At 38.0% G+C, this 115343-nt stretch carries 71 protein-coding genes and 1 pseudogene (1 of these 72 running past the window's edge); 28 read left to right on the top strand and 44 right to left on the bottom strand.

Features of this window, described 5'->3' with window-relative positions; all coding sequences use genetic code 11:
• Nucleotides 1-582 precede the first annotated feature (582 nt).
• The gene (locus QM524_RS20410; RefSeq protein ID WP_283345969.1) at nt 583-1353 is read left to right on the top strand and encodes a hypothetical protein; all 771 of its coding nucleotides are present in this window, start codon (nt 583-585) and stop codon (nt 1351-1353) included.
• Nucleotides 1354-1366: 13 nt separating this feature from the next.
• Here QM524_RS20410 and QM524_RS20415 read toward each other — a convergent pair whose 3' ends face one another.
• The 16 genes from QM524_RS20415 to QM524_RS20490 form a co-directional block, all read right to left on the bottom strand.
• Nucleotides 1367-2290 (bottom strand): LysR family transcriptional regulator, encoded by a 924-nt coding sequence (locus QM524_RS20415; RefSeq protein ID WP_283345970.1) that lies wholly within the window; start codon nt 2288-2290, stop codon nt 1367-1369.
• A gap of 78 nt (nt 2291-2368) precedes the next feature.
• Nucleotides 2369-2875: a hypothetical protein gene (locus tag QM524_RS20420; protein ID WP_283345971.1), complete on the bottom strand. Its 507-nt coding sequence runs from the start codon at nt 2873-2875 to the stop codon at nt 2369-2371.
• A gap of 276 nt (nt 2876-3151) precedes the next feature.
• Nucleotides 3152-3916, bottom strand: coding sequence for a c-type cytochrome domain-containing protein (locus QM524_RS20425; protein WP_283345972.1), 765 nt, complete (start codon nt 3914-3916; stop codon nt 3152-3154).
• 2 nt (nt 3917-3918) lie between these two features.
• Entirely contained in the window at nt 3919-4467 is a 549-nt protein-coding gene (locus QM524_RS20430; RefSeq protein ID WP_283345973.1) for a YceI family protein, read from the bottom strand.
• Nucleotides 4464-5378, bottom strand: a complete 915-nt coding sequence (locus QM524_RS20435; RefSeq protein ID WP_283345974.1) for a DUF5777 family beta-barrel protein — start codon at nt 5376-5378, stop codon at nt 4464-4466. The genes QM524_RS20430 and QM524_RS20435 overlap by 4 nt, the downstream gene beginning before the upstream one ends.
• Nucleotides 5379-5612: 234 nt before the next feature.
• Complete coding sequence (locus QM524_RS20440) at nt 5613-6065, bottom strand: Rieske 2Fe-2S domain-containing protein (RefSeq protein ID WP_283345975.1); 453 nt, start codon at nt 6063-6065, stop codon at nt 5613-5615.
• 120 nt (nt 6066-6185) lie between these two features.
• Nucleotides 6186-7595 carry a hypothetical protein gene (locus QM524_RS20445; protein ID WP_283345976.1) on the bottom strand — a complete coding sequence of 470 codons (1410 nt, stop codon included), beginning with the start codon at nt 7593-7595 and terminating at the stop codon, nt 6186-6188.
• Nucleotides 7596-7598: 3 nt separating this feature from the next.
• Nucleotides 7599-8156, bottom strand: coding sequence for an RNA polymerase sigma factor (locus QM524_RS20450; RefSeq protein WP_283345977.1), 558 nt, complete (start codon nt 8154-8156; stop codon nt 7599-7601).
• A 317-nt stretch (nt 8157-8473) separates the two neighbouring features.
• On the bottom strand, nt 8474-9196 hold the full coding sequence (locus QM524_RS20455) for a LytR/AlgR family response regulator transcription factor (protein WP_283345978.1): 723 nt from the start codon (nt 9194-9196) through the stop codon (nt 8474-8476).
• A gap of 218 nt (nt 9197-9414) precedes the next feature.
• Nucleotides 9415-12255: a ligand-binding sensor domain-containing protein gene (locus QM524_RS20460; RefSeq protein WP_283345979.1), complete on the bottom strand. Its 2841-nt coding sequence runs from the start codon at nt 12253-12255 to the stop codon at nt 9415-9417.
• A 244-nt stretch (nt 12256-12499) separates the two neighbouring features.
• A complete protein-coding gene (locus QM524_RS20465) occupies nt 12500-13546 on the bottom strand; it encodes an OmpA family protein (protein WP_283345980.1) in 1047 nt (348 codons plus the stop codon).
• A 571-nt stretch (nt 13547-14117) separates the two neighbouring features.
• Nucleotides 14118-16295: a fibronectin type III domain-containing protein gene (locus QM524_RS20470; protein WP_283345981.1), complete on the bottom strand. Its 2178-nt coding sequence runs from the start codon at nt 16293-16295 to the stop codon at nt 14118-14120.
• A 39-nt stretch (nt 16296-16334) separates the two neighbouring features.
• Nucleotides 16335-24404, bottom strand: a complete 8070-nt coding sequence (locus tag QM524_RS20475) for a fibronectin type III domain-containing protein (RefSeq protein WP_283345982.1) — start codon at nt 24402-24404, stop codon at nt 16335-16337.
• Between the two features lie 19 nt (nt 24405-24423).
• On the bottom strand, nt 24424-26037 hold the full coding sequence (locus tag QM524_RS20480) for a hypothetical protein (protein ID WP_283345983.1): 1614 nt from the start codon (nt 26035-26037) through the stop codon (nt 24424-24426).
• 166 nt (nt 26038-26203) lie between these two features.
• A complete protein-coding gene (locus QM524_RS20485) occupies nt 26204-32146 on the bottom strand; it encodes a hypothetical protein (protein ID WP_283345984.1) in 5943 nt (1980 codons plus the stop codon).
• Between the two features lie 321 nt (nt 32147-32467).
• Nucleotides 32468-33367 carry an AraC family transcriptional regulator gene (locus QM524_RS20490; protein ID WP_283345985.1) on the bottom strand — a complete coding sequence of 300 codons (900 nt, stop codon included), beginning with the start codon at nt 33365-33367 and terminating at the stop codon, nt 32468-32470.
• A gap of 65 nt (nt 33368-33432) precedes the next feature.
• Between QM524_RS20490 and QM524_RS20495 the strand changes: the two genes are divergently transcribed.
• Genes QM524_RS20495 through QM524_RS20505 form a run of 3 tightly spaced genes read left to right on the top strand, consistent with a single transcriptional unit; the run spans nt 33433 to nt 36288 of the window.
• Nucleotides 33433-33567, top strand: coding sequence for a hypothetical protein (locus tag QM524_RS20495; RefSeq protein WP_283345986.1), 135 nt, complete (start codon nt 33433-33435; stop codon nt 33565-33567).
• A 31-nt stretch (nt 33568-33598) separates the two neighbouring features.
• The gene (locus tag QM524_RS20500) at nt 33599-35314 is read left to right on the top strand and encodes a GMC oxidoreductase (protein ID WP_283345987.1); all 1716 of its coding nucleotides are present in this window, start codon (nt 33599-33601) and stop codon (nt 35312-35314) included.
• Nucleotides 35315-35373: 59 nt separating this feature from the next.
• A complete protein-coding gene (locus tag QM524_RS20505; protein ID WP_283345988.1) occupies nt 35374-36288 on the top strand; it encodes a sugar phosphate isomerase/epimerase family protein in 915 nt (304 codons plus the stop codon).
• A gap of 104 nt (nt 36289-36392) precedes the next feature.
• Here the strand turns inward: QM524_RS20505 and QM524_RS20510 are convergent, their stop codons facing one another.
• The gene (locus QM524_RS20510; RefSeq protein WP_283345989.1) at nt 36393-37241 is read right to left on the bottom strand and encodes a bifunctional transcriptional activator/DNA repair enzyme AdaA; all 849 of its coding nucleotides are present in this window, start codon (nt 37239-37241) and stop codon (nt 36393-36395) included.
• A gap of 281 nt (nt 37242-37522) precedes the next feature.
• Here QM524_RS20510 and QM524_RS20515 point away from each other — a divergent pair, with 281 nt between their 5' ends.
• A complete protein-coding gene (locus tag QM524_RS20515) occupies nt 37523-37921 on the top strand; it encodes a hypothetical protein (protein WP_283345990.1) in 399 nt (132 codons plus the stop codon).
• A 183-nt stretch (nt 37922-38104) separates the two neighbouring features.
• On the top strand, nt 38105-38521 hold the full coding sequence (locus tag QM524_RS20520; RefSeq protein ID WP_095164279.1) for an OsmC family protein: 417 nt from the start codon (nt 38105-38107) through the stop codon (nt 38519-38521).
• Nucleotides 38522-38858: 337 nt separating this feature from the next.
• Here the strand turns inward: QM524_RS20520 and QM524_RS20525 are convergent, their stop codons facing one another.
• Together QM524_RS20525 and QM524_RS20530 are read right to left on the bottom strand one after the other, a co-directional pair.
• Nucleotides 38859-41576 (bottom strand): exo-rhamnogalacturonan lyase family protein, encoded by a 2718-nt coding sequence (locus tag QM524_RS20525; protein WP_283345991.1) that lies wholly within the window; start codon nt 41574-41576, stop codon nt 38859-38861.
• A gap of 367 nt (nt 41577-41943) precedes the next feature.
• A complete protein-coding gene (locus QM524_RS20530) occupies nt 41944-43368 on the bottom strand; it encodes an NADP-dependent isocitrate dehydrogenase (RefSeq protein ID WP_166579582.1) in 1425 nt (474 codons plus the stop codon).
• A 303-nt stretch (nt 43369-43671) separates the two neighbouring features.
• Between QM524_RS20530 and QM524_RS20535 the strand changes: the two genes are divergently transcribed.
• Complete coding sequence (locus tag QM524_RS20535; protein ID WP_283345992.1) at nt 43672-44646, top strand: L-threonylcarbamoyladenylate synthase; 975 nt, start codon at nt 43672-43674, stop codon at nt 44644-44646.
• A gap of 266 nt (nt 44647-44912) precedes the next feature.
• On the top strand, nt 44913-45872 hold the full coding sequence (locus tag QM524_RS20540) for a sodium-dependent bicarbonate transport family permease (RefSeq protein ID WP_095164270.1): 960 nt from the start codon (nt 44913-44915) through the stop codon (nt 45870-45872).
• A 200-nt stretch (nt 45873-46072) separates the two neighbouring features.
• Here QM524_RS20540 and QM524_RS20545 read toward each other — a convergent pair whose 3' ends face one another.
• The 4 genes from QM524_RS20545 to QM524_RS20560 form a co-directional block, all read right to left on the bottom strand.
• Nucleotides 46073-46996: a LysR family transcriptional regulator gene (locus tag QM524_RS20545; protein WP_283345993.1), complete on the bottom strand. Its 924-nt coding sequence runs from the start codon at nt 46994-46996 to the stop codon at nt 46073-46075.
• Between the two features lie 240 nt (nt 46997-47236).
• Nucleotides 47237-49384, bottom strand: coding sequence for an FN3 associated domain-containing protein (locus QM524_RS20550; protein WP_283345994.1), 2148 nt, complete (start codon nt 49382-49384; stop codon nt 47237-47239).
• A gap of 193 nt (nt 49385-49577) precedes the next feature.
• The gene (locus QM524_RS20555) at nt 49578-50981 is read right to left on the bottom strand and encodes a DUF1501 domain-containing protein (protein WP_388047496.1); all 1404 of its coding nucleotides are present in this window, start codon (nt 50979-50981) and stop codon (nt 49578-49580) included.
• Between the two features lie 369 nt (nt 50982-51350).
• Nucleotides 51351-53741 carry a PSD1 and planctomycete cytochrome C domain-containing protein gene (locus tag QM524_RS20560; RefSeq protein WP_283345996.1) on the bottom strand — a complete coding sequence of 797 codons (2391 nt, stop codon included), beginning with the start codon at nt 53739-53741 and terminating at the stop codon, nt 51351-51353.
• 718 nt (nt 53742-54459) lie between these two features.
• Here QM524_RS20560 and kdpF point away from each other — a divergent pair.
• The 7 genes from kdpF to QM524_RS20590 all read left to right on the top strand — a co-directional run bounded on the left by kdpF (nt 54460) and on the right by QM524_RS20590 (nt 63270).
• Complete coding sequence (kdpF, locus tag QM524_RS26045; RefSeq protein ID WP_374761205.1) at nt 54460-54537, top strand: K(+)-transporting ATPase subunit F; 78 nt, start codon at nt 54460-54462, stop codon at nt 54535-54537.
• Nucleotides 54538-54600: 63 nt separating this feature from the next.
• Entirely contained in the window at nt 54601-56298 is a 1698-nt protein-coding gene (kdpA, locus tag QM524_RS20565) for a potassium-transporting ATPase subunit KdpA (protein ID WP_283345997.1), read from the top strand.
• Nucleotides 56299-56343: 45 nt separating this feature from the next.
• On the top strand, nt 56344-58368 hold the full coding sequence (gene kdpB / locus QM524_RS20570; protein ID WP_283345998.1) for a potassium-transporting ATPase subunit KdpB: 2025 nt from the start codon (nt 56344-56346) through the stop codon (nt 58366-58368).
• A 193-nt stretch (nt 58369-58561) separates the two neighbouring features.
• Entirely contained in the window at nt 58562-59113 is a 552-nt protein-coding gene (gene kdpC, locus QM524_RS20575) for a K(+)-transporting ATPase subunit C (protein WP_283345999.1), read from the top strand.
• Nucleotides 59114-59284: 171 nt separating this feature from the next.
• Nucleotides 59285-60355, top strand: coding sequence for a porin (locus QM524_RS20580; protein WP_283346000.1), 1071 nt, complete (start codon nt 59285-59287; stop codon nt 60353-60355).
• Nucleotides 60356-60463: 108 nt separating this feature from the next.
• The gene (locus QM524_RS20585; protein WP_283346001.1) at nt 60464-61582 is read left to right on the top strand and encodes a sensor protein KdpD; all 1119 of its coding nucleotides are present in this window, start codon (nt 60464-60466) and stop codon (nt 61580-61582) included.
• Nucleotides 61579-63270 carry a sensor histidine kinase gene (locus QM524_RS20590; RefSeq protein ID WP_283346002.1) on the top strand — a complete coding sequence of 564 codons (1692 nt, stop codon included), beginning with the start codon at nt 61579-61581 and terminating at the stop codon, nt 63268-63270. The genes QM524_RS20585 and QM524_RS20590 overlap by 4 nt, the downstream gene beginning before the upstream one ends.
• A gap of 273 nt (nt 63271-63543) precedes the next feature.
• Here QM524_RS20590 and QM524_RS20595 read toward each other — a convergent pair whose 3' ends face one another.
• Complete coding sequence (locus tag QM524_RS20595; protein ID WP_141234807.1) at nt 63544-64953, bottom strand: replication initiation protein; 1410 nt, start codon at nt 64951-64953, stop codon at nt 63544-63546.
• An 873-nt stretch (nt 64954-65826) separates the two neighbouring features.
• Here QM524_RS20595 and QM524_RS20600 point away from each other — a divergent pair.
• The 4 genes and pseudogenes from QM524_RS20600 (at nt 65827) to QM524_RS20615 (ending at nt 70763) form a co-directional block, all read left to right on the top strand.
• Nucleotides 65827-66789, top strand: coding sequence for a ParA family protein (locus QM524_RS20600; protein WP_095164252.1), 963 nt, complete (start codon nt 65827-65829; stop codon nt 66787-66789).
• A 13-nt stretch (nt 66790-66802) separates the two neighbouring features.
• The gene (locus QM524_RS20605) at nt 66803-67774 is read left to right on the top strand and encodes a ParB N-terminal domain-containing protein (RefSeq protein WP_283346003.1); all 972 of its coding nucleotides are present in this window, start codon (nt 66803-66805) and stop codon (nt 67772-67774) included.
• Between the two features lie 594 nt (nt 67775-68368).
• Nucleotides 68369-68917 (top strand): annotated as a pseudogene (locus tag QM524_RS20610) (gluconate 2-dehydrogenase subunit 3 family protein).
• 130 nt (nt 68918-69047) lie between these two features.
• On the top strand, nt 69048-70763 hold the full coding sequence (locus QM524_RS20615; protein WP_283346004.1) for a GMC oxidoreductase: 1716 nt from the start codon (nt 69048-69050) through the stop codon (nt 70761-70763).
• A 128-nt stretch (nt 70764-70891) separates the two neighbouring features.
• Here QM524_RS20615 and QM524_RS20620 read toward each other — a convergent pair whose 3' ends face one another.
• Nucleotides 70892-71116: a putative quinol monooxygenase gene (locus tag QM524_RS20620; protein ID WP_283346005.1), complete on the bottom strand. Its 225-nt coding sequence runs from the start codon at nt 71114-71116 to the stop codon at nt 70892-70894.
• A 270-nt stretch (nt 71117-71386) separates the two neighbouring features.
• On the opposite strand from QM524_RS20620, the gene QM524_RS20625 reads away from it, so the two are divergent.
• The 3 genes from QM524_RS20625 to QM524_RS20635 all read left to right on the top strand — a co-directional run bounded on the left by QM524_RS20625 (nt 71387) and on the right by QM524_RS20635 (nt 75920).
• Entirely contained in the window at nt 71387-72790 is a 1404-nt protein-coding gene (locus QM524_RS20625) for a Gfo/Idh/MocA family protein (RefSeq protein ID WP_095164248.1), read from the top strand.
• A gap of 392 nt (nt 72791-73182) precedes the next feature.
• On the top strand, nt 73183-74514 hold the full coding sequence (locus QM524_RS20630) for an amidohydrolase (protein WP_283346006.1): 1332 nt from the start codon (nt 73183-73185) through the stop codon (nt 74512-74514).
• A gap of 353 nt (nt 74515-74867) precedes the next feature.
• Nucleotides 74868-75920 carry an endo-1,4-beta-xylanase gene (locus QM524_RS20635; protein ID WP_283346071.1) on the top strand — a complete coding sequence of 351 codons (1053 nt, stop codon included), beginning with the start codon at nt 74868-74870 and terminating at the stop codon, nt 75918-75920.
• A gap of 167 nt (nt 75921-76087) precedes the next feature.
• Here the strand turns inward: QM524_RS20635 and QM524_RS20640 are convergent, their stop codons facing one another.
• Genes QM524_RS20640 through QM524_RS20650 form a run of 3 tightly spaced genes read right to left on the bottom strand, consistent with a single transcriptional unit; the run spans nt 76088 to nt 77629 of the window.
• The gene (locus tag QM524_RS20640; protein WP_283346007.1) at nt 76088-77062 is read right to left on the bottom strand and encodes a type II toxin-antitoxin system HipA family toxin; all 975 of its coding nucleotides are present in this window, start codon (nt 77060-77062) and stop codon (nt 76088-76090) included.
• A gap of 30 nt (nt 77063-77092) precedes the next feature.
• Entirely contained in the window at nt 77093-77416 is a 324-nt protein-coding gene (locus QM524_RS20645; RefSeq protein ID WP_283346008.1) for a HipA N-terminal domain-containing protein, read from the bottom strand.
• Nucleotides 77417-77422: 6 nt separating this feature from the next.
• Nucleotides 77423-77629, bottom strand: a complete 207-nt coding sequence (locus QM524_RS20650) for a helix-turn-helix domain-containing protein (protein WP_283346009.1) — start codon at nt 77627-77629, stop codon at nt 77423-77425.
• 542 nt (nt 77630-78171) lie between these two features.
• Here QM524_RS20650 and QM524_RS20655 point away from each other — a divergent pair.
• Both QM524_RS20655 and QM524_RS20660 read left to right on the top strand, forming a co-directional pair.
• Nucleotides 78172-80001, top strand: coding sequence for a sensor histidine kinase (locus QM524_RS20655; protein WP_283346010.1), 1830 nt, complete (start codon nt 78172-78174; stop codon nt 79999-80001).
• Between the two features lies 1 nt (nt 80002).
• The gene (locus tag QM524_RS20660; RefSeq protein ID WP_283346011.1) at nt 80003-80767 is read left to right on the top strand and encodes a LytR/AlgR family response regulator transcription factor; all 765 of its coding nucleotides are present in this window, start codon (nt 80003-80005) and stop codon (nt 80765-80767) included.
• Between the two features lie 88 nt (nt 80768-80855).
• Here the strand turns inward: QM524_RS20660 and QM524_RS20665 are convergent, their stop codons facing one another.
• The 5 genes from QM524_RS20665 to QM524_RS20685 all read right to left on the bottom strand — a co-directional run bounded on the left by QM524_RS20665 (nt 80856) and on the right by QM524_RS20685 (nt 89742).
• A complete protein-coding gene (locus QM524_RS20665; protein WP_283346012.1) occupies nt 80856-82589 on the bottom strand; it encodes an alpha-L-fucosidase in 1734 nt (577 codons plus the stop codon).
• Nucleotides 82590-82691: 102 nt separating this feature from the next.
• The gene (locus tag QM524_RS20670; protein ID WP_283346013.1) at nt 82692-84326 is read right to left on the bottom strand and encodes a RagB/SusD family nutrient uptake outer membrane protein; all 1635 of its coding nucleotides are present in this window, start codon (nt 84324-84326) and stop codon (nt 82692-82694) included.
• A 36-nt stretch (nt 84327-84362) separates the two neighbouring features.
• Complete coding sequence (locus QM524_RS20675; RefSeq protein ID WP_283346014.1) at nt 84363-87719, bottom strand: TonB-dependent receptor; 3357 nt, start codon at nt 87717-87719, stop codon at nt 84363-84365.
• A gap of 217 nt (nt 87720-87936) precedes the next feature.
• A complete protein-coding gene (locus tag QM524_RS20680; RefSeq protein ID WP_283346015.1) occupies nt 87937-89022 on the bottom strand; it encodes a FecR family protein in 1086 nt (361 codons plus the stop codon).
• A gap of 108 nt (nt 89023-89130) precedes the next feature.
• On the bottom strand, nt 89131-89742 hold the full coding sequence (locus QM524_RS20685) for an RNA polymerase sigma factor (RefSeq protein WP_283346016.1): 612 nt from the start codon (nt 89740-89742) through the stop codon (nt 89131-89133).
• Nucleotides 89743-90263: 521 nt separating this feature from the next.
• Here QM524_RS20685 and QM524_RS20690 point away from each other — a divergent pair.
• The gene (locus QM524_RS20690) at nt 90264-92420 is read left to right on the top strand and encodes an alpha-galactosidase (protein WP_283346017.1); all 2157 of its coding nucleotides are present in this window, start codon (nt 90264-90266) and stop codon (nt 92418-92420) included.
• A 90-nt stretch (nt 92421-92510) separates the two neighbouring features.
• Here QM524_RS20690 and QM524_RS20695 read toward each other — a convergent pair whose 3' ends face one another.
• The 4 genes from QM524_RS20695 to QM524_RS20710 form a co-directional block, all read right to left on the bottom strand.
• Nucleotides 92511-93023, bottom strand: coding sequence for a methylated-DNA--[protein]-cysteine S-methyltransferase (locus QM524_RS20695; RefSeq protein WP_283346018.1), 513 nt, complete (start codon nt 93021-93023; stop codon nt 92511-92513).
• A gap of 171 nt (nt 93024-93194) precedes the next feature.
• A complete protein-coding gene (locus QM524_RS20700; RefSeq protein WP_283346019.1) occupies nt 93195-94529 on the bottom strand; it encodes a sigma-54-dependent transcriptional regulator in 1335 nt (444 codons plus the stop codon).
• Nucleotides 94530-94759: 230 nt separating this feature from the next.
• Entirely contained in the window at nt 94760-98356 is a 3597-nt protein-coding gene (locus QM524_RS20705; RefSeq protein WP_283346020.1) for an alpha-L-rhamnosidase, read from the bottom strand.
• A gap of 735 nt (nt 98357-99091) precedes the next feature.
• A complete protein-coding gene (locus QM524_RS20710) occupies nt 99092-103042 on the bottom strand; it encodes a zinc-dependent metalloprotease (protein ID WP_283346021.1) in 3951 nt (1316 codons plus the stop codon).
• Nucleotides 103043-103399: 357 nt separating this feature from the next.
• Here QM524_RS20710 and QM524_RS20715 point away from each other — a divergent pair, with 357 nt between their 5' ends.
• The 3 genes from QM524_RS20715 to QM524_RS20725 all read left to right on the top strand — a co-directional run bounded on the left by QM524_RS20715 (nt 103400) and on the right by QM524_RS20725 (nt 108583).
• Entirely contained in the window at nt 103400-105598 is a 2199-nt protein-coding gene (locus tag QM524_RS20715) for an alpha-galactosidase (RefSeq protein ID WP_283346022.1), read from the top strand.
• A gap of 328 nt (nt 105599-105926) precedes the next feature.
• Nucleotides 105927-106847, top strand: coding sequence for an alpha/beta hydrolase family esterase (locus tag QM524_RS20720; RefSeq protein ID WP_283346023.1), 921 nt, complete (start codon nt 105927-105929; stop codon nt 106845-106847).
• A gap of 293 nt (nt 106848-107140) precedes the next feature.
• A complete protein-coding gene (locus QM524_RS20725) occupies nt 107141-108583 on the top strand; it encodes a sigma-54 interaction domain-containing protein (protein ID WP_283346024.1) in 1443 nt (480 codons plus the stop codon).
• Between the two features lie 73 nt (nt 108584-108656).
• Here the strand turns inward: QM524_RS20725 and QM524_RS20730 are convergent, their stop codons facing one another.
• From QM524_RS20730 to QM524_RS20760, 7 genes are all read right to left on the bottom strand, one after another.
• Nucleotides 108657-110027: a sigma-54-dependent transcriptional regulator gene (locus tag QM524_RS20730; protein WP_283346025.1), complete on the bottom strand. Its 1371-nt coding sequence runs from the start codon at nt 110025-110027 to the stop codon at nt 108657-108659.
• Nucleotides 110020-112287 carry a histidine kinase dimerization/phosphoacceptor domain -containing protein gene (locus QM524_RS20735; protein WP_283346026.1) on the bottom strand — a complete coding sequence of 756 codons (2268 nt, stop codon included), beginning with the start codon at nt 112285-112287 and terminating at the stop codon, nt 110020-110022. Before QM524_RS20735 ends, QM524_RS20730 begins: the two co-directional genes overlap by 8 nt.
• A gap of 81 nt (nt 112288-112368) precedes the next feature.
• Nucleotides 112369-112842, bottom strand: coding sequence for a Dps family protein (locus tag QM524_RS20740; protein ID WP_283346027.1), 474 nt, complete (start codon nt 112840-112842; stop codon nt 112369-112371).
• A 141-nt stretch (nt 112843-112983) separates the two neighbouring features.
• Nucleotides 112984-113427: a DMT family transporter gene (locus QM524_RS20745; protein ID WP_283346028.1), complete on the bottom strand. Its 444-nt coding sequence runs from the start codon at nt 113425-113427 to the stop codon at nt 112984-112986.
• Complete coding sequence (locus QM524_RS20750; RefSeq protein WP_283346029.1) at nt 113420-113878, bottom strand: DoxX family protein; 459 nt, start codon at nt 113876-113878, stop codon at nt 113420-113422. The genes QM524_RS20745 and QM524_RS20750 overlap by 8 nt, the downstream gene beginning before the upstream one ends.
• A 100-nt stretch (nt 113879-113978) precedes the next feature.
• Nucleotides 113979-114914, bottom strand: a complete 936-nt coding sequence (locus QM524_RS20755) for a ring-cleaving dioxygenase (protein WP_283346030.1) — start codon at nt 114912-114914, stop codon at nt 113979-113981.
• 21 nt (nt 114915-114935) lie between these two features.
• Nucleotides 114936-115343, bottom strand: the 3' portion of a protein-coding gene (locus QM524_RS20760; RefSeq protein ID WP_283346031.1) for an alginate export family protein. The gene runs 969 nt beyond the window's last position; 408 of the gene's 1377 nt are visible here — the last part of the coding sequence; the start codon falls outside the window, past its right edge; its stop codon occupies nt 114936-114938.

Genomic DNA, 115343 nt, shown 5'->3' on the forward strand with positions numbered 1-115343 from the left:
AGAATTTAATTTTTGTGCCCAAGGCATTCAGGTATCAGCTTTCGGCGGTGGGCTTTGTAAAAAAGCATGGCTGTGGTTAATAAAAACATTTTAACACTCTGTGCCTTGTGCCTGTTGCCATGTCCCTAAACACATAACTTAAATCTTATTCTGCACTATTACTTACGCAAAATAAAGTTTAAAATTGTGCTTTAAGCTTTCAGGTATCGGCTATCGGCGGTGGCTATGGGAAAAATGCATGTCCGTGGTCGTTAAAAACATTTTAACACTCTGTGCCTTGTGCCTTTGGCCTTGTCCCTAAAACACAAAATTAGATAAATTTTACCCGTAATAGGCATTAAGCTATATTCCATAAGCAAAAAGTTGTGCTTGCCTAACGCCTACGGCTTACAGCCTAGAGCGTATTAATGCAATTTTATTTTGCATTAATACGTAAAATTTGACTAAGGTAACCAGAGTATTTAATAAATTGTCCTACTTGGCTTATTTCCACCCAAGAATAAATTATTTTACCTTAATGATGAATCAGTTAGGGGGAAAATGCTTCTTGGTGGTCTTCAATAAAATAACCTTTAAAATCTCATGAAAAAGTTAACTTATATCTATAGCATTGTTGTACTCACAGTAGGAATCATGACAGGATGCACACCTACTAGAGTTTTTAATCTTGAACCCTTCGGTGCTACCAATAGCACTGTCATCGATGGACGTACTATTGTAAAAGAATCAAAAGATAGTGTTGATGTCGTTGCGTCATTTGTTGGCTTGTACCAAGACTATGCTGTATTTGATATTGAGGTGTTTAATCGCACCAATCATGACTTGATGGTTAGTCCAAAGGATTTTAGATTGACGCCTCTCAACGAAGATAAAACGCCTTATTTTTATCGTGAGCAAGAGCAGGTAGGTTATTTGGCAATAGATCCCACTGAGGAAATCATTAAGCTAGACAACAGAATGGTGAAAGAGGAAAAAAGGCTTAAAACTGCCAAAACAGTGAATACTATTTTGGCCATTGCAGGTGCCGTTACACTCGTAGCAGGGGCAACAAAATCGTCAGGTTATCGAGAAGCTGCCTCAGTCAGAAATACGATGGCTTTGGGAGAAAGTATGTTGAGAATTGGATTGACCAAAGGGGCTGTAGACCGAAGCGTGTATTATTCAAGAATGGACCAATACTCTTCCCAAAAGGATGTATGGCAACAACAAACGTTCCTTAAAAATGTCATAGCGCCCAATAGCTCATTGAGAGGCGATGTCTTTATTCGTTATACGTCGTCGGCGCCGCTAATGCAAATGTCTTATCCTGTTGGAAGTGATGATATTGTGATTTGGTTTGAAAGAGGGAAATAATTGTTGTAATACCCTAATATTGATTACACCAACCAAATTTTTCATTGATAATACTAGACCTTTCCTGAGAAATAAAGTTGAGAAATGCTTTTGCCACAGGAGAGAAGTTTTTACCCTTTAGCCAAATAATATGCCAAGTGCTCTGGATAGGAAAACCTTTGACAGGAATTATTTGTAAATCGCCATTTGATAGTTCGTTTTTAATACCAATCAGCGGCATAATCGAATAGCCTAACCCTGCCAAAACAGCTTGCTTAACGGCCTCATTAGAAGTGAGTTCCATTTTTTTATGAATCGGCAGTTTGTTTTCCTGTACATACGCCTCCATAACGTGGCGCGTGCCTGAGCCATACTCACGATAAATCAGTGGGAGCGAGTCTAATAGCGAAGTTTCATAGAAAGAATCATTAAATTGTTCCTCTGTGTTACCAATCAAATAGAGTTTGTTGGACATCAAATCGATTTTCTCGATCTGAAGATGCATAGGAAGTACCGAAACCAAGGAGAAATCTACTTCATTATGCTCCAAACTTTCAACTACTTTCATTTTGTTGGTCACATCTAGCTTGAGTTCGACTCCTTGATTTTTCTTCAAAAAATCATTTAAGAAATAGGGGATAATATATTTTCCTGTGGATACAACCGATATTTTTAATTTACCAGTAAGCTGCCCTTTGTAAGCAGACGTTTTGTGATTAATCGCATGAACTTCGTTGAGGATACGCTCGGCAGCAATGGCAATTTCTTTTCCAAAGTCAGTCACAAAAAGTCTTCGTCCAACTACTTCGGTGAGAGGAATAGCAAACTGTTCTTGAAAATTACGCAATTGAATAGATACCGCAGGCTGACTCAAATGTAGTTCTTCGGCGGCTTTTGTAATACTTTGAGTTTGCGTAATTGTCAAAAATACTTGGAGCTGATGTAGCGTATAATTCATGAGGGATTCGGATATTTTTAACAAAAATACAGTAAAAAGTCCCTTTAACTACAAAAGAAATTATTCTCTATCAAGAAGTTATTTTGTGGAAATCCTCTTTACTATGGTTAAGGGCTGACAAATCACAGGATTACAAACAATAGGATTACAATTGGCTTCTGTTCCGTAGTTGCCTTTGTAGGCATTTACCATGGCTAAACCAATTGAAGGCATAAACATAGAGTTGGCAGAATTTAACACTTGTACGTCTGCTGCTCCCGATGCATCTGCAACGTTACGATACAAACGTAATGAGCCTGTACAAGTAGTTAGCTGGAATTTGAACATGGGCACATCCACGTTAGCAGTGATGCTTTGTACAGTTGGAATACCCAAAGCATAGAAATAAATATACTCGTTGGTAGCGTTGGTTTTAGATTGCTTACCCCATACCGAAGAACCAACACCATCTTGCAGGGGTAGGGTTCCAGTCAGATTTTTGATATTGGCAAAAGTACCAATCGGCGCTACAATCGTAAATTGCATTTCTGTAATTTTGTTCAATGTCGTCGTGCTACTATTGGTCAAATTAGCGCTAGATTTCATAGAAGCGTAAAACCAACCATCACTTTTATATTCTATTTTATAAAAAATTTGAGGGGTAGTTTGCGCTTTTATAGAAGATACTCCTAAAAGAAGTAATAACGTCAATACTATATATTTAAACCTATTTCTCATACTCATAACCAATGCAAGGATTAACACTTAGGGGGTGCTTTTTGAGTAAAACCTCAAATACTATGCCACCTCATCAATTGTATGCTAAGTGTTAAAACGCTTCCTTGCTTTATTTAGATATATTATTGAGTATAAATTCGTTGCCTAATCATTCTTAGCACCTGCATCTATCCATTTTTTTACAACGGTCAATTGGCAATCCGTTAGCTTACCAATAGGCGGCATAGGCGAGTAACCCGTCAAGGAATTCAAGGAGCCCCAGAGTCGTTTGCTGTCTACATAGCTTTTTACCTGAGCATAATTTTCTAAACTCACGCCTCCCGACAAACTTCCTGTTTTGTGACATCCCACACAGTTGGTGGTTAGTAGTGGCATAATGGTTTTTGAAAAAGTAACATTTTGTGTATCGACCACCACCGCACAATTCACTTCCCTTGCCCCTTGAGTAATCCATTTGGCAATTAAATCTGTTTGTGTTTTTGATAAAGGCTGTGCGGGCGGCGGTGGCATACGCTCATTGTCAGTGCGAAGCATTACCGTGTATAACTTACTTTTGCTGGGACTACCTGCCGTTATACCTTTCATGATTTTTGTATATGAAGTTAAATCATAACCATCAGCATGCGTCTTGGTATCGTGACAACCACTTGTTGCACAATTACTTACAAAAAAAGGTAATATCTGTGTCGTAAAACAGACTGAATCGCCTTTGGAGGCATTGCTTCCCGTAGTACCGCATTGTAAGGTGGAAGTACCCGTATTTGAGGCATTGTTTGAAGTGCCAGTAGTATCTACCGTACCCGTACTGTTGACGGAGTCAGTCGGCGATGGGTCTCCTTTGATATTTTGACAGGCAATTAACCCTCCCATAGTTATGCCTAGAATCATACTGCTTTTCAACATTTTCATAACTATTGAGTTTTGGGTAAAAGGATAAAACGGTTTTTTACAGAAATAACTTCCGCAATTTTTTCAAAAACTAATTTGGGAACATCTACTTTAAAATCTGCTAGTTTGACATCAAAAGGAGCATCTACCACAATCTTGTCAGACCCAATTTGAAGCTTTGCTTTTATCGTTTTTTCCTGTTTTACTCCGTGCATTTCCAATACACCTTTGATGTTGACTTCATAAGTTCCACTTTTCTGAAAATCAATAACATCTATGATTTTTCCTTTGAAGCTACTCGTGGGAAATTTTTCTGTTTCCATATAATTTTCATTAAAGTGTTCTTCCATTAACTTATTGGGAAATTTGAACCCAATCACCTGAATTCGCACAGCCACATCTTTGGTAGCAGTATTTAATGCTGCCGAAACGACCTTATTATCTGCGCTGATATTTTCCATAGGTGTTTCAGAAAAAATCTGTGTTTGCCCCGTGGTGGTCATATATACCTGCGCTTGTGTTTTACCCACCAATCCTAGTAGGCATAAACTCATAAGAATGATGGTTCTCATTGGTGTTGATTTTTTTGTTTATCAAAACTAAATACTCTCGAAATATTGAATCCATAAAAAATATCTCCCATGCTCCATTGACCAGTCGTTTGTCCTATCAAGGCTCTTTCGGTCATACCTTTGGAATTGGACAAATGCAATTGAAAAACGTGACCGCCAGTTTCTATGTCAAATCCAATAGATAGCGCATTGGTGAATTGTGCATCTCGGCTCAAGTCAGCTTTACTAAATGCTGGTAACGTATAGTAATATTCGGCATTCAGAGAGGTTCGGCGGCTCAACTTGAAACGTCCTCCCATGCCTACGCTGTAAAGGGTATTGGCATCGGTAGGTGTTTCGGATTTGTTGCGATGTAGTACCGTTGGAGAAATCTGCAAAGAAAGTTTTTCGCCAAACTTACGAGCTACCAATAGTTGAGCACAATAACTCTGGCGTTCGAGATTATTGAAATATTGCCTAGTGGGCATCGTGTTTTGAGTAGTAGTATAAGCCGCTACCAGTCCTGTTACAGTGACAGGTATATTTTGACTTCCCGATGATTGACGGAGTAACTTATACTTTGCATAATAATCATATACTTTTTCGTAGCTAGAGCGTCCCAAGCCAACAGTCAATCGGTCGGTAACGCCATACTCCAAGCCGAGTCTAATAGTAGACTGGTCGAGACCGAATAGTTCATTAAAACCTGAATTGATAGCTCCAAATCTATGTGAAATCCTAAAATCCAGATGTTTAGCGGCAATAGTCTCGATAGAATGCCCACTTACCAAACGAGTAGATTTGAAAGTAGCAGTGGTATAAATGGGTATATCTTTTTGCGCTTTTGAGAGTTCTGCCAGTAAGTCATCTTGCCCAAAAGACATAGCGGTGCCATAGAGCCAAAGCCCTAAAATTAAAAAGCAGCGTTTCATATATTTGATTTTACGTAGGTAAAAAAGATTTTTACTGTACTAAATATTGATCGGTAAATGGTATGTAACAGGCTTAAAACCGTAAGCTAAAAGTTTAAATATGTTTCTTAGGAAACCATAGAAACTTTTTAGCGAGTGCCCATAGCTGATTGCCGAAAGCTCAACAATGCAATCTTATTTTAGGCAAGAACGATTCTACATTCACAATTCACCACTCACAATTCAAGATTATTCCTAGTTGTTGGTCACCGTAAGGATATTTCCAGCGATGCTCACTTGAAAAACTTTAATTCCAGAACGACCGTTGCTATTGAGTCCTGCACCTGTTTTACTAAAAGCAGCGCCATGCGCAGTGCAATAAAATTGGCTGTTCATATACACAATTTCCTGTCTGCCTTCATGACTACAAGTTTGTGTTACGGCTACATATTCGGTGGCGCTAACTTTGGCAAGAACCACGTTGTTTTGGCGGATATATCCTCCCACGTTTTTTAGTGCCGCAGCAGCAGTTGTGGTCAAGTCAATTTTGAGTAATTCTCCAGTTGGATTTGGGGCAATGTTGCTTTCATTTTGACATGAACTTAGTGCAGAACCAGTACAGTACACGGCAAATAGGGCAGCGCCTTTCAAACCAAGGCTTTTCAAAAACTCATTTCTGTTGATTTTTTCGGCGTGATTAATCGTCATAGTTTCTTGTGATTTTGTTTTGTTATAATATTTAAAATGCCTTTCTATATACAAGATGTATTTGCTGCAAAATGGTTGGGTAGCATGATAATTTTTTTTAAGTTACCATGCTAATAAACTTTAAAAATGCCATTTAAGCCCTATTCTTACTCCTGTGTTTTGAAGGTAAGATTGTAATGGCAAGTCCCTAACAAAGCTATTAATATTACGTTGGTAGTATGGCTCTATCCACATACTGGAGTTTCGACCTAGTTCTAGTTCAGCCCCAATGCCAAACTGATAGCTCCAATAGGAACGAGTATTACTAAAACTACGAAGCGTAGTGTAATAATCATGCCCATCAGATTCGTACACCTCGATATTCATAATTTGGCCACTTGGCATATGATAGTTGATACCTCCAATGCCATACAAACTCATATATCGCTGATTACGAGTGCCTTTGGTAAGTTTTAGCGAAAATGCATTATATCTCAATGATAAAGGTATACTGACGAAGCTAACAGAGTGCTCATCTTCCATTTCTACTGAAATAGGGTTTCCAATTGCTGGCGTAGTAGTCATTTCATCGGTAGGAATATTAGCAACTCCAAACACGGTTTTGTACAAATACTGTAATTGCCCATTCACCAATTCAGGTTGAATAGACGATTTGCGAACAGCACCAGCAAACTGAATATTGCTTAATTGAATACCAGTAGAAACCGAAATGCGAGGCGAAAGGTCAATACTTGTTCTAAAGCCCCAAGTATAAGCTTTTTCGATGATTTCATTTCCATAATTGAAAGCATCTGGAGTAGAGCGATATACCGTCAAATCTCCCAATTCTGGTGCATAAAATGCCGAAACCGAAAGTCGATTCTTGAGCGGAATCTTCAATTTTGGAGGCTTTTCAGCAGGTATATTTAGTGATTTGAATGACAAATATGGTATCGTAGCTAATGGTATATGAGAGATAAATGGATTATATGGTTTTGAACCAATTGTATTAGTAATGGTTGCTTGATGTACTACATCAGTATGTTCGATGTTATAAGGTTGAATAAAAGCTGAATCGGCAATGGTATGGTTTGTTTTAATGATAAAAGTTGAATCATACGCTAATGGGTTAAGGCTATTAGTGGACTTGTGTAATACATGACTTATCTGTGTATCATCATCTGTTTCTTGTGCATCTTTTGGAATTTTATCCAAGATATCCAAGGGCTTTTCGAGGTTTTTATACACTATTTTTGACAGCGTAATGGTATCATGAATCACTCGAGTTTGATATACCAATTTAGTTTTTGACGGTATAAGATATTCCACCTCATTATGGGAAAAATGCTCAACAATAGAGCCCCCAAGTAATAATGTGACAATACTAGCATATACTGTTAGCCAACGATTAATAGTTTGATATCGAAGTAGTTGTGTTTGTAATGCTACCATCCGTAGATTTTCCCAGACGGCCTTGGGAGGTGTCATCGATAGGCCATCTATTGCCGATCGAAAAACCTTTCCTATATCATTTGATTTTTGCTCGCTCATGGCTTATATATGATTATTGTTATCGTACATCAATTTTGAAACCCATTTTTGTAAAAGTTTTTTGGCATCGTGTAAATTGGATTTGGAAGTGCCTTCTGATATGCCCAATTGTTTAGCTATTTCGTGGTGCTTTGCTCCTTCAAACTCATAAAGGTTAAACACCAGTCGGTAGGTAGGAGGAAGCTGCTGTACCAACGACAAAAGTTCATTGGCATTGAGCTGGCTCAAAATATCTTCGGCAGACAAAGGGTGTTCTGATTCGTATTCGCTCGGAAGCTCGGCTTGATGACGAAGGTTTACATTTTTTCGATAAGTTTCCAATGCCAGATTTACGATAATTCGCCGAATCCAACCTTCCAAAGAGCCTTCATTTTTGAATTGATGTAAATGTTGAAACACCCGAATAAACCCTTCTTGAAGTAGGTCTTGTGCTGATTCATAGTCGGACGAATAGCGCGTACACACCACCATCATTTTAGAGGAAAATTGATGGTATAGTGTGCTAAAGGCCGTTTCATCTCCTTTTAAGCATCGTTTTATGATTTCTTCTTGTGTCTTCAATATGTGGCTATTTTTCGTTATTATAGGACCATACGCTTATAGGAGTACCAGAACACTAACAAGATGAAAGTAAAGAGAGAATGGTTGGGTAAAAGAAAAAAATCATCTCAGAATTTGAAATGATTTGGGAAAGGATGTAAAGTGAGTATTCGTGTTGAATTGTGAATTAGGATTGTACGAAGAATTTCCAACTATTTCAGATTGGGGATTTCTGATTTCGGAAATAGCGTAAAATACCTTTATTTTTTACAAAATATAAAAGATCAAACTTCCGAAATCCTTCGAACAATAATGATTCACAACTTGTCATTCAGTATTTATTTAAGTATAAGTCTATCAAATTTTTCTATAAATTCTTTTTTCTGGATTCTACTAAGGGAAAAACACGAGTTGTCAATTTCGATAAAATCTTCTTTGATATTAATCTTCTGAACGAATAACAAGTTGATAATAACGTTTCGATTGATTTTTTCAAAAGTTTTTCCTTGGATCAATGACTCATAATGTTTGAGTGACCCGTAAGTGGCGTATTTGGCTTCTTTAGTTTTGATATAGACCAAATGCCCACTGGACTCGAAATACAAAATCGAATCGATGTTGATTTTGTGTAAATAATCCCCCTGTTTCACCATAATAAATTCGGTGCTATTGCCCAGTGAATTATTTTTGGTAGTTTGAGTGACTAACTCATCGAGGATTGTTCTAACAGAAAAGGGATTAAGGGGTTTGGAAATACAATATTTTCGGCAATCTATTTTTTTATATTCTTCATAATATTCTTCTGTTAAGTACGAGCTGTTGAGTATCACCCAAGCACCAGAGTTGCGGACAGAGGCCAACAAATCTACGCCAGTAATATCAGAAGAAACGTGAATATCCATGAAATAAAGTTGATAATCATTTTCTTTGATGGCGGTTAGAAAGGATTTTGGGGTGTTTACATAAGTAGCATCTATCATCGGATAGTGCTGTAGTATAAGCTCTATGTCTAGTTGATCACTAATAGTATCTTCTAGGATTAAGCAAGAGATGGGGTTCATAAATAAACTAGTGGATTCTTAATGCGAATAATCACAAAATGTTTTAAATAATGGGTGTTAAAAGCTATCAAGAGCAATACATACTTAGTTATGTTGGGGAATAACTGTTTTTGTGAAGTTCTTGTAAAGGCTCGTATATACATACGTGTAAACATGAACCTTGGTTTTAATAACAATAAAAAAGTGTACCAGTTTTGTTTGATACACTCTTTTTAGATTTATTTTTCAGGAATAATTAATCTTGTGAGATAAATATCATCTACTTTATCGTTAAAAAGCTCGATAGATTGTTTCTCTAGAATAGTTTTCAAAACACTTAATCCTATTTTCAATCCTCGTGACTCGGCTCGTGGTTGTGTGTCGGGCTCTACAAGATTGTAGCAGGTCACTTCTACGAGCTGGGTATTTCGACTAATTTTGATTTGAACAGTTGTATCGCGCTTAGCATATTCTATGGCGTTGAATATGATATTACGCATGGCAATCACAAATAATTTTTCATCAATTTTAGCAAGAAACGATTCTGGTTCGACTACAAATGTAAGGTTTCTTACCGAGATATCATTCTGATAAGAGCGAATGATTTTGTGAATCAGACCTATCAAATCATGGTTTTGGTACACAACCGTTTCGTTTTTATTAGTCGACTGAATCCATAAAATCAGGTTGTCGATGAGCCATAATAAATTCTCACTTCGCGACTTTGATTCGGTTCCTAACAACGAAAGTCGTTCGTATTCTTGTTTTTGAATTAGCAAATTTAGCTTGTCTGTCAGGTTATTAAAGCTAATAATTGGGTGACGTACGTCGTGTACTAATAGCTTGAGAAGCTCGTCTCTAAACTTTAAGTTTTCGTGCAAACTTACCGTTTGTCTGTCTACCAAGGCCTTCAGTTTGAGGTTGCGCATTCGATAGTTATACGCATATAGTTGGAAGCCACCCCAAATGAGTAAACCCATCAACACAGCCACCATTACCCAAAAATACCAGCGATAATACAAAGGATATGCCCTAAAGACTTTTATGGTATGGATATTACTATTCGCAAAATTATTACAAGCAACTACCTTCAGATGAATCAGGGATTCGCCATAAGGTAGGTTATCTATTCGGAAGTTTTTGGCGACAAAAGGCGCCCAGTTTTTTTCTTCTTGTCCTACAGTATAGTAAAATTGCTTTTCGCAATCATACATATAATCATCAAAGTCGGCTTCAAGCTCTATGGAGTTTTCACTAGTTTTTAGGGCGATATTATTCCCGTTAAGGGCTGGAATCGTACTTACTAATTCTTGTTTGTCAAAAATCCTAATATCACGAATCAACATAACTCCTTCTTTAGGCTGGTTGGCAAACGCTTCAGGTTTGATGATATTTACACCATTTAGTCCACCAAAGTATAGCGTACCTTCCTCATCCTGAAAGTGCGCCAACGTATTACATTCGTTGTTGGTTAGACCGTCTAATTCTGTGTAGATTTTAAGGAGGTTTCCGCCTTTATCAAAATGCCAAATACCTTGTTCACTACTTGCCCAATAACCGTTTTGTGTTTCGTAACAAGACAAAAATTTTACTTTAGCAAAGTGCTTATCTTGGATAAACTGTCGCACTTTCAAAGTAGCCATATCCAATAAAAGAATGCCTTCTTCTGTAGATAAGCTTAGCATATTGGCTTGCTTTTTATCAAAAATATTGATGTCGTAAGTAGCCTTTTTTTGTCCAACAGGATAGGGAATTTGCTTTATGTTGCCATTATTGTCAAGTATGTAAAGTCCTGAAGAAGAAGCAATAAATACTTTATCTTTAAGTTTTAGAAAATCATAAACCGTTGCAGAGGCAAGCTCTTGTGGTTGTTTACCATCAAAGTAGTTGATACTTCCATTGGATTTGTCGAAATAGCCAATACCTTTTTTCTCAAAACCTAGCAATAGACCTTGCTTATACTCGGTCATTGACCAAATTCTTGTTTCATAATTGGCAAAATATGAGCGATTGACCTTCGTGACCAAATCGGTAGTAACGAGCTGTTGTTCGCCAAACCAAAGAGTTCCTTGCTTATCACGAAGAATTGAAAGGATAAAATCGTTTTGAAGATTGCTATTTAGGGTTGGCAATTTCTCAGATTTTCCTGTTCGAAGATTCACCACCTGACGGCATTGATTAGTATTGACAATGAGGGTGTTTTTGTCCAATTTATAGATTTCACGGCAAGAGTAATTATCTTGGTTGTCTTCGGGATTGGGGTTATACAAAAGCGTATTTATGACCCCTTTTTGAATACGTACAATCACTAAACCGTTGTCGGTGCTCATAAATAAGTTACCATGACCATCGGGCGTGATATGATGAATCGAAAAAGGGAAATCGTGTGTATAAAGGATTTCCAGATTAGCGCCTAAAAAAGAGATTTTATCGTTATTGTAAAAAATTAACGATTTGAATTTGGGCTCATATACCAAGCCTGTCAAATAGGAATAAGAGTGATTTTTGGATGAATAAAAGCTTACATTCGTACCCAGTTTGACTACTTCCATTTGAGTACGTCCATCAAATACCGCATATAGCTCATCTGCTACAGACTGTACTGATACGCAAAATTTATTGAGAAGTTTTTCCTGAAATAAAACCTTTCCTGTGTAATTAATAAGTTGGATATTGTCGTCTTCAAGGGTGCCTTTTTCTTCACAAAAAACAATTTTGTTTTGTTTTGCATAAAGCAATTTAATGGGAGATTTTCCTATTTTCTTTTGCAAAGAAAGTTTGTTATTGTTGGCAGAATAAGAATAGATTTCACCTGTTTTTGTCCCAATCAACAGTAATCTGTTTTCGTCTGAAAGTATCGACTCTATCTGAATTGAACTAGGAAGTTTACTTTTTGAAGGGATAAATTTCTCGTTATTATAGATATAGGTCTGACGGATGTTGAATGAATAAAACCATTCAAAGGCTTCAGAAACCCAATAATTACCCATATTGTCTTCACAAATAGTATTGAAACCTTTGGACGAAAATGCTTCAGGGTAAGAAATCGTTTTGAAAGTATTACCTTCAAAAAAAGCCATAGAATTGGCCGTAAGGATAATTTTTTTACCCTTTGAATCAATAAACGATGAATTGACATGGCGGTGACCCAAGCCGCTTGAAAATCCATATTGCTTAGAAGATAAATAATATTGTCCCCTAGATTGGATGTGGGCTATAAGTATACAAAAAAGTATAGTTACAAAGTGGTATTTCATCAATCTATGGAGTTTGTTGTACATGATTTTTAATTGATAATGGCATGATTTGTTTCAGATAAATCACTTAGTTTTTAGAGATAAAATCTTGGGAATGCACTTGTTCGATATAGATTTTGGCTACCCTCCGAGCCGCCAAGGGAATATCAGTTTCAGGATTTGTAATCGTTTGAACCACAGTCTTAACATTTGTAAGGCTATGATTATCAAGATATATTTGGATAACGACAGCTCTCAAATAAGCCAAATAGCTATTTAGTTTGGCACTACCAACGCCATCATGACTTCCAACAATCCGCAAGGTAACGGTTGAGTTATTTTGTAGTTGAGTTATCAGTCTGTTCAATTGCTCCTGTGTTGCGGCGGTCAGATAAAAACTCCCTTGTTCGAATGGAATAACAAGATCTGGAGCGGGGGGTATTATTTTAGGGATAAAAGGTTTTAGCGCTTCTTTTACCAGCATTACAGGAGTTGTATCTTTGGGAACTTGTATCTTGGTAGAGTCTATCTGTAGTTCAAAAGTATGTTCCATGCCCTTGAAAAATTTGTCATATAGAAACTCTTCGCTATGTTCAAGGTAATTGTCTTTTCGCACCGATACTTCAAAGGAACAAAACATTTCGGGAAGATAATCCAGAGGTTCGCCACGCTTCATTTTACGAACATTTACGGCTCCTGTTTTGTTGAGGCGAATAGCGTATTCGGCTTCAATGTACTCACCCGTATGTTTGTCTTTAGCCATAAAGGTAAAATAAGGAATGCGTTTCATTAATACCCCAATTTGGTTTTTCGACAAAACAAGAATATTGGTGTTTTGAGTGTTTAGGATATCTCCTTCTAAAGATTGGTTCTTGATTTCTTGGAAAGATAGGAAAAGATGAGTGGCAAAAAAGCCCTCGCTTTGCACTAAAAAATGATACTCCTTGTTGTATTCTATTTCTAATTGAACAGAGCCATCCTCGGTTTCTTTTCTCAAAAGCACATTATGGCTTTTCTCCCGATTCAGAATGGTTACGCTGGCATTCCCCAATATACTTGAGGCCTCGTCCATAATCTTTATTTCGAGGTATTTGGTAGTGCCAAAAGCCCATGTACTTGTACAAAGGCTTATCACAAAAAGGAATATGTTGATTCTGAATAACACTAGCTTCAATAAATTATAAAGATGTTATCAGCCTCGTTGTACCGTAATTTTTCAAAGTAAAGGATTATGGGTACTACTTAAGCTATTATTAAAATGAAATTTGTATACTTTAAAGTAAATGGTTATTTGTAAGATAAGTTAGTAGGCAAAATAAAATTTAATTTTTGAGCTTACGGCTTTCAGCTCTCGGCAATCGGCAAAAAATATATCCATCGTTACTAAAAAATATTTTAACACTCTTTGCCTTGTGCCTGTTGCCTTATGCCTTCAACAAAAAACTTAAATCTTATTCTGCACGATTACTTAAGTTAGTGAGCAAAATAGAATTTAATTTTAGGCTTTTAGGTATCGGCTTTCGGCGGTGGGCTTTGGGAAAAAGCACGTCTTTGGTTATTAAAAACATATTAACACTCTTTGCCTATTGCCTGTTGCTAGTGCCTAAAGGGCATTAAGCAAAAAATGTAAATATGTTTCTTCGGAAACCCTAGAAATATTTTGCCTAATGCCCATAACTGATTGATGAAAGTCCAACCAAATATATTTATTGCTTGGTAGGTTCTCTATAAATCGATTTTCGTTCCTCGATTGGGCTTTCGTTATTTTTGCTGTCTAACACCGTAACAGAATACACATAAATTGTATTTGAAGTCACTTTATTATCCTCATATTCAAAGTTGCCGTTGGCAAGTGTTGCAATAACTTTAAAATTCACCTCTGTAGGTAATTTTCTATAAATTTTATAGCCTTTTACATCTCCAACTTCCACACTTGGCCACGAAATACGAATGGTTTTTGATAGATTTTTCAGGGTAATATCCGTAATAGCATTCAATACATCTTTAGGCTTTTCTATTTTCACAACTGTTTCGGGTGTGAAAGCCGAGGTGTCGTTTTTGATAGATAGTGCGGCTACTCTATACAAATATTCAATTCCTGGCTCAAAAGTACTATCAATAAAGTTAGCATAATTCAGGGCTTTTGAGTGCAGATTTTTGAAGGCTTTTTCACCTTTTATTTTACGTTGTACAACATATCCTGCTATGAAGTCATCATTAAGTTTTACATCATTCCAAATTAGATGTGCTTCTCCGTTGATGATTTCTGAATTGACAAAACTTGGCGCTTGAAAACTCTCTTTCTTGATAGGCGTATACATCACCTTTGGTGATAAATCACTAGTATCTTGTGTAGGATTGATGGCCATAATGGCATAATAATAAGTTACTCGTCCTGTCAGATATCCTGTTGTATCCAAATATTCTCGTTCTTTCACTGCCGAGCGAATAGGGCGCATATTGTTGGGACTGGTTCCTCTGTACACAAAATAGCTATGAATTAGGTTTTCGTTCGCCATTTCCCATTTCAATCTTGCATGAGGACCTTCATTGGTCACGGTTAGATTAAATGGCGCCGTAGGTCTTGAAAATTTGCCGCAAGTCATTGTGGCAGAAGCAGGTATATCTTGTTGTAAGTCTTGCAAAGGAATAAACACAGGACGTACAAAATAGGTAAACATTGTACCCATTGGATATACCTCTGTATCTACATATTTGGTTGCTGATATAGGTAATACCTGAATTACTTTTTGTGGCATATCAGGACTACTTTTTGAAATTTCGATCCCTGAATAATAGGCCTTGTTGGGAAGTTTTTTCCACTGCAAAATAATCGAATTAGTAGAATCTGAAGCAGTTACGCTGTAAATGAGCTCCACGCTACCATTATGAGCAATAACACCACGGGCAATTTTAGAGGTATCGCCAGTATTATAGATTTCATCTTGGGGAATAACCATAGTTTCGACCAAATCATCGTGTTTTCCTGCAATTCTAGCAAAAAGAATTTGTTTACCCTCTGGTGTTACATTAGCGATTTTCTTTTCCAGTAATATCCAAGACGCATTGTTATTTTTGCGATAATACACATTGAATCTTGTCGAAAATTCATCCACAGGGTGCACCGCCAACAGAGATTCATTTTTGAGGTAAATCTCTTTTACTTTTTGATAAGTAGTTTCATCAACACGCTGATTACCATTGTCTGGTGCCTGTTTGAAGGTATCTTCTAGTAACTTAGCCAAACGTACCTGCTCGGCAGAGTTATCTACATATTGAGGTGTTTGGATATCCCACTGAAAGAAAATAGAAGTATCTGTACCTGAAATTTTAGAAATTTGAGGAGTCAGTTGTTTCAAGAAATAGTTTTTAGGGTTATGAAAAACCTCAGCCTCACCAATAAGCGTTTCTTGTTTATTGATTACCTCGTAAACAGCGTAGTTATAAAACTCATTTTTGGTGGCTGAGTTATCCAAAAAAGCAAATCCGAAAGCTTGCAAGAACTCAATTTTTAGCTCGGCAAACAAGGAGATACTTTTGTAGGTTGGATTGCTGTTGAAAAAGGCTATCGTTTGTGATGGCGCTGTGATTTTTTTCATTCTTTCAAAATCTTTCAGCTCATTACGGCCAACAGTTTCTGCAATTTCGTCATATTTTTGAGCCATTTGCATCGTTCCTACAGTTTTATAGGCATTGTCAGTGGGCTTTTTCCTTTTGACAATAAATTTAGATTTACCTACCACTTTATTAGCGAGGTAGTCAACATTAAATCGAACATACACCCCTTTTGGCGAAGAGAGGGCAGAAAGAGGGCTCGTTTGTGCCTTCAAAACTGAAGGCACAAAAAGAGCGATTATGGCAAAAAGAATACAATGTCTTTTCATGTAATTAAATATCTGTTGCATTAGCTATGTCTCTCAAAATTATTTTCCGTTGGTTCCTGTTGCCCAAATGGCATCTTCTGGTAAATATACGGTGATATTGCCTGGTGTTTTGGTTCTGATATTCTTATACAGCACAAGATTACCATCGTTTTGTAGTAATAACACGGTATCACTTCCACCTTTTCCATTGGTACGTGATGACCATTTAGGGCGACGACCTTTGGCATATGCTACAATGTTGCCATCATCTTGAACCGTAAATGCTTCAATATTCTCTCTATTTGTACCAGTTGCCCATAGCACGGTAGAACCTTTTTCTAGTACTACGTTGCCATCACCTTGCAGCGTAAGAGCGTATACTCCACTAGCAGACTTGATAGTTTGTCCTTTTTTGAGCGAGGTTTCATTTAGGATTCTAGAGTTGATAATTTCAGCCTGCGAGTACACGTGTCTTGTATCTGAAGACCAAATAGCGTTGTCTCCATCTTTGTAAAGCACCAAATTACCATCATCTTGCATGGCGAGTATGCAGCTATTATTTCCTTTACCATGAGTATTAGAAGCCCAAACAGCTCTGTCGCTTGAAGTATATGCTACCAAATTTCCATCTTGTTGAACTTTAAAATAGCTTACACCTCTATTGGCTGTATTAGTTTCCCAAATTTTGTCACCATTTTTTGTAATAGCTACATTACCATTGTCCTCTACGATCAATTTGTAAACACCGTTTGGTGAAACGCGGCTTTCGCCAACTCTGAGCGATGTTTCGGCAGTAACAGCACTTTCTGTTGGTACAGAGTTAGATTTGCTTGGTGCGTTTGTGCCAGGGCCAGTTCCACCAATATAGGCTTTCCAACCAGTCACTTCTCTTGGTCCTTTTTCTTGGTAAGTTACCCCAAACTGACCTTCCAAACAAAGTTTAACAAATCGGTCAATTGAGCCTTCTGGGTATGGAATTTCAATTCGTTTCCAACATCTCCATGAGGTTCCATCGCAACAAGTAATACATCTTTTGCCCCATTTGATACCTGTGATACTGTAGTCGTTACATTGTTTATCTTCGTATCTACCAGCGCCGATTTCGAGTTTACCACGACCAATTGCTCTAAAGTTCCAACCTAGTTCGTTGGTACGTCCGCCACCTAGTTCAAGCATTGCGTCGAGTTTCCCACCCATATTAAATCCTAGTACAGAGGCTTTTCCTTCTGCTTCTACTTTTGCCATGGCATTGATCATAAAGTTGCCATTTGAGAAGTTGACACCAGCATTTAAGCGAGTTTTACAAAGAACTTCAGCAGAGTAGGAAACAAAGTCTACACCAAAGGCTCTAAGTCCGCCGTTTTTCTTTTCTTCATAGCTTAGGTCTAGCCCAACATAAAGAGCAGAAAGTGTTTTGTTGTCACTCTGATATAAGAATCTAGGTAAATCAGTCAGGAACGGAGCTAATTCTTTTGGCGCATCACTATGCTTGGTATCGCAAAGAATACCCAGAATAAATGTTCCGTTGGAATTCATGCCAAATAGCTCAGCTTTCACTTTTGCTCCCAAGAAGAATCCAGCGCTACCTTTGATATAAGCCAAGGCATCGACCTTGACCATTTTGTCTGAAAACTTAAGGTCACAGTTAATTTTACATACGACACTTGCCGTACAGAAATTGACTTCCGCATTGGCTTCGCATATCTTCTCCTCCTTGGCGTTGAGCATTCCCGACCATAATTCCATGCTACCACGGATGATTGGAACACCCCCACAATTGCCCGACACAAAGTCGAGTGAGAGTTTTACTTTTTTGTAATAGGTAACTTTTTCGGGTACACCAGTACTGCGGGCATCACCCAAGAAAAACACGCTGAATTTATTATCAGCAGTATTAAGGTCAAATCCACCGCCTAGGGTTGTCCATGTGATTGGTCCCATTACGACACCAGTAACTCCAGTAGATACCTTGATAGAGGCTCCCAGTTCAGTACCAAACTTATTATTTTTGGTATCGTTGATAGAGTAATATTTGAGCGTCATGGCGGCCTTTATCTTTGCGCCCTCAAACTCACCTTCACCTTCGAATCCGATTTTTGAACCAGAAGTAGCAATCTTTACTTTGGCTAAAGCCCTAAATGAAGTAGCGTCAATTTTAATTAACAACTCATTCATTTTGAACGCATGTCCTTTTCCATCAAAATCGGCGATGTAGAAGTTTACGTCCGAATCAATATTAATAGACTTGGTGTCTACTTCGACGCCACCTGCAAAACCTAATGCCCATTTTACAGTACTTGGGTTGTCTAATGCCACTTTATCTTCAATGGCCTTCAAACTCATGTTGTCGAGAGATGCCCCTTCTCTTTGCTTTTGCGTATCTTCGCTTGTTACGCCTGTGCGTTTGCCATCTTGATCAATATGTGTATTGGCATTGTTGAACTTGCTAGTACTATTGATTTTTGCAACCTCATCTTCCGACATTTTAAGCAAGTCGTTGAGCTCACTTTGCTTAAGTGCCGCGCCACGAGAGTATACAATTCTTCGTACTTTGAAAGCTGCTGGGCCGTACTTGAGTGCATCCTGACTTAGCGAAGCTGAAATGAGGAATTTGCCCGTTGTAGACCATTTGAATACCTGTACCTCTATTGGGAACAAACGCTCCTTCCAAGAGACTCCTCCAAAACCTTTAGACTCTTCAGTGCCTTTTGAAGCACCTGCATCTTTGGTTGAGGTATCTACATAAGATTTACCATTGGCAATAGCCTCTTTTTTCTCTTCGTCAGCTTTTTTCTTGGCAGCATCAGCCTCTGCTTTTTTCGCAGCTTCTGCTTTGGCCTCTTCGGCTTTCTTGGCTAATTCATTCTGAGCAGGCTCAAGTTTTTGGATAGTCTCTTTTAACTTATCACGCTCTTTTTCTTTGTTGGCAAAATTTGACTCGTATTGTTTCCAGCGAGCATCGATATCTTTCTCTTTGTTTTTGACTGCATTTTCGGCCTCAACTTGATTTTTCTCGTCTTGTTTGGCTTGCTCAGATTCTCGATAAGCGCTACCTGACTCAGATCCTTTACGGGTGAGTGCAATACGTTTTACCTTAACTTTTTCTTGTTCTTTACTTAGGTCATCATATTCTTTAGTAAGGTCTGCTTTTAGTTTCTCAAGAGCAACCAGTTCTTTTTCAACTGCTTCTAGTTTTTGCTTGGCATCGGTATACTCCTTAGTTCCTTTGTTTACTGCTTGTGTTGCTTGTTCAGCTTCGTTTTTAGCATTTTGGTCTTTTATTAAGGTTTCCTGCTTATTCTTAGCTATTTCTGCATCTGAGAGTCTTTTGCCAAACTTATCAGTCGAGTCGGTTGAGGTGGTTTTAAGCGGAGATTCGTCCCATTCGATACGTAATGAACCTTCTACCTCATAACTTTTATCATCGACGTTACCTTTGATGGTAATATTTTTCTTACCAACCGTTTTGAAACGCAAACTACCAAATCTTAGCCCATCTTTGGATGTACTCAGGTCAATGTTAGGATATACAGCACCGCCAACTACCGAGAAACCAAGAGAGTTGATAATAAGGTAGTTATCTTTGTCAGTATTGATAGTACCACCCAATCCAAAGCCTTTGAATCCTGAATAGATTTGGAAGCTTTTGATATAGCACATCCATTTATCGGCTACACCAAAACTCGTAATGGTGTCCGACTTACCGATGATCAGTGTTTTTAAATCAAATTTCTTGTCGATTTCAAGTTTTTCAATCAACAAAGGTTTACCATTAGACTTAAATCTCCAAACCTCAGGAAGTGATACAATACCTTTCATCGAGATACCCGACTTTTTGAGTACCGCAGATGCAGGGTCAATTCCTGCTGAAACCACTCCTAATGTAGGACCAATAGGGAATTTGAAGTAGTCCTTGTAAGGGTCTTCTTTTGGTGTTTTATCTGGCTGTCCATTGGCATCTTTTTTATCAGTACTTGGTTTGCTGGCTGTCAGGTCTTTCGTATCTTTCTGAGCATTAGCCTGAGGGAAAGATATCACATATTCTTTGGTATCTGCTAGTTCTTCGAGACTCACAGGGGCAAATGCCAAAAGCATTGGTTCCTTTTCAGGGACTGCGGTCAAGCCATTGTCAAGTTTTGCTAATTCTTTGGCAGCCTCATCTTTTTTGGCTTGTGATGAATTTTTAGCAGCAATAATATCTTTTAAATCATTCTTATTGGCTTCTTCTACTTTAGCTTTGATTTCTTTTTGCTCAGCTTTAGCATCTTTTGCAGCCGTTTCGCGTTTGGCAGCATCTTTATCTGAAATTTTGTCATCAAATTTCCCAAACTTCTTCTCTTTATCTGGTACTTTTTGAGAAAGCTCCATTTTTCCGAAAGTAATACCCATCATTTCTTTTTGAGTAAACTCCATTTCGGAAGCTCCGATTTTTCCTTCGCTACCTAGTTTAGTTCCCTTGTTGTCAAGGTGTTGTAGACGAATGTATGGCTCACCAATAGGATTACCTTGAAGCGTAATTGGGGCATAACCAAATAAGAGAATTTTGGCCTCAGTCTCAACGAAGTTTATGCTACTTTGAGTAATGATAGCATTGCCAGCATTTTTCTTGTTCTCATCTTTAAAAACTTCAATATTTTTGTAAGTAAGGGTTTTAGTAGAACCCGCTGAGAAAATATTAGCCGTTGAATCTTTCCCTAATTTTCCTTTGTCAAGGTAAAGCAAGCCAGATATTTGGAACGTTTTGTCTGTCAACTTCACAATTCTGTCGACGCTAATGGTAAAGCCCATTAGTTTATTAAACTTCGGCATATCCTTATCTTGTTTCACCATGTAGAAAGGTTTTCCACTTGGTTTGAGATATGGCTGTGCCAACAAGGCTGTGAATGATTGTTTGGTATTAGCGTAATCAGCGTGTGAGAGTTCAACCTCAAACTCTTCTCCTTTAGGAATCGCTACCTTAAATCGTCCATTCTCATCAGTTTTTGCTTTGCTTCCACTCACAGAGACCTCTACACCTGCAACACCTTTGTATGGGTCACCTGCTTTTCGGCCTTCTCTCACACCCGGAATGGCAAAAGTACTATCATATACTACCCCATAAAAGAAACTAGTAGGTTTGAGTCTTACCTTAACTACAACTGTATCATTTTTGGTATACTTATTAGGAAGAGGCGCCGTGATTTCTTCCTCTAAGAACTGAGGGCTAGCAGTGGTGTCATTGCCTACTACCTTTCTGTTGAGGACTTTTATACTAATTTCCTTTTTAAATGTTTTGGATACGTAACCACCTTTCCAACTTTCCTTATTCTTATTTTTACCAGCGTAAGTAGCTTTTCCAATGATTCGTTCTTCATCCTCAATGTTTAATAAGGCGCTAACGACATTCGAAGAGTCATTGGCACTGCGCATACCTGATGACTTGATAATATTTGTATAAGCAATTACCTGATAGATGGTTTCGTGTTGAAGAATTACACTATCACAATTGAAACTAGCCGCAGGAATGAGACCAGGGTCTTTAAAATTCTTTTTGAAAAAAGCATCTTTTTGATCATCCTTCTCCTCTTTGATGTACTTCATTAGAGGCAAGATATTCTTCTTATTTTCGTCAAAGTCTTTTCCTGTAATAGCTGTTCTTTTAAACTTTTTAGGTTGAACATAGGCTACATCGTACCCATCAAAAGTTACTTTGACGGAGTCATCCATGACGGTGTTTTCGCCTGGTTGGACAAAGTAAAAGTATCCTTGAGCATTGGTATTTATATCACTTCCTTTGTAGGAAACTTTAACGCCGCTGATGGGTTGTTGATTACGACCATACACACGACCCTCATAATATGATGCGCTACCACTAAGTACAAAGTTTTGAGTGATATCTTTCTGGTCGTAAATCAAGGTGTGTTCTACAACATTTGAGGTAATTAATGGATCTATCGCCTTGATTTTGAGCGTAGTTTGTTTTGGCACATTTGCTAGAATGTGAATAGAATATTTTCCATCCTTATCGGTTCGTGCCGAAAGTTGTCCTAATTGAATAGAAACATTTGGAGCAGGATACATCTTATCTCCGATCTTTCTCTCAACTACGCCAGCTATTTCAGGCGGAACAGCTCCTCCATGTCTAAAATGATCTTTGACTAAAGGTAATTGTCCCTCCTTCAAATCCAACATTTTTTCTAGTGGTTGATACGAGGCATTTCTATATTTGTGCTTTACTCTAACAAAAAACGGTTCGCCATATATATTGGGAAATAAAGCAGAAATAGGGTTACCTATAAATTCTGATACTTTAATTAGCTTTTCACCTCCAGAAGTGACAATTGGTTTCTCACCGATAAGATTTCCAGCTTCTTTTAAGTAAGGGTTAGCTAAAACGATTTTTTCATAAATATAAAGACCCACTTCCTCTATCGTATTGTTTTGGATAGATTCACCAGCAGGTAAGAGCTCTGGGTTGATTAAGAGCCTTGGTGAATAGCGTATCGTATTGGCCAACAAAATCAGTTCGTCGACTGTTTTAGTACCTTCATCGTTGGGATTGACCGATAATTTACTAATAGCTGGAGCAAATACATTTTTCTCAAACTCTGCTACAATATATAAATTCTTGACATCTGTCAGTAACTTCAAACCGGCTCCATCTAGACTATACTCTCCTTCGGCATTAGTGTTTACTGTCGTAATGCGTTTTGGATTACTCGACTTAAGGTTTTCGGCTGTTAACTCAACAGAAGAGTTATAAATGGCAACTGTCGCTTTGCCTAGTGGAAACTTTTTACTCCCTGGGGTATTGCTCGGATATGGTTCGTAGTTTATTTCACGGTAACGTTCTTTGTCTTTAGGTATCAAAAGAGGGTCTATACTACGAAGGTTTTCCTCCGAACTACGGAATGCCCAACGCACATTGCCTTTTATTACTAATGGCACTTTTTTAGCAGCCATTGGCGAGTTTGCCAAGTCAATGATGTTAGAAGTGGCTTTAATGCCCTGCTCATTGATACCCGTCACACGCATTTCGTAACTTTTGTTCGGATCTAAATTATTGATAACAAAAGTATTATAAAGACCACTTTGAGATGCTGGAAGGGTCACCGTTTTCCATTCTTTGGAAGCTTTATCACGAAATTCTACCGTAAAATTTTTGTGCGTGTTATCTCCTTTCCAGTTGAATGTCGCCGATTTTAGATCATCAGTCCAAGCTACTTGTAAGTTGGTCGGAGGATTGAGCTTTACGGCTTCTCCGTAAGTAAAGTATTGTATTTCGCTATAACCATTATTTCTAAAAACTCCTACATCTTCGCTACCACGCTTGGCTACTGCTTGTACGCGATAGGCATACGTGCGACCAACAACCAATGGAGGCATGGTCGCATTATAGTTTAAAACTGTATTACGGGTACGAGTTTGATAATAAGCAGGTTGTGAAAGGAAAAGGTTTTGAACATTTCCTTGAAAACCGCTATTCAACATCAAATCGGTAATGGTAAACTCATACTCTACGTCGTTGACGTTGTTATGACGTGGCGCCCACTGAAAATTGATATTTTGGGGATTGGTTGGCGTTACACTAATCTGATTTTGTGGCATTACCCAAACTGGTGGTTCGTTGACTACCAACCAAACTGGTGTACTCCACTGAATCCCCGAAATAGGGCGGTTGGTTTGGAAGTCGATAATTTCGACACCAAAACGAAATGCGCCTTCATTGAATGGTTTGCGGTATTGCTCTGGAGTTATTTTAAGGTTGTATTGCTTAAAATAATTGGCAACCTGAGGGGCAGGAATATTATATACCTGACCTTCGACCAGTGTAATAGATGGTTCGCCTTGTACAAAATCGGTACTTTGAATCAAAAATCCTTGTCCTTCGATGTACACACGAATACGAAATGCACGTGACGCAATATTCTTATCATTCATTTGAACTTGAATAGATAAGTTGGTCTGTGCTGGATTGCTAAAATCAGAGAGATATACGGGATAAGGTGGAAGCTGTGTAAATCTAGCTACCACTGGGAAATATTGTTGAGCTACACCTTGTAACTGTCCCGCAACAAGCAACAAAGTCAGTACGATTAGCTGTTTGAAACGTACCGAGTTTTGATATGTATGAAGGCCTAGTTTAGCCATGTCTTTCAGTATTAATTAGTTAAAAAGAATAAGAATACCCGATGTTACCGTTAAGGAATGTAGAAGATTGATTTTTGACTACACTCGAACTCAAATTGAGATTATGCCCTTTAGCTGGCGACCAGTTGGCCATGAGCATGATGTTCATGACTGTGAATGAGGTACTAACATCATTGGTCTTGCTTTGGGTGGTCAGTGCCGAGAAACTCAAATTGGTATTGACTTTTTCGATAAAAGTTTTCCTTATAGCCACTGTTGGACCAAAACCTCGGAGTGAACTGTTATAAAATTCATTTCCGAAATAGTTGACTCCCAGATTTATAGCCGCCTTTTGTTTGGTAAAATTGATATTGTAACTGGCTGTACTGGTGACTACATGGCTTTGACTAGTGGAATCTACCGTGTTGTCTCGTTTGTTTCTGGAGTTGAGATAACTAGCATTGAAAGTCAAAGTCGTTTCCTTGGTTTCGGTTTTCTTGAGCTGCTTGATGAGGTTGTAACCAATCGTTTGCGAAATCAATGAGAATCGAAGTGAGTCGAGAGGTTGCCCTGGTACTCTGGTAATATTATTGTAAATGGTGTTGACAAATCGATAAGATTGGAAGTTCGAGAAGTTAAGTCCCATTGAAAGACCATTTTCCAAACGGAGATTTGCATTCATAGCGCCAATAAACCTACTTTGTTTACTTGCTTTTGTATTCTGCAAGTCATCACGCTGTAGACCTACATTACCACTTATGTTGAGTTTGTTATTGAGTAGATTTTGAGTAACCATCAACGTATAGTTTTCTAGGTCATTCACAAAATAATAACCTCCTAAGGTGGTATAATTTGGATCTACTCGCTCATAGCCTACCCCCAAAATGGTGTTAGTTTGAGCGATATTGTAGTTGATATTTGATTTAAAAGCGTGGTATGACTCCGTGGTGGCATTGTTTTTATGAAAAATACCTGCCAATGATTTGATAGAAGAAGCTGCGTATTCGCCACCTTGATCTTTGGTGACAACACTATTGGCATAATCCATTACGATTTGGAGTTTGTGGAAAAGTGTTGTACTAAAGTTTAAGCCCATCACCAAGTTGTCCTTAGGATTGATTACGCTGTTTTGATAATAGCGTTTATCCTCAGGAATCGAATTAGCCACATCGTAAGCCTTGAACATGGTAGTTCCGATGGTGAATTTTCCTGGACTATATTCAACTTTATAACCATACCCCATACGCTCGAAAGTCGGCCCTGTGGTAGTGGTATCCGTAAATTGCCCTCTGAGTAGTCGTCCACCCATCAATTGAATTTTCCAGTTGGTGGGTGTAAGTTCCAAACCACCGCCTACAAACTGATGACCATTGAGTGTGTATGGCGAGAAAGTCATATAGTTGGTACCAATATGAGCCGTTATCCACTTGTAAGTAGGATTAAAACTCAACTGGTTGAAAGAATAGCCTTGAGAAAGACTAATGTTTCGGTTGGAATAATTCAATATTACGGGTACGTTGATCGTACCCAAAATATTGAAGTTTAGCGTTCCAGAAAGAAAGTAGTTGAAGGGAGAATCATTGTTTGGTAAGCCTGCGCTAAATATTCCATTCGCGTTAAGTCCCCCTGAAACGACGAGTGGTTTGGCTTTCATAATGTTTTCGAAATCAACATCTTGCGCCCTTAGCGGAAGGCTTATCATGGCACAAAAGAACACGACTAAACAGCCTATCCTTTGTAAATGTGTTATATAGTAAAAGTGTGACATATCTTTAAAATCTTAACATGAAGAGATATATAAAATCTGTGTTGGGGATACCCTAGCGATAAATCAATACCTTTTTGGTAATTTTCTGGTCGCCACTTGTCAGAGTGATGAAGTACACCTGCTCTGTTTCGTTTTCTGGAATTTCAACCACCAGAGATTTCAAATCATTTTCGCTGTAAGATTTCTGATACAAAACTCCCTTCGTCGCTGACTGAACACTAATGTCAAAAGCTTTCTTCTCAACATTTTCAAGGCTCAAGGTCACTTTATTGCCTGCCGTAGGATTTCCCATAATGGTAAAGTCCATGGCTGGCTGTGTTGCTGTTGGAGCAGGAAAACTTCCGTCGTTGGCTTTCTCTATAATTTGAATTTCTTTGGTCAGCGTGTACACACAGTTGTTAATCGTAGCTAATTCCTTTACCTTGAATTTGCCTACCTGTGGGAATGTCAATTTAACACTGTAAGCATCTTGAGAAACTAGCTTCGCACTGGTTGGGTATTCCCAAGTAATCGTCGTTGGAGTTGGGTTGGTCAAATCAATTGCCACAACAGCTTTGTCAACTGGTGCTGAGCTAGGCATCGCAAAAAGGATATTGATATTCTTGATTGGAATCACTTTGATTTGTTGAACACCACCACAGCTATTTTCATCCAACACTTGTACAGTATAAGTACCAAGACTATCAGCTTTTATAGATGCCGTTGTTTGAGTTTTTCCATCTGGATATGTCCAAAGGTAAGTTTTACCCCAAGGAACAGAGGATGCACTAAGATCAAATGATTTTGAAGGACAAACTTCTACCTGAGCAGCTAAGCCAATGACGCGCGGGTCTGGACTAGTCATGGTGATACTGTTTCCTTTGATTTGACATCCTTTGGCATCTGTAACAACCAGTTGGGTAGTTCCACCTGCACAAACATTGATAGGGTTGGCAATCGTTGAGTTGATGCCTGACCATGCGTATTGATATGGAGCAATACCGCCTTCTACGGTTGATTTGAGTAGCGCATCGCAACGACCGAAACAGGTAGATGGTTGATAAGAAGTAGTCATTTTGTAACGACTGATACTATCTTGAACCGTTGCTTGAATCGTTGTTACACAGCCTGACTTATCTGTTACAGTTGCTAAGTATAGACCCGAGGCAAGTTTATTGATATTGGCAGTTGTTTGACTTGTTTTATCCCAAGTATAACTATATGGATTGCGACCACCAGCAGCTAATATTTGTACTTCACCAAGTGGTGTCGATGCACAATAGTTCGCAACGGTCTGACGCACTGAAGCTACTAATTGAGTTGGTTCACCCAATACGAAAGTCTGTTTTTCAGAAACACCATTGCTATCTAATACTGTTACCTGATAAGTTCCTTTGTCTAGTTTAGACACGTCTAAGGTATTGCTTGAAATCGTTTGTGCTTGTCCATTTACTACACGTTGCCAGTTTACTTGGTAAAAAGGCGCGGTTGGTAATTGAACACCACCCGCAACCGTCAGAGTAATTTTAGCATCAGCTTTTCCAAAACATGTAATAGAGTCTATTTTCGAAGTAATAGATATTTTATCGGGCGCTACAATCTTTTGTGTCAGAATAGCATTACAAAGGTTTTTATCGGTAGCTTTTACTTGATAATCTCCTGTGCCAAGAGCACTTAGTTGAGAATTTACCCCATCTGCTGTTATGGTGGTTTGGATATTAGAAGTCAAAATAGTACTTGGTAAAAGTGACCATTCAACACCATAAGGCTGAGTTCCACCAGAAATGTTGACTGTGATTGTACCATCATTTGAACTAAATGATTTTGGTCGAACAGCCTTTTGTAAAGTAACTTTTAATTGTGTTGGTTCTTGAATTTGCAAAGTAGTATTTGCCAAAACTGTACAGCCTTTCGCGTCAATTACTTTTACGGTATAAGAGCCTTTGTCTAAGTTTTCGATGGTTTTAGCATTACCAGTACCAAATGCTACAGGCGTAGCTTGGTTGAGAATATATTGAAAACCGCCATAGTCACTCGTACCAGACAAATTGATTTTTCCATTTTTTTGTCCAAAACAAACTACATCACTAGCGCTAGCTGAGCCTGTTGGTTCGTTTGGTCTGTCTACAGGAACTGCTCCTTGAACTTTACAACCAATACGGTCTGTAATGGTATAGTTGTAAAGTCCTGCAGGTAAATCAACAATTCTATTGAAGGTATTATTATTGAAATTAGTCCATACTACTGAAAACGGTGCTCCTGCTCCTCCTGAAGGATTTACTTCGACAGCGCCGTCTTTGTCGCCAAAACAAGTGACTCTTCCTGTGAGCGTAGCCACCGTAATTTCACCATATTGTGTATGAGTAATACCATTGCTCAATCCTGACTTACAACCTAAGTTTTCACATTGCGCATTGAAAGTCGCAGTACTCGACGAAGTATGTGTTTGACCTTGTGCTACTTCAAAATTATTGGCAAACCAGTGTACAATACCGCCTTCACAGCCAGTAGCTGATAAGGTAAATTGTTCGCCAACGCATAGACCATTAGGTTTGTTAGTAGAAATTGTTGGGGCAATAATGGTTTTTACTTGTAAGTTTACTTCACTACTCATCAATGCACCACACGGCCCTGTGATTTCGACTTTATATTTTTCATTGTCATTGAAAGAGAGTGTTGAAAATGTATAAGTACTTGCTGTAGCACCGTCGATTTTTACGCCATTTCTATACCATTGGTATCCTTGAATTGTACCTGATGCATTTACTGAAAAAGTTGCATTAGAATTGACACAAACGCTTGTAGCTTGTGGTTGTTGCGTTATAGAAATTGGAGTATTAACTGTTAAAAGCACTTCGTTGCTATTGATGGTATTTGTAGAACAAACTCCCTGACCAAACACAATTACTCGATATGCCCCTCCATCGCAGTCTGGGCAAACGATGTTTCTGGTATAGCTAGCATTGGTTGCTCCAGCGATATTCACGCCTTTGTATTGCCATTGATATGAACCAGCGTTGCTAGCAGTAACACTAAAAGTTACGGATTCGCCTACGCACTTGGTTGCAGCTAATGGTTGTTGAGAAATAATAGGTGTAGGGGTTACATTTATGAGAACTTCATTACTAATGACATTACCGCAAAGGCCTTTTACTTCGACCTTGAATTTATCACCGTTGGTGCTACCTACAACGCTATATGTGCTATCTGTTGCGCCAGTGATAATGATTCCATTTTTGTACCATTGGAAACCTGTAATATCTCCAAGGGCTTTTACTCTAAAAGTAGCAATGCTACCACTACATACATTTTGTTCGGTAGGCTGAGAGGTAATAGATACAGGAGTATTGACGACCAAGTTGACAACATTACTCACAATACTACTTGTTAGACAAGCAGCTGCTCCTTGGATACGAACTTTATAGGCACCTTCATTACATGATTTACATATGTTAGTAAGTGCATAGGTGGCATTAGTTGCACCGCTGATTTCTACGTCATTCAAAAGCCATTGGAAAGCACTTGCATTGTTTGCAGAGACACTAAAAGTATATGCTTCGCCCACGCACTTGGTAGCGCCAACAGGTTGAGTAGCAATACTAGGCAGTGCATTAACATTCAAGGTAGCTTCGGTACTGGTAACGTCTCCGCAAGTTCCTTTTACTACTACCGAATATTTATCGCCGTTCATCGAGGTTTGGGCAGTGATGCCATAAGTCGATGAAGTTGCGCCAGTAAGGACTTGTCCGTTTTTATACCATTGGTATCCTGTAATATCTCCAGACGCAGTTACACTGAAAGTTACAGCAGTGCCTTCGCAGACAGTTTGAGTAGCAGGATTTGTACCGATTGAAACAGGCGTATTGATAGTTAAACTTACCTCATTACTTGTAATGCTATTACTAGCACACGCACCTGTTCCGTTGATTCTTACTTTATAGTTGCCTTCATCACAAGTTTTACAAACACTTACAATGGTATAAGAAGCACTTGTTGCTGTAGCAATATCATTGCCATTTTGCATCCACTGATATGAACCAGCGTTGGTAGCAATAACACTAAACGAGGCTGATTGTCCAACACATTTAGTTTGCGCTATTGGTTGAGTTGAAATACTTGGAAGTGCATTAACATTCAAGGTAGCTTCAGTACTAGTTTTGTCTCCGCAAGTTCCTTTTACTACAACTGAATATTTATCACCGTTCATCGAGGTTTGGGCAGTGATGCCATAAGTCGATGAAGTTGCGCCAGTAAGGATTTGTCCATTTTTATACCATTGATAACCCGTAATATCTCCAGAGGCAGTTACGCTAAAAGTGACAGCAGTGCCTTCGCAGACTGTTTGAGTGGTAGGGTTTCCTGTGATTTCTACTGGGAGTTTTACTACCAAATTAGCAGCATTACTTGTTACGCTTTGACTGGCACAAGCACCAGTTCCGAATACTTCAACCTTGTAAGTCCCAGCGTCACATACATTACAAATACTGGCAATATTATAGCTAGCATTTGTTGCACCCGAAATATTACCATCGTTTAATAACCACTGATATCCTCCAGCGTTACTAGCAGTAACACTAAAGGTATAGGTTTCGCCCACGCATTTGGTTGCCCCAACTGGATGGACAGAGATACTTGGTTTGGCACTAACATTCAAAGAAGCTTCGGTACTGGTTTTATCTCCGCAAGTTCCTTTTACTACTACCGAATATTTATCACCGTTCATCGAGGTTTGGGCAGTGATGCCATAAGTCGATGAAGTTGCGCCAGTAAGGATTTGTCCGTTTTTGTACCATTGATAACCCGTAATATCACCCGACGCTGTTACACTGAAAGTGACAGCAGTACCTTCGCAGACTGTTTGAGGGGTAGGGTTTCCTGTAATTTCTACTGGGAGTTTTACTACCAAATTAGCAGCATTACTTGTTACGCTTTGACTAGCACAAGCACCTGTTCCGAATACTTCAACCTTGTAAGTTCCAGCATCACATACATTACAAATACTGGCAATATTATAGCTAGCATTTGTTGCACCCGAAATATTACCATCGTTTAATAACCACTGATATCCTCCAGCGTTACTTGCGGTAACACTAAAGGTATAGGTTTCGCCTACGCATTTGGTTGCCCCAACTGGATGGACAGAGATACTTGGTTTGGCACTAACATTCAAAGAAGCTTCGGTACTTGTTTTATCTCCGCAAGTTCCTTTTACTACAACTGAATATTTATCACCGTTCATCGAGGTTTGGGCAGTGATGCCATAGGTCGATGAAGTTGCGCCAGTAAGAATTTGTCCGTTTTTGTACCATTGATACCCTGTAATATCTCCAGAGGCAGTTACGCTAAAAGTGACAGCAGTACCTTCGCAGACTGTTTGAGTGGTAGGGTTTGCTGTAATTTCTACTGGGAGTTTTACTACCAAATTAGCAGCATTACTTGTTACGCTTTGACTAGCACAAGCACCTGTCCCGAATACTTTAACCTTATAAGTTCCAGCATCACATACATTACAAATACTGGCAATATTATAGCTAGCATTTGTTGCACCCGAAATATTACCATCGTTCAATAACCACTGATACCCTCCAGCGTTACTTGCGGTAACACTAAAGGTATAGGTTTCGCCCACGCATTTGGTTGCCCCAACTGGATGGACAGAGATACTTGGTAGACTAGTAACTGTTAAGGTTACCTCTTCACTGGTATCATTACCGCAACTACTCAAAACAACTACCTTGAACTTGTCACCGTTATTTGATGCTTGAGCCGTAAGAGTGTAAGAAGCCGATGTAGCTCCAGTGATTGCAACATTATTACGATACCATTGATAACCAGTGATAGTCCCAGTAGCGACTACTTCAAAGGTTACTCCGTCACCCTGACAAACATTTGTCACTACAGGCTCGGTGGTGATAGAAGCTGGTGTACAGCTTGGAGCTTGAGAAAGTGATGGAAGACTCCATAACAAGGTCAAAAGAAATACACCAATGAATTGAAACTGTCGAAGTTTAATCATATTTATTTGCAAGGAATTTATCTACTTAGGTTAACCGCAATAGCACAAACAGAAGTAGAGCGCCCTCATCTTTTGGTTACGGTTGTAAATAAAATATACTTATTATATACAAAAGGGGACATTCTGCATGGATGGGAGCATTTAGTGAATAGGCGGGTGTATTTATTGCATGAAATAATTGGATAGTGGTATGAATCAAATCTTATTTTGATGAGAAAATCAAAATCCTATTAAAACAAAAAGTCATATACTTTGGACTAACTATACCAAGTATATGACTTCTGGAAATGTAAAAATAGGTTATCCGTTTCTGTAAAAAGGCTAACTATACGCTATATGTTTAACCTTAGCTTGGTCCTCCCCTACTGCCTTCCTGTAGTTGATGGGAGAGGTATCAGTATTTTTTTTGAATACTCTGGAAAAATAAAATTCATCCTCAAATCCCAACAGATAGGCAATTTCTTTTACAGATTTGTCTGTTAAATACAATTCCCGTTTGGCCTCCATCATTAATCTTTCTTGAATCAAATCTGAGGGTGTTCTGTCAAAATATTTCTTGGTCAATTTTCCCAATGTTTTCAAACTCACATTCAACTTGTCGGCATAAATACTGGGTGAATGCTCTTTGACAAAAAACTCCTCTATCATCGTTTTGTATTTTTGCAAAATCGAATGATCTGGATTACTATTCTGCGCAATTTGGTCTTCTACCTGAGCTTGATTTTGGGCTTTGTAACGAGTAGTATGAATCAAAAATATTTTCAAATAAGATAAAAGCAGGTCATTTTGGGCTAACTCTTCATGACTTGATTCGTCTTGCATTTGCTTAAATACACTTTCTAGTACGGTACTTTGCTCAGGTGTAATTTCTACAAATGGAGGGGCAAAAAGATTATTGAACAAAACGCCATTGCACGATACTTCTTTTTGATGCTTGAGAATACAAAAAAAATCAGGATGAAAATGCAGTACCTTCATAGGAATGTTCTCTTCACTTTTTTTAATCAAAAAAGGTTGAAAAGGACTAAAGAAGAGTACCGCAGGCGCTGATACGTGATAGATTGATAAGTCTGCCTTCAACTCAACAGAACCTTCCTGAAGATACACTACCGTAAAATAGGGTAATCTTGTAAGTATCGAAAAAAGAGCTTGATTACTCTCTCCAATACTAAACAATCTTTCGGTACTATCGGGACGGGTAATCAAAAATTCAGCATTCATATAGTAAAATTTCGAATCGAGTGTTGAGGATGGTTTGAGATAAAATTCTAACGCCAAATTACGAAATGCAGTTCATAGTCTCCAAATTACAAAAGCCTAAAAACAATACTCGTTTGCTAGACCCTACAGCAAAGGACATACAGAGCGGTAAAAATCAGGAAGTTTTGGCTTTTGTTATCAAGAAAATCATTGACCAATAATTTATACTCAAAAACGCAGCACTTTGGATTTATGAGCTATTTTAATATTGATTCTATAAAAGAACGCACTTTCGATGCCATCGTTATTGGTTCGGGTATAAGTGGTGGTTGGGCAGCCAAAGAACTTACCCAAAAGGGCTTAAAAACGCTTGTGCTCGAACGTGGGCGCGATGTCAAACACGTGGTCGATTATCCGACTACTCTCAAAACCCCTTGGGAGTTTGAGCACCTTGGTACAGTGCCTCAAGAAATCAAAAAAGATTATCAAATTGCCAGCAATCACTATATTTTTAGCGAAAGTACCCTGCATTTTTTGGTTCGTGACGACGAGCAACCCTATATTCAAGACAAACCTTATTCTTGGATACGAGGCTATCAAGTGGGTGGGCGCTCATTGCTTTGGGCACGACAAACCCAGCGCTGGAGTGATTTTGACTTTGAAGGCCCCGCTCGCGATGGCTTTGCCACAGACTGGCCGATACGCTACAAGGATTTAGCACCTTGGTATAGTTATGTCGAAAAGTTTGCGGGTATTACAGGAAACAAAGATGGTCTTGACTATTTACCAGATGGAGAATTTTTACCACCACATGAAATGTCTTGTGTCGAAAAACATTTCAAACAGGTTGTATCACAAAATTACACCAATCGCCATGTGATTATTGGGCGAGCTGCACATATTACTGAGCCAAAGCCTATCCATCTTCAACAAGGTAGAGCCAAATGCCAAAACCGTGTGATATGCGAAAGAGGTTGTCCTTATGGCGGCTATTTTAGTAGTAACTCTTCTACTTTGCCTTGGGCTGAGAAAACAGGTAAAATGACGCTTCGACCTCATTCGGTGGTACATTCTATTATATATGATGAGCAAAAAGGAAAAGCTACAGGCGTGAGAGTCGTAGATGCTAACACCAAAGAAATGATAGAGTTTTATGCCAAAATCATTTTTGTGAATGCTTCTACACTCAACAGTAATATGATTTTACTGAATTCTACCTCACATCGTTTTCCCAATGGCTTGGGCAACGACCATGATGTATTGGGACGATATATTGCTTTTCACACGAGCCGTGGACGTATTTCGGCAGAGTATGATGGCATGCTGGATTCGACTACCGACGGGCGTCGTCCCAATATTAGCTATATTCCTCGTTTCCGAAATGTTTATAAACAAGAAACAGATTTTCTTCGTGGCTATGCGGCTGGTTTTACTGCTTCTCGCTCGCCCATGCAGGATTTTCCCAACGAGCTAGGCGAATCGCTCAAATCACATCTCAATCAACAGCAATTAGGGCCTTGGTCGATTGGTTCGCACATGATGGGCGAAACTATTCCTAAACATGAAAGTACCGTCAGACTCGATTCAATATTAAAAGATAAATATGGTATTCCTCAACTGAGAGCATCTGTTCCTTTCGATGATAACGACGATAAAATGTTAAAGGATTTTCATGAGCAATTAGGTGAAATGTATCGTAAAGCAGGTTTTACCAATATCAAACTCATTGATACACAACGCTTACCAGGTAACGAAAATCATGAAATGGGTGGTATTCGTATGGGTAAAGATGCCAAAACCTCCATGCTCAATGCTTGGAATCAAATGCACCATTGTAAAAATGTATTTGTTACCGATGGTGCTTGTATGACTTCTACCGCCACACAAAACCCATCCTTGACTTATATGGCACTTACAGCACGCGCAGCAGACTATGCTGTAAAACAGTTAAAAGCCTTGAAATTGTGAGTTGGCAATAGGCTTTAGGCGGTATGCATTAGGCAAAAAATACATTAAACTCTTTATCAATGAAAAGACGTCATTTTCTTAAACATTCAAGTGCTGGTCTCTTGACCATTTTAGGAGTTCAGCAAGTCATAGCACAAAAGAAGTATGTGCCCAAACTAGCATTTTCGACTTTAGGTTGTCCAGAATGGTCTTTTGAAAAAATACTCGAATCAGCTGTACAAAATGGCTATCAAGGCATAGAATTACGAGGTATTCAAAAAGATATGGATTTGACGGTTTCGCCACTGTTCAATAGTCCAAGCAATATTCAAAATACGCTTAAGCTCTGCAAAAAAGCTGGTATCTCTATTGTTGATTTGGGTTCATCAACCAATTTACATTGGGCAGATGCAACAAAACGAAAAAGCAATCTGGACGAGGCAAAGAGATTTATCGATTTGGCGGCTACTTTAAACTGTCCTTACATTCGAGTATTTCCGAATGATTTTCCGAAAGAGCAAAGCCGCGAGCAAACGCTTCAAGCCATGATTGAGAACTTGGTCGCTTTGGGAAATTATGCCAAAAATACTTCCGTAAAAGTATTGCTCGAAACTCATGGACAGCTCGTATATGTTGCTGATATTTTACACGTAATCCAAACAGCCAATCATCCACAAGTAGGTTTGATTTGGGACTTTTATAATATGTGGTCGGTTACCAAAGAAAACCCTTCGGAGGTATACGCCCAATTAGCGCCATATATCAAACACGTGCATTTGAAAGATGCCATTACGGAAAATGGGAAAGAAAAATATGTATTGTTTGGCGAAGGAACAGCGCCCGTACAAGAGGTTTTACAACTTTTGAAAAAAGGAAATTATCAAGGGTATTATAGTTTTGAATGGGAAAAGCGTTGGCATCCCGAAATCCAAGAGCCAGAAATAGCAATTCCTCATTTTAGTAAAGCCATAATAAAGAAGCTTAAAGAAGCTTAAAGATGCCTAAATACATGAGTCATCCCGAAGTTTATAAAAACAGTTTTAGACTGTTTAAAAAACTAAGTCCAAGACCAAGTCTTGAACTAGACATTAATCATAAATTAGAGATGACTCAATTCTTGCTTTGATGCCTCCCAGCCTATTATGGCCGATTTGCGAGTTTCGCCCCACATATACCCACCCAATTTTCCTGATTGTTGAATTACGCGGTGACAAGGGATAAGGTAGGCAATGGGGTTGCTTCCTATGGCAGTTCCAACGGCTCTAGCGGCGCTAGGTTTTTGTATCTGTTGGGCAATTGTCCCATAGGTACAAAGTTGCCCCATCGGAATATGTAAAAGTGATTCCCATACCTTCAATTGAAAGTCAGTACCTTTTAAGTGTAATTTTACTTGAGCAATATTTGACCAGTCTTCTGTAAAAATCTTAAGCGCATTTTCCTGAGTTGTATTTTTCCCTTCTGCGATATTGGCATTGGGAAAACTCTTTCTTAACCTTTCTAAAGAATTAGGTTCAGTATCGATAAAGGTCATCTGACAAATTCCCTGTGGCGTCGACGCTACAAACACTTCACCAAAAGGGGTATTTTCAACCGTATATTGTATCGCTAAATTTTGACCCCCATTTTTAAATTCTCCTGGAGTCATTCCTTCTATATTGATAAACAAATCATGCAAACGTCCGCTTCCTGATAGTCCAGCCGCCTCGACTGCATCCATCAAAGACGCATTTTGTTGCAAAACGGATTTGGCATGTCCCAAGCTAATATATTGTAAAAACTTTTTTGGGCTCACTCCTGCCCACTCCGTAAACAAGCGCTGAAAATGAAATGGACTCAGGTGTACCTGCTCGGCAATTTCTTCTAAGCTAGGTTGTTGTTGGTAATGCTCTTGGATATAGTCGATGGCCTGAGCAATACGACTGTAAGCGGTTGGTTCTGGCGTTGTCATACAGAATGAAGTAAAATAAACTAACACAACAAAGATAAAACATCCTTACTAGCGATTCCAACCCGAAAATTGCGCTTTTTCGACTACCACTCATCACGACCCTCAACCGCTCGCCAGAAGGCACTTTTGCGCCATTTTTTATATTAACCGCTTATCTATGGATTCACCCGATTATAGTTTTTCAAGAAAGAATCCTAAAAACTCAGCCTAACTTTGAATCATCAAACAAGACGAAATAACAACAATATTTAAAATATTAACTCTTTAAACTTCTTAAAATCATGAAAACTTTATTCAACATTATCGCATTAGTAGCTATCTCAGCAAGTAGTATTTTGGCAAACCCAACTAACGGTGACGACAACGCTACAAACAGCAATAAAAAATCATTTGCTATCGGAACTTACCGTGGCGCAGGTACTTTGGATCTTCACGTAACAGTGGATAAATTGGAAGGAAAAGCCGTTACAATTTTGGTAAAAGACAAAGAAGGTCGCATCGTAAACCGTGAGCATATCGCCAAATACAAAAGCAATTACCACGGTCGTTTTGACTTTAGTGAAGCAAAAGATGGTCAATATACTATCGAAGTAACTGACGGTAAAGACACTATTTCAAAAACAGTCTCTCTTGAAAACCAAACGTCAACAACCGAATATCGTTTGATGACAGTAGAATAAACAGTCTATAAACTTTTCTTCAAAAGTCCTGCTACCCTTGGTGGCAGGACTTTTTGTTGGAAAATGAGTCATGGTATTTTTGTCCATTCATTAGTGATTTTTATACATTCTTTCAGAAAAATAATTCATGCAACTTTGTCATATCAAAACGATACAACAAAACACAAATAAACCTTAAAGATCATGTTAATTAAAAGAAGCGCTAACGCTCAGTGGATTGGCTCGGGCAAAGCAGGCAAAGGAACTCTTACTTCTCCTAGTGGTGTATTAAACGCAACTCAATACTCATTTAATACTCGTTTTGAAGACGGTATCGGTACCAATCCAGAGGAATTAGTAGGCGCAGCACACGCTGGATGTTTTTCAATGCAATTGGCATTCAACCTTCAGGGTGCAGGCTTTACCGCAGATATTATTGATACTACTTCTGAAGTAGTGTTAGAAAATGGTACAATTACGACCATCAACCTTACTACTAGCGTAAAAGCTGAGGGTTTGGATCAAGCTAAATTTGAGGAATTGGTAAATCACGCTAAAGAAAATTGTCCAATTTCTAAATTATTCAATGCAACTATTACGCTTCAGGCAACATTGCTATAGACTGAATATATTAATACGCTTTAAGCTGTAAGCCGTAGGCATTAGGCAAAAAAGCCTCAATTATTTCATGAGAAATACTAATTAACTTTTAGCCTACAGCATAAAGCCTAGAGCTTAAGGCGGGTAAAATTATTTTAATTTTGCCCACAAACTTATCTAACCACTAAGTATTATTGTTGATTTTAATAGCCTATTTATTAGGCTATTATTTTTTGATACCTTATTCAATAATTTTACATTTTTAGACGTAAAGTATTGCGTCTAAAAATGTAAAATTTATACAAAAATCACTCCCTCAATCTCAATTCACTCAATGTAGTACGGCTCTCACTATCCATTATAACTGATTCCCGATATAGGCTAAACATTGCATAGCAGACAAACCCCACTGTGCTACGGCATTGGTCGAAACTTCCCCTTCTTGGATAGGTTGCAAGACTAATGGCGGATTGATAGGCGTTAGTTTGCTTGATGGCTTTTTAAAACCACCTTCTCCTTTATAAAACTCATCCCATGCTCTTTGCGCTAATTTAGCATCTTTGAGATGATAAGCGGCAAATGCTGTCAATCGGGCGTGACCTTGTGCCAAGTTAAGTTTAAAGGTTTTTCCTAAATAAGCTTTTTGCTCCTCATCCGTACCATTGTATAATTCACAATATTTCAGCCAAGCAGACTTGAATTCTGGCATATCGACAAGGTCGACTAACTCAAAACAGATTTCTGTCAAACCAAAAACTGCACTCAAATGGGATACAGATATTTTGTCGACAGGCTGTGGCGCAAATTTTCCTGTAGCAATTTCCATAATACCCTCCCCATGAAAAAATCCTTTGGGTTGTGTGGCTATGGTACGCATACTATTGAGCAATTTACCCTTAATTTGTTCATTGCCAGTACGTTCCCACTCAGTTAGCCATGCCGAAGCCAATGCCCCCCAGTCTGTACCAAACGACATAGATACGAGCTTTTTATCTGGGTCATTTTGGGGCGGTTTTTGACCAATTTTTCTACCTGGCACTACTTCTCTCAAGGTTTTGTCTCCATTGATTTGCTCTCGCATCAAATCGCCAATGCGCTCATCAGCAGTAAGATAATAGTAAAATCGGCGGTTGGCTGCTGTACTGATTCTCAATTGTTTGGCACTACATCCCCAATGTTGCACATTATGGCGTGAGCCCAAAGGACTAAATCTTCCGATATGATGAACATCCACTTCGCCCGTATGGCGAGTCATGGCTTCTGCCATCGCAAATACGTCTTTATTTCCTGTTCTCAAAAAATAATACCATAACCAAAGGTCCGTCGAAAGTTCGGAGTTGTCCCAAGCAAAACCACCCACATCGTAGCGCCAAACATGACGGTCATTGTCGTAGGTGTGCATAACATCGCCATAATTCCAGAATCCATACCAACGACGTTCTTCTATTTGACGTTGATAATAGTTAAAGTAAAAAGCGAGCTGTTCTTCAATGGCTTTGTGTTTTTCGGAGCTAGCATTGGGCAAACTAATAGCATTACCAAAAACACGAGCCTGAATAAATTGTTCTGGCAAAACCATGAGTCGAGGCGGATTTTCTATGTCTTCCGAAAGTTTACTCAAGGATTCATGCGATGGCGTTGCGGTAAATGTTTGAATAAAAAATTCGCTAGTGCGGGCAGTACCATACGGGCGACCAAATTCGGGCTCATAATCTTCATAGGTAATATCCAAGCCATCTCTTTGTTCTTCAAAAGTGAGTTGCCCCATGCCATCATGATAAAAACGCAAATCCATAGCAGAGGCTTTGGGCGCCCAAAACCAAAGTGTCATTTGGGCAAGGTCTGTCTGCGCCTGACGAATATCGATTTGTGCAGGATAGCTTTGCCAAAAATGCCTAAGTCCCAACGAAAGTCCACCCGTCGGAGTACCTAAATAAGCCAAACCACTTGCTCGCTGACCACTTGCCGACTGAATCCAGCCATAGCCCGCTTTGGTTCTTTTCTGAATATCAAACCCATCACAGGAGCCTTGAAATAAGGTGTAATCGCCAAATGCAGGAATATATTTAAGTAAGTCTTGGATATTTTGCGGTAAGGAATTGACCGATTTTCCTTCAAATTGCGATTGCGTTACGTCTTTTCCTGGATTGCGTCTGAGTCCCGAAAGACCTTGGATAGCTTCGGCAAAAACACCTCCATTTTGTCCTACAAAACGAATATGTCGATTATAGAGAGCTGTATCTTTAAGTAAAGTGTCGAAGCGAAAACCAATCCCTTTGATAAAATCTTGGTTTTCGTTGGCATCATACACAAACGAATGAATGGCACGAATGGAGTCAGAATTTTCGTAAAAATAAAGGCGTAATACGAAAGGTAATAGCTGTTTGCCTTGGGTACTTTGATGAATTCCTTCAACTTTTATCAAGGCTCGAACACTTCCCTGATTTTCTATTTGTACTTTTTGAATGGTACTTTCAAAACCTTGTAATTGTGTATTTTCAGCCCAGTCACCATCAGCTTGGTTTTGTACTTGCAAGATGAGTTTTCCGTTTTGGGCAACTAATTTTTGTTGTGCATGAAAAAGCGATTTAATGATGGTATTACCCTTCTTGGCAATCTCACAACGCATTTTTCCTGTGTCAACGACAATGATATCCTGACTCTCATTGACTTGTAATTTGCCAGCTTGCGGTTTTTGCCCAATTTTAACACGCCAATTTTCGGCTAATTTTTCTTGTGCGCCAATAGCAAAAGCCGACCATTTGACACTACCATCTGGCCAAAATGCCAGCGGCCAAGTTTGGCTATTTTGAACAGTATCGTTTTGTAAAACAGCTAAAGGCGTTTCTCTCTTGACCAATCCTTTCGGCCAAGGGATACCCCATGTGGTGCCTTGCAACGTGCTCGGAGCTTGTCCTGACAGCCAGTGTAAATTTGCTCCTTCGGTGTCTGGAATCAGATTTTTAGTTTGATGTTCCGTAGCTAAAATTTGATGAGAAGCCAATGTTCCAGCAGTGCTTGCTAATAAGGTATTTTTAACGAAATCTCTTCTTGAAACTTGAAATTGTTTTTTCATTATTTATTAGAGGTAAGTATTAGTGCTGAATTGTGAGCATCAGCTCTTTGGTTTTAAATACAAATTACTGAAAATAAAGCCTTTACATTTACAATTCGTAACTCACGATTAAAACTGTACGAAGGGTTCTAAAACTGTCTATTTCGGATATCGGATGTTAGATTTCGGAAGTGTAAGCTTTTATGTTTTGTAAAAATAGAGGTATTTTACTTTATTTCCGAAACCAGAAATCCCAAATCCGCAATTATTGGAAATCCTTCATACAGCCCTAACTCACAATTCACTACTCAAAAAAAATAGCTATCAAAAAATTTCTGATAGCTATCCGTTTTCATACAAGATAGGATGAACAGGTTAGTTCAACTTACTATTGTCCTTGACCTAGTGAATAAGCGGCTTTACCATCAAACTCATATAGGTTTTCTGTTTTAATCACATCTATGCCTTGCGAAATGGCCTTCTCCAACAACGCTGGAATTTGTGCGCTAGAGCCTAGTCCCTTAAATCTACATCTCCAGTGGTCTGTACAAAATGTTTCAGGGAAGCCTTCAGGCCATACCTTGATTCCTCGGTTGGTAATCATACTTAGTTCCAAACCTGCATGATTTAGCTGACTTACTTGCGCTGCCAAATCATCTGCCTGATTACCAGACCAGTGTACAAACAAATCTACTCCAACGATTTCCTTTTTGGCAGGCGCTTTACGCACGTACTTCGGTAAGTACATTTGAGCTCCTTCAGCGTACTCAACGGCTTGAAGTTGCTTAGGTTTTTGACCAAGATTGGCAATAACCGCTTGAGCAAATTCCTTTGTACCAACCTTTTGAGTACTTGTTCCCTCCTGATAGATATCATAAGTATGAATACCGTCCTCGATGGTTTTGAGCCAAGCATTTTGTACCTTTTCCGCTACTTCCATCTGACCAATATGTTGTAGCATTAAGATGGCACCTTGCAATAACCCTGATGGATTAGCTACATTCTGACCAGCTCTTCGTGGTGCAGAGCCATGAATCGCTTCAAACATGGCACATTCCTCACCGATGTTGGACGAACCAGCCAAGCCTACCGAGCCTGCTATTTGTGCGGCAATGTCTGATAGTACATCACCATAAAGATTTGGCACCACAATTACATCGAAAGCCTCAGGCGTATCAGCCATTTTTGCTGCTCCAATATCAATAATCCAGTGTTCATTTTCAATTTCTGGATACTCCAGAGCTATTTCGTCGAATACCTTATGGAACAATCCGTCGGTTTGCTTCATGATATTGTCCTTGGTGAAGCAAGTTACTTTTTTACGTCCGTTATGCTTGGCATATTCAAAAGCATAGCGAACAATTTTCTCACAACCCGGGCGACTGATGAGTTTAAGACACTGTACAACTTCGTCGGTTTGTTGGTGCTCAATACCTGCATAAAGATCTTCCTCATTTTCGCGGATAATCACAATATCCATCTTAGGGTGCTTGGTATCCACAAACGGATGCAGACTTAAACAAGGGCGAACATTTGCGTACAAGCCCAAAAACTTACGAGTGGTTACATTAAGACTCTTATAGCCCCCTCCTTGTGGAGTAGTAATGGGTGCTTTTAAGAATACTTTGTTTCGGCGTATAATATCCCACGACTCTCTAGCGATACCCGAGGTATTACCAGATAAATACACCTTTTCACCAATGTCAATTGTCTCGATTTCAATTTTTGCTCCTGCGGCAAGAATGATTTCTAGAGTGGCATCCATAATTTCTGGTCCGATACCATCTCCTTTTGCAACTGTAATTTTTGTCATCTGTGTTTGTGTTATGCTTTGTTTACGACACAAAGTTGAAGCAATATTTTCATAAGTTTTTATTTATGTTAAAAATAAAACACATAAGTATTATTTATGAATAACAATTTTTCAATCAACGAATAATTTTTTCTCAATATTTAAAATATTCATTATCAATTACTTGCAATAAATTAAACATTTTAGAATGTCATTAAAAATTAATATGTATAAATATTCTAAATGTTTAAAATATTATATATAAATAAAAACTTATGATTATTTAAGTTCAATTTTGTAGTCAAATATTAAAACACATACAAAATGATACTTTCAACTTCCGTACAATTAGCAAAGACATATTTAGAAAAAGGCGGCGTCATAGGACTCCCAACAGAAACCGTTTATGGTTTGGCAGGAAACATCTGGGATCAAGAAGCCATCAATAAAATATTTACTATAAAAGAGCGTCCTAAAAATCATCCATTGATTGCGCACGTAGCTCATTGGGAACAGGTGGAAAGTATTGCTAGTGATATTCCAGTGAAGGCTCAACTGTTAGCCGAAAGATTTTGGCCTGGTCCATTGACTATGATTTTATCGGCAAAACCAACTATTCCCTCAGAAGCAATTGCTGGTTTGGGTACAATTGCCGTTCGAATGCCAGAGCATCCTTTAGCATTAAAATTACTTTCGACAATTCCATTCCCATTGGTTGCTCCAAGTGCTAATCCATTTGGGAAGATTAGTCCTACCTCTGCCATGCATGTATTTTCTTATTTCAAAGGAAAAATACCCCTAACACTCGATGGTGGAAATTGCAAAGTGGGGCTCGAATCTACCATTATTGGGTTTAAAGATGATGCCGTAGTAATCTATCGTCAAGGAATTATCAGTAAGGATGATATCCTTGAGGTGCTTCCCAACACGGCTGTGTATTATGATATAGACAACCAAAGTAATTACCCTGGTAGTCACCGATCTCATTATGCCCCAAAAACACCCCTAATCATCACCGAGTCTTTTGAAGAAACAGTCAAGAAATATGTAGATAAAAAGATAGGTCTACTCACTATGGGGACTAGCGGAGTGGATTTTTCAAGTAGTGCTGAAGTTCGCAACTTAAGCAAAACCGAGGATCTAAAGGAGGCTGCTTCTAACCTCTATGCTCAGTTGCATGAACTGGATAATCTTAATTTAGACGTAATTGTGGTCAAGCTTTTCCCTACGACTAATTTGGGCATAGCTCTTAACGATAAATTATTTAGAGCGTCAAGCCAATTTGACCAAAATGCTTAAAACGAACTAAATCAGTAGTTAAAATTTAATCCACTTGATAATCAGACGGTTAATTTTAAGTATGAATGTAAAATAAAATTGCATTAAGTAATCGTGCAAAGTTTTGTGTTTTAGGCAACAGGCACTAGGCAAAGAGTGTTAAAATGTTTTTTAATAACCACAGCCATGCATTTTTCCAAAGCCCACCGCCGAAAGCCGTTACCTGAAAGCCCAAAGCTCAACAGTTGAATTTTATTTTGCCCACTCACTTAACTAATTATTATTTCATGAATTCCAACTTACTATTAGAGAACTTATCTAATCCAGCACTGCTATTTTTTGTTTTGGGAATTGTATCAGTGATGCTAAAAAGTGATTTGAAAATTCCCTCCAATTCTTCCAAGTTTATTTCATTGTATTTGTTATTTGCGATAGGCTTCAAAGGAGGTCAAGAACTTTCGCACGAAACCTTCAATAGTCAAATTATTTGGGTTATGCTAACAGGTATATTTATCTCGGTGGCAATACCATTTTACACATTTTTTATTCTTCGGAAAAAATTAAATATCTACGATGCAGGCGCTACTGCGGCGGCTTATGGTTCGGTAAGTGCTGTAACTTTTGTGACTGCGGTGTCGTATCTCGAAACACATCATTTACAAATACATGGGTACATGGTTGCCACTATGGCACTGATGGAATCACCAGCCATTATCGTAGGATTGCTATTAATTTCGGTATTTGGGAAGGACATTCATCAAGGTATTCAGAAAAAAGAGGCATTTAAACACTCGTTAACTAATGGAAGTGTTCTGCTAATTTTGGGAAGTTTGATTATTGGTTATTTGGCTAATGCCAAACAAGCAGAAGGTATTAAACCATTTACTAATGATTTGTTTAAAGGCTTTCTGGCGATATTTTTATTAGATATGGGAATATCAAGTGGGAAAAAATTGACATCCTTCTTTTCTTACGGTTGGTTTCCCATCATTTTTGCAGCGATTATTCCACTAGTCAATGGATGTTTGGTGGGATGGGTAACAGGATTTTTTTGCGAACATACTATTGACCGTTTCATTTTGGCGGTTTTGGCAGCGAGCGCTTCTTACATTGCCGTCCCTGCTGCCATGAAAATCTCAGTACCTCAAGCAAACCCTGGACTTTACTTGCCTATGACCTTGGCTATTACTTTTCCTATCAATATCACGATTGGATTACCTATTTACTTCGGAATAGTATCGATGTAATTTTGAATGGTGAATTAGTGCTTTACGAAGGATTTTCAATAATTGCAGATTTGGGATTTCTGATTTCGGAAATAAAGTAAAATACCTTTATTTTTTACAAAACATAAAAGATTACACTTCCGAAATCCAACATCCGATATCCGAAATAGACAGTTTTAGAATCCTTCGTACAGTTCTGATTCACAATTCACCATTCAAAACTAATACTTATTGCACCAATCAAATTTTTCCTGAATAATTCGATCTTTTTCTTGATGGATAAATTCTAAGAAAGCTTTTGCTACAGGCGAAAAGTTCTTGCCTTTCATCCAAATTAGGTGCCAAATACTTTGAATAGGAAATCCTTTGACAGGAATAATTTGAACATCGCCCATCGATAATTCATTTTTAAGACCAATCAAAGGCATAACCGAATATCCCAAACCTGCCAAAACCGCTTGTTTTACCGCTTCATTGGAAGTCAATTCCATTTTTTTATGAATAGGAAGCATATTGGCCTGCACAAATTTCTCCATCACATGTCTGGTTCCTGAACCTTGCTCGCGATATATAAGGGGTAAAGTTCCCAAAACAGAGGTATCGTAGAGTTTCCTCTCAAAAGCTTGGCGTGTATTCCCAACTAAAAATAGTTTATTGGGCATGAGTTCAACCTTTTCAATTTGTAGGTGGTCGGGCAATACCGATACCAAAGAAAAATCTACGTCGTTTTGTTCGAGACTTTCCACTACCTTCACTTTGTTGGTAACATCCAATTTTAGTTCAATTCCGTCATGTTGACTCATGAAGTCATTCAGAAAATACGGAATGACATACTTTCCTGTAGAAACAACAGATATTTTGAGTTGACCCACCAATTGCCCTTTAAAGGCGGCTGTTTTATGGTTTATAGCATATACTTCTGATAGAATTCGTTCAGCAGCAATGGCAATTTCTTTTCCAAAATCTGTAATAAACAACTTACGACCAACCACTTCTGTAAGCGGAATAGCGAATTGGTCTTGTAAGTTTTTTAATTGTATAGAAACAGCGGGCTGACTCAAATGTAATTCCTCAGCGGCTTTTGTCACGCTTTTGGTTTTACTAATCATCAGGAACACCTGCAATTGATGTAATGTATAATTCATAGAGATAGCTATAATGATTCAAGAAAATCCTAAACAAGTAAGGACATAAAATCAAATTTAGTAAAAGTAATAGTCAATATAAAATTGTGCCATTAATCAGAGATACGTCTCCACAGACACATCTGTTATTATAAAGATACTTCCAAAATATTATAGCCATAGGTTGTTTAAACGCATTTTGATAGCTTGTCATGGTAGGCAATGCTATTACTAGGATAACTTTGAGAGGGTTTTCAAAGATTAGTTAAAAAACACTTCATCAATAAATACCCATCCCGGTTGTCCTTTGCCATTATGCCAACTAGGAAGTTTGGTTACAGGTCGAGCGATAACTTTAATAAAAGAATAATTACCCGCTTTTAAAGTTACCTCGATTGGTTCAATACGCACAGGACCGTCTTTCAAAGGCTGAGTGGGATTGATTTTTTGTACTAATTGTAAACTACTTTTACTGTTGCCTGCCCATATTTCGATAGAAGTAGGAGGAAATATAAAACCTCCCAAATTTCGTCCAATACTAAGCATTACCGACTGGATGGGCGTTGGTTTGTCAAAAGTAAAAAGCGCTTCAAAAGGTTTTTCACGATAACCTAACCAAGCCTTATTTTTAAAGTCGTTGGCGTCACCCTTTTTCAAATTTATCAGGGTACTTCCTCCTTCACCCATATATTGAGGATTTGGCTGATTAATTAATTCTACACTTTTAGGATGATATTTTCCTTTGAAAAAGACGTACTCAACCACATCGCTGGCGTACCAATGCGCTTTGACAGCCTTTGCTTTGAGTATTGTATAAGTATTAAGTTCAAAGGGCTTTTGGTATACAGGAGAATTCAATGAGTCGGGTTGTTGCCCATTAACAGTATATCGGATCGTAACACCTTTCAAGGGATGTTTGAATGAAATGAGCGTAGGTTTACTAAGCACAAAATCTTCATTCTCAAGGATTGGAGGCGTGAGCTTAAGCATTTCTGTATCGGTAGGAATATACCCTTTTTCAAAGTGAATAGCAGGAAACTGCTTTTGTATTTCATTCACCTCCAATTCGGTAAGCGAAGTATTCCAAACGTACACTTGATTGAGAGCTGGTAACTTTGCCAATTGAGCTAGGGAACTTTTACTCTGTTTTGTACCTGATAAAGACAAAGATTTTAAATTGGTTAAGCCTTGTAGACTTGACAAATTTTCGCCAGTAATGTCGGTATTATTTAAAACGAGTTTTTCTAAATGTTCAAATTGTCCTATGGTTTTGAGATCCTCGTTTGTAATGGGCATATTGGATACATTTAGCACCACTAATTGCTCTTTGATGTCGGCTAGCTCGCTTAATTGTTCCTTTTTGAAGGCTTGACGCACAAAGAAATCAGCTTGTAAAGCTGGAGAACCATTTGCCAATGGAAAAATCACTCTAAAAGGCGTATTGAGCTTCTGGAGCGTTTGTTCGTTCGCTGGCTCAAAATCGTAAGCAACTTCCGTCATGGACGACTGGTTTTTCTTATTTTTCTCCCAATACGCTTTTATGGGACTATTAACAGCCAATTGTTTAAGTGTCTTTTTGGTGTCTGTTCCATCATTAATCCAAGCGCTAAGTACCGCAATTTCTTCAGGCGTAAGCTGAGTTTTGCCCTTAGGAGGCATGTGTTTCTTATCCTCAAGAGGCAAATTAGCACGTTCAATCAAATGGCTTTGCAATGCGTTACCACTCATCCAAATGGGGCCATTTTTCCCGCCTTGCTTTAATCCTGCTAGGGTTGTCATCAGTAAGCCACCTTTAGTTTTTTGTTCATTGTGGCATTGATAGCATTTTTCTTTTAAAATAGGCTGAATGACCGCTTCGAAAATGGGCGTATCTTCGGTAAACACAAGCTCAGTTTCTTCTTTATTATCAGGAAATAGATAGTCCTCGCCATGAGTCAAACTGGCGCCATAATGCCCTGTGACTAGCAATACAACTAAACTTAGGCACAAAACCGAAGTAAAAACGCGTGTCTTGACCGTAGGTTGGTATATCATCCAAAGTCCATAACACAAAAAACTTAATACGATACCTCCGTATTTATGCCAAGTAAGTAGACTTGCGGTATAACCTTCTTCCTTTGACAAAAAGAAACCCATTAGGGCAGCAATATTTGCAGTAATAGCCGTAATAGCTAGCACAAATCTAAAGAGTTTAGGAAAATTTTCTCCTTCAAACTCTTGCTTACAAAACCAAAATAACCCTGTGATTAATAGTAGTCCAATAGGTAAATGTAAAACCATAGGGTGCATTCGACCTATGGTTTGAAATCCGATAGGAATATTTACTTTTTCTTGAAAAAGAAGCAAGAATAGCAATAAAATATGCAGTGCAAAAAGTAAATATGAAAGTATATGCTGAAAACGAGACATGTAAATGAGTCAATATTTAGAAAGAAAATGGGTTTTGGAATACACAACAACCTTGTTGTGTATTGGGCTTTCAGGTAACAGCTTTCGGCGGTAGGCTTTGGAAAAAAACATCACTGTAGTTATTAAAAAACATTTTAAAACTATTTGCCTAATGCCTATTGCCTGACTACTTAGATCTAATTCAGCACTCATACTAAGCCATCAATCCTGGCAATACTTTACCTGCTAAATCGGTAAGTCGATAGCGACGACCCAAATGCTTGTAAGTAAGCTTTTCGTGATTGATACCCATCAAATGCATAATAGTCGCATGGAAGTCGTTGATATGCACAGGATCTTTGACAATATTATATCCAAAATCATCCGTTTCACCATACACAGTGCCCGGCTTTACGCCACCGCCAGCCATAAAGGTGCAATAGGCCCTTGGATGGTGATCGCGACCATAGTTATCCTTTGAAGCTGTACCCTGAACATAGTTAGTACGGCCAAATTCGCCACCCCAAATCACAAGAGTTTCGTCAAGTAAGCCTCTTTGTTTGAGGTCAGTAATCAAGGCAGCTGAAGCACGATCTGTGTCCATGGCTTGCATCGGCATTTCACCAACCAGATTACCATGTTGATCCCAACCCTGATGGTAGAGCTGAACAAAACGAACGCCAGCTTCCGAAAGTTTACGAGCTAAAAGACAATTCGCCGCAAATGTACCAGGAACAAGACATTCTGGGCCATACATTTTGACAATATAGTCAGGCTCTTTACTTAAGTCAGTTAGTTCAGGAACAGCCGTTTGCATGCGATATGCCATTTCATATTGCTGTACTTTAGCTTTAATTTCAGGATCGCCAAAATCATCGTAAGCCATATTGTTGAGCTCTGCCAGATGATCTAACATTTTACGATGCGAAGCTCTATCCGAATTAGCAGGGTTATTGAGATACAAGATAGGGTCCTCGCCGCTACTAAATACCACACCTTGATGGGTTGAGTCTAAAAATCCATTCGACCAAAGCTTAGAATATACCCCCTGTCCGTTTCCTTTTCCTCTTGATAATAGAACCGAAAATGCTGGTAAGTTTTTATTTTCACTCCCAAGGCCGTAGCTCACCCATGAACCCATACTCGGACGATTGCCTTGTTGTGCGCCAGTTTGCATAAAGGTAAGAGCTGGGTCGTGATTAATAGCCTCAGTATTCATGGTTTTAATCATACAAATGTCATCTGCAATATTGGCGATATTAGGAAACAACTCACTCATCCACATACCTGATTGACCATATTGCGCAAATTTAAAGTAAGACCCCACCAAGGGAAATTTAGCCTGACTGGACGTCATTCCCGTTAAACGTTGCCCCATACGAATAGAAGCAGGTAATTCTTGACCCGCCATTTTGTTGAGTAAGGGCTTGTACTCAAAACTTTCGTATTGTGAAGGAGCACCATTTTGAAATAGGTAAATCACACGTTTTGCTTTTGGGGCAAAATGTGCAATTCCTAGAGGTAAACTTTCGGCGTCATCAGCCGAACCTCTAAACAAATCTGGTACTAACAGCGAGCCTAGCGCAAGTCCACCAATACCCGCAGCTATTTTTCCCATGAAGTGTCTGCGGTTGATATTTAGACGATTTTCTATAAATTCATTCTTATTCATCTTCTATGATTGGGTGCTATATTCTGTTGATTAAGTTAGTGGACAAAATAAAATTGAATTTTTGAGCTTACGACTTTCAGCAATGGGCTTTCGGCAAAACATATCTGTAATTACTAAAAAACACATTAACACTCTTTGCCTTGTGCCTGTTGTCTAGTGCCTAAACACATAACTTAAATCTTATTTTGCACGATTTTCTACTAGTACAAAAGGATATTTAACAAAGGAGTCCAAGGCAAAAAAATTGACAGCTAAACGTTTCCAGAAAATCGAAGAAACATTTCTGCCAAGTGCCCATAGCCGAATGCCGAAAGCTTATTTCATAATTGCTTCTTCTAGGTTATACATCATAAGCACCGACTGCATCAAAGCAGCGGCCGTAGGACGTAAATTGGTCTTGTCTTTTGTTTTTGCCGATGCCAGCAAAGAAGGCTTCTCTCCTACTTTCAAGAGTTTCAGTGCTTTTTGAGGATTTTGACTAAAAACTTCTTTTTCACTGGTAAAATATTTTTCAAATACCGCTAATTCTTTCTCCTTTCCATTTCGACAGAGGACAGTACGAAATGCCTTTTTGATTTTATCATCATCAGTATTGTTTTCAAGAGCTATTTTTTCTGCTAATACTCTAGCCGATTCCAAAATGACAGGGTCATTTAGCATCACTAATGCTTGTAGTGGCGTGTTGGTTCTGGAGCGTTTTACTTCGCATTGGTCTCGATTTGAAGCATCAAAAATCAACATAGAAGGCGGTGGAACAGTACGTTTGATAAATACATACATTCCTCTTCGGTAAAGACTATCGCCATGGTCTTGTATATAACTTTTGAGACTTCCTCGTCCCGATGTGGCTACTTCCCATAGTCCTTTAGGCTGATAAGGTTTTACACTTGGACCTCCAATCATTGGACTCAGCAAACCACTTGTTGTGAGCACAAAATCACGAACCAACTCGGCTGAGAGACGCATACGAGGCGCACGAGCCAGCAAAATATTTTCAGGATCTTTGGCCAAATGTTCTTTGGTGATAACAGCGGATTGCTTGTAAGTTGCCGACATCACGATTTGCTTTACCAAGCGCTTGATATTCCATTGGTTAGTACGAAAATCTACAGCAAGCCAGTCGAGTAACTGAGGGTGAGACGGCAACTCGCCTTGCATACCAAAATCCCCTACAGTTTTGACTATCCCACGGCCAAAAAACTCCTGCCATATTCGATTGACAAAGACTCTTGCGGTAAGGGGATTTTTCTCATCTGTAAGCCACTGCGCTAAGCCAAGACGGTTTTTAGGATATTTTTTAGGGTCAAAAGAAAGTAAAAATTTGGGCATTTGTGCCTCAACAAGCTCAGAAGGCTGGTCATAATTTCCACGATTCAATACATGCGTTTTTCGCAGGGTATCCGCATCTTGCATGACCATTACCGAAACATCGGCGGTATCTCTTTTATTGATAAAATTCAAAATACGTTTTACATCCTTACTCGTCAATTTAAGGTTTGGGGGGTCAGCAAAAGAGGCATCAATGGTACCAAATAAACCTTTTTCTGGCACTTGGTTGAAAAAGGCAAACGCACTGTAATAGTCTTTTTGTTTGATTGGGTCATACTTATGGTCATGACATTTGGCGCATTCATAAGTTAATGCTAAAAAGGTTTTTCCAAAAGTATTGGTACGATCAGTCACATATTCGACACGGTATTCCTCATCAATAACACCACCTTCTTGCGTAATTTTATGATTACGGTTGAACCCTGTGGCCAATACAGCCTCCTTCATGCGTGGATTTTGTAGATTGCCTTTTTGATTTTTGACAATAACATCACCAGCTAATTGCCATGTTAAAAACTTGCTGTAGCTATAATTTTTGTTAAAAGCATGAATAACCCAATCACGCCAAGGCCACATAGTTCTTAAACCATCGTCCTGATAGCCATGCGAGTCGGCATAGCGAGCAACGTCTAGCCATGAAATCGCCATTTTTTCACCATAATGTGGCGACGTAAGTAATTCATTCACAAGTTTTTCATAGGCATTAGGCGAAGTATCCTTCAAGAAACGGTCTTGTAGTTCGAGCGAAGGAGGAAGTCCTGTAATGTCTAGGCATAACCTTTTTAAGAGCCTTTCTTTATCGGCTTCTTCGTTAGGTTTTAGCCCATTTTCTTCCATTTTTGCCAAAGTAAAATAATCAATCGGGCTTTGAGGCCAATTCGTATCATTGACTTTGGGAAACTGAGGTTTTTGAGGTACTGTAAATGCCCAATGAGGTTTATACTTGGCTCCTTGCTTAATCCATTTCTCAATTAAGGTAATTTCTTGCTCTGTCAATTTAAGATTTGAGTTTAATGGAGGCATGATATCAGCAGTATCTTTTGTGACAATACGCAACCATACCGCCGACTCATGGGGCTTTCCTGGCACGATAGCATGAAATTTGGGGTTATCTTTCAGACCAGCGTAGGCGGCTTCTTCGGTATCTAAACGTAAATCAGCCTCTCTTTTGTTGGCATCGGGTCCATGGCATTGAAAACAGCGATCGGAAAGAATGGGGCGAATATGGTAATTATAATCTATCTCCCCTGCGATGGCATCAGCCGATGCACTGCTTCCATTTCTCAGAAAACAAGCAGAAGTGATACAACACAAAGCCAAGAATAAGATTACTAAAAGCTTGTTAGTCAACAAGTATGTCAATAGTTTGTTGTTCATGAAATGACAGAAATAGTTTGATATTGATGAACCTTATTACTTCTAAAGGTCAAAACAATATCGTAATACCCAAATATTTTATTAGATAAAATTACATTTCATCTGGGAATCGTAATACTGTATTGTCCTGAATCATCCATAGCAGGCAACTCCTTTTCTGGGAATCTATTCATTCTTTTCACATCATCTTTTAGTTGATTTTGGATATATTATATCGGGTAATGCTAGGAAAATAATCTGCTGATCGAGGAAATCATAGGTTCGAAGTACTTCTATTGACTTCAAGCATACTTTTTTACCCAAAAACAGAGCACACTCATGCATATTTGGAATTGCTGATTTTAGAAATGGTTGGGCTTGTCAGTCCATCATACACCGCTAATGCAGCATGATACATACCCTCTTCTGGATTCATCATCATTTCCATTTTGGAAAAAACCCTTTCATTTTGGAAGGGTTTTTATTTATCCAAAAAGTCCACAAAACAAAAATCATAAAAATAAACAACTGTAAATCAGTTTATTACAAGCAATTTATTATAAAAATTGCAGAATTGGAATAGACTTTGGCACACCTAGTAGCAAAGAACAATTAAAAACCCTAAAAAAATGCTACTTACCATCATTCTCGTGCTTTTAGGTCTTTTGGCCTTCTATCTATTCGATTGGACGATAGATTTTTTTGAAAAAATTTAATACACAAAACCCTATTCATCATGATGACGCTATTGCTGGTTTTATCCATCGCCGTTTTTGGCTATTTGTTTTATGTTTTATTAAAACCTGAAAAATTTTAGCCTAACAATCAACTATCGCAATTGTAGGAAAACGCTCAATTTTGAAAATCCCTATTACCCAACATGGAAACTGATTTATTAGGCATCATTGCCACCTTTGTACTGACAATTTTACTGGCATGGCCTTTAGGAAAATACATTTCTGCCATTTATACAGGTGCTCCGCATTGGAGTGACAAGATATTCGGAGGCATGGAAAGACTTTTTTATAAAATTGGCGGAATCAATCCCAAGCTCGAAATGACATGGCAAGAAAGTTTGAAAGCACTTTTGAGCATCAACCTCATTTGGTTTTTGTTTGCTATGTTTATTTTGATGAACCAAGGATGGCTTCCGTGGAATCCCGATCATAATCCTTCTATGTCGCCCGATTTGGCATTTAATACAGCAGTATCGTTTTTGGTAAACTGTAACTTACAACATTATTCAGGCGAAACAGGAATGTCATATCTAGGACAAATCACCTGCTTGATGTTTTTACAATTTGTGACAGCCGCAACTGGTATGGCTGCTTGTGCTGTGGTGTTCAAAGCAATGCGTGAGCAAACAAGCCAAAAACTAGGTAACTTCTACACCTATTTCATTCAATCGAACACACGTATTTTGTTACCGTTAGCTTTGATCGTAGCAAGTTTGCTTCTTTTCGAAGGTGTTCCGATGAATATTGAGGGCAAAGCCAGTATCCATACATTGGAGGGCAATACCGTACAAGTGGCTCGTGGACCAGCAGCGGCAATGGTCGCTATCAAGCAATTAGGGACTAATGGTGGTGGGTTCTTTGGTGCAAACTCAAGTCACCCGCTCGAAAATCCAACCTATTGGAGTAATGCCGTTGAAAGTATCAGTATTATCTTGATTCCTATTGCAATGGTCTTTGCCTTAGGATTTTATCTCAATCGTAAAAAATTAGCTTGGGTAATTTTTGGGGTAATGACCGTAGGTTTCTTGGCGCTTATAGCTCCTGCCTTATATTTCGAATGGCAAGGTAATCCAGCTGTTGACCACTTGGGAGTTGCTCAAAATTTGGGAAATATGGAAGGAAAAGAAACTCGTTTTGGAACAACTCTTTCTACTTACTGGGCTATTATTACAACGGTTACCTCTAACGGTTCGGTCAATGCGATGCACGATAGTTTGATGCCATTGACGGGCATGAGTGCGCTACTTGGCATGATGATCAATGCACTTTATGGAGGCGTAGGTGTAGGTTTTCTTAACTTTTATGTATTCATCATCATTGCCGTATTCATTGCAGGTTTGATGGTAGGTCGTACCCCTGAATTGTTTGGGAAAAAGATTGAAGCACGAGAAATGAAAATTGCCACGCTCATCGCACTTTTGCACCCTTTCTTGATTTTGTTAGGAACAGCCATAGCCTCCTATGTGGCACATCAAAAACCCGATATTGGTTGGCTCAATAACCCCGGATTCCATGGCTTCTCAGAAATGCTTTATGAATACACCTCATCTGCGGCGAACAACGGCTCAGGTTTTGAAGGATTAGGTGACAATACGCCATTCTGGAATATCTCAACAGGTATTGTCCTGATTTTGAGTAGATATATCCCTATTATTGGTCCAGTGGCTATTGCAGGAATTTTGGCGAAGAAAAAGCATATTCCCTCTGGTGCAGGAACTTTACAGCTTGATACACTGACCTTTGGTATCCTGATGTTTGCCGTAATTTTAATCCTTGTAGCCCTTGCCTTCTTCCCAGCCTTAACGCTCGGTCCATTAGCAGAACATTTTTCTTTGAAATAAAACTTGAGTTCAGATAAATTTTTATCCCAACACTCAATCAATAATATGAAAACGACATCCAATGCGCTTTTTACCCAAAAAATGGTAAAAGAAGCTTTATCAGCAGCATTTTCAAAACTCAGTCCCAAACAAATGTACCACAACCCCGTCATGTTTACGGTTGAAATCGGTACGGTGGTGATGTTTTTGGTAAGTATTTATAGTATTTCTCAGCCCGACCAAGGTTCGTTTGTCTATAATGCTATTGTATTTTTTGTGCTTTTTCTGACCTTATTATTTGCCAATTTTGCTGAGGCTATCGCCGAAGCACGTGGCAAAGCACAAGCAGAATCTTTACGTAAAACTCGTGAGGAAACGCCAGCCAAATTGCTCAAAAACGACCAAATACAATCGGTAAGTTCATCGAGTTTGACTAAAGGAGATGTATTCATTTGCGAAGCAGGCGACATAATTCCAAGCGATGGGGAGATTATTGAAGGCTTGGCAACCATAGACGAATCAGCCATTACGGGTGAATCTGCGCCAGTAATTCGTGAGGCAGGTGGCGATAAATCTTCGGTAACAGGTGGTACAAAAGTACTTTCTGATAAAATCAAAGTACGAGTAACAACACAACCTGGCGAGAGTTTTTTGGATAAAATGATTGCTTTGGTAGAAGGTGCCTCTCGTCAGAAATCACCCAACGAAATCGCCTTGACTATCTTGTTGGCTGGTTTTACCTTAATTTTTATCATCGTATGTGTGAGTCTAAAGCCATTTGCTGACTATGCCAATACGCCTATCACGATTGCGGCTTATATCTCTCTTTTTGTATGTTTGATTCCGACTACCATTGGAGGACTTTTATCAGCCATAGGTATAGCAGGGATGGACAGAGCATTGCGTGCCAATGTGATTACCAAGTCGGGTAAAGCTGTTGAAACTGCGGGAGATATAGATGTTTTATTATTGGACAAAACAGGTACTATTACTATTGGTAACCGTAAAGCCACGCATTTTTACCCTGCTCCTAATCAAAAAACGGAAGACTTTGTTGAGGCGGTCGTTTTGAGCTCATTGGTAGATGAAACCCCAGAAGGGAAATCGGTTATAGAATTGGCTAGTCAAATTGGCTATACAATTCCTAAATTGCCGATGGAAGCCAAAGCCATTCCTTTTACCGCCGAAACTCGTGCTTCTGGTGTGGATTTAGGCAATATAAGTATCAGAAAAGGTGCTATGGATTCTATCAAAAATTGGGTTGAAAAAGCTGGAAATTCTTTTCCTGAAGAGGTAGTGGAAAGAACCAAAAGTATTGCCAGTAATGGCGGTACACCTTTGGTAGTGGCTCAAAATCAGCAAGTTTTAGGTATTATCGAATTACAAGATATTATCAAAACAGGTATCCAAGAACGTTTTGAACGTTTGAGAAAAATGGGTGTAAAAACTGTTATGGTAACAGGAGATAACCCATTGACGGCCAAATATATTGCTCAAAAAGCAGGCGTAGACGATTTTATCGCAGAAGCAAAACCCGAGGATAAAATGAACTATATCAAAGCCGAACAAGCTAGCGGTAAACTTGTAGCCATGATGGGTGATGGTACCAACGATGCCCCTGCCCTAGCCCAAGCCGATGTAGGTGTAGCGATGAACTCGGGTACTGCCGCAGCCAAAGAGGCAAGTAATATGGTGGATTTGGACAATGACCCAACCAAATTAATCGAAATTGTAGAAATTGGTAAACAATTGTTGATGACGCGCGGTACGCTTACGACTTTCTCGATTGCCAATGACGTAGCCAAATATTTTGCGATTGTACCTGCTTTGTTTGTAGCAAGTATTCCAGCTTTGCAATCTTTGAATATCATGCGTTTGCATTCGCCCGAAAGTGCTATTTTGTCAGCAGTAATTTTCAACGCCCTCATTATTCCAATTTTGATTCCATTGGCCTTGCGTGGCGTCAAATATCGACCAATTGGTGCTTCGGCTTTGCTACAACGTAACTTATTAGTCTATGGCTTTGGAGGCGTAATTGTACCTTTTATCGGTATCAAATTACTCGACATGCTGGTATCAGTTTGGTTTTAAATATGAATGAAGAATTGTGAGTTGTGAATGTGATTTTTTAATCCATAATTCTTCATTCTCCCTTAGCTGTTTAACAAACTCTAAACTTCAATTTCAGCTCTTCAACTGAAGTTTGAATATCACATTACACAATTGAGTAGGTAAAATTTTGCAGATTTCATCTTTTTGTCTACTCAGCTAAAAAATTATTACCATGAAAAATCAACTTTTCACAGCCATCAAATTAAGCCTTGCTTGCTTTATTTTGTTGGTAGTTATATATCCCTTGGCAGTTTTGGGAATCGCTCAATTTACACCCAATAAAGGCGATGTAGATTTTGTTAAAGTACGCGACAAAATCGTTGGTGTTAGACAAATAGGACAATCTTACACCCAAGCAAAATACTTTTGGGGGCGTCCTTCAGCAGTAAACTATGATGCGGGTGTGTCGGGTGGTTCAAACAAAGGGCCTTCAAACCCTGACTATATTCAAACCGTTCAAGCTCGACGAGATACTTTTTTAGTGCATAATCCAAGTGTTAAAGCCAACGAAATTCCAGCCGAATTATTAACGGCATCAGGCAGCGGACTTGATCCACATATTTCTTTACAAAGTGCTTTAGTTCAAATTGCTAGAGTAGCGAAAGCCAGAAATCATTCTACCGAAATTATTCAAAAAGTAGTGATGAATAGCCTCGAAAAATCTCCTGCGGGTACTCCTTTTGTGAATGTCCTTGAGCTTAATTTGGCTTTGGATAGATTGTAAGTGTTGATGTAGAATTGTGAGTTGTAAATTGTGTATAAGAAATTTCAAGTCCGTAACAGTTTGAAAACTGTTTCAATAAATAAGTCCAAGACTAAGTCTTGAACTAGTGTAAGTTCCTTTTAAAACAACTATGCCTGAGCCTCAATGGCTCAGGCAATTTGAAACAAAACCATGAAAAAATTATTATTGATTTGTGCCTCAGTGCTAATGTTTTTGAGTAAAGGATTGGCTCAAACAAACAACTCTACTATCACTTGGTCTGGATATGTGGATGCTTATTATGCCTATGATTTCAACCAACCCGACGATCATCTACGTCCTAGTTTTTTGTACAATCATAATCGTCATAATGAATTCAATATCAACCTAGCGTACATCAAAGGAGCCTATTCATCCACCCGTACACGTGCCAATTTAGCCATCATGGCAGGTACTTATGCCCAATATAATATGGCTGCCGAAAGTCCTTTGTTACAGCATATTTTTGAAGCAAATGTTGGAATAAAATTGAGTCAACAACACGACATTTGGCTCGATGCAGGGATTCTTCCGTCGCATATTGGTTTCGAAAGCGCTGTTTCAAAAGACTGTTGGACACTGACCAGAAGCATTTTAGCCGAAAACTCACCTTATTACGAATCTGGCGCTAAACTGAGCTATACCAGTCCCAATCAACAATGGACAGCCAGCGTATTGGCACTCAATGGTTGGCAACGAATCAAACGACTTGATGGAAATCAAACTGTTAGCTTGGGAACACAAATTACTCATAAGCCCAACGAAAATTTAACACTTAATTGGAGCACCTATTATGGTAATGAAGGAATAAATAATATCAGTCAAAAACGTTATTTCTCAAACCTGTATGCTATTTATCAACATGAAAAATGGGGATTCATCGCAGGTTTTGATTACGGTTCTCAGCAAAAAGCCAATACAGATGGTTACAATAATTGGTATTCCCCTGTGGCGATTGTCCGTTATCAATTAGCTCCAAAAATGCGTCTAGCAGCTCGATACGAATATTATCAAGACAAAAATGGGGTCATTATTGCAACGAATACGCCTGAAGGCTTTCAAGTAACAGGTTATTCGCTCAACTGGGATTATCAAGTAGCCGAAAATGCTGTTTTCAGAATAGAGGCAAAAAATTATCATGCTAATTCAGCCATTTTCACCGAAAAATCCCAACCTAAAAATGACAATTTAGCTATTACCAGCTCAATTGCGGTGCAGTTTTAATTTTATCAGGGACAAAGGGAACAGGCACAAAGTGGCAAAGTGTCTAATAGATTTTCTTCACTTTGTGCCTTTGTGCCTTTAATACTGTTCCCTATAAATACAACCTTTATGTCCGACTCAAATACTGCCGCCTATTTCTTGGAACTGATTAGGGCGTCGAAAAGAGGAAAACTCAAAATTTACATAGGAATGTGTGCAGGCGTAGGCAAAACTTACCGCATGCTTCAAGAGGCGCATAGTCTTTTGAAAAATGGGGTAGATGTCAAAATTGCTTTTGTCGAAACGCACCTTCGTGTAGAAACACATGCCTTGCTCGATGGTTTGCCAATCATTCCGAGGCGACAGCTATTTTACAAGGGCAAATTGTTGGAAGAAATGGATTTGGAAGGCGTTTTGCGTATTCATCCAGAAGTTGTGATTGTCGACGAACTCGCTCATAGCAATATAGAAGGTTCGAAAAACGAAAAGCGCTGGCAAGATGTGGTGCAATTACTAGACGCTGGAATCAATGTGATTTCGGCAGTAAATATTCAGCATATCGAAAGTTTAAACCAAGAAATTAAACAAATAACCGAGGTTGAAGTCACCGAAAGAATTCCTGATGCGATTTTGCAACAAGCCAACGAAGTAGTAAATATTGACCTTACTGCCGACGAACTGATTGACAGATTGAAAGAAGGGAAAATATATGAGCCTGCCAAAATTGAAACAGCACTCAAAAATTTCTTTCAGTCTGCTCATATTCTTCAATTGCGAGAACTGGCACTCAAAGAAGTAGCACATCAGGTAGAACGAAAGGTGATTCATGAAGTAAGCGCCGTAAAACTGAGTCCTCAGCGGTTTTTGGCTTGCGTAAGTTCCAATGCCCCCCGTGCCAAAATGATTATTCGAAAAACTGCCCGACTAGCTTCTTATTATGATGCCAAATGGTTTGTTTTGTATGTACAAGCCGAAAGTGAGGCAGGCGATAAAATCGATTTATCCGTACAAAGACACTTGATTAACAATCTCAAACTGGCCACGGAATTGGGAGCGGAAGTGGTCAAAATAAAACATAACGATGTTGGATATACGATAATGAGTTTTGCAGAGCAGCAACAAATCTCAACGATATGCTTGGGCAAACCAATTATTGAAGGTTTTAGAGGTATAAAATCTGCCTACTTCTTTACCCAATTACTAAAAAAATTATCTTCGAGTCCGATTGATTTAATATTACTGTCATGACTATCAAAACCAAATTACAGCTAGGGCTTTTGTTTTTATTCGGGGTAATCGTCTTGCTTGGTGGCATGGGCATGTATTATCTCAATCAGCTCAAAGAAGAATCTGCCAATATCCTTACAGATAACTATGAATCAATTAGTTATGTCCAAAAAATGCAAGAAAGTCTTGATCTAAATACACAAACAGATAGTTTGGCGATGATCACTTTCGAAAAAAATCTTCAACAACAGGAAAAAAACCTGACCGAAAAAGGCGAAAAAGAAGAAACCATCGAATTAAGAAAAGTTTGGAATTTATATAAAACTCAGAATAATACGCAATTTCTACCAAGTATAAAAGCCCATCTTTTTGAGATAGCAACCATTAACCAAAATGCTATTTTTAGAAAAAATGAAGCAGCACAAATGATTTCTCAAGAGGCACTTAACTACTTGAAAATCATTACCATCACTTGCCTTTTGATTTCATTTACTTTCGTCATAAATTTTCCTGCCTATCTGGCCAGTCCTATTAAACAACTCACCGAAGGGATTAGAGCCATTACTGCTAAAAACTATGAACAAAGATTGCATTTTAGCTCGAATGATGAGTTTGGCGAATTGGCTACTGCATTTAACTTAATGGCACAAAAACTTGATGAATATGAGCATTCGAGTTTGGCTCAAATTCTTTCCGAGAAGAAAAGAATCGAGGCTATTATCAATAAACTGAATGATGCGGTAATTGGGCTAGACGACCATCAGCATATTCTATTTGTCAACTCCGTTGCTTTGGATTTACTACATATCAACCAAGAGGAATTGGTGGGAAAATCAGCCTTAGATGTAGCACTTCAAAGCGATTTGATGAGAAGTCTATTAAATCATTCTACTGATAATCAAGAAATTAAAATATATACTGGTGGAAAAGAATCCTATTTCTCGAAAGAATGGATTTTAGTTGAAAATGAAGAAAAACTCTTAGGAAAAGTGATTATTCTCCAAAATATTACCAAATATCATGAGCTAGATGCTGCCAAGACTAACTTTATCGCTACGATTTCTCACGAACTCAAAACCCCTATTTCCTCTATCAAAATGAGTTTGTCTTTGCTCGAAAACCCCAAAATCGGAGAGCTGAATCCAGAGCAACAAGGACTATTACAGAATATCAAAGACGAAAGTCAACGCTTATTGGGTATCACTGGCGAGTTATTGGATTTAACACAGGTCGAAAGTGGTAAAATCAATTTAGCTTTCGAGGCCGTTTCGCCGATACAGATTATTGATTATGCTAGTATGGCCGTTGGTTTTCAGGCACAACAAAAATCTATTGAATTCCAAATCGACCTTGCTCCTGCTCTACCACAAGTATGGGCAGATGCAGAAAAGACTGCTTGGGTTTTAGTCAACCTCTTGACTAATGCCATTCGTTACAGCGAAGTACAAAGTAAAATTTTGATTTCTGTTGTTCAGGAACAAAATCAGGTGGTTTTTGGTGTACAGGATTTTGGGAAAGGAATAGATGCCAAATACCTTGATCGGATTTTTGATAAATACTTCCAAGCGCCTAATAGTCCCAAAGGTACAGGTTTGGGCTTGGCGATTGCCAAACAATTTATCGAAGCACAGCAAGGGCAAATTCAAGTAAAGTCAGAGTTTGGACAAGGAGCTATCTTCCAATTTTCCTTACCGATTTATCAAGGATAGATTCAGCAAAACCCTCAAAGAGGAATTCTAACGATTTCAGATTGGGGATTTCTGATGTCGGAAATAATGTAAAATACCTCTGTTTGTCACAAAAAATAAAAGCTTTCACTTCCGAAACCCAACAGCCGATATCTCAAATAAGCAGTTTTTATAGTTTTCTGAGAATCATAGTCAAACATCAACAGACGAATCATATAGCCCAGACAAATAAGGGATTTTATCCTGAAAAAGTCATAGGCAGAGCTTGTTGAGCTTTGCCTATACTGCTAATATTTATTCTTTGTATCCTAAGGCAAGGAGTTCTTCTCTCGTCTTTTTTACCTTAGTATTGAAATATTGGGTCAAAGTATTATATTCTTTGGACATTGTGGAAAGAATAGAAACTTTTAAACCTTGAATGATGTCTCTTTGTAAGTTTTCATCTAGGCTTTTTTGAGGGTCATAAAAATTATTTGCCTGAATTCGCTGCACCAAATCATCTCGTAAGGTCGGATTTTGACTTAATAATTTTTGCACTAATTCGGCCTCCTTAATTTTATATTCTTGCCAAATATGTTGAAGCTCGGCTTTTTTCTCTTCAATCAAGGCCGTATTTACTTGAACTTTCTTAGCTTCCTTTTTAACCTTCGTTTTTGTTACCTCGTACTTATCGTAAAGATTAGGAGTGCTCACCATCGTATTGAGCATTCCTCCGATGTTATTAACGGTATTACCAGCCTTTATGTAATTGATGGTATACGCAATCCCCTTCTCGATTTGCTCAATCGGTAAATCTTTCAGCCATTTTTTGACTTTGGCTTTAGTAACATAATTACTCACCGTTGCATAAATGCGTTCAAGCTCTTCGGTACTGGCATCTAGCGCCTTTACTTCTTTGGACTTTACTTTTTCGCCTACTTTTTCTCGCTGGTTATTTGGATTATCAAAAATATTGAAGGTAATGGCCACTACTTTCTTTTTCAGGATATCTTCCTCAAAAGTAAAATAAATGTCTGTATGCTTCAATAAGTCTTTTTCTGCTCGTTTAATCAAACCTTTGAAGTGACCATAAAGTTGGTATTCATTGGGCTCGATCGAAAGAAGCGTTTTGAGTTCATCTACCCTAAACTTTCGTTTCCCAATTTTTTGATACTGCTTCAATAACTCAAACAACCGAACCGAGTAAATACTCGACAAGCTCAGAATATTTCTGATATCATATACCAAATATCGTTCCTTCAACTCCAATAAAAAGGGTCTAAGAGCTGGGTGAAAACTCAGCTTGATGTAATCTCCTCGCCCGCGTTCTTCAGGGGTAGCTGTAGAAGCTACTAGGTGTGTAGTAAATTGTTCTTTGCGACCATCATCCAAAGTTCGGATAATACCCACTTTTTTGTCTAACAGCTTTTCACCTGCCGATTTGATGCTATCATATACTTGCCCAGAATCATGCAACCCAAATTCTCGAACAATATCTCCTGCATTGATTTGATATTCTCTAAAGTCTGTATCCTCGTGCTTAATCAGAGTAAGCATAAATGCAAATACTCTTGTCTCCCAGATATCAAACTTATATCTAGCTTCTACAAGCTCATTAGCTTTTCGAATGAGCTTAATATCTGAATCGATGATGGGTAATTCTTTCTTTTTAGGTGGCATATCTAATATCCTAGAAATATACAGCAGTACAAATATATCTATCATATCTAATTTTACAACTGATAGATACTGTTTATTTTTTAAGTCAAAAATTACTTTCAATCAAAAACTCCGAACTTTTTGTGATAGTTGTAAAAATTTCATGCCTACAAAAGGCCTCCAAAACACCCAAAAACGACGTTCTCAAAATAATTATTAGCACAAAACAGTTTTCCGAATTATTTGTGATAGTTATGCTAAAACTATGCTCAAAAAGACCTTCAATAAGTGCAATAAAAATCTAGTATTAGCCAATTTTTTTATTCCGAATTATTTGCGATAGTTCCGAATTATTTGTGATAGTTAATTATCCTATTTTCCGAATTATTTGCGATAGATAAAGTGATTTTATGCTCCGAATTATTTGTGATAGTTCCGAATTATTTGTGATAGGTTTCCGAATTATTTGTGATAGATGTGGATAACTTTTCCGAATTATTTGTGATAGTTGCCGAATTATTTGTGATAGATGACCTATTTAACAAAATGATTTTCAAATAGTTATGGAGCCTGAAAGTATTTAAATATTGTTGTTTATTTTAAAAAACAACAACAATAGTGTTTGTTGTTTCTATTTTAATTTTTCAAAAACAATAAAAAACAAAAAAAATATACTAGAAAAGAAACTTTCCTTTATCCCCCAGTTGCGCGGCCCCCCCTTAATGGTTTTCATCAAAAAACGGCTCCGAAAAGATAAGACCTAATGAGAAGTTAGTCATTTGGCTTGAAAATGCAGAATAATGTTCCTAGAATAACCTGTAGCCATATGAATAGATAGCAGAAATAATATTTATGTTTATTTTTTCAAACAAATATATTCAATATGTTTGAAAAGTTAAACATGACAAGTAATTTAGCATCGTACAAAACTTCAAACCGATGCTTACACAAGAAACATTACTTAAGTTTTTGAAAAGACGTTCAGCTTTATCGATTGCTACCCTTGAGAGAGAAGCCTCTTTACCCAAGAATACCCTTTCTGCGGTTCTTAATGGCTCGCGTAATTTGAATGAAAAGCACTTGGCTGACCTTTATCCTGTTGTGACACAATACGGTTTTAATCCTGAGGTTTTTGAAAAAGCACGTGTAATTTCAATTATCAATCACAAAGGTGGTGTAGGAAAGACCACAACTACGGCTTATTTGGGCGAAGCTTTGGCGAATAAAGGCTTTAAAGTACTCTTAATAGACATTGACCCTCAAGGCAGTCTAAGCGAGGTTCTAAACGTAAATGTGGGCGAAACACAGGTATATCATTCCTTGCTCAATTTGGAAGTGCCACTAGCTATTCAAAACGTAATCCCAAATCTTGATATTTCGCCGAGCGATATTGAGCTGAGTACTGCCGAAAAAGAACTCTCCAACAAGATCGGTGGCGAATTACGTTTGAGAGTGGCAATCAATAAAGTTTCGAAAGATTATGACTTCATTTTGATAGATTGTCCTCCTTCGCTCAATATTTTAACCATTACGGCTATGCAAGCCTCGAATAGCTGTTTGATTACGACCCTACCCGAGCAGCTTGCCTACAAAGGACTTGTGGTATTGTTGGAAAGAATCTCAGAAGTGAGAGCATTGTTAAACCCTTCGCTAGAATTAGACGGCATTGTATTTACGATGGTAAAAAATAACAGCATTCACCGCGAGTACAAAGAACTCATGAGACAGCAATTTTCGGGACTGAGAGTATTTGATTCGGAAATAAAGCATTTGATTGATTTTCAAAAAGCCATGGTCGAGCATCTTACCATTAGTGCTTTTAACAAAAGTTCGGAGGCCGCAACCTCCTATCAAAGTCTCGCGGACGAGTTTTTACAATCATTGTACAGTCGCAACGCATAAATTCTCTTAACCTATGGCAAAGAAATCTTTAGCAGAAAAAATGGCTGAAAATAGTCAGGCGCTTCTTCAAACGCTAAAACCGAATACCATCAATAGTTTTAGTACGACCGAAACTATCAAGAAAAATATTGTTGTCCTCGATGAGCTACGTGACCTGATTCCTCCTTTGTTAGAGGTAGAATATTTAGCCCTGAAAGACAATTTGATAAAACATGGTTGCAAGGACCCTCTAAAAATTTGGCGTACCACCAAACACGTGGTAGGACAAACAGATTCGTCAGATGACGAAATATATGTACTGATTGACGGACACAACCGCTATAAGTTGTGTACTGAGCTGGGTATTTCTTTTAACATTCAAATTGACAATTTTGAGTCGCTGAAAGAAGTACGAGATTTTATGATTGACTTCCAGTTGAGTCGTCGTAATATTACTCCACAGCAAGCGTCATATTTGAGAGGATTGCGCTATAATTCAGAGAAAAAAGAATTAGCAGATAACCTCAAAGGAGGCATTGTCCAAAACGAAAATTTGCCTAATGGGCAAAATGTCCATCTGGGAGAAAATCCTAAAAAAACCACTGCTCAAGAGCTAGGAGAGTACTTCAATGTAGATGAAAAAACAATTCGCAGAGATGCTGAATTTGCCAAAGGTTTAGAACGACTCGACCCCGTATTTCGCAAGGAAGTGTTGAATGGAAAAGCAAAGGTTGAAAAATCAAAGATTCAAAAACTTGGCAAAACCAGCGAAGTACTTAGCCCAATTTCAAGTGTAGACGACGTAATTGCGGTATACAACCAAATTGTCGCAACGGAGCAAATCAAAGGCGAAGAAAGCCCACAGAAGTCAAACTTGGAGTTGCAATATGAAAAGCTTAACAAGCAGCTTTTAAAGGCTTGTAAAGCCAAAAAGGTGGATAAGGGTACTGTACAAAAACTGAAAGAAACATTCGAGGCATTTATCAATTCAATCCCGCAAGGATAGGTGCTAAGGTGGAGTAGTATACGAAGAATTTCCAACTATTGCAGATTGGGGATTTCTGATTTCGGAAATGTAATCCCTAGTTTTTGACCAACGATTCCAATTAGCGGGTGAATTCATTTCCCTTTACAATCATTAAAGAAATCGTGCACAATAGGATTTAAGTTATATGCCTAGGCAGTAGGCAACAGGTACTAGGCACAGAGTTTTAACATGTTTTTAAAAAACAAAGAAATGCTTTGCTTTTTCCCAAAGCCCACCGCTGAAAGCCGATATCTGAAAGCCTAAAGCTCAACCTTAAATATTATTTTGCCCACTAACTTAAGAGTAACGAAATTTATATATTTCGTTACTCTTTTTTTATATCTGTATATCTAAAAAATTTAACTGTAAGTAGAATTTGTATAACTTTCCCTTTTTTAATAACTTAATTTTGATTAGCTCACCAGAGCCAAATAACTGACTGAATTGATTATAAAGACCAATTATTATTACTAATCTATCCAACCTTTTAACAGAACAATGAATAGAAGAGATGTTATAAAAAATGTAGCCATGATGCTGGGCGGTGCGTTTTCGGCTCCTACACTCATGGCGATGAATCATTGGGAAAAACCTATTAAATCTCATCCTAACGGGGCTAATTTTAGCTTGACTCAAATACAGCGCAATATCGTAGCTGAAATTGCTGAATTGATACTTCCCAAAACTACAGCACCCAACGACGTTTCTCCCGGTGCAAAGGATGTGGGTGTTCCTGCCTTCATCGAAATGATGATGAAGGATTGCTATTTACAACCCGAGCAACTGAGTTTTATGGAAGGTTTGGTAAAGATGGAACAAGTAAATTTTTTGGAGCTCAACGATAATGAGCGTAAAGGTATCCTCAAGTACTTGGAGCAAGAAACTAAGGCATAAATGAAAGCACGTCAAATGAAACAAACCAAAATGGGAGACAACGACGATCATGAGGATATTAAAAAAGTAGCGAAAGGATTACCATTTTGGCGACTCATAAAAGAGCTAACACTTTTGGGGTATTTTACTTCTGAAGAAGGAATCAAAGCTTCTTTTGAATATGTGCAAATACCGGGGAAAGTAGAGAATATCAAGCTGAAACCCAATCAAAAATCATATGCTTACTAGGAGAGAATAATAGAATTGTGAGTTATAAATTGTGAATTGTCATAACCTAAAATAGGGTGCTAGTTAACAATATTGAGTTCAATTCTACTCTTCTGCTAAAGTATTTTTAACTGTTAAATCGCTGAAAATAATGTATTTGAATATAAAAGCTACTAAAAATAACACCTTTGATGCAATCGTGGTTGGCTCGGGTATGACGGGTGGGTTTGCTGCTAAGGAATTAACTGAAAAAGGATTAAATGTATTGATGATTGAGCGTGGTCGTGAAATAAAACACCCGCAAGATTATGATACCGCCATGAAACAGCCTTGGGAGGTAGAACATAGAGGCAAAGTTACGGCGCATTCGGCTGAGGAACTTTGGGCAAATAAGCGCTTTGGCAATTTGGCTAATGACGAGTCAGGTCCGTTTTTTACGAATGATAAAGACAATCCATACATCGAAAAACGCCCTTTCGACTGGATTCGCGCGTACCATACAGGCGGAAAATCGATGCACTGGGGGCGCCAGTCGTATCGTTTCAATAAAGAAGATTTTGAGGCTAATGCCAAAGAAGGCATCGGTATTGACTGGCCAATCCGTTATGACGACTTGGCTCCTTGGTACACTTATGTAGAAAAATTTGTAGGAGTGAGCGGACAAAAAGAAGGGCTTGATGTATTGCCTGATGGTCATTTTTTGCCAGCTATGCCACTGTTTGCACCCGAAGTGCATTTCAAGAAAATGATGCTTGAAAAATTTAATCGTCCTGTAACAGTTGGACGTGTGGCCAATCTCTCTCAACCACAAGAATGGCATACCAAACTAGGCAGAGCTTCATGTCAATATCGCAACAAATGTGTGCGTGGATGTCCTTATGGCGCCTATTACAGCTCGCTTTCAGGGGCCATTCCAGCCGCCAATCTGACCAAGCGTTTGAGTATGTTACACGATACCATTGTAGCTGAGATTCTTTATGATGAACAAAAACAAAGAGCTACTGGTGTACGTGTAATCAATCAAAAAACAAATCAAGTAGAAGAGTATTTTGCCAAAATCATCTTCTTAAACGCTGGTGCCATGAACACCGCCGCTTTGATGCTCAATTCAAAATCGAACCGTTTTCAGAACGGTTTAGGAAATGATAGCGATCAAGTGGGGCGCAATATCATGGATCACCATTTGGGCGTAGGCGCTACCGCTACGGTGGAAGGTTTCTTGGACGATTATGTGTATGGTCAGCGACCTAATGCACTTTATATTCCACGTTTCCGCAACTGGGGCAATGACAAGCAATCTTATCTGAGAGGTTTTGGCTATCAGGGCGGAGCAAGCCGTGAAGGTTGGAGCAGAGGTGTAAATGCAGATGGTTTTGGTGGTGACTTTAAACAAAGTTTGACCAAGCCAGGGCAATGGACAATTGGTTTTGGTGGTTTTGGCGAAGTATTACCTAATCCCGAAAACCGTATGTATCTCGACCCAACCAGAAAAGACAAATGGGGTGTTCCGATGATTGTGTTTGATGCTGCTTTTGGCGAAAACGAAATAACCATGCGTAAAGACATTATGAACTCCGCTATGGAAATGATGGATGCCGCAGGTTTTAAAAATATCTCAGGATACAACCGTCCAGAGGTGCATTTAGGGCTAGGAATCCACGAAATGGGAACAGCACGCATGGGACGTGATGCCAAAACGTCTGTTTTGAATGCTTTCAACCAAGTTCATGCTGTAAAAAATGTTTTCGTGACTGATGGTGCTGCAATGACTTCGTCATCATGCGTTAATCCTTCTATTACTTACATGGCTTTAACAGCTCGAGCAGCCGATTATGCCGTGAAAGCCTTGAAGAAAAGAGAACTTTAGGAATAAAAATAGATTTGAAAAGGCACAAAAAAATTATCCGCTTTGTGCCTTTTTTTATTTCATTTTCGAAAAAATCAAAGGCATACTTTTAGGGTCAAGCGTGCTCATTTCTACCAATTTAAGAGATTTTACCATGTGCAATTTGCCTTTTTGTAATGTAAAAAATGAGGTGTTTTCAAATGACTTTGATACGCTTCTTTACTGGCATATATTTCCAAAAGTCGGAAAGTGGTAGGATGCTCTTTTTGAAACATCGGGAAAATTGAAATAACGCCCGTTTCCAACTTGACAGACATAGATGATTCTTCTTTCAAATAAGTAGCGTTGATTTCTATATTGGCAATACGAACCATCAGGATAATCGACTCAATATAGGCTTTGCTTCAGTCGGCAACGATAATCATGAACTTAATTGGTTGTGAATCCTCATGACCAGACAGACCCTTCCACAAAGCCGCATAAATCCGCTATTTTTATCTTATCATTAACCGATACTATATTCTGAAGAGTTGTTTATGCCTTATTTGAGTTATATCCAATAAGGCATAAACAACATGCTTAGTGTCAAGAACAAATTTCTCATTATCGCAATAACAAAATAACCCCCAACATATTCCTATTCTATGAAAAATAATAACGATGCTGCTTCAAGAAGAAGATTTCTGCAACAAATTGGTGCAACAACCCTCATTTCTGCTACTTCGCCATTTGCTTCACTGGCTAATCAAGGCAAGGCCGAAGAACGTATTTTGCAGTACAATAAAAAAATCACTGCCAATGATAAAATCCGTATAGGTGTAATTGGCTACGGCGTACAAGGGCATTTTGATTTGAGCACTGCACTCAAAGTGCCTGGTGTTGAATTAGCTGGTATATGTGACTTATATACAGGTAGAATCGAGAATGCCAAAGAGCAATTTGGCAAAGATCTTTTTACTACCAGAAACTACAAAGAGCTTTTAGATAGACCCGATATTGATGCCGTCTTGATTTGCACAACAGACTGTTGGCATGCGCGTATTACCCTCGATGCCCTCGCCAAAGGTAAGCACGTCTATTGTGAAAAACCGATGGTCTACAAAATCAGTGAAGGTCATCCTGTGATTGAGGCTAGCAAAAAATCAGGAAAAGTATTGCAGGTAGGTAGCCAGCGCGTGAGTAGCCTTGGCTATGCCAAAGCCAAAGAATTATTAGCGGCTGGTGAAATCGGAAAGCTCAATATGGTAAATGCCGTTTACGACCGCCAAAGCTCAATTGGCTCGTGGGAATACACGATTCCCAAAGATGCAGATGCCATGACTACCAATTGGGATAAGTTTATAGAAGTAACTGAAAAAATGGCATTTGACGCTAAAAAATTCTTCTGGTGGAGAGCCTTCAAAGAAGTAGGAACAGGCGTTGCGGGCGACTTATTTATTCACTTATTGAGTGGTACGCATTTGATTACCAATTCAAAAGGTCCTGAAACAATTTTTAGTACAGGACAATTTAGCTATTGGAAAGACGGTCGTAATATGCCAGACGTAATGTCGGGCGTGATGCAATATCCAGATTGTGCCGAGCACGATGCTTTCCAGTTGACTTTACAGGTAAACTTTATCAGTGGAACAGGGGGACAGGAAATTATCAGACTCATTGGTTCTGAGGGGGTTATTGAAGTAATGGGCAATAACATTACCATCAAACATAGCATCATGCCCGAAGCGCCAGGTTTTGGTGGTTATGATTCATTATTTACTTTTTCCAAAAGTATGCAAACCGAAATGCAGGCCGATTATGATGCCAAATGGACGCCAGAACAGCGTAAAAGAAAAACGAAAGACGATATTGTTTTCAAAGTACCAGCAGGCTACAGCGACCATCTCGACCATTTTACCAACTTCTTTGATGCCATTCGTACAGGTAAACAGGTAGTCGAAGATGCTACTTTCGGCTTTAGAGCGGCAGCGCCAGCCTTGGCATGTAACGAAAGTTATTTCTCGAAAAAAATCATTCAGTGGGATCCTGTGAAAATGAAGCTCAAGTAGGTGCTGTTTAAACGGTATGAGTCACTTAAGTTAGTGGGTAGAAGAAAATTTAAGATTGTACTTTGGGCTTTCAGGTAACGGCTTTCGGCGGTGGGCTTTGGAAAAAAGCATGGCTGTGGGTATTAAAAAACAACTTAACACTATTTGCCTTGTGCTTGTTGTCTAGTTCCTAAACACATCACTTAAATCTTATTCTGCACGATTACTTGTAAAGAAAAATTTTAAATAATTCAAATCTAAAAATACTTTAAAAACTGGGTGCTTTTCGGAAAATGATTCTTTTCGAATAGCACCCAGTTTTTATGATGTATAAAAAGTAAAGAGCCCAAATAGCTTTATCTTTGTTCGGATAAAAAACATTTTCCAACCTTACTTCAAACCAAACTCGAAATATGAAAAAATGGAATACTTTTTCTCGAAAAGATTTTCTTAAAAACTCCACTTTAGCGCTTACAGGACTTTCTATGACGAAAGGACTGTCACAGAATATGATGTCGTCCGACAGTACATTTCAGGTATTGGGGGGCAAATTGACTTATAAAAATGTTCGTCTCGAAACTGGATTTGAATACGAAGAAGGAGAGGTGATAGGGACTAAAACGGACTTGTTTTTAGTCGAAATAGAAAACGGAAAAATTAGCAAAATAACACCAAATCAACCTCATGCAAAGGCGATTGATGCCAAAGGGCATTTGATGTTACCTTCATTTCGAGATATGCACATTCATTTGGATAAAACATTTTATGGAGATAAATGGCAGGCTACTCGGAAAAGAACCAATGGCGTAAAAGGAATGATTACTTTAGAGCAAAAAATGTTACCAGAACTCCTCAAAACTTCTACTCAAAAGGCCGAAAAACTGATTGAATTGCTACAATCGAAAGGAAGTAATTTTGCTCGAAGCCATGTCAATATAGAACCTACCTCAAAACTTCAATCCTTAATAAACTTACAAAAAGCCCTTGAGAATAAGAAAAACACCTTTGGGGCTGAGCTCGTTGCATTTCCACAACATGGGGTGTTTTATACTGACTCAGTGCCTTTTTTGAAAGATGCCGCTCAAATGGATATTGATTTTATCGGTGGTGTCGACCCATATACCATTGATGGAGCTATCGAAAAAACCATTGATTTCACCGTTCAGCTAGCGCTTGACAACAACAAAGGAATCGACATTCATTTACACGAATCAGGCGAATCGGGGCTTAAAACTGTTGAATATTTAATCCAAAAAGTCAACGAAAATCCTGTGCTCAAAGGCAAGACTTTTATTAGTCATTGTTTTGTTTTAGGAAAATTAGAAAAAAACAAACAGGAGGAAGTGGCTGAAAAATTGGGTGCTTCTCAAATCGGTATTGCCTCAACTATTCCCATTGGGTCGTTGATTATGCCTATTCCAACACTTTACAAATACCAAGTTAATGTAGTCACTGGAAATGACAGCATCGTAGATCATTGGAATACCTATGGCACAGGTAGCGTTTTACAAAAAGCCAATCTGATGGCACAATTGTACGGCTACAACACCGAATTTTTGCTTTCAAGAAGTCTCAAATTGGCTACTGGAAATATCCTTCCACTTAATGACCAAGGTCAACAACAATGGCCAAAGATAGGCGATAAGGCCAACATAGCTTTTGTCGATGCCAGTTGTTCGGCCGAAGCCGTGGCGCGAGTATCTCCTGTTACATCTTTAGTGTTCGAAGGAAATGTGGTGTATTAAGTATGAGTTTTGAGTGTAATTTTATGATTACTAATATTTTACTTTAGTACTTTTTTAAGAAAGTGCTTTCACGTATGATAGGTATCACCTAAGACTATTGATTTTGCTAGAAAACTATTTTTATCGGTATATGCTACAAGAATACTGATTTCGGAAACGTTTGCGATAGTTAGTGGAAAAAAATCCTGAAAAATCTTTAAAAATCGTGATTACATAGTGCTACCTTAATGCCGAAGTATATGTTTTTCTATTCGTAGAAAAATCTTCTTTTTGCATTATTCTCAGAAATATTATATCTCCAATTACAAACCTAAATAGCCTTGAACAATTTCAACATACTTACAAAAACTTGTATTACGGCACTCATCGTGGGTGTTCATACCTTCAGTTTTGCCCAAACACAAGGGCTCAAAGATTATTATCAATCCTACTTTCCTATTGGTGTGGCAGTAAATCAAAGAGTCATCACTAACGAGGCTGAAAGTAAATTGATTGTCCAAGAATTTAATAGCATTACGCCCGAAAATGCCATGAAAATGGGACCTATTCATCCCTCAGAAAATGAATATAATTGGGCTCCCGTAGACGAAATGCTGGGATATGCTAAGATTCATGGTATGAAAATGCGAGGACATACGCTTTGCTGGCATAATCAAACGCCTGCATGGTTTTTTATGAAAGACGGAGTGAAGGTTAGTAAAGCCCTTTTATTGGAGCGGTTGAAAGTTCATATTGGTATGATTATGTCCCGTTATCGTGGACAAATTTATGCCTACGATGTAGTCAACGAAGCTGTGCCAGATGCAGGTACAGAAATGCTACGTCCGAGCCCATTTTTAGAAATCATTGGAGAAGAATACATTGCCAAAGCTTTTGAGTATGCACACACTGCCGACCCTGCGGCACAGCTTTTCTACAATGATTACAATACCGAAAATCCTCAGAAAAGAGAAAAAATCTATCAATTACTAAAAAAACTACTAGCTCAAGGTGTACCTATTCACGGCGTTGGCTTGCAAGGTCACTGGTCTATTTATGAGCCTTCATATCAAGGATTGGAGGAGTCTATTAAGAAATTTTCTTCTTTGGGATTAAAGGTTCAAATCACAGAAATGGATGTCTCTGTTTTTCAAAAAGAGCATGAAAGTCGTGAAAAAACAGCTAAAGATAAGTTGGTGCTTACCGATGCGATTTTGCAAAAACAAGCCGAACATTATGGCAAAATGTTTGAAATTTTCAGGAAATACAAGTCTGTCATTACAGGCATTACCTTTTGGAATGTAGCAGATAATCGTTCTTGGCTTGATAATTTTCCTGTGAAAGGACGAAAAGATTATCCTTTACTTTTCGACGAAAACTTCAAACCAAAACCTGCTTATTTTAAGGTAATTGACTGGAAAAAATAATAAAAACTACTCAAGAAATATAAGTCATCCCGAATTGTAGAATTGGGATAAAAGCTATGCTAGATGTGATTTGGCTTAAGACGCAATTATTACGTCTCTATTAATGGGATGCAATTTTTTATATAATCACTCAATTCGGGATGACTCATGCTTGTACGCGATAGCTATTACCTTTTCAACTTATTCAATCGGGTTTGGTAAGCTTGCCAATAGCTTTTTTTAGTTTTTTCAGGTAAAAAAGAAGCTTCAATCAATGATAAAACCTTTTCAGACTGATTGAGCATAAAAGTAAAAATCCTTTCTACCGTCTTTTCAGGAATTTGAGCTTCTTGTGCTAGAGTAAAAAACTGCTCATGAATTTTTCCTTTTGCGATAGTTTTGGGTAAAAGTCCTTCTTCCAGCGCAAAGTCACCATCGTTGATATGCAGACGGCTATTTAGTAAATCATAAGCAGGGCTAAGTCTAAAATCTCCTAGTTCAGTTTCAATCAGGGAGAAGTTTTTATAATGCGCGTCTCCATTCGAAAACAAATAATTAAACAAGAGGAGTTTCCAGAGTTTAGGCGCTTCGATACTGTAAGCTGGCACATATTTTTTTAGAATGTGGAACAGCTCCAGATAATTGCCTTGGTATTTATAGTGAGCTCCGTGGGTTTGTGGGGTTCTTCCTGCCAACGAAGCAAAGTCCTCTTTCGCCCATTTGCTCCCATCTTTTTTCAAATCAAACCTTTTGGTCAAATAAGCAGGTTGTTCATTTTGGAAAAAAATTAAGGCATTTTCTGCAGTCTCTATTTCAAATACTTGTCGAGCCATTTGCATGGTCAAGTGTTCGTTGGCAGGCATTAGTGCCGTATTTTTCCCTGTCGATGGAGTAGGTTTTAAGATATAAGCTCCTCGTTCTCCTTCATTTACTAATCGCAAACGATTTTTTTCTAATAGCACCGAAAATTTCTCCTGCACCCCCGATACTGATATTCTGGTATGGTTTTCTTGAAAAAGCTCATCCGTTTCAAGATTCCCCACAGGCGAAAGGTAGGGGAGAATCGGCGAAACTTTCCGACCCTCAAACATCCGATTCAAACAGGTTTTACTGTAAGTGTCATGTCCCATAGCCAGTGTTCCTGGGCATCTGTCGAGTTGCATAAAATTGAAAAGATAAAATTTGAAATTCACCTATTGTAGTTCTTGCACGGTTACCGCCCCAATGCTATCGTGTCGGGCTGTAATCAGCAGCAAACCAAAATAATCATCTGGGTCTATCCGCATTCGTTGGCAAACCGCCTGTTTATTTACACCTTCTGGAAGCATATTGTAAAAAAAAGGAAACAAAACCTCCGAGGCATGACATTGTGCCGTTTTGGGTAAAGTCAAACTCACAGAAGGTTTGCTATTATCTATAAACCACGCATCCAAATAGCAAAAAGTAAAGTTGCCTTTATCCTCTTGAGTTAAAATACCCGCTAGCTGATTTTTATAAAAAACCTGTGCTTGTCTCATACCTTACTACAGTTCTTTTATTTTGAAACACAATTCTAAACCCAAGGCATTGCCCAATTTTTGGAGAGTTTCGGCAGTTGGATTTCCCTTGCCACTTTCAAACTGCTTAAGTGTCCGCAGTCCGACTCCAGAGAGCTCTGCCAATGTCTCCTGAGTGACTTGTAGCATTTCTCTTCTTTCTTTAATTGCTCTAATTAATAGTTGAAAGTGCATTATACGGCTCTTTTATTAGGTAATTATTTTATTATAAACAAAAATATATAAAAAAGTGTACTGTAATGCACTTTTTATGGAAAAAAATTAAAGGCTATTTCTTAGGGCATAATTAAGTTAGTGGGCAAAATAAGATTTAAGATTATGCTTTGGGCTTTCAGGTAACGGCGTTCGGCGGTGGGTAATAAAAAACATTTCAACACTCTTTGCCTTGTGCCTATGATAAAAAACTTAAATATAATTTTGCACTAAAACCTAGGTAATCGTGCAGAATTAGATTTGAGTTATGTGTTTAGGCGATAGGCAGAAGGCAAAGTATACAAGCATTCACAGAGGAATAATTCTTAAAAAAGACTACGCAATAAAAGCCAGAAAAAATTAATAGTAAATTCAATATTACGCTGAATGATGCTAAAAATTCAAATCTTACCTCTGGGAAGAGTTATGCAGTTTACAGTCCTATTTTGCAGTTCACAAGAAACCTATTTTTACAGAATATCTATTGTGGTTGTTTTGTGATATAAATATCTAAATTTACTATCATGAAAAAACTACAGTACTTATTAGTTTTTCTTATTTGGGGAATGCCTTGCTTTCCTCAAGAATTGGAAAAACTTCCCGCAAAACCTTGGGAAGAGATTGTCGAAATGAACTCTTTTCAAGACAGTCCATTAATTCGAGATAAATGGTACACTGATTTAAAAGTAAAATTGGTGGGGAATTATTCTAAGGAAGACTCGATAACTATCTCTACTATCTTAAAAAAGTTAGATGCTTTAACCGAGACAATATCAATTAACCTTGCAAAGTCAGAGAAACCTAATTTTATCATTGAATTTTCAGATAAACACAAGGGGCTAAATAGTTGCTCATCCAGTAAAACTAATAAGGGTTATAGCAGTGTGGAACTCTACGTCGACAAGACCAACAAAACGGATGTAGAAATTAGGCAGTCTCTAGAATCACGAATCGCAAAATTGTTGGTTGGAAGTTGTTTTACTAATTTTCCATCAATAGAGAAAAGAAACAGTATTTTTAACTCACTTGTTGAATCGTCCAATGAAAATATTCCTTTGAATGAAGAAGACAAGGCAATCATTAAAGAAATTTATAGAAAAGGTTTCGAAGAAAGACTGGCAAAAGCAGATAATCAATTTAAAGACAGCGTATTAAAAAAGATTGATGATGCTAAAATCGCAAGCAGAGACCGTTCTTTATGGTGGGTAAGAAACCCCATAGCTGTTATATTTTTACCTGCGCTACTATTGGTATTGTTAAGTCTGTTTGTCACTCATAAAATTTATCAATCAATAAGCGTTAAAACAAAGAAAGATTGGCTTCAGTTTGGTATTGTGTCCATAGTAGCCTTGCTATTGGCTGATATAATAATTGTATTCTGTATTTCTTTTCATGATTTTTTAACCATGCCAGATGATTCACGGATTTATAGAAGTGAGCCATTTTTACCGACCACTTTGTTGCTAGCAATAGCATTTCCCTTTCTCTATTTGTTTCGTTTTATTGAGTTGAAAATTCAAAAAACAGTAAAGAACATAATAGCAAAAACTGGATTAATCTTTTTATCAACTGGATTTTTGCCTTTTGGATGTTTGTTAGTTTTCTTTTTTATCTTGAAAAATACACTCAATTACCAACAAGATTATTTAGCTTTATCGCAAGTATTTTTACTCTTAATGGCAATTGCATCACTCCGAGCATTAGTAGCGTATTTTATCTTTAAGGAAAGAAACTTAATCATAGAAAATGAAACAAAGCTGGCCAATTTGAGAGAACTAAAAGCGAAAGCCGAATTAAAATCGTTACAATCTCAAATCAATCCTCATTTCTTGTATAATTCTTTAAACTCCATTGCTAGTTTAGCACCAATAGATGCGCTGAAAACTCAAAAAATGGCACATTCCTTATCGGATTTGTTTAAATATTCCATCAACCGAAAAGATAAAAAAACGAGTACTGTTCATGATGAAGTGGAAATGGTAAAAACCTATTTAGACATCGAGAAAATTCGTTTTGGTGAGCGTTTGCAATTTACCATAATGGTCGATAGTGATTTAGAAAACCATGAAATTCCCTTATTTTTAATTCAACCATTGGTAGAAAATGCCGTGAAACATGGGATTTCAAGAAATGAAGGCATTGGTAAAATTGAATTACAAATTGTGAAAGAACAAAATGAGATGAAGATTTCGGTAACTGATAATGGCCCTGATTTTCCTGAAGGTTTATTAAGTGGTCATGGCTTACAAACGGTTTTTGATTTGTTGCGATTAACCTATGGGAACAATGCCACTTTAAATTGGACAAATACACCACTAAAAATGATTACTATTACGATTCCAGAAGCTATTTAATATGAACAAACGCTATTCTACCATCATTATTGACGATGAAGCACCAGCCAGACTAGGTTTACTTAACTTACTTAAAGAATTTCCCGAAACTTTTGATGTGATAGATGTAGCACAAAACGGAAGGGAGGCACAGCAAAAAATTGAAGCATTAAATCCAGATATTATATTTTTAGACATTGAAATGCCTAGCTGTACAGGGTTTGAATTATTGGCACGTTTACAAACTATCCCAATGGTTATCTTCTGTACGGCTTACGATCAATATTCTTTAGAGGCCTTTGAAACCAACAGTATCGATTATTTGGTTAAACCAGTTAAATTAGAACGTATTGAAAAAACCGTTCAGAAATTAAAAAACTTTCATATTAAAAGTTCTTCCGACGAGCTTCTCAAAGTTTTACAAGAGATTACACATCGAAAAGAACAAAAAAGAATGACTTCTATTACGGTCAAAAAAAACGATAAAATCATTTTTATAAAACTCGATGACGTATTTTATTTTGAAGCTGATAGTAATTATACAAGCATCCACTCAGAAATAGGAGTGTTTTTAAGTACAGAAACGATAGTAAGCTTAGAAAACAAATTGCCAGATAATTTTTTACGTATTCACAGAGGGATAATTCTTAACAAAGATTATATCAAAGAAGCCCAGAAATATTTCAACAGTAAATACATCATTACGCTGAATGATGCTAAAAATTCAAATCTTACCACAGGGAGGAGTTATGCCGAAAGTATAAAAACTAATCTAGGATTTTGTTAGTGATAAATGACTCAATAAAAAAGCCACAAATGAATCTCTTTGTGGCTTTTTTATGAATTAGTAGAATGTGTTTTTGTTATACTCGACGTTATTCTACTTTAAAAACTACGGAAGTTGCATAAGGCATTTTTGATGGGCAAGTAATTGTTAAACCGTCAGCTTCTTGTTTCCAGTTAAGTTTGCCTTTGTAACCAAGTAAAGAAACTTTCTTGATACTTTGAGCATAATGACCAGCATTTGCACCTAATGATTTTATTTTAATAGTTGTATTCGGAGCAGGCACAGTCATACAAAAAGCATAAAGTGAATTGTCTTTTCCAATTGTAAATCTAAAATCTGTTTCATTGAATTTAAACTCGGCATGCCTTTTCGTTAAGCCTCCCCCTGGCAACATTTTCAACTTATTATTGATGATTTCTCCTTCACCAGGAATACTCCAAGCCTTGCTACCATAAACCGCCGCTCCATTTCTACGCATCCAGATACCTACTTCTTTTAACATTTTTAAACTACCTTCGTCCAAAGAACCATCGGGTAAAATAGAGATACAAAGAGCCGCATTACCATCACGTGCGATAGCTTCAATTACGTATCTAATCATCATTCCAGAATCATAAGTAAAACCGGGTGCATAAAACCAGTCTCCAACGGGTGCTTCAGCAATCCAAGGTTGAGCGGTATTGATTTTCTCAGGCACGCCAAATTCTTCTGTATTCACCGTGCCATTGGTATTATCACGGAATTTTACAATACTGAAAGTATTTACGCTACCTCTTCTTTGGAGTGTACGATTGTAAAAATCAGCAATTACGTGTTGCATGGCATCGGCTTTTATCCCTGTTCCTGTGCCATTTCCTGTGAAAGGGCCTTGTACGGTACCATCAGTATAAATAAAATCTGGATCATAATGCTCAACAACATCCATCATTCGCAAAGCCCAATTGGTAGTGTACCATTTTGCATAGTCAAGATGGTTTGAAAAAATACCTGCTGGGGATGGCGACCAATCGGTATGTGCATTTTGTTCTACTCCTTTATATTCTCTGAGGTCGATACCATAAAGCATTCGAGGATCATAGCCTTCCCACCATTTTCCTTTGCCATCAGCAAGCGTTAGGTGTCCGTCGTAAGGAATTCCCTTTTTGTCTCCCTCTTTATCGCTTCCAAAGGCTGTTTGCCACCACCACCAAGTATATTCATGGTGAAAAGTTACACCAAATCGCATTCCATCAGTTCTACAGGCTTTTGCCCATTCTCCAATCAAATCACGTTTAGGACCGATATTGACAGAATTCCAAGGCTGATATTTTGACTTCCATAAATCATAATTATCATGATGCACGCCTTGAATCATCAAATATTTTGCACCAGCATCTCGGTATATTTTAGTAAGTTTAGCAGGATTAAGTTTAACAGGATTCCAGTCTCGCAATACTTCTTTATAGCCAACTTCTGATGGATGTCCGTACTTTTTTAAATGATTGGCATAAGCTTTTTTGTTTGATTTGTACAAATTACGGGCATACCAGTCACCACTTTCGCCTGCTGATTGTGGCCCAAAATGAACCCAAATACCAAACTTTGCATCACGAAGCCACTGAGGAGTGCCGGGATAGTTTTTTTCAATAGATTCCCAAGTTGGTTCAAAAGGTCCTTTTGCGATGGGAAGATTCAATTTCATTTCTGGAAAAGTTTTCCAATCTCCCACGGTTTCACTATCAACAGGTCTTGCCTTGGGAATTGTTGGTAACGGATTCTTTTCCTGAGCATACAAACAAACAGGAAGTAAGAAGGGAATAAACAATGCAAATACTTTTTTCATGTGATTAGCTCTATTGAGCATTTTAATTAAAAAAACTTAGCGAATGAAAAACAAGCTTTCATTCGCTAAGGCATTTCAGGGATATGATTTTAATGAATTATATTAATAGCCAGGATTCTGTGTAAGGTTTTTATTAATATCTCTTTCCGACTGAGGAATTGGCCACAATTCATTTCTTCCTGCGACAAAAGCTCTTTTTTGATAAAGTAAGAAACCTTGATTATCCACAGGAAAATCTTTATAAGTAGATGGAGAATTAGTGAGTTTCATACCTGTAAACTGTCTGTTCAGTTCGGTTGCAGCAGTGCCCCATCTCAGAATATCATAATAATGTATTCCTTCAAATGCTAATTCCACTTTGCGTTCTCTTCTAAAGATTGTTCTCAACGAGGCAGCATCTGTTACTTTCACAGGAGGCATATTAACCGAAGCTCTACCTCTAACTTTATTGATAGTTTCATCCAATAATGCCTGATTGATAGCATCTCCAGCTTCTACTTTTGCCTCAAGATAGCTTAAAAGTACTTCAGCATAGCGAATCAAAGTGAAGTTTCCACCATAATTCATGAGGTTTCCAGCAAAGGTTGAATCCATAAACTTATTGACACAGTAGCCACTCCAATTGTATCGATTCATTCTATCAGGTGAATTACTTTCAGGTCTTGAAATGTACTTTACGCCTTTAAACACCGCACGATCAGAAATCATGATTGTTTGATCTAGTCTTGGATCACGATTATTGTAAGGGTTATTTGAGTTATATAATGGAGATTCTTCTACCGTTTTGCCATCTATACACTCATACGACTGCACCAACTCGTTGTAAGGCGAAAACTGATGCCACCCTCCATACGTCTCTGGATAAAGATATTGCAAAAACACATGACCGTAAGTATCCTCATGGTATTGTGAGGCAAGAATGATTTCATTGCTATTTTCACCTGTTTGAATAAATAACTTTTTAAAACCTCCTTGCTCGATTGAATAAGCACCACTATCTATGATTTTTTTGTAGGTTGCAGCGGCATCGCTCCATTTTTTCTCTGCCATTTGTACTCTACCCAAAATAGCCAAAGCTGCTCCTGCTGTAATACGTCCCATTTCACTACTTGGGCGAGTAGTAGGTAATAAGGCAGCACTTTCTTTTAGTTCGTTTTCTACAAAAGTCCAAACCTCTGCCTTAGGCGTTCTTGTAATAGAGTTTGCCTCATCTAAGGTTAATAGCTTTTTAGGCAAAGGCACATCCCCAAAGTATAGAGCAAGGTTGAACAAACAATAAGCCCTTAGAGTACGAATTTCAGATTTTAAGATATTCTTCTTCGTTTGATCCATCTGAATAGCATCAATATGGTCTAGGAAGTTATTGCATTTGGCAATTTTATTGTAAGTATTGCTCCAATAGCTATTGGTCACCCAGTAAGAAGAGTTTAACGAACCGTCGGTAACACGGTCAGGGATTAACTCTTTCTCTGAACCTAGTCCTGCCATCAAATCAAGATAAAATACGGCTCTGGCATTCCAGAAATCCTCGCCAGACCAGCCTGCTCCGATATTATAACATCCAATTAAGGCAAGATTTGCGTCTTTTTCTGTTTTCCAGAAAGTACCATCTGAAATAGAGTCGAGTGGTTGTTTGTCAAAATAATCACTTTTACAAGCTACCATAGAGAAGTATAACGCAAACAGTAAGCCTATTTTGAAAGATGGTAGTTTTGAATATATATTTTTGAATTTCATGTCTCTCAATCGTTTAGTAAAATATGTCCTTATAATTTAGAATGATACATTTACACCAAAAGTATAAACACTTGTAAGGGGATAAAAACCATTATTTTGTGCCATTTCTGGGTCCCATCCTTGATAATATGAATTGATTGAAAGGAGATTTTGTCCACTAAAGTATACTCTAAGCCTGTCAATCTTCATTTTCTCCATCAACTTATTACTAAATGTATAACCAACTTGTAAGCTTTTTAATCTTGCAAAACTGGCATCTCTATTCCAGAATGTTGATGTTTGAACAATCCCACTTCCTTCGTTAAGACTTGTTAATTTTGGATAAAGTGCATTTGGATTTGGGTTCTCAGTTGTCCAACGGTTTTCTACTTGCCATCTTTGGATTTGTCCTCCGTTGAAGAAGGCAAATGCTTGATAGTTATTCATTTGTTTTTGCCATCCTGCAAGTCCTTGCACTAACATTAAGAAATCGAATCCTTTGTAGTTTGCGGTAAGTGTTAAACCAAAATTGTATTTAGGAACAGTATTTCCGATAAATGTTCTATCATAAGTGGCATCTACTTTACCATCTGGCACTCCATTAGGGCCACTAATATCCTTATATCTTATCAAGCCAGGTTGTGCAGAATAAGGTTGTTGAGGGTACTTAGCGACATCATCTGCATCCTTAAATAAGCCATCAGCTACATAACCATAAGTAACTCCCAAAGACTGCCCAACAAATAAATTGGCTCCAATATTTTGCTGAAGTCCATTGGCAAGTTCAGTAACTTTATTATTAACAACCGTAAAGTTTGGTGATATACCGATTTTAACTTTTCCTATGTTTGCATGGTAATTCAAGCTAGCCTCAAAACCTGTGTTTTCTACACCGCCAATATTAACTGGCGAAGTACTAAGACCCAAAGTGGCAGAACTTGCTACGCTATAAAGCACACCAGAAGTTTGTTTTTTGAACACACCCAAAGTAAAATCTAACTTTCCTTTCCACAAGCTTGCATCTAAGCCAATATCGGTCGTAGTAGTAGTTTCCCAAGTAACATCAGCGTTGCTAAGTCTTGTAGTGGCTGCACCAGAAACTAAAACACCGCCTAAAGAATAGTTTTGCCCCAGTGAAACAATATTCTGATAAGGGTATGTACCTACATTTTGGTTACCCAATTTTCCCCAGCTTGCTCTTACTTTTAGGCTGTTCACCCAAGATACATTTTTCAAAAAATCTTCTTCTGAAAGAATCCATCCTGCTGAGAATGAAGGGAAATAACCCCATCTACCTTTTGCAGGGAAGCGAGAGGTAGCATCCGAACGCATATTGGCTTCAAACAAATATCTACCGTTGTAAGAGTAATTGACTCTACTAAAAAATGAACGCATTGACCATGCCGAAGCAGAACCTGAGTTACTCATACCTGTGGCAGAACCACCATTGATTTCGTAAAGGGTATTAGTCGGAAAATCTTTACGGTATGCCGACATTCCCCAATCATCATATTGTTCTTGAGAAACACCACCGAGTATCGTAAACGAGTGCTGGTCTATTTGTTTAGTGTAGGTAGCTAACGACTGCATGGTTAATTGCTGTCCTTGTCCAGACGATACTGTTAAATTGTTCGGGCCAACCGTCTTGTTTGCATTAAACACAAAATCTGAAGCATAATCTTTGTTGTAGTAACTCCAGAAATTATATCCAACTTTACCACTCAAGGTTAATCCTTTGATTACCTCCCAAGCAATTTCACTACTTCCCAAAAAGTATTTGTTTGTTCCTTTGTAAAAAGACTCACTTGACATCCATGCTTCTGGGCTGAAATTGTCTTGGTAACCATAAGTTCCATCAGATTTTTTACCTGCAAAAATAGGACCTTGTCTTACTGCATAATTGATCATGCTGTTCATACCGCCATCATATTGACGTGGAGAATGGTTTTCGGAAGTATAGCCTGCCAAGTTCACTTTTAGCGTAAGGTTATCCTTAATTTTAGTGTCCGTATTTAAAAGGATATTATATTTCGAATAGCCATTTTTAGCCACGATACCATTTTGTTGCAAATACCCAATAGAAAATAGATACTTTGTTTTATCATTTCCTCCCATAAAACTTAGGTTATGGTTACTCTGAAAACCATCACCAGAAGTTAAAAGGTTTTTAAGGTGAGGTACGTTGGGATAATTATCAGGGTCTGAGCCGTTTCTGAACTTCTCAATGTCTGCGTCGGTATAAGAAATACCCGCACCTGCGTTGATATTTGCTTCATTTCTTAGCTTGGCATATTCAGCAGATTCCACAAAATCAGGTAGTTGAGTAGCATTTTGCCATCCAGCATAGCTATTATAGCTAATTTTCATTTTGCCAGATTCGCCTCTTTTGGTTTCGATGAGGATTACGCCATTGGCAGCTCGGCTACCATACATCGCCGCTGAAGCTGCATCTTTCAATACCGAAATACTTTTGATGTTATTCGGGTCAACATCATTAATAGAAGTTGCTAATCCATCAACAAGTATCAATGCACCACCACCAGCACCATAAGAACCTATACCACGAATGGTGATACTCGCACCGTTATTACCAGGCTGTCCAGAACCTTGCGATACCGAAACACCTGTCATGAGTCCTGCTAATGCTTGAGAAGATTGTGTAATAGGTCTATCTGCAATTTCTTTAGCAGAAATACTTGAAACAGAACCAGTTAAATTGATTTTCTTTTGAGTGCCATAGCCCACAACCACAACTTCATCCAAACTTTGTTGTTCTGCTACCAGCTTTATATTTAGTTCAGTTGATTTACCTACTTGGATTTCTTGTTTTTTATATCCAATATAAGAAAACACCAAAATGCTTGAGCCATTTGGGACATTGATGTTGAATTGCCCTTTATCATTGGTTACTGCACCTTTTGTCGTTCCTTTAATACTAATATTTACTCCGACCAAAGGAACGCCGTTTTCGTCTGCTACGGTACCAGAAACGGCTTGTTCCAGATATTCAGCTTGGGATTCTATATTTTCGTCGTTTTTTAAGGAAAGAGAATTGGACTTTTTTAGCAAAATTCGATTTCCTTGAATTTCATAGCCAATACCTAGTGGTGTGAATATTTCATGTAACACCTCTTTTAATTCCTTATTTTTGACATTAACACTTATTTTTCGCTTGGCGCCTATGCTATTGGGGCTATAGAAAAAGTTTACTTTTGCAGTATTTTCAAATTCAGAAAGCACTTCAATTAATCCCTTTTCTTGAATATGAAGGGTTACCTTTTTCTGTAACATATCTTGTCCGCTAGCATCTCTAGCGTACGACAGTGTTGTGAAAATAATCGCAATAAATATCTGTCCAGCTGAAATTTTCATAATGGATAGTAACGTTGCTAACGTTAATAGATTTTTTTTCATAAATTGTAATGTTTTTGTTTTTCTCGAAAAATTGACAAAAATATTCCCATGCACTTCCTAGTAAGAAGTGCCTCAAGTTGCTTAAACGGGAATCACATGGAGTCGGTAAATGGTGCGAACATTTGCCGACTTTTCTTTTTTAGGAAGAATTAGAAACTTTTTTGGGTCATAGTTATTAGTAGGTTTTTATAGTGTTTAAAAATACATTTGTTAGTTTTCAATAATTACATCCTTTTCCTGATATAATAATTTGAGCATCAATTACTTGGTAACTTATTCCTGTGATTTTAGAAATACTATTTAATTTATCGAACATCGTCTCGTCAGAGAGATTACCATTAATGGTACAATCTTCATAGAGTTTCGAATCATACACGATTTTGATTCCATAAGCTTTTTCTAAATCTGAAAATACACTTGCTAAAGAAGCATTACGATAAATAAATGTCTGATTATCAGAAGAATCAGCTAGTATTTGAGGCAATTCTACAATCTTCTTTACTAACTTAGCTTTGGATAATTCATAAACCACCTCTTGATTCGGCGTAACAATGATTGTATTGGGATTGGTATGGTTGCGATCACTTGCTTGTTTTTGTGCGAGCACGGACACTTTACCTGTTTTTACAATAACCCTTTCTTCCTCAATATCAGGGTTGGCTTTAATCGTAAAACTTGTCCCCAATACCTGTGTAATTAACTTTTTGGTATAAATAATAAATGGTTTTTGTGGGTTTCTTTTTACCTTAAAAAAGGCTTCTCCAACTAAATAGACCTCCCTTTTATTCTTTTCGAATATTTTAGGATATTTAATACGGGTATTTTTTTGGAGAACGATTTCCGACCCGTCACTCACTGTAATACTCAAAGGTTGATTGGAAGTATTTTGATTTTCAATAAACTCAATTTCCTTGTTGTAATTCGCCAGTTGAGGAATCTCATAATTTCTATCTTCGCGCTGATAATGGTTGATCCAATATCCAAGTCCAATCAGTAATAATACGGATGCGGCTAGTTGCCATTTAAACCTATACCAGTAACTCGGTTTCTCGGAGAGTTGTATTTCTAATTCGACACCACTCCATATTTTTTCAAGGGACGCATCTTCATCAATAGGTGTAGTTTGCATGGTACCAAGCGTTTTTACCAGTGATTTTGCTTCTAAAATCACTGTTCTTTTTTCTGGATGATTTTGCATAAAATCTTGCCAGAAGGTATTGGTATGTTTATCTGGATTTTGCACCCAACGACAAAAAAAATCGTCTTTTACAAAATCGACTGTGTTGTAATGAGAATAGTTCATAGCTGTCAATTATAGAATGACAAGGATAACAGAAATATATCCTATTTTTTGAAAAAAAATTTATACATAAACTGTATCTAAACAGTTAAGTGATAATAAATCAGTGATTTATCTAATAAATGAAGAGAAAATAAGTAGGAATAAATGGATGGAAATATGTATTGATTGACGTAAAGAGAACAAAGCTTTTTGGATGAGGTTACCCACAGAAGCATAATTTAGCTCCATAATTTCGGCAATCTGGGCATTTGAGAATTGGTGATAATATTTCAAGTTGATGACTTCACGCTGGCGTTGTGATAGGCCGTCGAAGGCTACTTTAAGGCGCTCTAAGCGTTCTTTTTGACTTTCTTCTTCAATCAGAATTCTTTCAATAGAGGCCTCAAAAAGATCTCCTCCTAGAGTTTCATCAATTTCGTCAGTATTTTTAGAAAAGTCGTATTTGACTGTTCGCATCAACTTGTTTTTCAGCGCACGGAATAAGTAAAACTTAATAGAATCGGTATCAGCAAGGTTTTCCCTGCTTTGCCAAAGTTCCAGAAATAAATCTTGAAGACAGTCTTCTACAACTGATAAGTTTGAAGAGATTCGAAGCGTTAAGCCATAATTCAATAATGACTTAGCATGTAACTGATAGATTTTGGCAAAAGCAATCTTATCTCCTTTTTTAAAGGATTGCCAAATCTCTAAATCACTGTTATGCAAGGAATTAAAAGCCAAAATATAATAGTTAATAAAATTTATAAATGAATCCAACACAGCTATTCATCATCTACAACTCAACGTGTACTTATGACACAATTACTTAAGTAAAATATTACAAAATATACTATTATAAATATTAATTTTTAGCAAAATAATACCAAACTAAGTAATAGTTCAAAATAAGATTTAAGTTGTGTGCTTTAGCCACTAGGCAACAAGCACTAGGCAAAGAGTGTTAGAATGCTTTTTTCCAAAGCCTATCGCCGAAAGCCAATATTTGAAAGCCCATAGCTGAAGGCCGAAAGCTCAATAGTTGAATTTTATTTTGTCCAATAACTTAATTTTCAATGACTTATGAAATTTAAACATACTTCAACAATGATGATAGGGTAGAAGCACATTTTACTGTGTAAATAGATTACCAGAAAAGGGTATTTTTTCTGGAGATCGTCTTTTCTAAACGGTAAAAGGAGGGAGCTAATTCTTTGTTTTACTCCTTTTTAGCCCAATTTTCAAACCTAAAATTTATTTAATTCATGAAAAAAACTTTTTTGCTTGTTGCTTTCTTTATGAAAGTAACAATTTCGTTATTGGCTCAAAATCAAAAACTAGCCCAAGACTGGCTTGTCAGTCCCATCTCCCAAAAATCCCAAGTCAACATTACTGACTCTGAAATAGTATTGGATAATGGACTGGTTCGTCGGAGTTTTTTTCTAGGCGAAAACTTGGCTTGTTATGATTATTTTAATCAAAGTACTCAGCAACAACTGATTCGGTCTGTCAAACCCGAAGCTCGTGTGACAATCAACGGTAGAGTATATCAAGTAGGGGGGGTACAAGGACAAAAAGAAAATGCCTACCTGAAGAAAGAATGGTTGAAGAATTTGAGAAAAGGTAGTTCAGATTTTGTGTATCAATCTTTTGAAATCAAGCCTGTAGAACCCTTTGTCAATTGGAAAGCCAATACTTGGTTGCCCCAAACAAAGCGTCTTGAAGGTAAAAGATTAAAACTGAGTTTTGTACCTCAAAATCAAGATTTGCAAGGGATAAAAGTACAAGTTAACTATGAGATATATGATAATATTCCACTGATTATCAAATGGGTAGAGGTAGAGAATCAAAGTGCTAAAACGACGTATGTTGATAGAGTAGTCAATGAAATATTGGGTCTTGTAGAGGAAGAAAGTGCTGTTGTTGGAAGTCCCACACAGATGAAAAAGCAACATGGCATTTATTTTGAAACTAATTATGCTTTTAATAATGCCATGCGCTATGACATTAGCGATCAAACCACCCATTGGCTGATTGATTCGACCTATACTTCTCAAGTAAATTATAATTATGAAACCCCCTGTTTGTTTGAGGTATATCCTGAAAAAGTATCCCATATCAAGCTTACTCAAGGAGAAAGTTTTAAATCTGTGCGCACTCATGAGCTCTTGATGGATTCCTATGACCGTCAGCGTAGAGGCATGATGATTCGGAAAATGTATAGAACTATTGCTCCTTGGACTACTCAAAATCCGATTTTTATGCACTTGGTTAGTCAAAATGATGAACAAGTCATTAATTGTATTAATCAGTGTGCCGCAACAGGCTACGAAGCCTTGATATTGAGTTTTGGAAGTCACCTCAATATGGAAGACGTTAGCGAAACGAATCTCAACCGTTGGAAAAAACTCGCAGATTATGCGCATAGCAAAGGAATTCTGCTAGGAGGGTATTCTCTATTTAGTAGCCGACGTATCGATGACGAAAACGATGTTGTAGACCCAGTTACGGGAAAAACGGGACACGCATTTTTTGGTAATGCTCCTTGTTTTGGTAGTAAATGGGGACTTAATTACCGAGATAAAATCAAGCACTTTTTTGAAGTGACTCATTTTGATATATGGGAAAATGACGGCCCTTATCCTGGCGATGTTTGTGCTTCTACTCAGCACCCCGGCCATGAGGGATTGGCTGATTCGCAATGGAAACAGATGAATATTCAAAAAGAGCTTTATCGCTGGTTGAATGAAAGAGGCGTATATATCAATGCGCCAGATTGGTATTTTTTGGATGGAACTCATAAAATAGCCTTGGGGTATCGTGAGGTAAATTTCTCTCTAAGTAGAGAACAGCAACGTATCCTCAACCGACAAAATATTCATGATGGAACAATCGAAAAAACAAGTGCTATGAGTTGGGGATTTGTACCATTAACAAAGTATCAGGGTGGTGATGAAAGTGCTATCTTAGAGCCTCTCAATGAGCACCTTAGCGATTACGAGCAATTGATGATGATTTATTATGGTGCTGGTGTACAAGCCTGTTACCGAGGTCCACGATTGTATGATACAGATGCAACCAAAGCAGTGGTTCAAAAAACAATTAGTTGGTACAAAAAATATCGTGATATTCTGAATGCTGACATGATTCAGCTTCGTCGTGCTGATGGAAGAGATTGGGATGGGCTACTACATGTATCGAGTACACTACCACAAAAGGGGCTAGCCATGTTGTACAATCCTAATAAAGAGGCAATTGAGCGGACAGTAACCCTACCTTTATATTATGCTGGCTTGTCCAAAGAAGCAAAAGTCAGAGAAAAAGAAGGTGCCTCAAAAGTATATCTGTTGAACCAAAATCATGAAATTCAGGTAAAAGTAAAAATACCAGCAGAAGGCTACACTTGGTTAGTGATAGAATAACCTGTAAGGCAGTATTACATCTTATGATAGAGTTTGGTATGACAGCAAACTCTATCATAAGATGTAACAAATTAGTTTGACATGGATGTACTAAAAAAGCATTGGAGTTCTGAGGCTACTCTCCAAGTCGAGTAACAAAGATTTATTTCTTAATCCCCCAGCAAAGCCCACCAGTTTACCAGTTGTTCCTACTACTCTATGACAAGGAACAATAATCGAAATTGGATTCTTATTGAGTGCTCCACCAACCGCTCTTACCGTTTTTATGTCACCAAGCAAACGGGCTATGTCGCCATAGGTTTTTGTAGCGCCATAAGGGATTTTAAGTAAGGCATTCCACACGCTCATCTGAAAATCTGTTCCATGAAAATCTAACGGTATATCAAATGCCGTTCTTTTTTTCTCAAAGTATTCTGCCAGTTGTGAAGCCGTTTGCAAAAGAATTGGGTTCGAATCATCTCTTTCAGGAACAGGCAGTTTCGTTCGTTGGTAATCTTCACCTTCCCATAATATTGCGGCAAGTCCAAGGTCTGTTGCTATCAACTTAATTTCACCCACGGGTGATGGTATATCTTTAAAAACCAACTGTTTGTATTCTTTCATAGAATATTTTTACTTCAAATAGATTGAATAAAATGGCATGAATACCCTTTAGGTAATAAGCCGATGGCATTAGTCAAAAATATATTCATGATTTTATTAACAACACTTTTAGCTTACGTTAAATCGCTGATTGTCGGAAGCTTAACGATAAATCTTATTCAGTACGAATACTCAGAGCTTAAGTGCGATTCCGTATTCTTCCATTTTACGATAAAGTGTCGTCAGACCAATATTGAGCAGTCGAGCAGTTTCAGTCTTATTGCCTTTGGTATGTTGTAGTACTTTTTCGATATGAAATTTTTCTACAGATTGTAAATCCAATCCACTTGGTGCATCAGCTTGCGTGTGGTGGATAAGATTGGGAGGTAGACAGTCTTTTTGTAGTTGACCGTTATTTTGTAGAATAAGAGCACGTTCGATGACGTTTTTCAATTCACGAATATTACCTGGCCAAGTATAGTTTTCAAGTATTTGTTGAAACTCAGGTGTCATCGTAACTTGTTGAAAACCATATTTTTTACTTAAATCTTTGATAAAATGTTTGCTCAAAAGTGTAATATCCGTTTTACGTTCTCTCAAGGCAGGTAGTGAAATTTGAAACACGGAAAGGCGATAGTACAAATCCAGACGGAAATGCCCTGTCTGGGATTCTTTTTCTAAATCTCGATTGGTGGCCGAAATCACTCGAACATCTACTTTAACCTCTTTGGTATCGCCCACGCGCAAGAAAGTGCCTGATTCTAAGACCCTTAAAAGTTTCGCTTGTAGGTCGAGCGACATTTCGCCTATTTCATCCAGAAAAATCGTGCCTTTGTGTGCTACTTCAAATAAACCTTTTTTGTCTTTTAAGGCTCCAGTAAATGCACCAGCTTTATGTCCAAATAATTCAGATTCAAGAATTTCTCTCGAAAAAGCAGCGCAGTTGATGGCCACAAAACTTTCGTTATGTCTGGCAGATGCTTCATGAATAGCTTGGGCAAAAACCTCTTTTCCTGTGCCTGTTTCGCCAGTCAATAAAACGGTTGTGCTGGTTTGTGCCACCCGTTTTGCCATATTTACCGCATTTTCTATGATAGAAGTTTTACCAATTACTTTATCAAAGCCCGTTAATGATGCTTCTGAGCGATTGGTCTGTTTGGCTTTTTGCATAGCCAAATCAAGCATAGGAATCATTTTTTCATTATCATCTCCTTTTACCAAATAATCAAAAGCGCCATTTTTCATGGCTTTCACGCCATCTTGAATGGTACCATAGGCGGTCATTACGATAATTTCGAGATGAGGATACTGAGATTTTAGTTTTGCTGTAAAGTCTACACCATTACCATCGGGTAGTTTTACGTCGGACATAACCACTTGTATAGGCTGACGCTCAAGCATTTGCCAAGCAGATTTGAGATCACCTGCTTCGAAAACGGTGTAATCTTCCAACTCCACAATACGCTTGAGTAGTCCGCGTAATTGCTTTTCATCATCAATAATCAATACTACACCTTTTGATTCCATAAATTTTCTTTTGTTGACTTATGCTACAAAGTAAATAGAATTATCCTTAGAGTGTATAAATGAAAAGATGTTGTTTAGGTCGGAGTGCTGATTTTTGATTTCGGAATTAGGTTTATTCTTTTACTATTATAAAGCAAAAGTTCTCTTGAAGCTCGTGATTTAGTGATTTGTGGTTTAGTGATTTTCTTTAAATCACTAAACCACAAATCACTAAATAGACAAATACGCTTTTACTTCTTTATTTCAAAATTATAACTACCAGATTCTAATGGAATTATGATAAATCCTTTTTCTGATTTAACTCCTTTCCATGTACTCAAAGATTTGCCATTTTCTGAAATTTGAGCCACTGATTTGGCAGGTAAATAGAGCGTCGCTGTAGAGTTGGCTGGTACAGTAGCGCTGTAAGTCCAAGTATTTTGTTGGCTTTTCCAAGCGCTATTAATACGTCCATACATGGAATCATAATAGCCTTTAGCTTCAGTAATTTGTCCATTTGGATCAGGGGTTGGCATAAGGATAAATTCCTTAAAACCAGCTTTTTCAGGATGTCTTTGAATGCCGAGCGAATAATTGTACATCCAAGCAGCTACTGCCCCAAAAGAATAGTGATTGAAGGAGTTCATACTATTATTTCCTCCAAAACCATTTTCAACAGTATAGGAATTGAGACGTTCCCAAATCGAAGTAGCACCATTAACTACCGAATACAACCAAGAAGGATACTGTTTATTGGTTAAAAGCTTGTAAGCCAAATCATGATTTCCATTTACAGAAAGGGCTTCGCTGATAGAAGCTGTACCAATAAACCCTGTCATCAAGGAGTAGTTAGGACGTTCGATGCCGCTATCATCTTTGTTGGTTCTCGAAACGGCTTCATTCAGATATTTGATAGCAAAAGGTTTATTCGCTTCATCAAAAACATCCAATGCCAATGGGATAGCATACGAGGCTTGAGTGTCAACTATGACTCCTTTATCCGTTTTACCTGTTCCTTCTTTTTCGTTTGGTGCAGCCCAAAAGCCTGTTTTCAAACCAGATCTTACTGTACGGTGAGAGTTTTTGTCGATATAAATGTTGTTGAATGCTTTTTTGATTTCCTCGCTACGTTTTTTCAAGGCTATTGCTTCGTCTGTTTTACCTAAAATAGAAGCCATTTGACTCATAATATTCAAATCATAAGAGAAATATGCCATCCAGAAAAGGGTATTATCATTTTTGTTGCCTTCTGGGCTAAGCCAGTCGCCCAAAGGACCTTCGTTGAGGATACCTGTGTTTTTATCAATTTTTGATTCCAAAAAGTTGATATACTTTTTCATGGCATTAAAATGTTCTCCTAACAACTGAATATCACCATATTGACGATACGTTTCCCAAGCAACAACAATTCCAGCACTACCCCAAAGTGTACCTCCAAAACCACCTCCAAGTGGTGCAACATCAGTAAAACGTCCATTGTCATCTTGTACATCACGCATGGCCAAAAGGTGTCGTCTCAAGAATGAATTGGCATCGGTCAAATAAGTGGCTGTTTTGGAAAATACCGAAATATCTCCGCTCCAGCCCATACGCTCGTTACGAGCAGGTGTATCTGTTGGAATAGAAAGGAAGTTACTGCGCAAAGACCAAGTTATGTTTTGCCAAAGTTTATTAACTAATGGGTCCGAGGTTTCATAGCTTGACGATAATTCATTTACTGAACTGATAACCAATCCTTTAATATCACCAACAGGAATAGCCTGTGGTATTCCTGTGATTTCTAAATAACGATATCCATGAAAAGTGAATCTTGGTTGAATTACCTCGTCGCCACCTTTCAAGATATATTGGTCGGTGGTGAGCGCTGCACGGATGTTTTCCATCATTACCATGCCTTCATTGCCTTTGTATGCTTCCAAATTAGGATATTTGATTTCGGCATATCGCATGGTGATGACTTGTCCTTTTTGACCATTCTTGATTTGAATTTGCGGAAAGCCTACCATATTTTGTCCCATATCATAAACAAATACTTTTGGGCGAACTTCCTCAACACTCTGTGCCTGAAGCGTTTTGACAATGGATGCATTTTCACCGATCTGACCAATTAGTTTGAAATCTTTGTAATCAAAAGTAGATTTTTGACCAAAAACATCACTAAAAGTTCCCATATAGGAATTGCCTTCGAGGGGTACTTCTACGGCTTTTTTCCATGATTTGTCATCATAATTACTCAATGTCCATCCCTGAATATCTGCTTCTTTACTAGCATCATAAATCTCTCCTTGGAAAAACGAACCATATCTAATAGGTCCGTCGGTATTGAGTTTCCAAGAATTTGGATTTGAGTCAACTACTTGTTCTGAACCATCGGCATAAGTGATAATAATTTTAGCTAAAAGAGATTGTCTATCACCAAAGAAATTCCAATGGTTTCCACTGTAAGTAATATTGCCACTCCACCAGCCTTCGCTCAACCATGCACCTAGCGCATTTTTTCCTGTCGAAATGGAGGACGTGATGTCAAAAGTTTGGTAAGTATGATTTTTATTGTACTGTGTCAGTCCTGGGTTGAAGAAATCGTTACTCACTCTTTTTCCATTGAGGTACGACTCATAAATCCCTCTTGCGGTAATATACAAACGAGCCTTTTGGATTTTTTTATTGCTTACATCAAACGTGGTGCGAAGCATTGGCTCGGCATTTTGAGTGGTATTGGTGGTTGCTAAGGTATTTTCGACACGATAGCGTTGTACTTCTTTTGTTACGCCAATCCCTGAAAAAATGGAAGCGCTTGTGTCTTTGAAAATAGCATTAGAAGGGTAGCGGTAGTTTTTGACTGTAATATCTGAAAAATAGGCTTTTTGCTTATCAGCTACTTTGAATCCCATATCTGCTAGCATAGGGTAACTCAAATAGTCATTGCCCGCACCAACGGGATTGAGATTTAGGCCTCTAGGACCAAATCTAGAATTGGGCTCTAAGGAAGGGTCTTTTAGCTTATGCGTTTCGTCGTTACCATCCAAATAAAACTCAAATAAACCAAAGATAGATTCGGTAAAAATCTGGTGTTTTTGATATTTATTCGACTGATTAATAAGCGATTGAGGAATAGTAAGGACTTTGACAGGGATATTTTCTTGATCAGTTTTTGTATAACCTACTCGATAAATATTGAGCTTCGCATTGGTGTTAGATTCAGCTGATAGAGTGCTAATATCCAGTTCTATAGCAATATAACTTTCGTTTTTTTTACGCTCTACGCCCATATGGTTGAGAAAGCGATTTGATAGTCGTTGGTCATTAGCGCCAAAAATAAATGAAGCTTTGGTGCTATTACTGGCTTCATCGAGTTGAATGGCATAAGAAAGTTTAAAAACTGAAAGAGCATGAGGATAAAAAACGAGGTCTTCGTCGCCACCGCCTATCCATTTGGCGTTGCCCCATGCTTCTTGTTTGGGGTTCATTAAGCCAGTTTCGAACCAAGAGTTTGCCGTTGAACTTTTGCCCTTATTATCCCAAACTGTCAAAAACCAGGTGTATCTGGTACGAGCTTGTAAGGGTTTCCCTTGGTATTGGATAGCATGAGATACATCAGAGCTTACTTTTGTAGATTGCCAAACCTCCTGATTTTTTTCATCAACTACTTTAATTTGATAGGCTACTTGCGCTAAGCCCTTGATGGAGGATAGGGCTTTCATTTGCCATGAAAACTGCGGTGTGCCTAAATCAGTGCCAAGAGGCTGGGTTTGATAATTGACTTGAAGTTTTTGTAAGCTAAAATTTGCCCAGATTGCAGTAATGCTCCACAAATTCACTAGCAAAAGTAGCAATAGACCTTTTTTCATAGGATAGTATTGATAATGTTCTAAAAAAGATGGAATTAGTTCAAATTTAGCGTTTTCCAAGGTACAACTATCATATACTGTCTATGTCAAAAATATTATTTATGCTTAAAAATGTGTTAATTTGCTATCTATCAATAATTTACGTTTGAATTTTTATATTTTCTTTTTGATACAATAAATTGATTTTATGTTGTTTGAACTATGAAAAATTACAAAATATTAGAATTGAGAAAGAAGCATACTGTTAAGATAGAATTACGATGAATCAAGTATATGGACTTAGTCGTGTATAAAGGATATACAACTACTTCCGAAATCAGCAATCCCAAATCCGCAATTATTGGAAATCCTTTGTACACCCCTAATATGTTATCCGGTGTCGAGCCATTTGAGTTATTTTTTAATCGTTAATCAAAAAGGAGTCATCCCGAATTTAGCGATTTAGTGAATGAGTGTTTGAGTGATTATGTAAAAATTTGTTTTCCATCAGTAGAGATGCAATGATTGCGTCTTAAGCCAAGTCATATCTACCATAGTAGCATCAAAAAAGCGGTCGAAAACATATTTTTCGACCGCTTTTTTGATAAAAACTTGGAGAATAATTCCAATCCTAAAAATTAGGGATGACTCATATTTTTGATGCTTTATTTCTGGATGAACCTTTTTAGACGTAAAGCCTTAAGTGGCATTTATATTAAGGATAATCATTCAGATTTTTCAAAATATAACAGTCTATTACTGCACTAATAATTTGATGGTGTTGGTATTATTGAGTTGGATAAAATACACACCAGCACTAAAATGTTGGATAGGAATGTCTGTACTACCTTTGAACGAACCTGAATATTTCTCGTTACCAAAGGCATCGATAATCCTCACTTGAGTATTTCCTTGATAGTCAACTTTTACGGTAACTTTATCGCTTGAAGGATTCGGGTATACGTTTACAGATGTATTGATACCTTCATCTATACCTAAAGGAAGTAGAATTTCCACTGTTACTTTTGCGGTATTCGAGCAACCGTTTTTATCAATTCCTTTGACGGTGTATGTTCCTGAATACTTGGTGTCTACGGAGGAAATACTTGGGTTTTGAACTGACGAAGTAAATCCAGCGGGACCAGTCCAAGTGTAACTATTTGCCCCAGAAGATTTCAAATCAAGTGTTTGAGCTTGGTAAATTGGGCTTTGAGCCGACGCGACCAAATTGGGCAGTTCATTTACTAGTACCTTAGCCGAATCCAGATTTGTACAACCATTTTCATTGATTCCTTTTACTTTAATCAAAAGTTGATTCATGGCAAAAGTGGCATTAGGAATTTCCAATGTACCATTAGTATTGGCGTATACTTTTTGGTTAAAAGTATAGTCATAAGATTTGGCTCCTGTTGCTTTAAAAGCAAGGGTTTCGCCAACGCAAGCCGTGTCAGTTAGGAGTTTGATTGTTGGCAAAGCATATATTGTTCCTCTGAGAGTATCTTTATTGACTATTTTGTACGTACCCGCATCTATTCTCAACGTGAACGAACCCGTTGCAAGGGAGTTAGCTTCAGATTGCCATACTGTTTGGTTGTTATTGGTTTGTTGAGAAGACTTTAACGTGTAGTCTTTTCCGTTGGCTTGTATCACCTGAGAAAAACTAGTACCTGCATCGACATCTCCCAAAATACGACCATATACTTTGATAGGTTGAAGGTAGCAAGCTTTAGACAAACTATCTAAGCGCAATACAGGTATAACAGTCACATTGGTGTTATTGGGAGTCCCAACACATCCTTCAGCATAACATTTTGCTGTATAAGTAGTGGTAGAAATGGGAGTTGCCGTGAGTAGATTACTAGTAGTTAGGCTCGAACCTGCGTCTTTTTTACTGCTCCAGCTCCACTGTACCTGTGTACATCCTTCAGCTTTTAGCGATACCTGTTGTCCATATTCAATATCCTTGTTTGATGTGCTAAATGAAGGAGTACTCAACGTATTTGTACAGGCGTTGTAACGCACCACATAGCCATCATAGGCAAACCAAAACAGCCCATTATTATCTATCAACATTTTTCTTATCCCACTTTCTTGTATTTCTACATTTGCCAATACTTTCCAATCTCCTCCTGAATATTTCAGAATTCGGCTTGAATCCCATGCGAAAATATCTCCAGCGCTGTTTTCTGCAAAAAGTCGAGGAGAAATGATATTTCCTGTTTTAGCCTTATTCAAGCTCCAAGTATTTCCATCATACATCAAAACGCCATTAGTATTAGAAGCCCACAAGCGGTTTTTGCTATCTAAAAATGTAGTGATATAAGGAGCAGCGAGTTCGGGCATTGTTGATTCTGTAAACTCTACCGAACTTCCGTCGTTGGTACTGAATCGTTTGAGGGATGCTTTGTTGGTCTGCGAAACAAGATAGGCCTGCCAAATATAATCCTTATTACCTACTATATTACCTAATCGCCCTTGATCACCCGAGGTTGGCGTTATATTGAAGCCTCTATTTAGATTACTCCCAGAGATTCTATAAAATACCAGCCCATTGACATTGTTCAAGCTAGCAAGAAGGTAATTATTGGTGATATCCAAATAGGTAGGATAAAAATCAGACGAGGTATTAAGTATAGTTGAACTTACCAAATTGCCTGTTGTGTTATCCAAAATATTCAGAGCATAGACATTAGCAGGAAAGGATCCCTGATAAGATATTCGCTTACTAACTTGTGTGATTACAGCTGATTGGTTTTGATTATTAGCACTATAAATAAGCGTGGCTCTAGCACCAACACTACCACCGCTTGTACTATTGGTCAATGCTAATTTTTGACCAGTGAGAGTATTAACTAGTACTAATCCTCCGTACGACAAGTAGGCCAAATGGTTTGTGGCCATGTAGGTGCTAGTATTGTATGTCTGCATAGCTTGCTCATTATCAAATCCTTGGTATTTGACTAAGTTGCTGTCGACGCTACTGATTTTATTTACAAAAGAAACACTTCTGGAATTGAGGACACCCTTTGGATAAAAATAAATAGGATTTTCTCTATCTCTCGACAATTCGTAGGTTACCGTGTAGGTTTGATTGTTTTCTAATGCTGGAATTTTGTAGACATATCCATAATTAACAATGCTGGTAGGAGCATATTTCTTTTGGTAAACTAGAGTATTGGGACTATTCGTTTTCACAATTGAAAGTTTGGCAACTGATTCGCCACCAGTATATGCTTCGTCGGTGGTAATCGTTCGTGCTATCGAAGGATTGGCTACCTGTGTAGTAATAGGATTTTGGTAGGAGCTTTGAGCAAAAACTACTTTTCTTTCAGACCAATCACTTTTTGTTGTTTCATTAATCGCACGTATCCTCCAGCCCATTCTATAATAAAACGCCCCGATGTAGAAATTTCCTTCGCTGCCTGTGAAAGTGAAAGTATAGCATGGGTATGAAAATGTATGGTCATCTACATAAGTAAATTGTACTTCATAAGATTTGGCACCAACACTTGGAGTAATTTTTAGGGTATTGAGTTTCCCAGCATCAAAAGTCGTCCAATAAAGTGGCATGGCCTTGGTATTGGGAGGTAAAAGACTATTTTCTCCTATATTGATGGTACAAGCATTACTCCAACTAGAAACCCCAAGTTTATTACTAGCCATTACTCGCAAATAATATTTACCTTGTGGGTTTAGTGTGCTTAATTGTATGTAGCTCACATCGGTGGTGTCTTGACTTATAATTTGCTTAAAATCAGTATCTGATGCTAGTTGAACAACATATTGATCAGCCATAAGCGAAGCGTTCCATACAAAAAATGGATTTGTATTCACCGTAAAAGTACTGGGCAACAGCACCGCAGGCACCGTTCCTGTGATTTCTTGCATGTTGGCTGTGGCATGCTGTTCTATAACTGCTTGACATAATGGATGAAACTCATCTTTAGCTTGGCAGTAACTCATGATAGAACCTTTAATAATTTCTAAAGATTTTTCATAACAAGCACCCTCAGTAGCATAGCAATAATCCAACGGACCACCTGGCCATGAGCAGCTTTGTGTATGCGGCGAACCAAAGTTATGTCCCAACTCGTGAGCAATTGCACTCAAATTGAAACTCCTAAGTCCCCATGGACAAACAGACTCTCGCCCTCCGAGATAAGCTACCCCACCTGCACCAGTGAAAGATTTAGCCGTTAAGTATATTACTTTATCATACTGATTTCTAAGCTTGTAAAGTTTACCATTTACCTTGGAAGGATTCCAATTATTATAGAGTCTATCCAACATTGTATAAATATCAGAGGTATCAAAATACGGATCAGACTGAGCAGTGGTCCAAAAGTTAAAACACGTTACCACAAGTTTGATATTCATGTCTCTTTCATACACTTTTGAAACTTGGCTAATTTGTAGGATTGCCTCTTTTTTGATAAGATTGGTATCGCCATTGTAAGATTGGTAAGTAGGATAGTCAACCTCTATGGCAATTCGGGCAACCCGCCCAGGGCTGACCGCAGTACGACTAGCTTTTTTTTGAGCAATATACTTTTGAGCATTTTGGATAAAGGCTAGGTTTTCGGCAGATATTTTTGATTCATCTGTACCACAGGCAACACTAGGCTTGTTTGGTTCTACTAATACTTGACTTAAGCAAAGTTGAAAAGTCATCATAAAACCCATTAGGAGTAGTAACGTTTTTTTCATAGGGTAATTTGAAATTGTTTAGACAAAGAAAATGAGAAAATCTAGTAGTTTTTTGAGTAAAATCTGTAAATATCTATACAAAAATATTTTTTATTTAGTAAAATCAAAAGTCTACTAAAGAGAATTTTAAAAATTACCTATGTGAAGGTAGAGGGGAAAATTGAATGTAAACATTGTGTTTTCGGTAAAACATTTCTTACATAAAAGTAGAGGTTTTTTTGCCTAATGCTCATGTTTTATAGCCTGTAGCAGATGAATACAATTTTATTATCTATCTGAAGGATTTACAGAAAATGATATAGATTTCAGAAAATCCTCTTAGTTTTCGAGGATTATTTTAAAAGCTCCCTAAACATCATGAAACGCAAACCTTTACTATGGATTCTTTTCCTGTGGATGGCCCCGCAGTTGTACGCACAACAGGCAACAATCCTACAAATTGAAACTAAATCTAACGCCCTAATTTTCAAGTCAGACGAGAATAAACGTCTCCGTACCATCTATTTCGGTAAAAAACTCCAACACAAAGAAGAAGCCCAATGGATTCCTACTCCAAGCAAATCTACCGATGAGAATTCGGGTATATGCAATGCCGTTTATACGCCGAGTGGCTCGTGGAGTATGTTTGAGCCCGCCATCAGTATCACTCACGCCGACGGTAATATTTCTACCGAATTACTATTTCAAAGTGCTCAGGAGCAAAAGGAAAGTGATAATGTTTCGCTAACTACTATTTTGCTCAAAGACCCTGTGTATCAGACAGAAGTAAAACTTTTTTATAAAACTTACATACAAGAAGATGTGATTGAGCAATGGACAGAGATTAAAAATCTTGAAAAAGGACCAATCACTTTACATAAATATGCTTCGGCAAACTTATACCTCAATGCCGAAAAGTTTTATCTGACCAATTATTACGGCAACTGGGCACAAGAAATGCGTCCTAAAGAAGTGGAGCTTACAGGTGGTATAAAAGTACTAGATTCAAAATTGGGTACTCGAACCAATTTGTTCGAACCTCCCACTTTCACAATTGCACTAAATAAAGCCTCATCAGAAGATGAAGGAGATGTTTTGCTAGGAAACTTGGGATGGTCAGGCAATTTCAAGTTAGAGTTCGAAATAGATCCTTTACATAATTTACGCCTAATTGCGGGTATCAATCCCCATGCTTCGGCGTATCCTTTGGCAAGTAATGCTAGTTTTAAAACTCCCTCTTTTATCTATACGTTGTCGCAACAGGGAAAAGGACTTGCCAGTAGAAATCTGCACAATTGGGCCAGAAAGTATCGTATCTTGGACGGTACAGGCGATCGTTTGACTTTGCTAAATAACTGGGAAGCCACCTATTTTGATTTTGACCAAAACAAACTGACGAGTCTTTTTAAGGATGGTAAAAAATTGGGCGTCGATATGTTTTTGTTGGATGATGGATGGTTTGCCAATAAATATCCTCGAAACGGAGATAATGCTGGTTTGGGCGATTGGGAGGAAAATAGAAAAAAGCTACCTGATGGATTGGGTTATCTGATTAAAGAAGCCCAAAATACAGGTATTAAATTTGGTATATGGCTTGAGCCAGAAATGGTAAATCCCAAAAGTGAACTTTATGAAAAACATCCTGATTGGGTCGTAAAGCAAGCGCAAAGACCCGAACATTATTTCCGAAATCAATTGGTATTGGATTTGGCAAATCCTAAGGTGCAAGATTATGTGTTTGGTGTTGTAGATAATTTATTTACTAAAAATCCAGCACTGGCATTTATTAAATGGGATTGCAATGCGGTGATTTTCAACGCTAACTCTACCTTTTTACAATCGCAAGGTCAATCACAAAGTCGTTTTTATGTCGATTATATTCGTGGACTTTATAGTGTTTTAGAAAGAATTCGTGCAAAATATCCTAAAGTACCAATGATGCTTTGCTCGGGCGGTGGCGGTCGTGTAGACTATGAGGCTTTGAAATACTTTACAGAATTTTGGCCAAGTGACAACACTGAGCCAATTGAACGTATTTTTATCCAATGGAATTACTCGTATTATTTCCCAGCCATTGCGACTTGTAATCATGTAACAGATTGGGGAAAACAGCCTTTAAAGTTTAGAATAGATGTAGCGATGATGGGAAAAATGGGCTTTGATATTGTGGTGGAACATCTCAACCCTGAGGAATTGCAGTTTGCACAAAAGGCTATTCAAAATTATAACCGACTTAAAACCACTATTCTACATGGTGACCAGTATCGCTTGGTCGACCCATATACCCATGATTTTGCTTCATTGATGTATGTTTCGACTGATAAAAACAAAGCCGTGATGTTTAACTATTTAGTCAGTAACCGTTATGAATCTTCGGCTAGTCCAAGGCCTGTGGTACTAAAAGGCCTCGATCCTAACAAGAAATATAAAATTCAGGAAATCAATTTGTTTGCCAACAAGAAGTCGAGCCTAAACAACAGTGCCGAATACAGTGGCAGCTATTTAATGACAGTTGGTTATAATCCTGAAGTGAGCAGCGGTAGGAGTAGTGTGATTTTGGAAATAGAAACTCTATAAAAGATAAAGTGACAAGTTAGTGCAGAATAAGATTTAATTTATGTGTTTAGGCAACAAGTACATGGCTGTGGGTGTTAAAATGTTTTAACACCCACAGCCATGCTTTTTTCCAAAACCCACCGCCGAAAGCCGTTACCTGAATACCCAAAGCACAATCTTAAATTTTATTTTGCCCACTAACTACAGGTACGAAGAGATACGCTATCTCTTCGTACCTATGTGTTTTGGCTAGTTTAGATTCCTTTTACAGGAAAATATAATCCAACATTAATCTTTCTGAATCGAAACAAATCAAAGGGATAATCTTTAACCTTCAATTTGTGTATTTATGAAAAAAGTAACTTTACTGTTGTTGATTTCCCTAATTTTTGGGAGTTGTAAAAAAAATGATACCACTTTGCCAACGGTATCTTCCTTGCGAGTAGAGGGAACGATGACAGTCGATGCACTGTCACGAACGTATTTGTTGAACCTACCTCCCAATTATAACCAAAGCTCAGACATTCCCTTGGTCATTGCTTTGCATGGTGGCGCTGGTAGTGCCACACAAATGGAAGCCAATTATTATTTGACCGATAAAGCCAATCAATCTCAGTTTGCTATAGTGTATCCTGAAGGAGTACGCAGTGACGGTATTTTGGGAGCAAGAACATGGAACGCAGGAACATGCTGTGACTATGCTGTTGAAAAACAGATAGATGATGTCAAATTTATCAGTAATTTGATTGATGATTTACTCAAAAAATATCCCCGACTTTCTACTAAAAAAATATATGCCACAGGTATGTCCAACGGAGCTATGATGTGTTACAGACTTGCTTGTGAACTTTCTAGTAAAATTGCCGCTATTGCCCCCGTAGCAGGAGCCATGGTAACGACTAGCCCCTGTGTGGCGTCGAGGCCTGTTCCAATCCTACATATTCATTCTAAACTCGATACCAAAGTACCTTATGCTGGCGGTCGAAGCACCTTAGGTTTTGTAATACCACCCGTCGAGACGGGTATCAATACATGGTTGAATATAGATGCTTGTAACTCGAATATTAAGACTGTCAACAGTTTTACAAAATATACCCTTACCCAATGGCTCAATTGTAAAAATAGCGCCATTCAAATTTATTTAACCGAAGATGGTGGACACTCATGGCCTGGCGGTGACAAAGTACGTGCAGGTGCAGACGCTATTTCTGATGCTATCGTCGCTAATGATGTGATTTGGAGCTTTTTTCAACAGTATAAATTACCGTAAACGAAGAAAATCGGATAAGGTACCCAAGCATAAGACAATGAGTGAGGGCGCTTCTCATATTTTCTCTTGATTAATTATTGAATATTCCTTGTCAATCTCTATAAATCTTGTAGATTTGTGTATTATAAAGAAAGGATAACTAACACACAATTTCATAACCACTCTCCTTTAATCATAGAAACGCCTGATATAAAGTCATTTACTCGTTTATTCAAACGATGATGGCTATTGTATTTATTAGATTTATCTCTTGACTTAAATTGTCTTATGGCATTATTCATCCTATGAACTTTATGATATCACATTCAAAGGCTACCAGCTACAGCCAGACTTTATCTCAAATGATTTTGGATAAGATGGTAGCATTTGCTCAATATGTTCTTGAAATAGAGTTTTTTAGTGCTTGCGTATATAGAGGAGAGGAACTCGAATGTTACTTGAGTAATTTACCCAATACCATCGTTGAAAATATACCAGTCTCAATAACAAGACAATCTTTCGCTCAATATACTTTTGATAAAGTAATTATGCTCAAAAGGCATCTTTCATTTGGGATACCTTGGCAAGAATATTCGAGCATTAAACAAACATGGATTGTGCAAAGAGCTTTGGATCATGATTACAAAGTAGTACTAGGATTTCACTCTTCAAAAAACCGAGAATTAGCTACTGAACTGAATACGCAAATCTTACATTTTTCTGATGCCATAGCCTATCAAGTAGGATATTATGGCTTAAAAAATCAATTGAATGTACCTTCTCAAGTTCCCCCTTTGCACGAATTACAAAATAATCTTGGAATTATCGGTATTAGCGAGGGTATTCATGAAGTGAGAGATTTGATTTTGCGAGTTGCTCCAACAGACTCGACCGTTATTATTTTGGGAGAAACTGGTACGGGAAAGGAATTGGTGGCCAAAGCTATTCATGAGCAATCGCATAGAAAAGAAGGCGTTTTTGTGAAAATCAATTGCGCCGCTATTCCATTTCATTTGCTTGAAAGTGAGTTGTTTGGACATGAAAAAGGCGCATTTACAGGAGCTGTAGAGCGAAAAATTGGGAAGTTCGAGTTGGCAAATGGTGGTACTTTATTTCTGGATGAAATTGGCGATATGCCTCACGAGCTGCAAGCGAAGTTACTCAGAGTATTGCAAGAAAAATCCTTTGAACGTGTAGGAGGAAATAAAACTGTCAAAACCAATGTGCGAATTATTACTGCGACACATTGTAACTTAGAAAAGTTGATAGAAGCTGGTGCTTTCCGACAAGATTTGTATTATAGACTGCAAGTATTTCCGATACAGATTCCTGCCTTGAGGGAAAGAAAAGAAGATATTCCTGTACTAGTTGAACATTTTGTAAACCACTTTTCCAAAACGCTCAACAAGCAATTGCTTGGGGTGAGTCAACAAGTATTGGATAGTTTGATGCAACATACTTGGCAAGGAAATGTCCGAGAATTACAGCATGTTATAGAAAGAGCCTGTATATTATCGAAAGGAAAATATCTTAATAAGATTGCTATTTCTCAGAATAACAGCACAATACAAGAAAATAACAATCATTTTGAAGTAAAACCACTACAAGAAATTGAACGTAATTATATTATTCGAGTTCTTCAGCATTGTCAAGGAAAAGTTTTTGGAGAAAACGGTGCAGCCCAACTTTTGGGTTTACCCCCAACAACCCTGCTGTCAAAAATGAAAAAACTACAAATACAAAAACAGATAAGCTAGTTCGAGGCTAAGTCTCGAACTAGTAATTTCATTTCTTCATTATTTCATTTCCTTCATTTATTTACTTTACAAACTACTTATAAACCAACTTAATCCCGTGTTTCTTTATTTTGGAATACAGTGTTTGTGCAGATATTCCTAAAAGTTCTGCCGCACCGCCTGCGCCAGATACTCTGCCGTTACTTGCTTTTAAGGTATTGATAATGTGCTCTTTTTCCATTTCATCCATGGTCAGAATAGCACTTGGCAGTTCAGACCCTATCTGATGCACAGTCTTTGATTCGGGCATTTGGACTGTGTTTATTTCAGCATTATTTGCCAAAAGCACTGCTCTTTCGATACAGTGTTCTAATTCTCGAATGTTACCATGCCAAGCGTAATTTTTGAGCTTTTCTAATACCGAATTATTGATGCTAGTAATCTTTTTACCCAACAATAATCCATATTTTTCAAGGAAATAATAGACTAAATCTTCAATATCCTCTTTTCGTTCACGGAGTGGGAGTAGTTCTAAAGGAAAAACATTGAGACGATAATACAAGTCGAGTCGGAAACGACCTTCCGACACTTCTTTTTCTAAATTACGATTTGTCGCAGCAATAACTCGAATATCGACTTTCAAGGTAGTATCGCTTCCTATTCGCTCAAATTCTTTTTCTTGTAACACTCGTAACAGCTTTACTTGTGCTTCAAGAGGCATTTCTCCGATTTCATCCAAGAAAATAGTTCCTCCATGCGCTTGTTCGAATTTGCCTATACGTCGTTGATGGGCACCTGTAAAGGCTCCTTTTTCATGTCCAAATAGCTCAGATTCAATGAGATTGATAGGTAAGGCTGCACAGTTGACCGTAATAAAAGGTTGATTGTTACGATTCGACAAAGCATAAATGGCCTTGGCGACTTTTTCTTTACCCGTTCCAGTTTCACCCAAAATTAACACGGAAGTAGGAGTAGGGGCCACAACTTGAATTTTATAGGTTAACTCCTTCATGAAAGAACTTTTACCAATTAGCCCTGTGACTTCAGAAGTGAGTTCTACTTGTGTTTCGGTCTTAATAAAACCTCGTTCAATACCATATCTATGGCGCGCAATATCGAGCATGACAAATAAATCTTTGTCACGAAAAGGTTTTACCAAAAAACCATAAGGCTGTGTTTTTTTGGCAGATTCAAGGCATGAATGATTGGTATTGGCTGAAATAAATAGAAAAGGTATATTTTTTTTATGCAGTATTTGTGCTAAATCTATGCCTGTCAATTCACCTTTGAGAATAACATCAATCAGCACCCAATCGGGTTTCTTTTCCTCAATATATTGTAAGGCTCTTTCTACAGAAGACGCAATTCCTGTTACTAAATAGCCCCCTTTGGTAAGCATCAGCTTGAGGTCATAAGCTACTATAAATTCATCTTCTACGATTAATATTTTATCTTTTTTAGACATTCACTAACTCTTTATGTAAGGGAAAAACAATCTGTACCTTTACGCCATTATCGCTTATAATTTCTACATTTCCATCTATTTGTTCTGCCAATCCATAAATAAGATTGACGCCTAATGACTCGGAGGTATGTTGTAAAAAATCATCTGGAAGCCCAATGCCATTGTCACGTACTCCCAAATGTACAAAGTTCTGGTCGTCGAGTTGGAGACAAATACGAATTACGCCATTACTTTGATGAGGAAAGGCATATTTGATAGCATTATTAATCACTTCATTAAGAATTAAGCCTACTGGCACGGCCTGAGAAACATCAAGTATTACATCTTCTAGAACGTAGTCGATGGTAATATTTTGCTTAAAATTCGAGTATTCTTTTACATACGAAATCAGCTCTGCAATATACCATCGCATATCAATGGTTGACAGTCCGTCCGTTTGATATAGTTTTTGATGTATCAATGAAATGGCTTGCATTCGTTGCTGACTTTTCTGAATAGCCACTATGGCATCCTGATTGTTGAGATGCGCCGACTGTGCATTGAGTAGGCTAATTACGACCTGCAAATTATTTTTTACTCTATGATGAATTTCTCTTAGAAGCCATTCTTTTTCATTTAAGAGCTTTTTGAGTAAATCATTTTGTTTGTTAATCTCGGCTTGTTTTTTCTCAAGTTGTAAATTAACTTTTTGTTTGAGTCGATATCGACTCACAGAAATTACGAGTAAAAGCAATAAAATGACAGCACCTACGATAATATTGACTTTTAAAACTCTTTCATTTTGGATAATGCTATTCTGAATTTCTGTCTTTTGTTGTAAAATTTGGATATTCTTATCTTTTTGTTCGGTTTCAAACTTTACTTGGAGATTGATAAGTTGCTTGGCTTTTTCGATATTCAATAAAGAATCAGATGCTACTTTATATAGTTTTAGGTGCTTTACAGCATCTTGAAGCCTTCCTAATGCAGAATCAGCTTTATAAATATTCTGATAGGCTAAGGAAAGATAAAAGTAGTTCTTTTCTTGAATAGCTACTTTTTCGTAATCTAAAAGTAGTGGGTAGGCTTTTTTATATTGATGTGTTTCGACTAAATACCGTGTGATACTATTGAGGCAAAATTTGTAATATGGCTGCTCAGGTTTTAGAGTTAAAAGCCTTTCCCATACATTTTGATAATACCGCTGAGCCTTATCAAACTCACGAAGTCCAATATAAATATTGAAATAGAGATACGGTATTCGCCCTTTCATTTCTGGACTTAAATCTTGGCCATATTTTTTTTCGAGAAAGGTTAAATCTTTTAGTGCACCTCCATAGTCATTGACGCGGGCTTTGGCAGTAATAATATTACCCGAAATCATTTGAATATAGCTTTTCTCCTGATATTTTTTGGCGATAACTAATGCCTTTTCCCAGTAGCCTACCGCAGTTCTTTCTTGTGTCAAATAATAATAGACCATAGCGGTAGTGTTGTAAATGCTACTCATTTGTAAAGATGAGTCTTTGAGCGACTCAGCGATTTTTACAGCGGAGATACTATTTTCAAGTGCATTATCGTACTTACCCATTTGTATATAAACATTGGCCATAAGTTTATAAACGCCTTGGTTATCAGGTATTTTAGCCTTTCGAAAAGCAATGAGTGCTGCATGTAGTTCTTTCAAAGCTTGTTCTTTCTGATTATCAATAATCAGTAAGTCTCCAAGCATTTGTCTTGCAGGAGCTTCTTTTTCGTAGGCATTAGCTTGTGCAAAATACAAGATGGCTTTTTGATAAAACTGTATTTTTTGCTTGATATGTTGTTCATCTTGCTCTATCAAATGCCCTTCTTTTTCAAAATAATCGCCTTTTTCTTCGGGTAAATTATAAAGTTTGGCAAAACCTAAAGCTCTCCGAAACATACCTTGCCCTATTTCTCGGAAACCTTTTTCTATTAAAATACTACCCCTCAAATAGAGACTTTTGACATATTCTTGGTGTAAATTATTTACTACGCTTACTCGTGTGGCTTCTTCGGCCAAGGTTGATGCACTATCTAAATCAGATTTTAGTTCTCCATCTCTCAACAAAAAATGCTCACTCAATAACAATTGGGTCTTTGCCAGATTTGCGGGCGTAACTTTTCCCTTCAACACGCGTTTGAGCGAATCGGCTTGGGGCAATGTGAGTACTTTGGCATTTGCCTCAAAGTAGCTCAGTAATCCTGTGGCAATCAGCAACAAGCTTATTTTGGAGAGAAAGGGAAAAGTTTTTATCATGACTCAGAATAACAAATGGCGATTGAGAGGTAATAGAAGTACGACAAAGGTCTTGCTTCTATTACTAAAATTACACAAATTTTACTTTAGATGCGCTCTTAGCATCCAAGCCATTTTTTCGTGCTTTTCCATTAAGCCTGTAATAAAATCGCTTGTGCCGAGGTCGTGCAAGTCAGTAGCAAAACGATTAATATTTTCACGTAAATGAAATATAATCGTCAGGTGGTCTTGTAGTAATTCTTTGATAAGTCCAAGACTAGTATTTTCTTCACGAGTTTCTTCTGTCAAATGCGTAAGTTGTGTATAGCGTTTGAGTGTAGCAGGAGCAAAGTGACCAATCGCACGAATACGTTCGGCAACATCGTCGATAATGTCGTCTAATTCTTCATATTGTTTTTCGAAGAAAAGGTGCATATTATAAAAATCTGCTCCTTCTACATTCCAATGAGCATTGCGTGTTTTGGTGTACAAAACAAACTCATCTGCTAATAACTTTGATAGCTCTAAAGCTATCTCCAAACGGTCATTTTCTTTGATACCAATGTGTGTTTCCATGATTTATAAAATGTTTTGAGATAATCTGGGAATGATGAGTTGTGAATTGTGAGTTATGAATTAGGGTTTGTCCTTGCCTAAAAGTTAGACAGGAATTCTAATGTTATAATTTTGCCGAATGCCTATAGCTTACAGCCATATTTAAAACTTTCGAATAATTACTACACCAGAAATAATGAGTAAAATCCCTAGGATACGATATAGATTGATAGGATGTGGGTGTGGTACTAGTAGATTGAAATGGTCTAGTAACAAGGAAATCAATAATTGTCCCGCAACGGCCAACCCAAAAGTTAGTGCTGGTCCGAGTCTAGGAAATGCCAACACCATGACGGTTACATAGAAGGCACCAAGCAAACCAGCCACCCACAAATGAGCAGGAGCGGATTTTACTGACCCTAAAATAAGTGCTTCTCTGTTGACAGCCACATAAGCAAGCATACCAATAGCTCCAACAATGAACGAAATCAGGGTAGCCCATGAAGGACTATCAAGTACTTTGCCCATACGGGTATTGAGTCCTGCCTGAATCGGTAACATAGCTCCAGCCATAATCACCAATAATATCCAAATACCTTTATTCATCGTAATGAGATTTAGAAAATAAGAAATAGTCTAAACTATAATTTCCTGCTCCTGCGAAGGTTAGAAAAATGAAGGATAGGCTATACATAAAGGGCGTGTCTTTGACCAATAAGGAATCTCCTGCATGTACCACTAAATATCCCATTAGCGTTACACACCAAATAGGGATAGTAGAAAAACGGGTGAATAACCCCAAAATCACAAATATCGGACAAACCAAATTAGCTGTCAGAATAGCGCCATCATTCAACCATGAGGGTAAGCCAAAAGGATTAGGGATTTGTTCAACTACGCCTGTTGTGATACCCAATTTTTTGAGACCATGAACCAAAAATAGCTCCGTCCCCAACGCCACTCTGTAAATCAACAATAGAATATCCCATGATTTTTGTTGTAGATTACCCACTAAAAATAGGTTAGACAACCACTGATTAAAAGGTTCTGATTTCATACATATTTATTAGGTTGAAGAAAGTTATTGAAAACGTAAAGCCTTACACAACTACTTGCGAATACTTTTAAAATCACAAATCACTAAATCACACATTCACTCAATGTATCGGTGTAAGGGTATTTTCTATTTCAGTTCTAAAGCGTTCGAATTGGATAGGCAACTTCAGTGATTGTCCCAATTCTGCGAGAGGTTCATCGACATCAAAGCCAGGACTATCCGTTGCCACTTCAAATAAAACCCCGCCAGGTTCACGGAAATAAATAGAATGAAAATAAGTTCGATCCATAATAGGTGAAACATGCAAATCTGCATCTAACACCTTTGCTCTTTGCAGTTCAATAAACTCATCGGTTGGTGTTCTGAATGCCACATGATGGACGATTCCAGCGGCAATCATGGCTTCTGGTTCATCAGGTAACTCAAGAATGTCGATATATGCAGCATTGGCTTCGAACCGATGTGAAAGTCTCGTAAATGCACCTTGCTTGCTTGAAACTGTATATCCTAGCAGTTCTTTTAGTACCTCAACACTTGGTTCAGTTTCGTTAAGCGTGAGGGTTATACCATAAAAACCTTGTGTTGCATATTGAGCAGAGATATCGCTGGTCGCCCAAGGCTGGGATGTTTTACCTTTTTCTGTTTCTATCAGTGCCAAGGATAAACCATCAGGATCTGCGAAGGATAGGATGTTTTCATCAAAACCATCATTTTGCTCTACAAAACGAATGTTATTTTGTGCCAAACGTTTTTTCCAGAAATCTATACTTCCAACAGGAATCGCAAAAGTAATCTGAGAAACTGTTCCTGCGCCTGGCACGCCTTTTACCTCATCGCCCCAAGCAAAAAATGTCAGAATTGTTCCGGGCGAACCCTCTGTATCGCCAAAGTAAAAGTGGTATGCATCAGGAGCATCGAAATTGACCGTTTTTTTGACTAATCTCAATCCCAATAATTTAGTATAAAAATCGTAAGTTCTTTGGGCATCGCCAGCAATTGCTGTGATATGATGTAGCCCGTATGTGAGGTTTTCCATGAGCTTAAATAATGTTTTTTGCTAAAACTTTACTTGCGTAGTAAGCGCTGTCATAAAAATGTCTTTTCCTGCGCTTTCTGCTTGAATAAAAGGGCCTGAAGCAAACCAAGTAGCTTCGAGTCGGAGGTAAACAAAAGGATTGAGTTGATAATTAAAATCCATCGCCAACTGAGTACCTATGAACTTTTCTTCAGTATTTTTTCCTGCATAAATCACCGACATATTCGGCGCATAAATACCGTCATGCTTACTCAATCGCCAAAAAATATCGTAATCCATACCCCAATTAAGTCTATCCGTCAATTCTAAATCGATAGAAGGATGAATGTCAAATAAATTGGAAGGCCCGATTAGTGCTGCCAGACCAAAATAGGCTCCTTTGGGATACAAGGGGTTGAAAGTCTCTACTCGATTATCGTTAGGGTTTTC

The organism is Flectobacillus roseus (genome assembly GCF_030056595.1).
Classification (GTDB): domain Bacteria; phylum Bacteroidota; class Bacteroidia; order Cytophagales; family Spirosomataceae; genus Flectobacillus; species Flectobacillus roseus.

Coding starts and splice junctions, on each gene's coding strand:
- QM524_RS20620 (WP_283346005.1), bottom strand. CDS start 71,116: ATGGTTCGTATTGCCAATATAGAAATCAACGCTACTTATTTGAAAGAA.
- QM524_RS20625 (WP_095164248.1), top strand. CDS start 71,387: ATGAAAAATAATAACGATGCTGCTTCAAGAAGAAGATTTCTGCAACAA.
- QM524_RS20525 (WP_283345991.1), bottom strand. CDS start 41,576: ATGAAAAAACAATTTCAAGTTTCAAGAAGAGATTTCGTTAAAAATACC.
- QM524_RS20630 (WP_283346006.1), top strand. CDS start 73,183: ATGAAAAAATGGAATACTTTTTCTCGAAAAGATTTTCTTAAAAACTCC.
- QM524_RS20615 (WP_283346004.1), top strand. CDS start 69,048: ATGTATTTGAATATAAAAGCTACTAAAAATAACACCTTTGATGCAATC.
- QM524_RS20600 (WP_095164252.1), top strand. CDS start 65,827: ATGCTTACACAAGAAACATTACTTAAGTTTTTGAAAAGACGTTCAGCT.
- QM524_RS20735 (WP_283346026.1), bottom strand. CDS start 112,287: ATGATAAAAACTTTTCCCTTTCTCTCCAAAATAAGCTTGTTGCTGATT.
- QM524_RS20560 (WP_283345996.1), bottom strand. CDS start 53,741: ATGAACAACAAACTATTGACATACTTGTTGACTAACAAGCTTTTAGTA.
- QM524_RS20495 (WP_283345986.1), top strand. CDS start 33,433: ATGCAGTTCATAGTCTCCAAATTACAAAAGCCTAAAAACAATACTCGT.
- QM524_RS20690 (WP_283346017.1), top strand. CDS start 90,264: ATGAAAAAAACTTTTTTGCTTGTTGCTTTCTTTATGAAAGTAACAATT.
- QM524_RS20430 (WP_283345973.1), bottom strand. CDS start 4,467: ATGAGAACCATCATTCTTATGAGTTTATGCCTACTAGGATTGGTGGGT.
- QM524_RS20680 (WP_283346015.1), bottom strand. CDS start 89,022: ATGAACTATTCTCATTACAACACAGTCGATTTTGTAAAAGACGATTTT.
- kdpB (WP_283345998.1), top strand. CDS start 56,344: ATGAAAACGACATCCAATGCGCTTTTTACCCAAAAAATGGTAAAAGAA.
- QM524_RS20490 (WP_283345985.1), bottom strand. CDS start 33,367: ATGAATGCTGAATTTTTGATTACCCGTCCCGATAGTACCGAAAGATTG.
- QM524_RS20655 (WP_283346010.1), top strand. CDS start 78,172: ATGAAAAAACTACAGTACTTATTAGTTTTTCTTATTTGGGGAATGCCT.
- QM524_RS20740 (WP_283346027.1), bottom strand. CDS start 112,842: ATGGAAACACACATTGGTATCAAAGAAAATGACCGTTTGGAGATAGCT.
- kdpF (WP_374761205.1), top strand. CDS start 54,460: ATGACGCTATTGCTGGTTTTATCCATCGCCGTTTTTGGCTATTTGTTT.
- QM524_RS20520 (WP_095164279.1), top strand. CDS start 38,105: ATGTTAATTAAAAGAAGCGCTAACGCTCAGTGGATTGGCTCGGGCAAA.
- QM524_RS20670 (WP_283346013.1), bottom strand. CDS start 84,326: ATGAAATTCAAAAATATATATTCAAAACTACCATCTTTCAAAATAGGC.
- QM524_RS20535 (WP_283345992.1), top strand. CDS start 43,672: ATGATACTTTCAACTTCCGTACAATTAGCAAAGACATATTTAGAAAAA.
- QM524_RS20640 (WP_283346007.1), bottom strand. CDS start 77,062: ATGCAACTCGACAGATGCCCAGGAACACTGGCTATGGGACATGACACT.
- QM524_RS20515 (WP_283345990.1), top strand. CDS start 37,523: ATGAAAACTTTATTCAACATTATCGCATTAGTAGCTATCTCAGCAAGT.
- QM524_RS20745 (WP_283346028.1), bottom strand. CDS start 113,427: ATGAATAAAGGTATTTGGATATTATTGGTGATTATGGCTGGAGCTATG.
- QM524_RS20425 (WP_283345972.1), bottom strand. CDS start 3,916: ATGAAAATGTTGAAAAGCAGTATGATTCTAGGCATAACTATGGGAGGG.
- QM524_RS20645 (WP_283346008.1), bottom strand. CDS start 77,416: ATGAGACAAGCACAGGTTTTTTATAAAAATCAGCTAGCGGGTATTTTA.
- QM524_RS20585 (WP_283346001.1), top strand. CDS start 60,464: ATGTCCGACTCAAATACTGCCGCCTATTTCTTGGAACTGATTAGGGCG.
- QM524_RS20710 (WP_283346021.1), bottom strand. CDS start 103,042: ATGAAAAAAACGTTACTACTCCTAATGGGTTTTATGATGACTTTTCAA.
- QM524_RS20455 (WP_283345978.1), bottom strand. CDS start 9,196: ATGAACCCCATCTCTTGCTTAATCCTAGAAGATACTATTAGTGATCAA.
- kdpC (WP_283345999.1), top strand. CDS start 58,562: ATGAAAAATCAACTTTTCACAGCCATCAAATTAAGCCTTGCTTGCTTT.
- QM524_RS20415 (WP_283345970.1), bottom strand. CDS start 2,290: ATGAATTATACGCTACATCAGCTCCAAGTATTTTTGACAATTACGCAA.
- QM524_RS20750 (WP_283346029.1), bottom strand. CDS start 113,878: ATGAAATCAGAACCTTTTAATCAGTGGTTGTCTAACCTATTTTTAGTG.
- QM524_RS20660 (WP_283346011.1), top strand. CDS start 80,003: ATGAACAAACGCTATTCTACCATCATTATTGACGATGAAGCACCAGCC.
- QM524_RS20530 (WP_166579582.1), bottom strand. CDS start 43,368: ATGACAAAAATTACAGTTGCAAAAGGAGATGGTATCGGACCAGAAATT.
- QM524_RS20605 (WP_283346003.1), top strand. CDS start 66,803: ATGGCAAAGAAATCTTTAGCAGAAAAAATGGCTGAAAATAGTCAGGCG.
- kdpA (WP_283345997.1), top strand. CDS start 54,601: ATGGAAACTGATTTATTAGGCATCATTGCCACCTTTGTACTGACAATT.
- QM524_RS20595 (WP_141234807.1), bottom strand. CDS start 64,953: ATGATAGATATATTTGTACTGCTGTATATTTCTAGGATATTAGATATG.
- QM524_RS20410 (WP_283345969.1), top strand. CDS start 583: ATGAAAAAGTTAACTTATATCTATAGCATTGTTGTACTCACAGTAGGA.
- QM524_RS20675 (WP_283346014.1), bottom strand. CDS start 87,719: ATGAAAAAAAATCTATTAACGTTAGCAACGTTACTATCCATTATGAAA.
- QM524_RS20500 (WP_283345987.1), top strand. CDS start 33,599: ATGAGCTATTTTAATATTGATTCTATAAAAGAACGCACTTTCGATGCC.
- QM524_RS20470 (WP_283345981.1), bottom strand. CDS start 16,295: ATGAAAAGACATTGTATTCTTTTTGCCATAATCGCTCTTTTTGTGCCT.
- QM524_RS20505 (WP_283345988.1), top strand. CDS start 35,374: ATGAAAAGACGTCATTTTCTTAAACATTCAAGTGCTGGTCTCTTGACC.
- QM524_RS20700 (WP_283346019.1), bottom strand. CDS start 94,529: ATGGAATCAAAAGGTGTAGTATTGATTATTGATGATGAAAAGCAATTA.
- QM524_RS20695 (WP_283346018.1), bottom strand. CDS start 93,023: ATGAAAGAATACAAACAGTTGGTTTTTAAAGATATACCATCACCCGTG.
- QM524_RS20435 (WP_283345974.1), bottom strand. CDS start 5,378: ATGAAACGCTGCTTTTTAATTTTAGGGCTTTGGCTCTATGGCACCGCT.
- QM524_RS20460 (WP_283345979.1), bottom strand. CDS start 12,255: ATGGCTTTTTTTGAAGGTAATACTTTCAAAACGATTTCTTACCCTGAA.
- QM524_RS20555 (WP_388047496.1), bottom strand. CDS start 50,981: ATGGGAAAAATAGCTGCGGGTATTGGTGGACTTGCGCTAGGCTCGCTG.
- QM524_RS20510 (WP_283345989.1), bottom strand. CDS start 37,241: ATGACAACGCCAGAACCAACCGCTTACAGTCGTATTGCTCAGGCCATC.
- QM524_RS20475 (WP_283345982.1), bottom strand. CDS start 24,404: ATGGCTAAACTAGGCCTTCATACATATCAAAACTCGGTACGTTTCAAA.
- QM524_RS20720 (WP_283346023.1), top strand. CDS start 105,927: ATGAAAAAAGTAACTTTACTGTTGTTGATTTCCCTAATTTTTGGGAGT.
- QM524_RS20665 (WP_283346012.1), bottom strand. CDS start 82,589: ATGAAAAAAGTATTTGCATTGTTTATTCCCTTCTTACTTCCTGTTTGT.
- QM524_RS20420 (WP_283345971.1), bottom strand. CDS start 2,875: ATGAAATCTAGCGCTAATTTGACCAATAGTAGCACGACGACATTGAAC.
- QM524_RS20580 (WP_283346000.1), top strand. CDS start 59,285: ATGAAAAAATTATTATTGATTTGTGCCTCAGTGCTAATGTTTTTGAGT.
- QM524_RS20480 (WP_283345983.1), bottom strand. CDS start 26,037: ATGAAAGCCAAACCACTCGTCGTTTCAGGGGGACTTAACGCGAATGGA.
- QM524_RS20730 (WP_283346025.1), bottom strand. CDS start 110,027: ATGTCTAAAAAAGATAAAATATTAATCGTAGAAGATGAATTTATAGTA.
- QM524_RS20440 (WP_283345975.1), bottom strand. CDS start 6,065: ATGACGATTAATCACGCCGAAAAAATCAACAGAAATGAGTTTTTGAAA.
- QM524_RS20705 (WP_283346020.1), bottom strand. CDS start 98,356: ATGAAAAAAGGTCTATTGCTACTTTTGCTAGTGAATTTGTGGAGCATT.
- QM524_RS20590 (WP_283346002.1), top strand. CDS start 61,579: ATGACTATCAAAACCAAATTACAGCTAGGGCTTTTGTTTTTATTCGGG.
- QM524_RS20550 (WP_283345994.1), bottom strand. CDS start 49,384: ATGTCTCGTTTTCAGCATATACTTTCATATTTACTTTTTGCACTGCAT.
- QM524_RS20725 (WP_283346024.1), top strand. CDS start 107,141: ATGATATCACATTCAAAGGCTACCAGCTACAGCCAGACTTTATCTCAA.
- QM524_RS20650 (WP_283346009.1), bottom strand. CDS start 77,629: ATGCACTTTCAACTATTAATTAGAGCAATTAAAGAAAGAAGAGAAATG.
- QM524_RS20445 (WP_283345976.1), bottom strand. CDS start 7,595: ATGAGCGAGCAAAAATCAAATGATATAGGAAAGGTTTTTCGATCGGCA.
- QM524_RS20485 (WP_283345984.1), bottom strand. CDS start 32,146: ATGATTAAACTTCGACAGTTTCAATTCATTGGTGTATTTCTTTTGACC.
- QM524_RS20755 (WP_283346030.1), bottom strand. CDS start 114,914: ATGGAAAACCTCACATACGGGCTACATCATATCACAGCAATTGCTGGC.
- QM524_RS20715 (WP_283346022.1), top strand. CDS start 103,400: ATGAAACGCAAACCTTTACTATGGATTCTTTTCCTGTGGATGGCCCCG.
- QM524_RS20540 (WP_095164270.1), top strand. CDS start 44,913: ATGAATTCCAACTTACTATTAGAGAACTTATCTAATCCAGCACTGCTA.
- QM524_RS20545 (WP_283345993.1), bottom strand. CDS start 46,996: ATGAATTATACATTACATCAATTGCAGGTGTTCCTGATGATTAGTAAA.